The organism is Streptomyces filamentosus, from assembly GCF_014654895.1.
Lineage (GTDB): Bacteria > Actinomycetota > Actinomycetes > Streptomycetales > Streptomycetaceae > Streptomyces > Streptomyces filamentosus.
The window spans coordinates 380503-495845 of the sequence record NZ_BNBE01000003.1; the positions used below are offsets into that span (position 1 = coordinate 380503).

General features: G+C 73.5%; 99 protein-coding genes, 1 tRNA gene and 1 pseudogene (2 of these 101 only partly in view). 62 read left to right on the forward strand and 39 right to left on the reverse strand.

What is annotated here, in order from left to right; translation table 11 throughout:
* The 4 genes from IE326_RS29160 to IE326_RS29175 form a co-directional block, all read left to right on the forward strand.
* Nucleotides 1-189, forward strand: the final stretch of a protein-coding gene (locus tag IE326_RS29160; RefSeq protein ID WP_150227730.1) for a YggS family pyridoxal phosphate-dependent enzyme. Its footprint begins 531 nt before the window's first position; 189 of the gene's 720 nt are visible here — the last part of the coding sequence; its start codon lies off the left edge, out of view; it ends in the stop codon at nt 187-189.
* Between the two features lie 122 nt (nt 190-311).
* Nucleotides 312-932 carry a cell division protein SepF gene (locus IE326_RS29165; RefSeq protein WP_030748389.1) on the forward strand — a complete coding sequence of 207 codons (621 nt, stop codon included), beginning with the start codon at nt 312-314 and terminating at the stop codon, nt 930-932.
* 81 nt (nt 933-1013) lie between these two features.
* Nucleotides 1014-1304, forward strand: a complete 291-nt coding sequence (locus IE326_RS29170) for a YggT family protein (protein ID WP_150227729.1) — start codon at nt 1014-1016, stop codon at nt 1302-1304.
* 55 nt (nt 1305-1359) lie between these two features.
* Nucleotides 1360-2433 (forward strand): DivIVA domain-containing protein, encoded by a 1074-nt coding sequence (locus IE326_RS29175; RefSeq protein WP_150227728.1) that lies wholly within the window; start codon nt 1360-1362, stop codon nt 2431-2433.
* Between the two features lie 596 nt (nt 2434-3029).
* Here IE326_RS29175 and ileS read toward each other — a convergent pair.
* On the reverse strand, nt 3030-6173 hold the full coding sequence (gene ileS / locus IE326_RS29180) for an isoleucine--tRNA ligase (RefSeq protein ID WP_190043759.1): 3144 nt from the start codon (nt 6171-6173) through the stop codon (nt 3030-3032).
* A 560-nt stretch (nt 6174-6733) separates the two neighbouring features.
* On the opposite strand from ileS, the gene IE326_RS29185 reads away from it, so the two are divergent.
* The 6 genes from IE326_RS29185 (at nt 6734) to IE326_RS29210 (ending at nt 12005) form a co-directional block, all read left to right on the forward strand.
* Entirely contained in the window at nt 6734-7558 is an 825-nt protein-coding gene (locus IE326_RS29185; RefSeq protein ID WP_190043760.1) for a TraR/DksA family transcriptional regulator, read from the forward strand.
* Between the two features lie 104 nt (nt 7559-7662).
* Nucleotides 7663-8223 carry a signal peptidase II gene (gene lspA, locus IE326_RS29190; protein WP_190043761.1) on the forward strand — a complete coding sequence of 187 codons (561 nt, stop codon included), beginning with the start codon at nt 7663-7665 and terminating at the stop codon, nt 8221-8223.
* 52 nt (nt 8224-8275) lie between these two features.
* Nucleotides 8276-9217: an RluA family pseudouridine synthase gene (locus IE326_RS29195; RefSeq protein ID WP_150227724.1), complete on the forward strand. Its 942-nt coding sequence runs from the start codon at nt 8276-8278 to the stop codon at nt 9215-9217.
* On the forward strand, nt 9214-9681 hold the full coding sequence (locus IE326_RS29200; RefSeq protein WP_150227723.1) for a GNAT family N-acetyltransferase: 468 nt from the start codon (nt 9214-9216) through the stop codon (nt 9679-9681). The genes IE326_RS29195 and IE326_RS29200 overlap by 4 nt, the downstream gene beginning before the upstream one ends.
* A 107-nt stretch (nt 9682-9788) precedes the next feature.
* Nucleotides 9789-11375 (forward strand): Na+/H+ antiporter, encoded by a 1587-nt coding sequence (locus tag IE326_RS29205; RefSeq protein WP_190043762.1) that lies wholly within the window; start codon nt 9789-9791, stop codon nt 11373-11375.
* Nucleotides 11376-11423: 48 nt separating this feature from the next.
* Nucleotides 11424-12005: a dienelactone hydrolase family protein gene (locus tag IE326_RS29210; RefSeq protein WP_150227721.1), complete on the forward strand. Its 582-nt coding sequence runs from the start codon at nt 11424-11426 to the stop codon at nt 12003-12005.
* A 60-nt stretch (nt 12006-12065) separates the two neighbouring features.
* Here IE326_RS29210 and IE326_RS29215 read toward each other — a convergent pair whose 3' ends face one another.
* From IE326_RS29215 to IE326_RS29235, 5 genes are all read right to left on the reverse strand, one after another.
* On the reverse strand, nt 12066-13067 hold the full coding sequence (locus tag IE326_RS29215) for a zinc metalloprotease (RefSeq protein ID WP_229915730.1): 1002 nt from the start codon (nt 13065-13067) through the stop codon (nt 12066-12068).
* Nucleotides 13068-13353: 286 nt separating this feature from the next.
* Entirely contained in the window at nt 13354-15003 is a 1650-nt protein-coding gene (locus IE326_RS29220) for an alkaline phosphatase D family protein (protein ID WP_190043764.1), read from the reverse strand.
* A 141-nt stretch (nt 15004-15144) separates the two neighbouring features.
* Nucleotides 15145-15960 (reverse strand): DsbA family protein, encoded by an 816-nt coding sequence (locus tag IE326_RS29225; RefSeq protein ID WP_150227718.1) that lies wholly within the window; start codon nt 15958-15960, stop codon nt 15145-15147.
* 47 nt (nt 15961-16007) lie between these two features.
* Nucleotides 16008-16691 (reverse strand): hypothetical protein, encoded by a 684-nt coding sequence (locus tag IE326_RS29230; protein WP_190043765.1) that lies wholly within the window; start codon nt 16689-16691, stop codon nt 16008-16010.
* A 168-nt stretch (nt 16692-16859) separates the two neighbouring features.
* Nucleotides 16860-18185: a DUF2252 domain-containing protein gene (locus IE326_RS29235; RefSeq protein ID WP_150227716.1), complete on the reverse strand. Its 1326-nt coding sequence runs from the start codon at nt 18183-18185 to the stop codon at nt 16860-16862.
* 159 nt (nt 18186-18344) lie between these two features.
* Between IE326_RS29235 and dnaE the strand changes: the two genes are divergently transcribed.
* Nucleotides 18345-21884: a DNA polymerase III subunit alpha gene (gene dnaE, locus IE326_RS29240; RefSeq protein WP_150227715.1), complete on the forward strand. Its 3540-nt coding sequence runs from the start codon at nt 18345-18347 to the stop codon at nt 21882-21884.
* A 72-nt stretch (nt 21885-21956) separates the two neighbouring features.
* Here the strand turns inward: dnaE and IE326_RS29245 are convergent, their stop codons facing one another.
* Nucleotides 21957-22127 (reverse strand): hypothetical protein, encoded by a 171-nt coding sequence (locus IE326_RS29245; RefSeq protein WP_170313797.1) that lies wholly within the window; start codon nt 22125-22127, stop codon nt 21957-21959.
* 236 nt (nt 22128-22363) lie between these two features.
* Here IE326_RS29245 and IE326_RS29250 point away from each other — a divergent pair, with 236 nt between their 5' ends.
* The 4 genes from IE326_RS29250 (at nt 22364) to IE326_RS29265 (ending at nt 26234) form a co-directional block, all read left to right on the forward strand.
* Entirely contained in the window at nt 22364-23680 is a 1317-nt protein-coding gene (locus IE326_RS29250; RefSeq protein WP_190043766.1) for an NYN domain-containing protein, read from the forward strand.
* Between the two features lie 20 nt (nt 23681-23700).
* Nucleotides 23701-24675, forward strand: a complete 975-nt coding sequence (locus tag IE326_RS29255) for an ABC transporter ATP-binding protein (protein WP_190044242.1) — start codon at nt 23701-23703, stop codon at nt 24673-24675.
* Nucleotides 24676-24757: 82 nt separating this feature from the next.
* Nucleotides 24758-25582: an ABC transporter permease gene (locus IE326_RS29260; protein ID WP_150227713.1), complete on the forward strand. Its 825-nt coding sequence runs from the start codon at nt 24758-24760 to the stop codon at nt 25580-25582.
* Between the two features lie 34 nt (nt 25583-25616).
* A complete protein-coding gene (locus tag IE326_RS29265) occupies nt 25617-26234 on the forward strand; it encodes a DUF2567 domain-containing protein (protein ID WP_150227712.1) in 618 nt (205 codons plus the stop codon).
* 9 nt (nt 26235-26243) lie between these two features.
* On the opposite strand, the gene ybaK is transcribed toward IE326_RS29265, so the two are convergent.
* The 4 genes from ybaK to IE326_RS29285 all read right to left on the reverse strand — a co-directional run bounded on the left by ybaK (nt 26244) and on the right by IE326_RS29285 (nt 30429).
* Entirely contained in the window at nt 26244-26744 is a 501-nt protein-coding gene (gene ybaK, locus IE326_RS29270) for a Cys-tRNA(Pro) deacylase (protein ID WP_150227711.1), read from the reverse strand.
* Between the two features lie 25 nt (nt 26745-26769).
* Nucleotides 26770-27507 carry an LON peptidase substrate-binding domain-containing protein gene (locus tag IE326_RS29275; protein WP_150227710.1) on the reverse strand — a complete coding sequence of 246 codons (738 nt, stop codon included), beginning with the start codon at nt 27505-27507 and terminating at the stop codon, nt 26770-26772.
* A gap of 10 nt (nt 27508-27517) precedes the next feature.
* Nucleotides 27518-28594 carry a hypothetical protein gene (locus IE326_RS29280; RefSeq protein WP_190043767.1) on the reverse strand — a complete coding sequence of 359 codons (1077 nt, stop codon included), beginning with the start codon at nt 28592-28594 and terminating at the stop codon, nt 27518-27520.
* 239 nt (nt 28595-28833) lie between these two features.
* A complete protein-coding gene (locus tag IE326_RS29285; protein ID WP_150227708.1) occupies nt 28834-30429 on the reverse strand; it encodes an oxidoreductase in 1596 nt (531 codons plus the stop codon).
* A 239-nt stretch (nt 30430-30668) separates the two neighbouring features.
* Between IE326_RS29285 and hisD the strand changes: the two genes are divergently transcribed.
* From hisD to IE326_RS29330, 9 genes are all read left to right on the forward strand, one after another.
* Nucleotides 30669-32012 (forward strand): histidinol dehydrogenase, encoded by a 1344-nt coding sequence (gene hisD / locus IE326_RS29290; RefSeq protein ID WP_190043768.1) that lies wholly within the window; start codon nt 30669-30671, stop codon nt 32010-32012.
* Nucleotides 32009-33169, forward strand: a complete 1161-nt coding sequence (locus IE326_RS29295) for a histidinol-phosphate transaminase (protein ID WP_229915731.1) — start codon at nt 32009-32011, stop codon at nt 33167-33169. The genes hisD and IE326_RS29295 overlap by 4 nt, the downstream gene beginning before the upstream one ends.
* Nucleotides 33166-33759 (forward strand): imidazoleglycerol-phosphate dehydratase HisB, encoded by a 594-nt coding sequence (hisB, locus tag IE326_RS29300; protein ID WP_046907028.1) that lies wholly within the window; start codon nt 33166-33168, stop codon nt 33757-33759. The genes IE326_RS29295 and hisB overlap by 4 nt, the downstream gene beginning before the upstream one ends.
* A 2-nt stretch (nt 33760-33761) precedes the next feature.
* The gene (locus tag IE326_RS29305; protein WP_030748301.1) at nt 33762-33926 is read left to right on the forward strand and encodes a CG2302 family histidine operon protein; all 165 of its coding nucleotides are present in this window, start codon (nt 33762-33764) and stop codon (nt 33924-33926) included.
* Nucleotides 33923-34570: an imidazole glycerol phosphate synthase subunit HisH gene (gene hisH, locus IE326_RS29310; RefSeq protein WP_150227706.1), complete on the forward strand. Its 648-nt coding sequence runs from the start codon at nt 33923-33925 to the stop codon at nt 34568-34570. The genes IE326_RS29305 and hisH overlap by 4 nt, the downstream gene beginning before the upstream one ends.
* Nucleotides 34567-35295, forward strand: coding sequence for a bifunctional 1-(5-phosphoribosyl)-5-((5-phosphoribosylamino)methylideneamino)imidazole-4-carboxamide isomerase/phosphoribosylanthranilate isomerase PriA (gene priA / locus IE326_RS29315; RefSeq protein WP_190043769.1), 729 nt, complete (start codon nt 34567-34569; stop codon nt 35293-35295). The genes hisH and priA overlap by 4 nt, the downstream gene beginning before the upstream one ends.
* Nucleotides 35292-35690 (forward strand): RidA family protein, encoded by a 399-nt coding sequence (locus tag IE326_RS29320; protein ID WP_150227704.1) that lies wholly within the window; start codon nt 35292-35294, stop codon nt 35688-35690. The genes priA and IE326_RS29320 overlap by 4 nt, the downstream gene beginning before the upstream one ends.
* Nucleotides 35690-36445 carry an imidazole glycerol phosphate synthase subunit HisF gene (gene hisF, locus IE326_RS29325; RefSeq protein WP_150227703.1) on the forward strand — a complete coding sequence of 252 codons (756 nt, stop codon included), beginning with the start codon at nt 35690-35692 and terminating at the stop codon, nt 36443-36445. The genes IE326_RS29320 and hisF overlap by 1 nt, the downstream gene beginning before the upstream one ends.
* A 173-nt stretch (nt 36446-36618) precedes the next feature.
* On the forward strand, nt 36619-36801 hold the full coding sequence (locus IE326_RS29330; protein ID WP_373310302.1) for a hypothetical protein: 183 nt from the start codon (nt 36619-36621) through the stop codon (nt 36799-36801).
* Nucleotide 36802: 1 nt separating this feature from the next.
* Here the strand turns inward: IE326_RS29330 and IE326_RS29335 are convergent, their stop codons facing one another.
* Nucleotides 36803-37438, reverse strand: coding sequence for a TIGR03085 family metal-binding protein (locus tag IE326_RS29335; protein WP_150227702.1), 636 nt, complete (start codon nt 37436-37438; stop codon nt 36803-36805).
* An 84-nt stretch (nt 37439-37522) separates the two neighbouring features.
* Here IE326_RS29335 and hisI point away from each other — a divergent pair, with 84 nt between their 5' ends.
* From hisI to lgt, 11 genes are all read left to right on the forward strand, one after another.
* Nucleotides 37523-37909 (forward strand): phosphoribosyl-AMP cyclohydrolase, encoded by a 387-nt coding sequence (gene hisI, locus IE326_RS29340; protein WP_150227701.1) that lies wholly within the window; start codon nt 37523-37525, stop codon nt 37907-37909.
* Between the two features lie 11 nt (nt 37910-37920).
* Nucleotides 37921-39420 (forward strand): anthranilate synthase component I, encoded by a 1500-nt coding sequence (locus IE326_RS29345; protein WP_150227700.1) that lies wholly within the window; start codon nt 37921-37923, stop codon nt 39418-39420.
* Between the two features lie 14 nt (nt 39421-39434).
* Nucleotides 39435-40076, forward strand: a complete 642-nt coding sequence (locus IE326_RS29350) for a TIGR02234 family membrane protein (protein ID WP_150227699.1) — start codon at nt 39435-39437, stop codon at nt 40074-40076.
* Nucleotides 40077-40209: 133 nt separating this feature from the next.
* The gene (locus tag IE326_RS29355; RefSeq protein ID WP_190043770.1) at nt 40210-40464 is read left to right on the forward strand and encodes an HGxxPAAW family protein; all 255 of its coding nucleotides are present in this window, start codon (nt 40210-40212) and stop codon (nt 40462-40464) included.
* A 114-nt stretch (nt 40465-40578) separates the two neighbouring features.
* Nucleotides 40579-41115, forward strand: a complete 537-nt coding sequence (locus tag IE326_RS29360; protein WP_190043771.1) for a DUF2752 domain-containing protein — start codon at nt 40579-40581, stop codon at nt 41113-41115.
* 130 nt (nt 41116-41245) lie between these two features.
* Nucleotides 41246-42055, forward strand: coding sequence for an indole-3-glycerol phosphate synthase TrpC (trpC, locus tag IE326_RS29365; protein ID WP_190043772.1), 810 nt, complete (start codon nt 41246-41248; stop codon nt 42053-42055).
* 7 nt (nt 42056-42062) lie between these two features.
* Complete coding sequence (trpM, locus tag IE326_RS29370) at nt 42063-42299, forward strand: tryptophan biosynthesis modulator TrpM (RefSeq protein WP_229915793.1); 237 nt, start codon at nt 42063-42065, stop codon at nt 42297-42299.
* 328 nt (nt 42300-42627) lie between these two features.
* On the forward strand, nt 42628-43866 hold the full coding sequence (gene trpB / locus IE326_RS29375; RefSeq protein WP_150227697.1) for a tryptophan synthase subunit beta: 1239 nt from the start codon (nt 42628-42630) through the stop codon (nt 43864-43866).
* Nucleotides 43863-44681, forward strand: a complete 819-nt coding sequence (trpA, locus tag IE326_RS29380) for a tryptophan synthase subunit alpha (protein WP_150227696.1) — start codon at nt 43863-43865, stop codon at nt 44679-44681. The genes trpB and trpA overlap by 4 nt, the downstream gene beginning before the upstream one ends.
* Nucleotides 44682-44758: 77 nt before the next feature.
* Nucleotides 44759-45580, forward strand: a complete 822-nt coding sequence (locus IE326_RS29385) for a DsbA family protein (RefSeq protein WP_150227695.1) — start codon at nt 44759-44761, stop codon at nt 45578-45580.
* Nucleotides 45581-45659: 79 nt separating this feature from the next.
* Entirely contained in the window at nt 45660-46679 is a 1020-nt protein-coding gene (gene lgt, locus IE326_RS29390; protein ID WP_190043773.1) for a prolipoprotein diacylglyceryl transferase, read from the forward strand.
* Nucleotides 46680-46759: 80 nt separating this feature from the next.
* Here the strand turns inward: lgt and IE326_RS29395 are convergent, their stop codons facing one another.
* The 7 genes from IE326_RS29395 to IE326_RS29425 form a co-directional block, all read right to left on the reverse strand.
* The gene (locus IE326_RS29395; protein ID WP_150227693.1) at nt 46760-47596 is read right to left on the reverse strand and encodes an HpcH/HpaI aldolase/citrate lyase family protein; all 837 of its coding nucleotides are present in this window, start codon (nt 47594-47596) and stop codon (nt 46760-46762) included.
* A complete protein-coding gene (locus IE326_RS29400) occupies nt 47593-48795 on the reverse strand; it encodes a CaiB/BaiF CoA transferase family protein (protein WP_150227692.1) in 1203 nt (400 codons plus the stop codon). The genes IE326_RS29395 and IE326_RS29400 overlap by 4 nt, the downstream gene beginning before the upstream one ends.
* Complete coding sequence (gene rbsK / locus IE326_RS29405; RefSeq protein WP_150227691.1) at nt 48792-49712, reverse strand: ribokinase; 921 nt, start codon at nt 49710-49712, stop codon at nt 48792-48794. The genes IE326_RS29400 and rbsK overlap by 4 nt, the downstream gene beginning before the upstream one ends.
* Entirely contained in the window at nt 49709-51106 is a 1398-nt protein-coding gene (locus IE326_RS29410; protein WP_150227690.1) for an ADP-ribosylglycohydrolase family protein, read from the reverse strand. The genes rbsK and IE326_RS29410 overlap by 4 nt, the downstream gene beginning before the upstream one ends.
* The gene (locus IE326_RS29415) at nt 51103-52254 is read right to left on the reverse strand and encodes an ADP-ribosylglycohydrolase family protein (RefSeq protein ID WP_190043774.1); all 1152 of its coding nucleotides are present in this window, start codon (nt 52252-52254) and stop codon (nt 51103-51105) included. The genes IE326_RS29410 and IE326_RS29415 overlap by 4 nt, the downstream gene beginning before the upstream one ends.
* Nucleotides 52235-53704: an ADP-ribosylglycohydrolase family protein gene (locus tag IE326_RS29420; RefSeq protein WP_373310352.1), complete on the reverse strand. Its 1470-nt coding sequence runs from the start codon at nt 53702-53704 to the stop codon at nt 52235-52237. The genes IE326_RS29415 and IE326_RS29420 overlap by 20 nt, the downstream gene beginning before the upstream one ends.
* Before the next feature lie 134 nt (nt 53705-53838).
* A complete protein-coding gene (locus tag IE326_RS29425) occupies nt 53839-54831 on the reverse strand; it encodes an ADP-ribosylglycohydrolase family protein (RefSeq protein ID WP_190043775.1) in 993 nt (330 codons plus the stop codon).
* Between the two features lie 279 nt (nt 54832-55110).
* Between IE326_RS29425 and IE326_RS29430 the strand changes: the two genes are divergently transcribed.
* From IE326_RS29430 to IE326_RS29460, 7 genes are all read left to right on the forward strand, one after another.
* The gene (locus IE326_RS29430; protein WP_150227686.1) at nt 55111-55839 is read left to right on the forward strand and encodes a VIT1/CCC1 transporter family protein; all 729 of its coding nucleotides are present in this window, start codon (nt 55111-55113) and stop codon (nt 55837-55839) included.
* Between the two features lie 545 nt (nt 55840-56384).
* Nucleotides 56385-60956, forward strand: a complete 4572-nt coding sequence (gltB, locus tag IE326_RS29435; RefSeq protein WP_150227685.1) for a glutamate synthase large subunit — start codon at nt 56385-56387, stop codon at nt 60954-60956.
* Nucleotides 60949-62409: a glutamate synthase subunit beta gene (locus IE326_RS29440; protein ID WP_150227684.1), complete on the forward strand. Its 1461-nt coding sequence runs from the start codon at nt 60949-60951 to the stop codon at nt 62407-62409. Before gltB ends, IE326_RS29440 begins: the two co-directional genes overlap by 8 nt.
* Nucleotides 62410-62582: 173 nt before the next feature.
* Nucleotides 62583-63302 (forward strand): VWA domain-containing protein, encoded by a 720-nt coding sequence (locus tag IE326_RS29445; RefSeq protein WP_190043776.1) that lies wholly within the window; start codon nt 62583-62585, stop codon nt 63300-63302.
* Between the two features lie 121 nt (nt 63303-63423).
* Nucleotides 63424-63801, forward strand: coding sequence for a VOC family protein (locus IE326_RS29450; protein WP_150227683.1), 378 nt, complete (start codon nt 63424-63426; stop codon nt 63799-63801).
* 164 nt (nt 63802-63965) lie between these two features.
* Nucleotides 63966-64478, forward strand: coding sequence for a pyridoxamine 5'-phosphate oxidase family protein (locus IE326_RS29455; protein WP_190043777.1), 513 nt, complete (start codon nt 63966-63968; stop codon nt 64476-64478).
* Nucleotides 64479-64525: 47 nt separating this feature from the next.
* Complete coding sequence (locus tag IE326_RS29460) at nt 64526-65146, forward strand: TetR/AcrR family transcriptional regulator (RefSeq protein ID WP_150227681.1); 621 nt, start codon at nt 64526-64528, stop codon at nt 65144-65146.
* A 3-nt stretch (nt 65147-65149) separates the two neighbouring features.
* On the opposite strand, the gene IE326_RS29465 is transcribed toward IE326_RS29460, so the two are convergent.
* The 4 genes from IE326_RS29465 to IE326_RS29480 all read right to left on the reverse strand — a co-directional run bounded on the left by IE326_RS29465 (nt 65150) and on the right by IE326_RS29480 (nt 69532).
* Complete coding sequence (locus tag IE326_RS29465) at nt 65150-66046, reverse strand: tyrosine-protein phosphatase (protein WP_190043778.1); 897 nt, start codon at nt 66044-66046, stop codon at nt 65150-65152.
* Between the two features lie 256 nt (nt 66047-66302).
* The gene (locus IE326_RS29470) at nt 66303-67811 is read right to left on the reverse strand and encodes an ankyrin repeat domain-containing protein (RefSeq protein ID WP_190043779.1); all 1509 of its coding nucleotides are present in this window, start codon (nt 67809-67811) and stop codon (nt 66303-66305) included.
* 14 nt (nt 67812-67825) lie between these two features.
* Nucleotides 67826-68584, reverse strand: coding sequence for a class I SAM-dependent methyltransferase (locus tag IE326_RS29475; RefSeq protein ID WP_190043780.1), 759 nt, complete (start codon nt 68582-68584; stop codon nt 67826-67828).
* Nucleotides 68585-68626: 42 nt separating this feature from the next.
* Nucleotides 68627-69532 carry a zinc ribbon domain-containing protein gene (locus tag IE326_RS29480; RefSeq protein WP_190043781.1) on the reverse strand — a complete coding sequence of 302 codons (906 nt, stop codon included), beginning with the start codon at nt 69530-69532 and terminating at the stop codon, nt 68627-68629.
* 246 nt (nt 69533-69778) lie between these two features.
* Here IE326_RS29480 and IE326_RS29485 point away from each other — a divergent pair, with 246 nt between their 5' ends.
* On the forward strand, nt 69779-70564 hold the full coding sequence (locus IE326_RS29485) for a S1 family peptidase (protein WP_150227676.1): 786 nt from the start codon (nt 69779-69781) through the stop codon (nt 70562-70564).
* A gap of 68 nt (nt 70565-70632) precedes the next feature.
* Here the strand turns inward: IE326_RS29485 and IE326_RS29490 are convergent, their stop codons facing one another.
* Entirely contained in the window at nt 70633-72408 is a 1776-nt protein-coding gene (locus IE326_RS29490) for a glycoside hydrolase family 35 protein (protein ID WP_190043782.1), read from the reverse strand.
* Nucleotides 72409-72489: 81 nt separating this feature from the next.
* Here IE326_RS29490 and IE326_RS29495 point away from each other — a divergent pair, with 81 nt between their 5' ends.
* From IE326_RS29495 to IE326_RS29520, 6 genes are all read left to right on the forward strand, one after another.
* Nucleotides 72490-73377: a helix-turn-helix domain-containing protein gene (locus tag IE326_RS29495; RefSeq protein WP_150227674.1), complete on the forward strand. Its 888-nt coding sequence runs from the start codon at nt 72490-72492 to the stop codon at nt 73375-73377.
* Nucleotides 73378-73388: 11 nt separating this feature from the next.
* Complete coding sequence (locus IE326_RS29500) at nt 73389-73715, forward strand: chorismate mutase (RefSeq protein ID WP_150227673.1); 327 nt, start codon at nt 73389-73391, stop codon at nt 73713-73715.
* Nucleotides 73715-74704: an asparaginase domain-containing protein gene (locus IE326_RS29505; RefSeq protein WP_190043783.1), complete on the forward strand. Its 990-nt coding sequence runs from the start codon at nt 73715-73717 to the stop codon at nt 74702-74704. The genes IE326_RS29500 and IE326_RS29505 overlap by 1 nt, the downstream gene beginning before the upstream one ends.
* Before the next feature lie 103 nt (nt 74705-74807).
* Complete coding sequence (pepN, locus tag IE326_RS29510) at nt 74808-77318, forward strand: aminopeptidase N (RefSeq protein ID WP_190043784.1); 2511 nt, start codon at nt 74808-74810, stop codon at nt 77316-77318.
* A 130-nt stretch (nt 77319-77448) separates the two neighbouring features.
* Nucleotides 77449-78825 (forward strand): pyridoxal phosphate-dependent decarboxylase family protein, encoded by a 1377-nt coding sequence (locus IE326_RS29515; RefSeq protein ID WP_190043785.1) that lies wholly within the window; start codon nt 77449-77451, stop codon nt 78823-78825.
* On the forward strand, nt 78822-80234 hold the full coding sequence (locus IE326_RS29520; protein ID WP_190043786.1) for a lysine N(6)-hydroxylase/L-ornithine N(5)-oxygenase family protein: 1413 nt from the start codon (nt 78822-78824) through the stop codon (nt 80232-80234). The genes IE326_RS29515 and IE326_RS29520 overlap by 4 nt, the downstream gene beginning before the upstream one ends.
* Nucleotides 80235-80238: 4 nt before the next feature.
* Here the strand turns inward: IE326_RS29520 and IE326_RS29525 are convergent, their stop codons facing one another.
* Nucleotides 80239-82035 carry a bifunctional metallophosphatase/5'-nucleotidase gene (locus tag IE326_RS29525; protein WP_190043787.1) on the reverse strand — a complete coding sequence of 599 codons (1797 nt, stop codon included), beginning with the start codon at nt 82033-82035 and terminating at the stop codon, nt 80239-80241.
* A 274-nt stretch (nt 82036-82309) separates the two neighbouring features.
* Here IE326_RS29525 and pyk point away from each other — a divergent pair, with 274 nt between their 5' ends.
* Entirely contained in the window at nt 82310-83737 is a 1428-nt protein-coding gene (gene pyk, locus IE326_RS29530) for a pyruvate kinase (protein ID WP_150227667.1), read from the forward strand.
* Between the two features lie 136 nt (nt 83738-83873).
* Here pyk and IE326_RS29535 read toward each other — a convergent pair whose 3' ends face one another.
* Both IE326_RS29535 and IE326_RS29540 read right to left on the reverse strand, forming a co-directional pair.
* Nucleotides 83874-84662, reverse strand: coding sequence for a helix-turn-helix domain-containing protein (locus IE326_RS29535; RefSeq protein WP_150227666.1), 789 nt, complete (start codon nt 84660-84662; stop codon nt 83874-83876).
* A gap of 109 nt (nt 84663-84771) precedes the next feature.
* Nucleotides 84772-84846, reverse strand: a tRNA-Leu gene (locus IE326_RS29540).
* Between the two features lie 112 nt (nt 84847-84958).
* Between IE326_RS29540 and IE326_RS29545 the strand changes: the two genes are divergently transcribed.
* Nucleotides 84959-85612 carry an ANTAR domain-containing response regulator gene (locus tag IE326_RS29545; RefSeq protein WP_150227665.1) on the forward strand — a complete coding sequence of 218 codons (654 nt, stop codon included), beginning with the start codon at nt 84959-84961 and terminating at the stop codon, nt 85610-85612.
* A gap of 74 nt (nt 85613-85686) precedes the next feature.
* Here the strand turns inward: IE326_RS29545 and IE326_RS29550 are convergent, their stop codons facing one another.
* From IE326_RS29550 to IE326_RS29580, 7 genes are all read right to left on the reverse strand, one after another.
* Entirely contained in the window at nt 85687-86403 is a 717-nt protein-coding gene (locus IE326_RS29550) for an ABC transporter ATP-binding protein (RefSeq protein WP_030748155.1), read from the reverse strand.
* Entirely contained in the window at nt 86400-87434 is a 1035-nt protein-coding gene (locus IE326_RS29555) for an ABC transporter ATP-binding protein (protein ID WP_190043788.1), read from the reverse strand. Before IE326_RS29555 ends, IE326_RS29550 begins: the two co-directional genes overlap by 4 nt.
* Nucleotides 87435-87437: 3 nt before the next feature.
* Nucleotides 87438-89282: a branched-chain amino acid ABC transporter permease gene (locus IE326_RS29560; protein ID WP_373310303.1), complete on the reverse strand. Its 1845-nt coding sequence runs from the start codon at nt 89280-89282 to the stop codon at nt 87438-87440.
* The gene (locus IE326_RS29565; RefSeq protein WP_150227663.1) at nt 89279-90208 is read right to left on the reverse strand and encodes a branched-chain amino acid ABC transporter permease; all 930 of its coding nucleotides are present in this window, start codon (nt 90206-90208) and stop codon (nt 89279-89281) included. The genes IE326_RS29560 and IE326_RS29565 overlap by 4 nt, the downstream gene beginning before the upstream one ends.
* A 122-nt stretch (nt 90209-90330) precedes the next feature.
* The gene (locus IE326_RS29570) at nt 90331-91569 is read right to left on the reverse strand and encodes a branched-chain amino acid ABC transporter substrate-binding protein (RefSeq protein WP_190043789.1); all 1239 of its coding nucleotides are present in this window, start codon (nt 91567-91569) and stop codon (nt 90331-90333) included.
* 849 nt (nt 91570-92418) lie between these two features.
* Complete coding sequence (locus IE326_RS29575; RefSeq protein ID WP_190043790.1) at nt 92419-92922, reverse strand: PaaI family thioesterase; 504 nt, start codon at nt 92920-92922, stop codon at nt 92419-92421.
* Nucleotides 92923-92985: 63 nt separating this feature from the next.
* Complete coding sequence (locus IE326_RS29580; protein ID WP_150227660.1) at nt 92986-95274, reverse strand: FdhF/YdeP family oxidoreductase; 2289 nt, start codon at nt 95272-95274, stop codon at nt 92986-92988.
* Between the two features lie 122 nt (nt 95275-95396).
* Here IE326_RS29580 and polA point away from each other — a divergent pair, with 122 nt between their 5' ends.
* Entirely contained in the window at nt 95397-98108 is a 2712-nt protein-coding gene (gene polA, locus IE326_RS29585) for a DNA polymerase I (RefSeq protein WP_190043791.1), read from the forward strand.
* A 117-nt stretch (nt 98109-98225) separates the two neighbouring features.
* Nucleotides 98226-98882: pseudogene (locus tag IE326_RS42085) on the forward strand (serine hydrolase); the annotation flags it as partial.
* 220 nt (nt 98883-99102) lie between these two features.
* Here IE326_RS42085 and IE326_RS29590 read toward each other — a convergent pair.
* Nucleotides 99103-100005 (reverse strand): DUF4184 family protein, encoded by a 903-nt coding sequence (locus IE326_RS29590; protein WP_150227657.1) that lies wholly within the window; start codon nt 100003-100005, stop codon nt 99103-99105.
* Nucleotides 100006-100293: 288 nt separating this feature from the next.
* On the opposite strand from IE326_RS29590, the gene IE326_RS29595 reads away from it, so the two are divergent.
* The 3 genes from IE326_RS29595 (at nt 100294) to pgfA (ending at nt 103682) form a co-directional block, all read left to right on the forward strand.
* Nucleotides 100294-102201 (forward strand): lytic transglycosylase domain-containing protein, encoded by a 1908-nt coding sequence (locus tag IE326_RS29595; protein ID WP_150227656.1) that lies wholly within the window; start codon nt 100294-100296, stop codon nt 102199-102201.
* 224 nt (nt 102202-102425) lie between these two features.
* Nucleotides 102426-102566: an SPW_0924 family protein gene (locus IE326_RS29600; RefSeq protein ID WP_106978836.1), complete on the forward strand. Its 141-nt coding sequence runs from the start codon at nt 102426-102428 to the stop codon at nt 102564-102566.
* A 9-nt stretch (nt 102567-102575) separates the two neighbouring features.
* Nucleotides 102576-103682 carry a cell envelope lipid trafficking protein PgfA gene (gene pgfA / locus IE326_RS29605; RefSeq protein WP_190043792.1) on the forward strand — a complete coding sequence of 369 codons (1107 nt, stop codon included), beginning with the start codon at nt 102576-102578 and terminating at the stop codon, nt 103680-103682.
* Here the strand turns inward: pgfA and hrpB are convergent.
* Both hrpB and IE326_RS29615 read right to left on the reverse strand, forming a co-directional pair.
* On the reverse strand, nt 103666-106227 hold the full coding sequence (gene hrpB / locus IE326_RS29610; RefSeq protein WP_190043793.1) for an ATP-dependent helicase HrpB: 2562 nt from the start codon (nt 106225-106227) through the stop codon (nt 103666-103668). The two genes, pgfA and hrpB, sit on opposite strands and share 17 nt — an antisense overlap.
* A gap of 82 nt (nt 106228-106309) precedes the next feature.
* Nucleotides 106310-107149, reverse strand: coding sequence for a class I SAM-dependent methyltransferase (locus IE326_RS29615; protein WP_190043794.1), 840 nt, complete (start codon nt 107147-107149; stop codon nt 106310-106312).
* 354 nt (nt 107150-107503) lie between these two features.
* Between IE326_RS29615 and rpsA the strand changes: the two genes are divergently transcribed.
* The 4 genes from rpsA (at nt 107504) to IE326_RS29635 (ending at nt 111244) form a co-directional block, all read left to right on the forward strand.
* Complete coding sequence (rpsA, locus tag IE326_RS29620; protein WP_030745969.1) at nt 107504-109015, forward strand: 30S ribosomal protein S1; 1512 nt, start codon at nt 107504-107506, stop codon at nt 109013-109015.
* A gap of 228 nt (nt 109016-109243) precedes the next feature.
* Nucleotides 109244-110182, forward strand: coding sequence for a PAC2 family protein (locus tag IE326_RS29625; protein ID WP_150227652.1), 939 nt, complete (start codon nt 109244-109246; stop codon nt 110180-110182).
* Between the two features lie 31 nt (nt 110183-110213).
* Nucleotides 110214-110819, forward strand: coding sequence for a dephospho-CoA kinase (coaE, locus tag IE326_RS29630; RefSeq protein WP_150227651.1), 606 nt, complete (start codon nt 110214-110216; stop codon nt 110817-110819).
* 56 nt (nt 110820-110875) lie between these two features.
* Nucleotides 110876-111244: a tetratricopeptide repeat protein gene (locus tag IE326_RS29635; RefSeq protein WP_150227650.1), complete on the forward strand. Its 369-nt coding sequence runs from the start codon at nt 110876-110878 to the stop codon at nt 111242-111244.
* Between the two features lie 34 nt (nt 111245-111278).
* Here the strand turns inward: IE326_RS29635 and IE326_RS29640 are convergent, their stop codons facing one another.
* Both IE326_RS29640 and IE326_RS29645 read right to left on the reverse strand, forming a co-directional pair.
* Nucleotides 111279-111548, reverse strand: coding sequence for a DUF6343 family protein (locus IE326_RS29640; protein WP_190043795.1), 270 nt, complete (start codon nt 111546-111548; stop codon nt 111279-111281).
* Nucleotides 111549-111685: 137 nt separating this feature from the next.
* Complete coding sequence (locus tag IE326_RS29645; protein ID WP_150227648.1) at nt 111686-112018, reverse strand: hypothetical protein; 333 nt, start codon at nt 112016-112018, stop codon at nt 111686-111688.
* Between the two features lie 228 nt (nt 112019-112246).
* Here IE326_RS29645 and IE326_RS29650 point away from each other — a divergent pair, with 228 nt between their 5' ends.
* Nucleotides 112247-115087, forward strand: a complete 2841-nt coding sequence (locus IE326_RS29650) for an SCO1167/SCO6262 family helicase (protein ID WP_190043796.1) — start codon at nt 112247-112249, stop codon at nt 115085-115087.
* Nucleotides 115084-115343: the 5' portion of an SWIM zinc finger family protein gene (locus tag IE326_RS29655; RefSeq protein WP_150227646.1), read on the forward strand. The gene runs 1012 nt beyond the window's last position; only the first 260 of its 1272 coding nucleotides appear in the window; it begins with the start codon at nt 115084-115086; its stop codon lies off the right edge, out of view. Before IE326_RS29650 ends, IE326_RS29655 begins: the two co-directional genes overlap by 4 nt.

Consider the following 115343-nt stretch of genomic DNA (forward strand, 5'->3'; position numbering starts at 1 on the left):
TACGCCGGCCGGCAACGCGCCGCCTTCGACCGGCTGATGGATTTGTCGACTGCCCTGCGCGCGACCCGTCCGGCTGCGAACATGGTGTCAGCGGGGATGAGTGCGGACCTCGAGGACGCCATCGCTGCCGGGGCGACACATGTACGCGTCGGTACGGCGGTGCTCGGCGTCCGCCCGAAGCTCGGGTAACGTCGCGAAGCAGGTCGGACCACAGCAGAAAATATGGTCATTCCGCGGACGGCGGGGTGACCCCGTGGATCGCTGGCACTTGGTGACGAGGCCGATCCACCACAGAGCGGAGGAATCGGAGCATGGCCGGCGCGATGCGCAAGATGGCGGTCTACCTCGGTCTCGTGGAGGACGATGGGTACGACGGCCGGGGCTTCGACCCCGACGACGACTTCGAACCCGAGCTGGAGCCGGAGCCCGAGAGGGAGCGGCGTCACACCCCGCCCCGCCAGATCGAGCGCGAGGAACCCGTGCGCGTGGTGGCCCCTCCGGCCCCCCGGGAACCGGTCGCCCACTCTGCCCCGGTACTCGCCGAAAGCGGACGTCCGGCCCGAATTGCCCCCGTGGCATCCATCACACCCGAACGCCCGAGCCTGGAGAAGAACGCACCGGTGATCATGCCCAAGGTCGTGTCCGAGCGGGAGCCCTACCGCATCACCACGCTCCACCCCCGGACCTACAACGAGGCCCGTACCATCGGGGAACACTTCCGTGAGGGCACCCCGGTGATCATGAACCTCACGGAGATGGACGACACGGACGCGAAGCGACTTGTCGACTTTGCCGCCGGACTCGTCTTCGGGCTCCATGGCAGCATTGAGCGCGTGACGCAGAAGGTGTTCCTGTTGTCGCCTGCTAACGTCGATGTCACGGCGGAGGACAAGGCCCGTATCGCAGAGGGCGGATTCTTCAACCAGAGCTGAGAACCGAGACCGGACGGACCGGCCGCGAGGGCGGCCGGAGCAAGCTGAGAAAACGAGAGCCAGGGGAGAGGGAACCGCGGGATGGGCGTCGCACTACAGGTGGTCTACATCGCGCTGATGTGCTTCCTCGTCTTCCTGATCTTCCGGCTGGTCATGGACTACGTCTTCCAGTTCGCCCGTTCGTGGCAGCCCGGCAAGGCGATGGTGGTCGTTCTGGAGGCCACCTACACTGTCACCGATCCACCGCTCAAGCTTCTGCGGCGGCTCATCCCGCCGCTGCGTCTCGGGGGCGTGGCACTCGACCTGTCCTTCTTCGTTCTGATGATCATCGTCTACATCCTCATCAACGTCGTGAACTCCATCGCGAGGTGAGGATGGACGATACGGTCCTGCCGACTGCCGACGACTACGTAGAGGTGAAGAAGAGATGCCGCTGACCCCCGAGGACGTGCGGAACAAGCAGTTCACGACCGTCCGCCTGCGAGAAGGCTATGACGAGGACGAGGTCGATGCCTTTCTCGACGAGGTCGAGGCCGAGCTGACCCGCCTGCTCCGCGAGAACGAGGACCTGCGCGCCAAGCTGGCCGCCGCGACCCGTGCGGCCGCGCAGAACCAGCAGCAGGCCATGCGCAAGCCCCCGGAGCCGCAGGACAACCGTCCCGTCGGTCCCGGCGCTCCCGTGCCCGCCGCCATATCCGGTCCGCCGGTCCAGCAGCAGCCGCCGCAGATGGGCCCGCCGCAGCTGCCTTCCGGTGCTCCTCAGCTTCCCGCCGGCCCCATGCAGGGCGGACCCATGGGTCCGGGCCCGATGCAGGGCGGCCCGATGGGTCCCGGCCCGATGCAGGGCGGCCCCATGGGCCACCCGCAGCAGCAGCAGATGCAGCCGCAGCCTCCGCAGCAGCCCGGTGGCGACAGCGCCGCGCGCGTCCTCTCGCTGGCCCAGCAGACCGCCGACCAGGCGATCGCCGAGGCCCGCTCCGAGGCCAACAAGATCGTCGGCGAGGCGCGCTCGCGCGCCGAGGGCCTGGAGCGGGACGCCCGCGCCAAGGCGGACGCGCTGGAGCGGGACGCGCAGGAGAAGCACCGCGTCGCGATGGGCTCCCTGGAGTCCGCTCGCGCCACGCTGGAGCGCAAGGTCGAGGACCTGCGCGGCTTCGAGCGCGAGTACCGGACCCGTCTGAAGTCCTACCTGGAGTCCCAGCTGCGTCAGCTGGAGACCCAGGCGGACGACTCGCTGGCCCCGCCGCGGACCCCGGCGACGGCCTCGCTGCCGCCGGCCCCGTCCATGGCGTCCGCCGGTGCCGGTGCGCCGTCCTACGGCGGCAACGGCCCGATGGGCGGCGGTCCGTCCATGGGCGGTGCCCCGTCCTACGGCGGCCAGCAGCAGATGTCCCCGGCGATGACCCAGCCGATGGCTCCGGTCCGCCCGCAGGCGCCGCAGCCGATGCAGCAGGCGCCGGCGCCGATGCGGGGCTTCCTGATCGACGAGGACGACAACTGAGGCGGCGCCTGAGCGTGCGCTGAGCACGTAGCCGTCGGCAGCCGAAGGGCCGGGCCCTGGGACCACCCCAGGAACCCGGCCCTTCGCCGTACCCCCGCGCGCTCGCCCCGCCGCCCCTGCACGGACTGCGCCACCCCGGGCCTGCGCGGCCCGTCCCCCCGGGCCTGCGCGGCCTGTGCCCCGCCCCCCTTGGGCCCGCGCGGCCCGTGCCCCCGCAGGTCGTCCCTGCGCGGGCTGCGCCCGCTGTCCCGGTGCGGGGGCTGTCGCCGTCGTCCCTGTGGGCAGGTGTCCCGCAGGGCGGGACGGGTGGGCACAGGGACGGCGCCCGTAGCCGGGCCGAGGCGTTCCGGGCCTGGACCCGCACCCGGTGCGCGGCGCACTTGGGGTGCGGGTCCGGGACCGGAAGCGGAGGCACCCGCGAAGGGTGCCGTTCCGTCGTGCCCACCCGTTCCGCCCCAGCGGAACGATTGCCCACAACGGAACGGCGGCGGCACCGTCCACAACGGAACGGCGGCGGAGGTGTGGCTCGGGGGTGTCGGGTCCGGGGACGGGGAAGGGCCCCGCGCCTGCTGGTGCGGGGCCCTTCTGGGAGGGGGTTACGCCTTGTGGAGGTGGAAGGTGAGGGCGAGGGGGGCGTCTTCGAAGGCGGGGCCGTACGCGTCGGTGGGGGCGCCTTCGGCGTAGTCCGTCGCCAGGACCTCGTCGGCGATGAGGCCCGCGTGGGCCTGGAGCGCCTCCGTCGTCTCGGGGGACGTGGAGGTCCAGCGCAGCGCGATGCGGTCCGCGACGTCGAGGCCGCTGTTCTTGCGGGCCTCCTGGATGAGGCGGATCGCGTCACGGGCGAGGCCCGCACGGCGCAGCTCGGGCGTGATCTCCAGGTCGAGCGCGACCGTCGCGCCGGAGTCGGAGGCGACCGACCAGCCCTCGCGGGGGGTCTCCGTGATGATGATCTCCTCGGGGGTGACGGTGATGGTCTCGCCGTTCACCTCCAGGCCCGCCTCGCCGTCCCGCAGCGCCAGCGCCAGCGCCGCCGCGTCGGCCGCGGCGACGGCCTTGGCGACGTCCTGGACGCCCTTGCCGAACCGCTTGCCGAGGGCGCGGAAGTTCGCCTTGGCGGTGGTGTCGACCAGCGAGCCGCCGACCTCGGAGAGGGAGGCCAGGGAGGAGACGTTCAGCTCCTCCGTGATCTGGGCCTGGAGCTCCGGGGAGAGCGCGGCGAAGCCGTTGGCCGCGACCAGCGCGCGGGAGAGCGGCTGACGGGTCTTCACGCCGGACTCGGCGCGGGTCGCGCGGCCGAGCTCGACGAGGCGGCGGACGAGGGCCATCTGCTCGGAGAGGGTGCCGTCGATCAGCGCCGCGTCGGCCTCCGGCCAGGTGGCGAGGTGGACCGACTCGGGGGCGTCCGGGGTGACCGGGACGACCAGGTCCTGCCAGACCCGCTCGGTGATGAAGGGGGTGAGCGGGGCCATCAGGCGGGTGACCGTCTCGACGACCTCGTGCAGGGTCCGCAGAGCCCCCTTGTCGCCCTGCCAGAAGCGGCGGCGGGAGCGGCGCACGTACCAGTTGGAGAGGTCGTCGACGAAGGCGGACAGGAGCTTGCCGGTGCGCTGGGTGTCGTACGCCTCCATCGCCTCGGTGGCCTCGGCGACGAGCGTGTTCAGCTCGGAGAGCAGCCACCTGTCGAGGACGGAGCGGTCGGCCGGGGCCGGGTCGGCGGCGGACGGCGCCCAGCCGGACGTACGGGCGTACAGGGCCTGGAAGGCCACCGTGTTCCAGTACGTGAGGAGGGTCTTGCGGACGACCTCCTGGATGGTGCCGTGGCCGACGCGGCGGGCGGCCCAGGGGGAGCCGCCGGCGGCCATGAACCAGCGGACGGCGTCGGCGCCGTGCTGGTCCATCAGGGGGATGGGCTGGAGGATGTTGCCGAGGTGCTTGGACATCTTGCGGCCGTCTTCGGCGAGGATGTGGCCGAGGCAGACCACGTTCTCGTACGAGGACCGGTCGAAGACGAGCGTGCCGACGGCCATCAGCGTGTAGAACCAGCCGCGCGTCTGGTCGATGGCCTCGGAGATGAACTGCGCCGGGTAGCGGGACTCGAACAGTTCCTTGTTCTGGTACGGGTAGCCGTACTGCGCGAACGGCATGGAGCCGGAGTCGTACCAGGCGTCGATGACCTCGGGGACGCGGACGGCTTCGAGGGAGCAGCCCTCGGCCGGGCACGTGAAGGTGACGTCGTCGATGTACGGGCGGTGCGGGTCGAGGGCCGACTGGTCGGTGCCGGTCAGCTCGGTCAGCTCGGCGCGGGAGCCGACGCAGGTGAGGTGGCCCTCCTCGCAGCGCCAGATGGGCAGCGGGGTGCCCCAGTAGCGGTTGCGGGACAGCGCCCAGTCGATGTTGTTGTTCAGCCAGTCGCCGAAGCGGCCGTGCTTGACCGAGTCCGGGAACCAGTTGGTCTTCTCGTTCTCTTCGAGGAGACGGTCCTTGACGGCGGTCGTGCGGATGTACCAGGACGGCTGCGCGTAGTAGAGCAGGGCCGTGTGGCAGCGCCAGCAGTGCGGGTAGCTGTGCTCGTACGGGACGTGCCGGTAGAGCAGGCCGCGGGCGTCGAGGTCGGCGGTGAGCGCCTCGTCGGCCTTCTTGAAGAAGACGCCGCCGACGAGCGGCAGGTCCTCCTCGAAGGTGCCGTCGGGGAGGACCGGGTTCACGACCGGCAGGCCGTAGGCGCGGCAGACCTTGAGGTCGTCCTCGCCGAAGGCGGGGGACTGGTGGACGAGGCCGGTGCCGTCCTCGGTGGTGACGTACTCGGCGTTGACGACGTAGTGCGCCTCGGCGGGGAAGTCGACGAGCTCGAAGGGGCGCTGGTAGGTCCAGCGCTCCATCTCGGCGCCGGTGAAGGACTCGCCGGTGGTGACCCAGCCCTCGCCGAGGGCCTTGTCGAGCAGCGGCTCGGCGACGACGAGGCGCTCGTCGCCGTCGGTGGCGACGACGTAGGTGACCTCGGGGTGGGCGGCGACGGCCGTGTTGGACACCAGGGTCCAGGGGGTCGTGGTCCAGACGAGGAGGGCGGCCTTGCCGGCGAGCGGGCCGGAGGTCAGCGGGAAGCGGACGAAGACGGAGGGGTCGACGACCGTCTCGTAGCCCTGCGCGAGCTCGTGGTCGGAGAGGCCGGTGCCGCAGCGGGGGCACCAGGGGGCGACGCGGTGGTCCTGGACGAGCAGGCCCTTGTCGAAGATCTGCTTGAGCGACCACCAGACCGACTCGATGTACGAGGGGTCCATGGTGCGGTAGGCGTCGTCGAGGTCGACCCAGTAGCCCATGCGGGTCGTGAGCTCGGCGAAGGCGTCGGTGTGGCGGGTCACCGACTCGCGGCACTTCGCGTTGAACTCCGCGATGCCGTACTCCTCGATGTCCTTCTTGCCGGAGAAGCCGAGCTCCTTCTCGACGGCGAGCTCGACCGGGAGGCCGTGGCAGTCCCAGCCGGCCTTGCGGGCCACGTGGTAGCCGCGCATGGTGCGGAAGCGGGGGAAGACGTCCTTGAAGACGCGGGCCTCGATGTGGTGGGCACCGGGCATGCCGTTGGCGGTCGGCGGGCCCTCGTAGAAGACCCACTCGGGGCGGCCCTCGGACTGCTCCAGGGTCTTGGCGAAGACCTTGTTCTCCTGCCAGAAGTCGAGCACGGCGTGCTCGAGCGCGGACAGGTCGACCTGGGCGGGCACCTGGCGGTACTGCGGCGTGGTCATGCGGCGGACTCTCCTCCGGACGGACATTTCCTGCTTCCGTCGGAGGGACGAGAGCCGTGCTCCCGCGGTACCACCCTCCTTGGCCCCGGACGGGCACGTCCGAAGCCCCCTCATTGGGGTCGCGACACCGGGTCTAGTGACCGCGCTTCGTGGTGCGTGTCCACGCGGCTTTCTTCCGGCAGCTCCGGGGTGATGCTTCGCATCGGGCTCGCCCCCGGGCTCTCACCGTCCCCGGGTCGCTCATGGCTCGCGTACGACGCTACTGGTCCCCATCGACGCCTCTCGCTGAGCCCAGTGTACGGGGCGCGGGGGCGCCGGGCCGACCGGATTCCGGTGACCCGAATGGGCACACGGGCCGGTGCGGAGTTCCCTGGGGCCATGTGGGGGAGGGGCCGGACGGATAACCCGGCGGGGAGTTGGGCACTACGTTCCAGGGGCACGTGCCGGGGGCCGCGGGGAGGGCGGCGGGGGCGGCGTGCCCCGTTGCCGCGGGCTCCGGGCCGATTTATCGTCCCAGCACGATTCGCGAGCAAGATCACAAAATGTGAAGGGGCCGCGACATGGTGGCGAAGAAGACCGCCGCGAAGAAGTCCCCGGCCGCCGCCGGGGCCACCGGATCCGCCGGTCCGTCCGGCGTGTCCGGGGAGTCCGCGCCGGCGGCCCCGGCCCCCGCGTCCGACGACGCGCCGAAGAAGACGGCCGCGAAGAAGACGGCCGCGAAGAAGACGGCCGCGAAGAAGACGGCCGCGAAGAAGACGGCCGCCAGGAAGACCGCGGCCGAGAAGGCTCCGGCCGGAAAGACCGCCGCGAAGAGGACCCCGGCCGGGAAGGCGGCGTCCGGGAAGCACGAAGAGAAGACCGAAGAGAAGGCCGCGGCCCGGAAGGCCGCCGCGAAGAAGCAGACGGGAGCCAGGACGGTGGCAGCGAAGAAGACCGCGGGGGGCGTCACGACCGCCGAGGACGAGGCGGCGGTGCCCTCCGCGCGCGCCGGCGGGCTCGCGGTGCGGCCCGGCGAGGACCCCTGGACGCCGGACGAGGTCGCCGAGGCCCGCAGCGTGCTCCAGGCCGAGGTGCTGCGGCTGCGCAGCGAGTTGGTCCACTCCCAGGAGGAGCTGACCGGGCTGATGCGGGACTCCGGCGACGGCGCGGGCGACGACCAGGCCGACACCGGCACCAAGAACATCACCCGCGAGCACGAGCTGGCCCTGGCGGCGAACGCGCGGGAGATGCTGGAGCAGACCGAGCACGCCCTGGAGCGGCTCGACGCGGGCACGTACGGCCTCTGCGAGGTCTGCGGCAGGCCCATCGGCAAGGCCAGGATGCAGGCCTTCCCGCGCGCGACCCTGTGCGTGGAGGACAAGCAGAAGCAGGAACGGCGCGGCTGACCGTCCTGACGTGCGCGGACCGGCGGCACGGGCTGCCGGTCTCGTACGTCTGTGCCGTACCCTCGGTGCACGGTCAGGCATCGAGGTACGAGGGACTCACTCACGTGGCAGAGGCGGAGAGCGTCATCGGTACGCCGGATTCAGCACCGAACGAGGCGGAGGCCGAGGAGGGCCCGAGGGGCAGGCGGCGGATCGTCGCGCTCTTCGTGGTGGCCGTCCTCGCCTACCTGATCGACCTCGGCAGCAAGATCGTCGTGGTGGAGAAGCTGGAGGGCCGCGAGCCGATCAAGGTGATCGGCGACCTGCTCCGCTTCGAGGCGATCCGCAACCCGGGCGCGGCCTTCGGCATGGGCGAGGCGTTCACGATCGTCTTCACCTGCATCGCCGCGGCCGTCATCGTGGTGATCATCCGGCTGGCCCGCAAGCTCTACAGCCTGCCCTGGGCGATCGCGCTGGGCCTGCTGCTCGGCGGTGCGCTGGGCAACCTCACCGACCGGCTGTTCCGCTCGCCGGGCGCCTTCGAGGGCGCGGTCGTCGACTTCATCGCCCCCGCGCACTTCGCCGTCTTCAACCTCGCCGACTCGGCGATCGTCTGCGGCGGCATCCTGATCGTCATCCTGTCCTTCCGGGGCCTGGACCCGGACGGGACCGTCCACAAGGACTGACCCCGGCCCGTGCGGAGGACACGCCGTCCTCCGCACAAGGCATACTCGACGGGTGAGCACGAGTCCCGAGATCCGCACCCTGCCCGTTCCCGATGGCCTGGAGGGCGAGCGCGTCGACGCCGCCATCGCCCGTATGTTCGGGTTTTCCCGTACGAAGGCGGCCGAGCTCGCCGCCGCGGGGAAGGTCCAGGTCGACGGCTCCGTCGTCGGCAAGTCCGAGCGGGTCAGCGGCGGCGCGTGGCTGGAGGTCGAGATGCCCGGCGCGCCCGCGCCCGTGCAGATCGTCGCCGAGCCCGTCGAGGGCATGGAGATCGTCCACGACGACGACGACATCGTCGTGATCATGAAGCCGGTCGGGGTGGCGGCCCACCCCAGCCCCGGCTGGACCGGCACCACCGTGATCGGCGGCCTCGCCGCCGCCGGCTACCGGATCTCCACCTCCGGCGCCGCCGAGCGCCAGGGCATCGTGCACCGCCTCGACGTCGGCACCTCCGGCCTGATGGTGGTCGCCAAGTCCGAGTACGCGTACACCTCGCTCAAGCGCCAGTTCAAGGAGCGCGTGGTCGACAAGCGCTACCACGCGCTGGTCCAGGGCCACCCGGACCCGCTGAGCGGCACCATCGACGCGCCGATCGGCCGGCACCCGAACCACGACTACAAGTGGGCCGTGACCGCCGACGGCAAGCCGTCCGTCACCCACTACGACCTGATCGAGGCGTACCGGGCGGCCTCGCTGCTCGACATCAAGCTGGAGACCGGCCGCACCCACCAGATCCGGGTGCACATGTCGGCCCACCGCCACCCCTGCGTCGGCGACGTCACCTACGGCGCCGACCCCACCATGGCCAAGCGGCTCGGGCTGACCCGCCAGTGGCTGCACGCGGTCCGGCTCGGCTTCGAGCACCCCGGCGACGGGCAGTGGGTCGAGTTCTCCTCCACCTACCCCGCCGACCTGCGGACCGCCCTCGACCGCATCGAGGCGGAGAGCCGGTGACCTCCGGGTACGCGGTCCGCGAGGCCGCCGGCGAGGAGGACCGGGAGCGGTGCTTCGCGGTCCGCCGCGAGGTCTTCGTCGAGGAGCAGGGCGTCCCGCGCGAGCTGGAGTACGACACGTACGACGCCACCGCCGTGCACGTCCTCGCGGTCCGGGAGGACGGGCTGCCGCTGGGCACCGGCCGGCTCCTGCACGGCGCCGACGCCACCGGCAGGACCGGAGCGGACGCCTCCGTCGGCTCGCTCGGCCGGCTCGCGGTGTCCCGGGCGGCGCGCGGCCTCGGGGTCGGCGCGGCCCTGGTGCGGGCCATCGAGGACGCGGCCCGCGGGCGCGGGCTCGCCGCCGTCGACCTGCACGCCCAGACGCACGCGCTCGGCTTCTACGAGCGGCTGGGGTACGTGGCGTACGGCGGGGAGTTCCCCGACGCGGGGATCCCGCACCGGGCGATGCGCAAGGCGCTCTGAGGAACCCCTCGGCGGCCTTCGGGCGGCCCTCCCGTAGCACGGCGGACATCTGCGCCGACAAGGGGGGCAATCATCGCCAAAACGGACGTACGTGACAGGGTGGGCCCGTGGATCAATTGGCCCTCCTGTTCCTGCTGCTCCTCGGTGCCCTGCTGACCGTCCCCCTGGGTGACCGGCTCGGGCTGCCCTCGCCCGTCCTGATGACGCTCCTCGGGATCGTGCTGGCCTTCCTGCCCTTCGTGCCGAACGTCGACATCCCGCCGGAGTTCATCCTCCCGCTGGTGCTGCCGCCGCTGCTCTACGCCTCCGTGCAGCGGACCTCCTGGCGCCAGTTCGCGGCCAACCGGCGGCCGATCTTCCTGCTGGCGGTGGCCCTGGTCTTCGTGACCACGGCCGCCGTCGGCGCGGTCGCGAACGCCCTGGTGCCCGGCATCCCGCTGGCCGCCGCGCTCGCGCTCGGCGCGCTGGTCGCCCCGCCCGACCCGGTCGCGGCGACCGCCGTGGCCGGCTCGCTGGGGCTGCCCCGGCGGCTGGTGTCGATCCTGGAGGGCGAGGGGCTCTTCAACGACGTCACCGCGATCGTGCTCTACCACGTGGCCATCGCGGCGGTGGTGAGCGGCGAGTTCTCCTGGCCGGAGGCGCTGGGCGAGCTGGTCCTGTCCGCGGTCGTGGCGGTCGCGGTCGGCCTCGCGCTCGGCTGGGCCAGCAACAAGCTGATGTCCTTCCTCGGCGACGCCACCCTCCAGGTCGGCCTCACCCTCCTGGTGCCCTTCGTCTCCTACGTCCTCGCCGAGGAGCTGCACGGCTCCGGGGTGCTCGCGGTCCTCGTCACGGCGCTCTTCCTCGCCGAGCACGCGGCCGACGCCGACGACGTGATGGGGCGGCTCGCCGGGCAGACCTTCTGGGAGGTCGTCGACACCCTCGTCACCGGCATCGCCTTCGGCCTCATCGGCCTGGAGCTCATCCACGTCCTGGGCGTCGCCGAGGGGCACCTCGGCGAGATGCTCGGCTGGGGCGCCGCGGTCGTGGCGGTGGTCGTCGGGGTCCGGCTGCTGTGGCTGCTCCCGGCCACCTGGCTGGCCAAGCGGATGCACGACCGGCGGGACGTCTCCGAGGAGATCCCGACGAGCTGGCGGGAGACCGTCGTCATGTGGTGGGCCGGGATGCGCGGGGTGGCGTCGGTGGCGCTGGCCCTCGCCATCCCGCTCACCACCGCCGACGGCTCGCCCTTCCCCGGCCGCGACGAGCTGATCTTCCTCGCCTTCTGCGTGATCCTCGCGACCCTCCTGGTGCAGGGGCTCACCCTGCCCTGGCTGGTCCGCAGGCTGGGGGTGCGCGCCGACGCGGACGCCGACCGGGCCTTCGAGCGGGAGCTGGCGGTGCGGGCGGCCAAGGCCGCCAAGCGGCGGCTCAAGGAGATCGAGGAGACCGAGGAGCTGCCCGAGGAGGTGGCCGAGCGGCTCCACCGCGGGGCCTTCGACATCGGGGCCCGGATCAGCCCGGACATGGTGGACGAGGAGCGGCGGGCCGCGTTCGCCGAACGGGTGCAGCGGGTGAAGAGGGTCCAGTCGATCCAGCGGGAGATGATGTCGGCCGCCCGCCACGAGGTGCTCTCGGCGCGCAGCGAGCCGGGCGCCGACCCCGAGGTGGTGGACCGGGTGCTGCGGCAGCTGGACGTCCGCTCGATGCGCTGACCTGGGGGTTCCGGCGCGCCGGCGGCGACGGGTGGCAGGATGGCCCGCATGGACATCATGCTTTTCCACTCGGTGCACGGGAAGCGCCCGGCCGTCGACGCCGCCGCCGACCGGCTGCGGGCCGCCGGCCACCAGGTGTGGGTGCCGGACCTCTTCGACGGCTGGACCACCGGATCGGTGGAGGAGGGCATGGCGCGGAAGGACGGGATCGGCTCGGACGAGCTGCTGAAGCGCGCGGTCCTGGCGGCCGCCCCCTACTCGGAGCGCGGTCTGGTCTACGCGGGCTTCTCCTTCGGCGCCTCGGTCGCCCAGACCCTGGCGCTCGGCGACGAGAAGGCGCGCGGGCTGCTGCTGCTCCACGGCACCTCGGACCTCGCTCCGAACGCCTCGGTGGACGCCCTGCCCGTACAGCTGCACGTGGCCGAGCCCGACCCGTTCGAGACCGACGACTGGCTGTCCGCCTGGTACCTCCAGATGCGCAGGGCCGGGGCGGAGGTGGAGGTCTACCGCTACCGGGGGGCCGGGCACGTGTACACGGACCCGGAGCTGCCGGACTGGGACGCCGAGGCGGCGGAGCGGACCTGGGCGATCGCCCTCGACTTCCTCGACGGGCTCGGCGAGGAGGACTGAGACGGGGAACGGCCCCCGGGGAGCACTCCCCGGGGGCCGTTCTCATGCGCGGACGGGCCGTCAGGCGCGGTACGCGGTCCAGTGGTCGTTCATCCGGGTCACCTGGCCCGTGGTGAACTGGTACATGCAGGCGTCGTACGTGTAGTCCATGAAGTTGTGGATCGGGTCCACGCCGGCCTTGGAGGCGCAGGAGTCGCGGCCGGTCGGGCACTCGTAGGCCGGGGACTTCTCGGCCGGGGTGTCGGAGACGTAGTCGCCGTTGCCCGTGCAGCCGCCCTGGAAGGTGTGGTAGAGACCCATCCAGTGGCCGACCTCGTGGGTGGCCGTGTCGCCCTCGGCGTAGTTGGTCGCCGAGCCGCCCGGCAGGGAGGCGTCGAGGACGACCACGCCGTCCATGGACGGGTTGGAGTTGTACGAGGTCGGGAAGGTCGCCCAGCCGAGCAGGCCGCCGCCGAGGTTGGCGGTGTAGAAGTTCAGCGCGTTGGCGCCGCCCTTGCGGAGGGTCTGCTTCATCTGCTTCTCGGCGGTGGAGCCGGAGGACAGGTTGTACCAGGTGGCGTTGTCCGTGTAGTCCGTCCCGGCCAGGGAGAACTGGAAGCCGGTGTTGACGTTGCCGGTGCCCTGGCCGCCGTAGGCCGCGTTGAGGACCGCCAGCTGGTTGTTGATCTGGGTGGCGGACAGCTTGCCCGTGGTGCCGCTGTGGATGACGTGGAAGTACACCGGGATGGTGACCACGGCGGCGGCGTCGGCCCGGGCGCTCACCCGGCCGCTCGACTTGGCGGCGGCCAGCTTCTTGCGCAGGTCGTCGTCCATGGACTTGGCCTGGGCGGCGGAGACCTCGTTCGGCTCGTGGGCGTGGGTGTCGGCGCCCTTCTCCTTGCGGGCTCCGGACAGGGCGGCCGCGTCGTCGGCGCACTCCTCGGCGGAGGCGCCGGCCAGGGTGGGGGATGCCTGGGCGCCGGCGGGGGCGGAGAAGGGGGCCAGGGCCAGGGTTCCGGCCAGGACGGCGGTACCGAGTGCACGACGTGAGGTACGCGGCGATATACGGACAAGAGCACGCACAGGTGACTCCTCGCGGGGGGTGGTGGGGAGGTACTTCCTCGCCACGGCGGGGAGATTACGCGTCCATGTCATGTTCCGTTGAGCGGTGATCAGGCCCAATCAATCGGAGGGCAATTCGGGTCATCCGGAAGAAAATTTTGCGCCGCTTCCGGAGTTTGAGACAGGGGTGTAACGAAAGTCGTGCCGGAGGCGGGTGGTGTGTCCGGATTCGAGTGCCCGGATCCACCACCCGCCGTAGCCATGTGATCTTCCGTTAACAGAAGGGATCATGGCCGAAAACAGTCGGTCAGATGACCGGCTGGTACACCCGCTCGACACGCTGCGTTCCGTCGAGCGTGCGGTAGGAGCGGGACCAGGACGCCGTCGCCGCCGGATCGCGCTTGTCGGAGACCGTGTAGTAGTCCATCTGCGAGCGCTCGGCGGTCACGTCGAGGACGCCGTAGCCGTGGTGGTCCATGTCCACCCACTTCACGTGCCGGTTGGCCGTCTTCACCGCGCCCGCCGCCACCACCGAGAGGGTGCCCGGCGCCACGTTCAGCAGGTCGTCCAGGTTGTCCGAGGTCACCGAGGTGACCACGAACTCGGTGGCCACCGAGGCCGAGAGCGGGTACGTGGCGGCCTTCGCCGGCACGTCGTTGGCCCAGGCCATGTGGATGTCACCGGTCAGGAAGACGGTGTTCCGGATGGCCCGCGAGGACAGGTGCGCCAGCAGCTCCTTGCGGTCGTCGGTGTAGCCGTCCCACTGGTCGACGTTGACCGCGATCCCCTCGGCCGGCAGCCCCAGCAGCTCGGCCAGCGGCTCCAGGAGGTACGCCGGCAGGGAGCCGAAGGCCACCGGCGAGATCATCACCGAGGTGCCGACCAGCTGCCAGGCGGCGTCCGAACCGGCCAGACCGGACTTCAGCCAGTCGAGCTGCGCCCGGCCGGTGATCGTGCGCTCCGGGTCGTCGACCGCGCCGGAACCCGTCTTCGCCTGGGCGGAGCGGAAGGAGCGCAGGTCCAGCAGGTGGAGGTCGGCCAGCCTGCCGAAGCGGATCCGGCGGAAGACGGTGCCCTCGGTGGAGGTGCGGACCGGCATCCACTCGAAGTAGGCCCGCTTGGCGGCGGCGACCCGGGCCGCCCAGTCGCCCTCGGCGCCCGGGGTGTGGTTCTCGGCCCCGCCGGTCCAGGCGTCGTTGGCGAACTCGTGGTCGTCCCAGATCGCCACCACCGGGTGGGCCGCGTGCAGCGCCTGGAGGTCCGGGTCCGTCTTGTACCGGCCGTGCCGGGTGCGGTAATCGGCCAGCGACACGATCTCGTGGCGCGGCTCGTGCGTCCGGACGGTGTCCTTCGCCTCCGGGTAGACCCCGCTCGCGTACTCGTAGATGTAGTCGCCCAGGTGCAGTACCGCGTCCAGGTCGGCGCGGCCGGCGAGGTGGCGGTACGCGGAGAAGTGCCCGGCCTCGTAGTTGGCGCAGGACACCACGCCGAAGCGAACCCCGGGGACGGCGGCGTCGGCGGCCGGAGCGGTGCGGGTCCGCCCGGTGGCCGAGACGGCGGAGCCCGCGGTGAAGCGGAAGAAGTAGGCGGTGGCCGGGCGCAGTCCGCGGACGTCGGCCTTGACCGTGTGGTCCGCGGCGGCGGTGGCCGTGGCCGCGCCGGAGGCGACGACCCGCGCGAAGGAGCGGTCCTCGGCCACCTCCCAGTCCACCCGGACGTCGGCGCCGAGCCCCGAGCCGGGCACGGCCTCCGGGGAGGGGGTGACGCGCGTCCACAGGAGGACGCCGTCGGGCAGCGGGTCGCCGGAGGCGATGCCGTGCAGGAAGGCGGGCGCCGGGGCGTCCGCGAGGGCCGGGGCGGCCGCGCCGAGCAGTGCGGGGCCGACGGCGGCGGTGACGGCGGCGGCCTTGACGACCGTGCGCCGCGTGGGGGCAGGAGATATGGGGTGACTGGTCACGGCCAGTCAGATTACTGACGGGTACGAAAGGTTGACAGGCGGAATCCGGAAGTTTTCCGGAGCTTCGCCCGCCGCTCACCACGATCTTCCGCCGACGGCCCCCGGCCCCGGCCGCACGGGCCGGGAGCGGGGGAGCGGACGTCAGCCGCCCAGGACGGGGGTCAGCACGGCGTTGAACTCCTCGACCGTCAGCGGCGGGTTCTGCGAGCCCTCGGTCGTCAGGGTCTTGCCGTCCATCCGCAGCGTCGGCGTGCCCGTCACGCCGCTCTCCTCGAAGGTCTTCGACATCTTCATCGCCCAGGCGTCGAAGGTGCCCTCCTCCACGTCCTTCCTGAACGCGGCGTTCGCCTTCAGCGCCGGGACCGTGTCCGCCACCTCCAGCAGGTAGGAGTCCTTCGCGAACTTGTCCTCGCTCTCCTCCGGGTGCCACTTCGCGGAGTAGAGGGCCGCCTTGTAGTCGAGGAACGCCTCGGGGCTCACGTCGAGCGCCGCGCCCAGCGCCGACAGGGCGTTCTTCGACCCCTCGCCCTGGTCGAACTTGTCGATGAAGGTCGCGCCGACGTACTTCAGCTTGTACTTCCCGGCCTCGACGTCCTTCTCGACGGTCGGGCCGACCGCCTGCTCGAAGGTGGCGCAGACCGGGCAGCGGGAGTCCTCGTAGATCTCCAGGGTCTTCTTCGCCGAGTCCTTGCCGACGACGACGGTCGTGCCGTTCGCGCCCTCGGTGTTCTTCGGGGCGGTGACCGTCTTCGCGTCGGCCGCCGTCTCCCAGGCCGTGGGCTGGTTCGACTGGACGACCGCGTAGCCGATGCCGCCGGCGGCGGCGAGCACCGCCACCGCCGACACGCCGACGATCAGCCGGCGCCGGGCCCGCTCCTTCTTCGCCTGCGCCTCGCGCTCCGCGCGCAGGCGCTCACGGGCGGCGGCCTTCTGGGACTGGTTGTTGCGTGCACTCATGATCGTGGATCTCCGGTAAGGAAAGGGGAAGGGCGGGAAACGTGCGCTCAGACGAGAGCGAACGATCCCCGCGGCGGTCCCCGCCGCCTCACGGAGTGCACGAGGAGACGCGTACGGGACGGCCGCGGCCGGGGCTCCGGCCGCGCCGGACCGGCCGGCGCCGGCCGCTCCCCGCCCACCAGGGCGGCGAGCAGCTCCAGCGGCCGGAAGGCCGAGGCCGCCACCGCGCCGAGCAGCCGCACCAGGGCCCGCTCCCCGCCGCGCAGCCAGCACGCCGCCGAGAGGCCGACCAGCACATGGGCGCCGAGCAGCAGCCACGGCAGCGCCGGATCGGGGGAGGAGACCAGCGCGGCGGCCCCGCCGCCGGGCGCCGCGACCCCGGGCAGCGGCGCGCCCACGGCCCCGCCGCACAGCACCTCCACCCCGAAGGAGCGCAGCGCCCCGGCGACCGGCCCGCCGGAGGGGCCGTAACAGACCGCCTGGCCGGAGGTGAAGAGCGTGTCGGCGGCCAGCTCCAGCGGGACGAGCAGCCCCGCGATCGGGCCGAAGCCGCGCTCCCGGCCGGCCAGCGCGTACGCCACGGCGAAGACGCCGGCGGCGACCGGCACGACCGTGCCCACGGGCAGCGGCACCTGGGAGAGCAGCACATGGGAAGCCACGGACAGGGTCACGACCAGTGCCGTGAAGACCGCTGCCCGCAGCGCCCTCAGCCGCGTCCCTGCCATGTCCATCGTCGGTCGAGTCTGCCACGACGGCCCGTAAGACCTCCCTAAACGGGAGCTGTGGGCCTGCTCGCGCTCCGGAAGCCGCCCGTCCGCCTGCGCTCCGGGAGCCGTTCCCTGGCCTACGGCCCGGGGGTCACCCGCCCGCCTGCGCTCCGGAAGCCGCCCGTCCGCCGCCTACAGTCCCGGTATCCGGCCGTTGCGGAACAGGTCCACGAAGATCTGGTGGTCGGCGCGCGCCCGTGCCCCGTACGCGTGCGCGAAGTCCACCAGGAGCCCGGGGAAGCCCTCCTCGTCGGCGGCGATCGCCGCGTCGATGGCCCGCTCCGTGGAGAAGGCCACCAGCGACTGGCCGCTGGACTCGTCCGCCGCCGCGTGCATCGTCGCGGTCGCCCGGCCCAGGTCCGCCACCGTCGCCGCGATCTCCTCCCAGTCGTCGATGTCCGACCAGTCCAGGTCCACCGCGTACGGCGAGACCTCGGCGACCAGCTGCCCGGCCCCGTCCAGCTCCGTCCACCCCAGCCACGGATCGGCGTGCGCCTGGAGCGCCCGCTGCGAGATCACCGTGCGGTGCCCCTCGTGCCGGAAGTAGCCCCGCACCGCCGGGTCCGTCACGTGCCGCGAGGCGGCCGGGGTCTGCGCCTGCTTGAGGTAGATCACGACGTCGTTCTCCAGGGCGTCGCTGTGCCCCTCCAGGAGGATGTTGTACGAGGGCAGGCCGGCCGAGCCGATCCCGATGCCGCGCCGCCCCACCACGTCCTTCACCCGGTACGAGTCCGGGCGGACCCGCGAGGACTCCGGCAGGGTCTCCAGATAGCCGTCGAAGGCCGCCAGGACCTTGTAGCGGGTCGCCGCGTCCAGCTCGATCGCCCCGCCGCCGGCCGCGAAGCGGCGCTCGTACTCCCGGATCTCCGTCATCGAGTCGAGCAGTCCGAAGCGGGTCATCGCGCGGGCCTCGCGCAGCGCGCCGAGCAGCGCCCCGTCGGCGGTCTCCAGGGTGAAGCCGGGGACCTCGTGCCCCTCGGCGCCGGCGGCCAGGACGCCGATCCGCTCGCGGTAGGCCGCCGCGCAGATCCGCACCAGGTGGGTGATCTGCTCGTCGCTGAGCGCCTTCGCGTAGCCGATCAGGGCGAGGGAGGCGGCGAGCCGCTTGAGGTCCCAGGTGAAGGGGCCGACGTACGCCTCGTCGAAGTCGTTGACGTTGAAGACCAGCCGGCCGTTGGCGTCCATGTAGGTGCCGAAGTTCTCCGCGTGGAGATCGCCGTGGATCCACACCCGGCCGGTCCGCTCGTCCAGGAACGGGCCGCCCCGCGCCTCCTCCTCCAGGTCCTGGTAGAAGAGGCAGGCGGTGCCCCGGTAGAAGGCGAAGGCGGAGCCGGCCATCTTCCGGAACTTGACCCTGAAGGCGGCCGGGTCGGCGGCGAGCAGCTCGCCGAAGGCGGTGTCGAAGACGGCGAGGATCTGCTCACCGCGCTCGGCGGCGGTGGGCCGGGGTACCGACATCGAGGTGCCTCCTGGTGCAAGACTGGTCATGACAAATGGGGACAGGCGTTCCACCCGACCCAACGTGCGACCGTACTCCCCGGTGCCCGCCTCCTGTCACTCCCGCGACGTAGACTTCGACGCTGTCCCCCCAGAAGTTCACCGCCGGAGGCACCCCCCGTGACCAAGCCGCCCTTCACGCACCTCCACGTCCACACCCAGTACTCCCTGCTGGACGGTGCCGCGCGGCTGAAGGACATGTTCAACGCGTGCAACGAGATGGGCATGACGCACATCGCCATGTCCGACCACGGCAACCTGCACGGGGCGTACGACTTCTTCCACAGCGCCAAGAAGGCCGGCGTGACGCCGATCATCGGCATCGAGGCGTACGTCGCCCCCGAGTCCCGGCGCAACAAGCGGAAGATCCAGTGGGGCCAGCCGCACCAGAAGCGGGACGACGTCTCCGGCTCCGGCGGCTACACCCACAAGACGATCTGGGCGGCGAACGCCACCGGCCTGCACAACCTCTTCAAGCTCTCCTCCGACGCCTACGCCGAGGGCTGGCTCCAGAAGTGGCCCCGGATGGACAAGGAGACCATCTCCCAGTGGTCCGAGGGCCTGATCGCCTCCACCGGCTGCCCCTCCGGCGAGCTCCAGACCAGGCTGCGCCTCGGCCAGTTCGACGAGGCCCTGAAGTCGGCCTCCGAGTACCAGGACATCTTCGGCAAGGACCGCTACTTCCTGGAGCTGATGGACCACGGCATCGAGATCGAGCGCCGGGTCCGCGACGGCCTCCTGGAGATCGGCAAGAAGCTCGGCATCCCGCCGCTGGTCACCAACGACTCGCACTACACCTACGCGCACGAGGCCACCGCCCACGACGCCCTGCTGTGCATCCAGACCGGCAAGAACCTCTCGGACCCGGACCGCTTCAAGTTCGACGGCACCGGCTACTACCTGAAGTCCACGGACGAGATGTACGCCGTCGACTCCTCGGACGCCTGGCAGGAGGGCTGCCGCAACACCCTCCTGGTCGCCCAGCAGGTCGACACCGCCGGCATGTTCGAGGCCAAGAACCTCATGCCGAAGTTCGACATCCCCGAGGGCTACACCGAGGTCACCTGGTTCCGCGCGGAGACCATGAAGGGCATGCACCGCCGCTTCCCGGACGGCATCCCCGAGGACCGCATGAAGCAGGTCGAGTACGAGATGGACACCATCATCTCGATGGGCTTCCCCGGCTACTTCCTCGTCGTCGCCGACTTCATCATGTGGGCGAAGAGCCAGGGCATCGCCGTGGGCCCCGGCCGAGGCTCCGCGGCCGGCTCGATCGTCGCGTACGCCATGGGCATCACCGACCTCGACCCCATCCCGCACGGCCTGATCTTCGAGCGCTTCCTCAACCCCGAGCGCATCTCCATGCCCGACGTCGACATCGACTTCGACGAGCGCCGGCGCGTCGAGGTGATCCGGTACGTGACCGAGAAGTACGGCGCCGACAAGGTCGCCATGATCGGCACCTACGGCAAGATCAAGGCCAAGAACGCGATCAAGGACTCCGCGCGCGTCCTCGGCTACCCCTACGCCATGGGCGACCGGCTCACCAAGGCCATGCCCGCCGACGTCCTCGGCAAGGGCATCGACCTCGACGGCATCACCAACCCCTCCCACCCGCGCTACAGCGAGGCGGGCGAGATCCGGGCGATGTACGAGAACGAGCCGGACGTGAAGAAGGTCATCGACACCGCCAAGGGCGTCGAGGGCCTGGTCCGCCAGATGGGCGTGCACGCCGCCGGCGTGATCATGTCCAGCGAGCCGATCGTCGACCACGCCCCCATCTGGGTGCGGCACACCGACGGCGTCACCATCACGCAGTGGGACTACCCGCAGTGCGAGTCGCTCGGCCTGCTGAAGATGGACTTCCTCGGCCTGCGCAACCTCACGATCATGGACGACGCCGTCAAGATGGTGAAGGCCAACAAGGGGATCGACCTCGACCTCCTGGCCCTGCCGCTCGACGACCCGAAGACCTTCGAACTGCTCCAGCGCGGCGACACCCTCGGCGTCTTCCAGTTCGACGGCGGCCCCATGCGGTCCCTGCTGCGGCTGATGAAGCCCGACAACTTCGAAGACATCTCCGCCGTGTCCGCGCTCTACCGCCCGGGCCCGATGGGCATGAACTCGCACACGAACTACGCCCTGCGCAAGAACGGCCAGCAGGAGATCACCCCGATCCACCCCGAGCTGGAGAAGCCGCTCGAAGAGGTCCTCGCGGTCACCTACGGCCTGATCGTCTACCAGGAGCAGGTGCAGAAGGCCGCCCAGATCATCGCCGGCTACTCGCTCGGCGAGGCCGACATCCTCCGCCGCGTCATGGGCAAGAAGAAGCCCGACGAGCTGGCGAAGAACTTCACCATCTTCCAGGCCGGCGCCCAGAAGAACGGCTACAGCGACGAGGCCATCCAGGCCCTCTGGGACGTCCTGGTCCCCTTCGCCGGCTACGCCTTCAACAAGGCGCACTCCGCCGCGTACGGCCTGGTCTCCTACTGGACCGCCTACCTCAAGGCGAACTACCCCGCCGAGTACATGGCGGGCCTGCTGACCTCGGTCAAGGACGACAAGGACAAGTCCGCGGTCTACCTCAACGAGTGCCGCCGCATGGGCATCAAGGTCCTCCCGCCGAACGTGAACGAGTCGGAGTCGAACTTCGCCGCCCAGGGCGACGACGTCATCCTCTTCGGCCTCACCGCCGTGCGGAACGTCGGCACCAACGTCGTCGAGTCGATCATCAAGACCCGCAAGGCCAAGGGGAAGTACTCCTCCTTCCCCGACTTCCTCGACAAGGTCGAGGCCGTCGTCTGCAACAAGCGCACCATCGAGTCGCTGATCAAGGCCGGCGCCTTCGACACCATGGGCCACACCCGCAAGGGCCTCGTCGCCCAGCACGAACCCATGATCGACAACGTGGTGGCGGTCAAGCGCAAGGAGGCCGAGGGACAGTTCGACCTCTTCGGCGGCATGGGCGAGGAGACGAGCGACGAGCCCGGCTTCGGCCTCGACGTCACCTTCACCGAGGACGAGTGGGACAAGACCTACCTGCTCGCGCAGGAGCGCGAGATGCTCGGCCTGTACGTCTCCGACCACCCGCTCTTCGGCCTGGAGCACGTCCTCTCCGACAAGACCGACGCCGGCATCTCCCAGCTCACCGGCGGCGAGCACGCCGACGGCGCGGTCGTCACCATCGGCGGCATCATCTCCGGCCTCCAGCGGAAGATGACCAAGCAGGGCAACGCCTGGGCCATCGCCACCGTCGAGGACCTCGCCGGCTCCATCGAGTGCATGTTCTTCCCGGCCACCTACCAGCTGGTCTCCACCCAGCTCGTCGAGGACGCCGTCGTCTTCGTCAAGGGCCGGCTCGACAAGCGCGAGGACGTCCCCCGTCTCGTCGCCATGGAGCTGATGGTCCCCGACCTGTCGAACGCCGGGGCCAACGCCCCGGTGATCCTCACCATCCCCGCCCTCAAGGTCACCCCGCCGATGGTGAGCCGACTGGGCGAGATCCTCCGCCACCACAAGGGCAACACCGAGGTCCGGATCAAGCTCCAGGGCCCCCGGACCACCACCGTGCTCCGGCTCGACCGGCACCGGGTGACGGCCGACCCGGCCCTCTTCGGCGACCTGAAGGTGCTGCTCGGCCCGTCCTGCCTGGCCGGATAGCGCGCGGAGCCCGTACACGCGCAAGGGGCGCGCCCGTCGTCACGGGCGCGCCCCTTTGCCGTCGTACGGGCGTCAGTTGTGGCCGAAGCGCTTCTGACGGCCCTTCCGCGCCATGTCACCGGGGGTGACCTGGGAGGCGCGGCTCTCGGCCTGGGACTCCATCGACGACTGCTGCGCCTGCTGGGCGCCGCGCTCCGCCGGGGACTGCTGCTTCTGACGGTTCTGGTTGCGGTTCTTGGCCATGGGGATGATGCCTCCTCGAAGGGATCTGGGGGCCAAAGCCGCTGTCAGACTCACACACGGGAGAAACCGGCGCATGTTGGATCATTACGGTCCGTGAGGGCGGCCGCCGCGCGGACGGGGCGCCGCTCCGCCACGCCGAAGATCCAGTTCCGGCCGTCAACCCCCCGGCGGTCGGGCAGACTCGACAGAACCCGGAACACCTGAGATCCCGAGTCCGGCCCGAGATCCGAGAGAAGGTGGAGCACGTGGACCGATGCGTCGTCCTGGTGGACGCCGGCTATCTGCTGGGAGCCGCCGCCAGCCTGCTCGCCGGGGACCCGTCCCGGTCCCGCATCAGCGTCGACCACGCCGGACTCGTCCGGCAGCTGCGCGAACGGGCCGAGACCGAGACCGGCCTCCCCCTCCTGCGGATCTACTGGTTCGACGGCGCCCCCGACCGGGTGCCCCAGCCCGAGCACCGCAGGCTGCGCGTGATGCCCCGGGTCACCGTCCGGCTGGGCGCCCTGACCCGCAGCGACGGCCGCTGGGCCCAGAAGGGCGTCGACGCGGCCATGCACACCGAGCTCACCGAGCTGGCCCGCAACCGCGCCTGCACCGACATCGTCCTCGTCACCGGCGACGGCGACCTGCTCCCCGGCCTCATGTCCGCCAAGGAGCACGGCGTCGCCGTCCACCTCTGGGCCGTCCAGGCCGCCGACGGCGACTACAACCAGTCGGAGGACCTCGTCGCCGAGGCCGACGAGCGCCGGGTCCTCGACCGGGCCTGGATCACCCGGGCCGTCCGCGCCCGGGACCTCACCGGCCTCTGCCCGCCGCCCCCGGCGCCCCGCCCCGAGATCGCCGCCATCCTCTCCGCCCCGCTGCCCGAGGCCGCCCTCGCCTCCGCCGAACGGGCGGCGGAACGAGCCGCGGAACGGGCCGCCGACGCCGCCGCCGCGGGCGCACGGAACGGGGAGCGGGACCCCGACGGGGCGCCCGCGCGCACCGCCGACGGCCACGGCCCCGCCGCCCTGGCCCCCGGCACGGGCCGGACCGTCCCCACCCCCAAGGACCTGGCGGGACTGCGCGGCCCCGCCTCCGCCGCCCCGCACCCCACCGCCCCCCAGGCGGCCAGCGCCCTGCGCTGGTCCTCCGACCGGGGCTGGGTCGAGCGGCCCCCGACCTCCCTCGGCGAGCCGCCGGAGACCGCCTCGCTGCCCACCCTCGCCCAGCTCACCAGCGCCGAGCAGCGCTGGGCCGACCGCGAGGAGGACATCACCACTGTCGGCGGCGACCCCTTCGAGGTCGGACAGGTGTTCGCCCGGCGGTGGCTGGAGCGGCTCCCCGAACAGAGCCACGTCCAGCGGCTCTCCGTCCTCTACCCCCGCATCCCGCACCGCATCGACGGCGAACTCCTCCGCTACGCCGCCCGCTTCGGCCTCCTCGCCCACAAGGACGACCAGATCGACGAGCACGACCGCTACGCCATCCGCGCCGGATTCTGGCGCGAGATCGACGTCCGCGCCGCCGCCGAACACGCCCCCGCGCCCGGAGCGGGGCCGGCGACCCCGTAGGCTCTTCCCCCGTGAGTACGGTGTGCGCGGTGCGGGATCTGGTCAAGACGTACCCCGCCACGCGGGGCGGGCGCGGCGCGCCCGCGACCCCGGAGGTGCGGGCCACCGACGGGATCAGCCTCGACGTGCGCGGCGGCGAGATCTTCGGCCTGCTCGGGCCCAACGGGGCGGGCAAGTCCACCCTGGTCCGCCAGCTGACCGGTCTGATGCGCCCCGACTCCGGCACCGTCGAGCTGCTTGGCCACGACCTGGTCCGCCACCCCGAGCGCGCCGCCCGCCTCCTCGCCTACCTCGGCCAGGAGTCCACCGCCCTCGACGAGCTGACCGTCGCCCTCGCCGCCGAGACCACCGGCCGGCTCCGCGGCCTCACCGCCGCCGCGGCCCGCGCCGAGCGGGACGCCGTCCTCGGCGAGCTGGGCCTCGACGAGCTCGCCGGCCGTCCCCTCAAGAAGCTCTCCGGCGGCCAGCGCCGGCTCGCATGCTTCGCCGCCGCCCTCGTCGGCCACCGGCCCGTCCTCGTCCTCGACGAGCCCACCACCGGCATGGACCCGGTCGCCCGCCGCGCCGTCTGGGCCGCCGTCGACCGCCGCCGCGCCGAGCACGGCACCACCGTCCTCCTCGTCACCCACAACGTCATCGAGGCCGAGACCGTCCTCGACCGGGTCGCCGTCCTCGACCGCGGCCGGGTCATCGCCTGCGACACCCCCGCCGGACTGAAGGAACGGATCGCCGGGGAGGTCCGCGTCGAGCTGGTGTGGCGCGACGCCGCCCCGCTCGACCTCCCCGAGGTCGCCGCCCTGCGCGACCTCGCCCAGGAGTCCGGCCGCCGCTGGGTCCTCCGGCTCGCCCCCGACGCCGCCCGCGCGGCCGTCGCCGGCCTCACCGGCGGCGCGGCCCTCGCCGCCCTCGACGACTTCACCCTCGCCACGCCCAGCCTGGAGGACGTCTACCTCGCCCTCGGCGGCGCCGCCCGCGAAGGACTGGTCAAGGCATGAGCCCCTCCCGTCCCCGCCCGGCGCACCCGGCCCCCGGCGCGACCCCCCACCTGCCGCACGTCACCCCCAGGAGCTGTCCGCGTTGAGCACCCTGCCCGCCGAGGCCCTGCCCGCCGGCGTGCCGGCCGCCCGCACCCGGGACGCCGGACAGGCCGCGCCCCTCGCCCCGGCCGCCCGGCTGCTGCCCTCCCTCGCCGCCGTCTACAAGGCGCAGCTCAGCCGGGCCAGGGTCGCCCGCATCCCGCTGCTCTTCGTCGCGACCTTCCAGTCCATCGGCATCATGATCCTGATGCGCGGGGTCGTCGACGGCGGCTCCGAGGCCCGCGCCGTCGTCGCCGGCTCGACCGTCCTCGTCGTCGCCTTCGTCGCCCTCAACCTGCTGGCCCAGTACTTCGGCCAGCTCCGTGCCACCGGCGGCCTCGACCACTACGCCACCCTCCCCGTGCCGCCCGCCGCCGTCGTGCTCGGCGCCGCCGGGGCGTACGCCTCCTTCACGGTCCCCGGCACGCTCGTCACCGCCGTCTCCGGCGCCGTCCTCTTCGGCCTGCCGCTCGGCCACCTGTGGCTGCTCGCCGCCGTCGTCCCGCTCTCCGGCGCCGCCCTGGCCGGGCTCGGCGCCGCCCTCGGCCTGCTCGCCCCCCGCCAGGAACTGGCCACCCTCCTCGGCCAGCTCGGCATGTCCGCCGCGCTGCTGCTGGGCGTGCTGCCCGCCGAGCGGATGCCGCAGCCGATCGGCTGGGCCCGCGACCTGCTGCCCTCCACGTACGGCGTCGAGGCCCTGGCCCGCGCCTTCGACCCGCGCCCCGACTGGGCGGCCGTCGCCCTCGACCTGGCCGTCTGCGGGGTCGTCGGCGTCCTCTCGCTGGCCGTCGCCACCTGGGCCTACCGCAGGGCCGCGGTCCGCTGAGGCGGGCTACAGGGACACCTGGCACGATGGCGGGGTGACCGCACCCCTGACGCCCTCCCAGCCACCGCCGCACGACCCCGCCTGGCCCCCGCCGCCCCCGTCCCACCCGGGCCCGGCCGGCGACCCGATCACCGCGGCCGAGGTCGTCCAGGGCCTCGTGGTGACGGCGGCCTCGGCGGTCGCCGGCGCCCTGCTCGGGGTGCTGTGGGTGTGGCTCGCCCCCGCAGTCCGGCTGATCTCCGACGGCGAGGGCGTCTATCTGCGGGACTCCGAGGGGGAGGCCGCGATCGGCGCCGACGGCACCTTCGTCCTCCTCGCCCTCGCCTTCGGCGCGGTCGCCGGACTCGTCGTCTTCCTGGTCCGCCGCAAGGGCGGCGTCCCCCTGGTCGTCGGCCTCGCCCTCGGCGGCGTCCTCGGCTCGCTGCTCGCCTGGTGGCTCGGCGTGCGGCTGGGCCCGACCGCCGACGTGGTCGCCCACGCCAAGGCCGTCGGCCCGAACGTCGTCTTCGACGCCCCGCTCAAGCTCCGGATGGGCGCCGCCGCGATGCTGGCCTGGCCGCTCGCCGCGACCGTCCTCCACCTGCTCCTGACCGCCGCCTTCGGGCCGCGCGACCCGGAGCCCGGCCCCTGGGACGCCTACGGCAAGCGCTGACGGGGCCGGTCAGCCGCGGCCGATCGGGGCCAGCACCGCCGAGGTGAGGGCGGCCAGGTCGGCGGGGGAGAGCTCGACCTCCAGGCCCCGCCGGCCCGCCGAGACGCAGATCGTGGCGTGCTCCGAGGCGGAGGAGTCGAGCACGGTCCGCAGCCGCTTGCGCTGGCCCAGCGGCGAGATCCCGCCCCGGACGTAGCCGGTGGTCCGCTCGGCCGCCGCCGGGTCCGCCATCGCGGCCCGCTTGCCGCCGACCGCCGTCGCCAGCGCCTTCAGGTCCAGCTGCCCGGCGACCGGCACCACCGCCACCGTCAGCTCCCCGTCGACGTCCGCCACCAGCGTCTTGAAGACCCGGTCGGGCGTGACGCCCAGCGCCTCGGCCGCCTCCTCGCCGTACGAGGGGGCCGCCGGATCGTGCTCGTAGGCGTGCAGGGTGTAGGCCGTGCCGGCGGCGGCCAGCGCCACCGTCGCCGGCGTGCCGCCGCCGTTCTTCTGCTGCTTCTTCTTCGCCACGGGACTTCCTCGGTCGGCTCGGCCGTCAGTTCGGGTGGGTGGGCGCCTGGGTCAGCTCCACGGCGGGCAGCGAGGGCAGGTGCCGCAGCACCGCCGTCTCCGCGCGCAGCAGCGCCAGCTCCTCGCGCAGCCGGGTCGCGGTGTCCGGCGCCTCCAGGAGCCGCTGTTTCGTCGGGATGTCCACCGTCGTCGCCGCCGCGACCAGGTACGACACCACCGAGGGCTCGTCGGGCAGCTCGCTGGTGGTCAGCGAGCGCTCCCGGGCCCCCGCCAGGCGCTTCTGGTACGCGCGAAACGCCCGCAGCACCCCCTCGGCCAGCGCCTCCGCCTCCTCGCCCGGCTCCTCCGGGAGCTCCTCGGTCTCGGCGGTGAGGAACGGGCCGCCGGCGTCCACCGAGCGCAGCCGCACCCGGGTGGTGCCGGTCACCATCACCTCGTACGAGCCGTCCGACCGCTGCCGGATGCTCGCCGCGTCCGCGACGCAGCCCACGGGGTGGAAGCTCTTGATCGGGTCCGGGCCGAAGCCCGCCGCCGGGCCCTTCTCCGGCAGCGCCGTCGGGTCCGGCATCCCGGGCGCGGTCGGCGCGACCTCGTGCCCGTCCCGGATGGCGACCACGGCGAATCGCCGCGGCTCCGAGGCGTCGATGTCGAGGAGGGCGCGCATCATGGCGCGATACCGCTCCTCGAAGACGTTGAGCGGCAGCACGAGGCCCGGGTACAACACCGCGTTGAGCGGGAAGAGGGGCAGGCGAGCGGTGGTCACAGCGGCCAGCCTAATGGCCGCGCGGACCGCTCCGTCCGGAGATCGTGCCGACCCGCTCCCGGAGCGGGGTCCGGCGCGCGACCTCCGTCCGCGCCCGGTCGCGGGTGGCCAGGAACCGCCGCAGCGGATCGTGGCCGCCGACCGCCCACGGGAAGGAGGTGGCGTACGGGCCCGTCCGGCCGAACTCGGCCAGCGCCTCCTCCCACCGCCCCCGCTCCACCAGGACGTACGCCAGCAGGTTCCGCACCTCCGCGGGCCACGGGTCGCCCGCCCCGAACGCCGCCGACAGGGCCAGGCCCCGGTCCGCCGCCGCGTCGATCCGTACGGTGTCCGGCCGGGGGCCGGCGGCCGGCGGGCCGGAGGGGGCGGGACCGGAGGCGCCCGGGCCCCGCCCGGCGGCCGGCGGGCGCAGCGCTTCGTGGGCGGCGCGCACCGGCAGGGCCCGTACCAGGGAGCCGGGCGCCGCGTCGTCCGCCGCCTGCTCCGCGAAGTCGAAGGCCGCCCGGTCCGAGCCGTACCAGCGCGCCGACAGATAGGTGAGGGCGGCGACGTGGCAGCCGTAGTGGTGCGGGGAGCGGAGCAGGGCCCGCTCCCACAGCCCCTCGAAGGCCGCGTGTCCCGCGTGCGCCCCGCGCGCGTGGTCCAGCGCGAGCCGCCACGGCACCGGGTCGCGCCCGGACTCCTCGGCGAGCGGTCGCAGCAGCGGGTCCAGCTCGCGCAGCCGCTCCGCCCGGGCCGGCGACTCCCAGGCCCGGCCCACCGCGAGCTGCGCCGACACCAGCAGGGCGTCGGGGTCCCGGGGTGCGGCCTCCAGCCACCGGTCCAGCCACTCGCCTCGGCTGTACGCGAAGGTGGCGAGCCGCCGCACGTAGCGGTCCCGGTCCTCCCACTCCCCGGCGTCGCGGGTGGTGGCGAGCAGCTTCGCCGAGGGCTCCGGGTCGCCGAGCGCGGCCGCCACGAGCGCGGGGGCGAGCCGCCCGTCCGGGGCGTCCAGCAGCACGTCGTCGTCCGGCGTCAGGCCCTCGGCGAGACGCGGGGCGTGCCGGGCCGCACGGACGGCGCCGACCAGGGCGCGGAAGAAGGACATGGCAGGACGTATCTTCCCATCGGGCACGCCCCGCGGCCCCCCGCACCACCCTCCCTTCACCCGGATCCCACCCGGTCTCCCCCCGTCCGCCACGAGGCCGGGACCGCCGCCCGTCCCGGGCCCGGGGCCACCGCCCGTCCCGGGCCGGGGGGAAGTCCGTCAGAACGGCCGGGGACCGCCGTCCCCCGCCGCCCGGGACCGCCGCCCGCGACCGCCGCCCGTGACGCGCCGGGGGCCGTTCAGCCCCGGCGCAGCAGCCGGGTCGCGCCCGCCGCCACCGTCGTCGCCAGGATCCAGCCGAGCAGGATCAGCACCGCCGCCGTCCACTGCCAGGCGCCCTCCAGCCGCCAGTACCCGTCCTGGCCGAGCGTGATCACCGGGAGCAGCAGGTCGAGGGCGTACAGCGGGCCGCTCCACGCCGGGCCCTCGCCCTGCTTGATGGGCACCGGCGTATACCAGGAGAAGGCCAGCGTGCCCGCCCCCCACAGCACCGCCATCCACAGCGCCGCCCGGCCCGGCCGGTAGCCGTACGCCACCGTCCAGTCCTGGACGTACCCCCACAGCTTCCCGGCGACCGGCAGCGTCTCCCGCCTGCGCCGCTGCTTGGCGAGCAGCACCTCCCGGGCGTCGGCGTCCTCGCCGCTGTTCCGGAGCACCGTCGCCAGGCGCTCGTACGGCTCGGGGGCGTACTCCGGCGTCGCCGCCGCCACCCAGGCGAGCCGCGTCGCCAGCGGGAACCGCCCGTACGGCACCAGGTTCTCGTAGACGAAGCCGCCCATCGCGAGGCCGCCGGGGCCCGGCCAGCTCGTCGGCAGGTCGATCAGCGTCACCACCCGCGCGCCGTTCAGCACCACCCGGCCCTCCTCCGGCCGCTCCCCGTTGAACCGCAGCTCCGGGGTGACGATCCGGCGCAGCGACAGCTCCTCCCGGCGCGCCCCGCTCAGCAGGAAGCGGGCGTGGTGGAGGTCGACCGCGTCCCCGAAGCGGCCGTCGTCCAGCCGCACCCCGCCGTGGAATTCGGCCGGTTTCAGCCGGGAGTCCCGCACCGGGGCCACGCCGTAGGGCGGGGTGGCCGTGGACCCCCCGTCGCCCTCGTACACCCAGGCCGCGTTGAGGTAGAGCGTGCGCTCCACCGTCAGCTGCGGCGCGTTCAGCGCGCGGCGGCCCCGGGCGGCGCGCAGCACGCTGCCGCGCAGGTTGAGCGAGACGCCGACCTTCGCCCCGCGCAGGCTGACCTCGCCGCGCGTCTCGATCAGCTCGGCCTGGAGGTCCTGCGCCACCACCATGCCGTCCGCCGCGATCGCCCGGCCGCGCCCGTCCGGCCCCACCCGTATCTGGTTGATCAGCAGGTCCGTGCCGATCTGCGCGTCCGTCAGCCGGATGCCCCCGGCCACCCGGCAGCGCGGCAGGTGCAGGTCGCCCTCCGTGTGCAGCCGGGCCGCCTCCAGGCGGGGGAGCGCGCAGCCGACCAGCCGCAGCGTCCCGAACCGGGCCTCGGGCAGCACCACCTCGTGGTCGAAGCGGCAGCCGTGCAGCTCCACGTAGGGCGACACGGACCCGCCGGCCAGGTCCAGCACCCCCGTGATCCGCGCCCCGCGCAGCTTCAGCGCGGTCACCCGGCCCGGCCGGGGCTGCGGCCCGTCGAGCAGCAGCGCCGCCACCACGTCGGCGCGGACGCTCCGCTCCGCCCCCCACGGCGCCTCCCCGAACGGGTCGTCCCGCTCCGCCGCCCCCTCCGTCAGATCGCAGGTCCTGCCGATCCGGAACGCCTGCCACACGGCCCCCTCGGGGCCCGTGAGCCCCGCCGGCGTGCCGTCCTCGTGCGGCTCGGTCACTGCCGCCCCCTCGCTCTCCCCGGTGCGCTCCCACGGCTCCGGATGCCGGAGTCGTAGATTCGTACAGTCGTTCTTCCCGTGCTGTGACGGGCTGAACGCTAACGGTCAGGAGTGGCGAGGAGACGCCACAGTGGCGGGTACCCGCGGGTCTCCGGCGGGCGGCCCGCTGTGTATCACGGCCTGTATCAGCACGTGATACGGACGTCCGGCCTCCGTGGGCCGTCTGCGAGAATTGACCCGTGATCTCTCGAATCGATCTGCGCGACGCGGCCCTCCCCGAGGGTGCCGCCCTGCGCGACCTGCTGCCCCGTGCCGAGTTCGACGTGGAAGCCGCCCTGGAGACGGTGCGGCCGATCTGCGAGGCCGTCCGGCATCATGGCGCGGCCGCGGTGATCGAGTACGGGGAGAAGTTCGACGGCGTCCGCGTCCCGGCCCTCCGCGTCCCCGCCGAGGCCCTCGCCCGCGCCCTCGCCGAGCTCGACCCGGCCGTCCGCGCGGCCCTGGAGGAGTCCGTCCGGCGCGCCCGCAAGGTCCACCGCGACCAGCGCCGCACCACCCACACCACCCAGGTCGTCCCCGGCGGCACGGTCACCGAGAAGTGGATCCCGGTCGACCGCGTCGGCCTCTACGTGCCGGGCGGCCGCGCCGTCTACCCGTCCTCCGTCGTGATGAACGTCGTCCCGGCCCAGGAGGCCGGCGTCGAGGGCCTGGCCGTCGCCTCGCCCCCGCAGAAGGAGTTCGGCGGCCTGCCGCACCCGACGATCCTCGCCGCCTGCGCCCTCCTCGGCGTCGACGAGGTCTACGCCGCCGGCGGCGCCCAGGCCGTCGCCATGTTCGCGTACGGCACCGAGTCCGCCGCCGACGAGCCCGGCTGCGCCCCCGTCGACCTGGTCACCGGCCCCGGCAACATCTACGTCGCCGCCGCCAAGCGCCTCCTCAAGGGCCGCATCGGCATCGACGCCGAGGCCGGCCCCACCGAGATCGCGGTCCTCGCGGACGCCACCGCCGACGCCGTGCACGTCGCCGCCGACCTCATCAGCCAGGCCGAGCACGACCCGATGGCCGCCGCCGTCCTCGTCACCGACTCGGCGGAGCTCGCCGAGGCCGTCGAGGCCGAGCTGAAGGCCCAGGTCGCCGTCTCCCGGCACGTCGAGGAGCGGATCGCCCCGGCCCTGGCCGGCAAGCAGTCCGCGATCGTCCTCGTCACCGACCTGGAGGACGGCCTCAAGGTCGTCGACGCCTACGGCGCCGAGCACCTGGAGATCCAGACCGCCGACGCCGCCGCCCTCGCCGACCGGGTCCGCAACGCGGGCGCGATCTTCGTCGGCCCCTGGGCGCCGGTCTCCCTCGGCGACTACTGCGCCGGCTCCAACCACGTGCTGCCCACCGGCGGCTGCGCCTGCCACTCCTCGGGCCTCTCCGTGCAGTCCTTCCTGCGCGGGGTGCACATCGTGGACTACACGCGCGACGCGCTCGCCGACGTGGCCCACCACGTCGTCACCCTCGCCGAGGCCGAGGACCTCCCGGCCCACGGCGCCGCGATCAAGGCCAGGTTCGGCTGGAAGGTGCCCGAGAGCAAGTGAGCGACCAGAGCGACCAGAGCGACCGGAACGACCGGAACGACACCATCGGCATCGACGACCTGCCGATCCGCGAGGAGCTGAAGGGCCAGTCGCCCTACGGCGCCCCCCAGCTCGACGTGCCCGTCCAGCTGAACACCAACGAGAACCCCTACCCGCTGCCCGAGCCCCTGGTGGCCCGGATCGCGGAGCGGGTCGCCGAGGCCGCCCGCGGCCTCAACCGCTACCCCGACCGGGACGCGGTGGAGCTCCGCACCGAGCTCGCCCGCTACCTCACCCGCACCGGCGGCCACCCCGTCGCCACCGGGAACGTCTGGGCCGCCAACGGCTCCAACGAGGTCCTCCAGCAGCTGCTCCAGACCTTCGGCGGGCCGGGCCGCACCGCGATCGGCTTCGAGCCCTCGTACTCGATGCACGCCCTGATCGCCCGCGGCACCGGCACCGGCTGGATCTCCGGCCCGCGCAACGAGGACTTCACGATCGACGTCGGGGCCGCCGAGGCCGCCATCGCCGCGCACGCGCCCGACGTCGTCTTCGTCACCTCGCCCAACAACCCCACCGGCACCGCCGTCGGGGCGGACGTCGTGGAGCGGCTGTACGAGGCCGCCCAGGCCGCGAAGCCCTCGCTGGTCGTGGTGGACGAGGCGTACGTGGAGTTCAGCCACCGGCCCTCGCTGCTGCCCCTCCTGGAGGGCCGCCCTCACCTGGTGGTCTCCCGGACCATGTCCAAGGCGTTCGGCGCCGCAGGACTCCGCCTCGGCTACCTCGCCGCCCACCCGGCCGTGGTCGACGCCGTCCAGCTGGTCCGCCTGCCGTACCACCTCTCCGCCGTCACCCAGGCCACCGCGCTCGCCGCCCTGGAGCACACCGACACCCTGCTCGGGTACGTCGAGCAGCTCAAGGCCGAGCGCGACCGCCTCGTCACCGAGCTGCGGGCCATCGGCTACGAGGTCACCGAGTCCGACGCCAACTTCGTCCAGTTCGGCCGCTTCGACGGAGCCGAGGGCTCCCACGCGGCCTGGCGGAGGATCCTCGACCGGGGCGTCCTGGTCCGGGACAACGGCGTGCCCGGCTGGCTGCGGGTCACCGCCGGCACCCCCGAAGAGAACGACGCGTTCCTCGACGCGGTTCGTGAGCTGAAGAAGGAGCAGGACGCATGAGCCGCGTAGGCCGCGTTGAGCGCACCACCAAGGAGACCTCCGTCGTCGTCGAGATCGACCTCGACGGCACCGGAAAGGTCGACGTGTCGACCGGGGTAGGGTTCTACGACCACATGCTCGACCAGCTCGGCCGGCACGGTCTGTTCGACCTGACCGTGAAGACCGACGGCGACCTCCACATCGACTCGCACCACACCATCGAGGACACCGCCCTCGCGCTGGGCGCCGCCTTCAAGCAGGCCCTCGGCGACAAGGTCGGCATCTACCGCTTCGGCAACTGCACGGTCCCGCTGGACGAGTCCCTCGCCCAGGTCACCGTGGACCTCTCCGGCCGCCCCTACCTCGTGCACACCGAGCCCGAGAACATGGCGCCGATGATCGGCTCGTACGACACCACCATGACGCGCCACATCATGGAGTCCTTCGTGGCCCAGGCGCAGATCGCGCTGCACGTCCACGTGCCCTACGGCCGCAACGCCCACCACATCGTGGAGTGCCAGTTCAAGGCGCTCGCCCGCGCCCTGCGCTACGCCTCCGAGCGCGACCCGCGCGCCGCCGGGATCCTCCCCTCCACGAAGGGCGCGCTGTAACCGTGACCGGTCTCTCCACCATCCTGATCGTCGTCGGGCTCTTCCTGCTCGGCGGCATCTACTCCTTCGTCAAGCAGCAGATGCCCAAGGGCCTCATCGTGCTGCTCTCCATCGGCGCCGCCATGTGCCTCACCGCCGGCGTGCTGCGACTGGACGTGTGGTCATGAGCACTACGACTCCGAAGAAGGTCGTCGTCTTCGACTACGGCTTCGGCAACGTCCGCTCCGCCGAGCGCGCGCTCGCCCGGGTCGGCGCCGACGTCGAGATCACCCGCGACTACGAGAGGGCGATGAACGCCGACGGGCTCCTCGTCCCCGGCGTCGGCGCCTTCTCCGCCTGCATGCAGGGGCTCAAGGAGGCCCGCGGCGACTGGATCATCGGCCGCCGCCTCTCCGGCGGCCGCCCCGTCATGGGCATCTGCGTCGGCATGCAGATCCTCTTCGAGCGGGGCATCGAGCACGGCGTCGAGACCGAGGGCCTCGACGAGTGGCCCGGCGCGGTCGAACCGCTGAACGCCCCCGTCGTCCCCCACATGGGCTGGAACACGGTCGACGCGCCCGAGGGCACCGAGCTCTTCGCCGGCCTCGACGCCGACGCCCGCTTCTACTTCGTGCACTCCTACGCGGTGCGCGAGTGGAGCCTGGAGGTCGGCAACCCCAACATCCGCGCCCCGAAGGTCACCTGGGCCACCCACGGCGAGCCCTTCGTTGCCGCCGTGGAGAACGGCGCCCTGTGGGCCACCCAGTTCCACCCCGAGAAGTCCGGCGACGCCGGAGCCCAGCTCCTCACCAACTGGATCGGAACCCTGTGAGCACTCTCGAACTCCTCCCCGCCGTCGACGTGCGTGACGGCCAGGCCGTCCGGCTCGTCCACGGCGAGTCCGGCAGCGAGACCTCCTACGGCTCCCCGCTGGAGGCCGCGCTCGCCTGGCAGCGCGCCGGCGCCGAGTGGCTCCACCTCGTCGACCTGGACGCCGCCTTCGGCACCGGCGACAACCGCGACCTGGTCCGGCAGATCACCGAGGCCATGGACATCAAGGTCGAGCTCTCCGGCGGCATCCGCGACGACGCCTCGCTCGCCGCCGCCCTCGCCACCGGCTGCACCCGCGTCAACCTCGGCACCGCCGCCCTGGAGACCCCCGAGTGGGTCGCCAAGGTCATCGCCGAGCACGGCGACAGGATCGCCGTCGGCCTCGACGTCCGCGGCACCACCCTCAAGGGCCGCGGCTGGACCAGCGAGGGCGGCGACCTCTACGAGACGCTGGCCCGCCTCGACTCCGAGGGCTGCGCCCGGTACGTCGTCACCGACATCGGCCGCGACGGCACCCTCACCGGCCCCAACACCGAGCTCCTGACGAACGTCTGCGCGGCCACCGACAAGCCCGTCGTCGCCTCCGGCGGCGTCTCCTCCCTGGACGACCTGCGGGCCCTCGCGGGCCTCACGCACCTGGGCGTCGAGGGCGCGATCGTCGGCAAGGCGCTCTACGCCAAGGCGTTCACCCTGGAGGAGGCCCTTCAGGCGGTGGCGTCCGCATGACCGACTCCGTGCGCAAGGTCGTCACCGGCGCCCCCTGGGAGGACGCCTTCGGGTACTCCCGCGCGGTCGAGCTGCCGAACGGCACGGTCCTCGTCTCCGGCTGCACGTCGGTGGTCGACGGCCAGATCGCCGAGGGCGGCCCGTACGAGCAGACCGTCAACTCCTTCGACGTCGCCTTCGACGCCCTGAAGCAGCTCGGCCTCGGCGCCGAGCACGTCGTCCGCACCCGCATGTACCTCACCCACGCGCGGGACGTGGACGAGGTGGGCCGCGCCCACAAGGAGCTGTTCGACGCGGTCCGCCCGGCCGCCTCGATGATCATCGTCTCCGGCTTCGTCGACCCCCGCCTGGTGGTCGAGGTCGAGGTCGAGGCCTACCGGGGAGGGAACGCCTGATGGGCCTCGCCGTACGAGTGATCCCCTGCCTGGACGTGGACAACGGCCGGGTCGTCAAGGGAGTCAACTTCCAGAACCTGCGGGACGCGGGCGACCCCGTCGAGATGGCCAAGCTGTACGACGCCGAGGGCGCCGACGAGCTGACCTTCCTCGACATCACCGCCTCCTCCGGCAACCGCGAGACCACCTACGACGTGGTGCGCCGCACCGCCGAGCAGGTCTTCATCCCGCTCACCGTCGGCGGCGGCGTCCGCGCGGCGGAGGACGTCGACAAGCTGCTGCGGGCCGGCGCGGACAAGGTGGGCGTCAACACCGCCGCCATCGCCCGCCCCGAGCTGATCCGCGAGATCGCCGAGCGCTTCGGCCGCCAGGTCCTCGTCCTGTCGGTCGACGCCCGGCGCACCGCCTCCGGCTCCTTCGAGGTGACGACGCACGGCGGCCGCAAGGGCACCGGCATCGACGCCGTCGAGTGGGCGCACCGGGCCGCCGAGCTCGGCGCGGGGGAGATCCTGCTCAACTCGATGGACGCGGACGGCACCAAGGACGGCTACGACACCGAGATGATCACGGCCGTGCGCAAGCACGTGACCGTACCGGTGATCGCCTCCGGCGGCGCCGGCAAGCTCGGCGACTTCGCCCCGGCCGTCGCCGCCGGCGCGGACGCGGTGCTCGCCGCCTCCGTCTTCCACTTCGGCGACCTGCGGATCGGCGAGGTCAAGGGAGCGCTGCGGGAGGCGGGGCACGAGGTCCGCTGAGACGTCGTTCCGCTTGGGGGGAAGGGCCCTTTCGGGGGCCCTTCCCGTCGCCTCGCCCGGCCCGGGGGGCGCCCGCCGCCGTCGCCCTCGTCCTCGGCCTGCTCGCCGGCCTCTCCGGAGCCCTGTGCAACGCCCTGATCCAGACCGAGCGCGACCCCGCGTACCTCGGCCGGGTGAGCGCCGTCGCCGGTCTCGGCAGCCTCGGCATCGCCCCGCTGGGCTTCCCGGGCACCGGCGCCGCCCTCGGCGCCTGGGGCCCCGGCCCGGTCTTCGCCGTCAGCGCCGCGGTCTGCGCCCTCTCCGGGGCGTACGGCCTCGCGGTCCGCGCCGTCCGCCGCGCCGAACTGCCCCGCTGACTCAGATCCCCAGCTGCTTCGTCGTGCTCAGCAGCTCGATCGCGTCCGGGTCGCCCTCCAGGCCCACCTTCGCCACCTCCGTACGCCCGTACAGGTACATCGTCAGCTCGCCCGGCTCGCCGGAGACCGTCACCACCGGGGTGCCCTTGTGGGCGACCACCGTCTGGCCGTTCGGGCGGCGCAGCACCAGGCCCACCGGGGCCTTCCGGCCGAGCAGCCGGGCGCCCCTCTCCAGGCGGGACCAGAGGGCGTCCGCGAAGACCGGGTCCAGCTCCCGCGCCGACCAGCCGGGCTGGGCCCGCCGGACGTCCTCGGCGTGGACGTAGAACTCGACGACGTTCGCCCCCTCGTCCACCTGCTTGATCGTGAACGGGGAGAAGCGCGGCGGGCCCGTCCGGACGAGCTGGAGCAGCTCCTCGTACGGCTTCGCGGCGAACTCGTCCTGCACCCGCTGGAGCCGCTCCTTCAGCGCCGGCACGAGCGTCCCGGCCGCCGCGTCCGGGCGCCGCTCCCGCACCACCACGTGCGCCGCGAGGTCCCGGGTCCGCCAGCCCTCGCACAGCGTCGGGGCGTCGGGGCCGGCGGCCTCCAACAGATCAGCGAGCAGAAGCCGTTCACGTCTGGCATGGGTCGACATGCCCGCCAGCGTACGACCGCGCCGCGCCGTCCGCCCAGTGGACGCCCCGCCGGACACGCTCCCGCGCCACGGCACAATGACGTCATGAGCAGCACGCCCCGGACCCCCAGCGACCTCGACCCGGCCATCGCCGCCCGCCTCAAGCGCAGCCCCGACGGCCTGGTCCCCGCCATCGCCCAGCAGCACGACACCGGCGAGGTGCTCATGCTCGGCTGGATGGACGACGAGGCGCTGCACCGCACCCTCACCACCGGCCGCTGCACCTACTGGTCCCGCAGCCGCGGCGAGTACTGGGTCAAGGGCGACACCTCCGGGCACGTCCAGCACGTCAAGGCGGTCGCCCTCGACTGCGACGCCGACACCATCCTCGTCAAGGTCGACCAGGTCGGCGCCGCCTGCCACACCGGCACCCGCACCTGCTTCGACACCGACGTCCTGCTGCCCGCCGCCGGGCTGCCCGCATCCGAGTAGGGTCTGCCGCCATGGATCTTGAGACCTTCCGCAAGCTGGCGGCCGACCGCCGCGTCATCCCCGTCAGCCGCAGGCTCCTCGCGGACGGCGACACCCCGGTCGGGCTCTACCGCAAGCTCGCCGCCGAACGCCCCGGCACCTTCCTCCTCGAATCCGCGGAGAACGGCCGCAGCTGGTCCCGCTACTCCTTCATCGGCGTCCGCAGCGACGCCACCCTCACCGTGAAGGACGGCGAGGCCCACTGGCTCGGCACCCCACCCGTCGGCGTGCCCACCGACGGCGACCCGCTCGCCGCCCTGCGCGCCACCGTCGAGACCCTGCACACCCCGCGCGACCTGGCCGGAGGGCTGCCGCCCTTCACCGGCGGCATGGTCGGCTACCTCGGCTACGACATCGTCCGCCGCCTGGAGAAGATCGGCGAGCACGGCCGCGACGACCTGGAGCTCCCCGAGCTCACCATGCTCCTCACCAGCGACCTCGCGGTCCTCGACCACTGGGACGGCTCGGTCCTCCTGATCGCCAACGCGATCAACCACAACGACCTGGAGACCGGCGTCGACGAGGCGTACGCGCACGCCGTCGCCCGCCTCGACGCGATGGAGGCCGACCTGGCCCGTCCCGTCGCCACCACCCCGGTCGCGCTCCCCGCCTCCGAACTGCCCGAGTACTCCGCGCTCTGGGGCGGCCCGGCCTACCAGGACGCCGTCGACGACATCAAGGAGCGGATCCGGGCCGGCGAGGCCTTCCAGGTCGTCCCCTCGCAGCGCTTCGAGACCCCCTGCACCGCCTCCGCGCTCGACGTCTACCGGGTCCTGCGGGCCACCAACCCGTCCCCGTACATGTACCTCTTCCGCTTCGAGAACGGCTTCGACGTCGTCGGCTCCTCCCCGGAGGCGCTGGTCAAGGTCGAGGACGGGCAGGCCATGCTCCACCCCATCGCGGGCACCCGGCACCGGGGCGCCACCCCGCAGGAGGACCACGACCTCGCCGAGGAACTGCTCGCCGACCCCAAGGAGCGCGCCGAGCACCTCATGCTCGTCGACCTCGGCCGCAACGACCTCGGCCGGGTCTGCGCCCCCGGCTCCGTCGAGGTCGTCGACTTCATGTCGGTCGAGCGGTACTCGCACGTCATGCACATCGTCTCCACCGTCACCGGCCGCGTCGCCGAGGGCAGGACCGCCTTCGACGTCCTCACCGCCTGCTTCCCCGCCGGCACCCTCTCCGGCGCGCCCAAGCCCCGCGCGATGCAGATCATCGAGGAGCTGGAGCCCTCCCGGCGGGGTCTGTACGGCGGGTGTGTCGGGTATCTCGACTTCGCCGGCGACTCCGACACCGCCATCGCCATCCGCACCGCCCTGCTGCGCGACGGCACCGCGTACGTGCAGGCCGGAGCGGGTGTCGTCGCCGACTCCGACCCGGCTGCCGAGGACGCCGAGTGCCGCAACAAGGCCGCCGCCGTGCTCCGCGCCGTACACACCGCCAACCGGATGAAAGGTTCACCGAGGCCGTAGGGGATAGTGGGTGTGTGAGCGCCGCATCCGTACCCCAGCCCCGAGCCGCCCGCGCGGCCGTCACCCCCGGCGGCCGGCGGAGCCTCGCCCTCGCCCTGCTCCTCGGTGCCCTCGGGGCCACCGTCGTGCTGCTCTCCGCCGGCCAGATCTGGGCCCAGGGCACCGCGTCGGTCGCCGGGGGCACCGTCCCCGTCGAGGCCGACGGCGGCACCGTCACCGGCGTCCCGACCGCCCTCGCGATCGTCGGCCTCGCCGCCCTCGTCGCCGTCTTCGCCGTCCGCCGCGCCGGCCGCACCCTCGTCGCCGGGCTCCTCGCCCTGAGCGGCGCCGGCGCCGCCCTCGCCGCCTTCCTCGGCGCCTCCGACAGCGCCGCCCTCGACGCCGAGGCCGCCCGGATCAGCGGTGACACCGCCGCCGCCGTCGCCGGCCTCACCCACACGGCCTGGCCGTACGTCACCGCGGGCGGCGCCCTCCTCATCCTTCTCGCCGGCCTCTTCGCCCTCCGCTTCGGCAAGAGCTGGCCCGCGATGGGCGGCCGCTACGAGCGCTCCGGCACCCCCCGGACGCCGCGCCGCGCCGCCGCCGGGGACCCCGACCGCCCCGAGGACCTGTGGAAGGCGCTCGACCGCGGCGAGGACCCGACGCACGACGCGTGATCGTCCGGGACCCCCCGAGTCACCTCCGCGGGGTCATGTGCGGAAGAATGACGCCGTCATCACATGACAGCCGTCGTCACGCGGCAGCCGTCGACTTCGACGTCACCACAGCAACATCTACGAGGAGCAACTCATGGCGGGCAGCGCCCACGGACACACCCCGGCCGCCTGGACCGGTGTCATCATCTCCTTCATCGGCTTCTGCATCGCCGGAGTCTTCATGGTGGCGGCGAACGTGCCCGGCTTCTGGGCCGGTGTCGGCGTCATCCTCCTCGGCGGTGTCGTCGGCGGCGTGATGAAGGTCGCCGGCCTCGGCATGCCGAAGGAATCCCAGGCCGTCGTCGCGGCCCGCGAGACCGCGAGCGCCACGGCCCGGTCCCGCGCCTGAGCCCAGGCCCCCACGGGTCCGCCGCGTGATCCGCGCGGACCCGCGCACCACTCGAACGGCGCAGTCCGGCACGCCCGGGCTGCGCCGTCGCGCGTCCCGGGCGACAATCACGGCGTGACCGCCGAGCCGACGCCGCAGAACGCCCCGCCCGCACCCCCCTGGCCCCCGCGACACGGCCCGGCGCACGGCCCCGGGCACGGCCCGGCCCACGAAGCGGCCCTCCGGGAGGCCGAGGCCGCGGAATTCCGGCGGCGCCCGCTCGGGCGGCGGCTGTTCGCCCCGCTCGCCACCCTCGCCGGCGTCGCCGCCGCCTTCGCCTACGTCGGCGCCGTCGACCCCAACGAGCCCGGCCACTACCCGGTCTGCCCGCTGCTCCGCTTCACCGGCCTGTACTGCCCCGGCTGCGGCGGCCTGCGCAGCGCCCACGCCGTCGCCCACGGCGACCTCGCGGGCGCCCTGGGGGCCAACGCGCTCGCCGTCGCCGGTTACGCCGTCTGCGCGGTCCTCATGGCGGTGTGGCTGGTTCACGCCGTCCGTTCCACGCCGACCAGGCTCGCGGCGAGGCCCGCCGTGTGGTGGGCGCTCGGCGCGCTCACCGCCCTGTTCGCGGTGATCCGGAACCTTCCGTTCGGCTCTTTCCTCGCCCCCTGAAGTCCCAGCAGATGGGACGCCGCGCCGTTCGATGCGGAGCGGAGCCCCCGCTGCGGATACCATCGACATGGCTGAACCGTGTTCATCAGGTTCCGTGGAACCGTCACCGTCCCGGAAGGGGGCCCCTCGCGTGAGTGTGCTCGACGAGATCATCGAAGGCGTGCGCGCCGACCTCGCAGAGCGGCAGGCGCGGGTCTCCCTCGACGAGCTCAAGGAGCGCGCCGCCAAGGCCCCGCAGGCCAAGGACGGCGTCGCCGCGCTGCGCGGCGACGGCGTCACCGTGATCTGCGAGGTCAAGCGCTCCAGCCCGTCCAAGGGAGCGCTCGCCGCGATCGCCGACCCGGCCGGACTCGCCGCCGACTACGAGGCGGGCGGCGCCGCCGTCATCTCCGTCCTCACCGAGCAGCGCCGCTTCGGCGGCTCGCTCGCCGACCTGGAGGCCGTCCGCGCCCGGGTCGACATCCCCGTCCTGCGCAAGGACTTCATCGTCACCGCCTACCAGCTCTGGGAGGCCAGGGCGTACGGGGCGGACCTCGCGCTCCTCATCGTCGCCGCCCTGGAGCAGGAGGCCCTCGTCTCCCTCATCGAGCGCGCCGAGTCCATCGGGCTCACCCCGCTCGTCGAGGTCCACGACGAGGAGGAGGTCGAGCGCGCGGTCGACGCCGGCGCCCGGATCATCGGCGTCAACGCCCGCAACCTCAAGACCCTCCAGGTCGACCGCTCCACCTTCGAGCGGGTCGCCCCGGAGATCCCCGACCACATCGTCAAGGTCGCCGAGTCCGGCGTCCGCGGCCCGCACGACCTGATCGCGTACGCCAACGCCGGCGCCGACGCGGTCCTCGTCGGCGAGTCGCTGGTCACCGGCCGCGACCCGAAGACGGCCGTCGCCGACCTCGTCGCCGCGGGCGCCCACCCGGCCCTGCGCCACGGCCGGAGCTGACCCCGCCGTGACCCGCCGCCGCGCCGTGCCGACCGCCCCGGGCTCCACCGCCCGCGGGCCCGTCGGCCTGCGCGCGGCCGCCGTGCCGGCCCACGCCCGGCTCGCCCGGGGCTGCCGGCCCCGGGGCTGCCGGGCGCCCGCGCGCCGCGTCCACGGCCGCCGGGTCCGCCACTGCATAGGCTCCGAACCGGGCACGGTCCCCGGCATGCGATGGCGCGTCCGTCTTTCGCGCGCGTTCCTCTGACGGACCTCTCCTTCCCCGGGCCGCACCCGCGCCGCCGCTCCGTCGTGGGCAGTCGCTCCGCCGGGGGCGGAACGAGCGGGCACGGCGGAACGGCACCCTTCGCCGGTGCCTCCGCACCCGCGTCCGGACCCGCACCCCGCGTGCGTCGTCCGCCGGGTGCGGGTCCGGGCCCGGAAGCCCCGGCCCGGCAGGGGGGGCGCCGTCCCTGTGCCCACCCGTCCCTCCCTGCGGGACGCCTGCCCACAGGGACGCCGGCAGCCGGAACGCGCGCGTCCGAAGCGAGTCACGTCCTTCACGATCGCATCGCCCCGCGAGGAGCAGCATCCGCATGACCAGTGAGTTCTTCATCCCGGACCCGGAGGGTCAGGTCCCGTCGGCCGAGGGCTACTTCGGCGCCTTCGGCGGCAAGTTCATCCCCGAGGCCCTCGTCGCCGCCGTCGACGAGGTCGCCGTCGAGTACGAGAAGGCCAAGAACGACCCCGAGTTCGCCCGCGAGCTCGGCGAGCTGATGGCCGACTACACCGGCCGCCCCAGCGCCCTCACCGAGGTGCCGCGCTTCGCCGAGCACGCCGGCGGCGCCCGGATCTTCCTCAAGCGCGAGGACCTGAACCACACCGGTTCGCACAAGATCAACAACGTCCTCGGGCAGGCCCTGCTCACCCGGCGCATGGGCAAGACCCGCGTCATCGCGGAGACCGGCGCCGGCCAGCACGGCGTCGCCACCGCCACCGCCTGCGCCCTCTTCGGCCTCGACTGCACCATCTACATGGGCGAGGTCGACACCCAGCGCCAGGCCCTCAACGTGGCCCGGATGCGGATGCTCGGCGCCGAGGTCGTCGCCGTGAAGTCCGGCAGCCGCACCCTCAAGGACGCCATCAACGAGGCGTTCCGCGACTGGGTCGCCAACGTGGACCGGACGCACTACCTCTTCGGCACGGTCGCCGGACCGCACCCCTTCCCGGCGATGGTCCGCGACTTCCACCGGGTCATCGGCGTCGAGGCCCGCCGCCAGCTCCTGGAGCGCGCCGGCCGCCTCCCCGACGCGGCGATCGCCTGCGTCGGCGGCGGCTCCAACGCCATCGGCCTCTTCCACGCCTTCCTGCCCGACGCCGGCGTCCGGCTGATCGGCTGCGAGCCGGCCGGCCACGGCGTCGAGACCGGCGAGCACGCGGCCACCCTCACCGCCGGCGAGCCCGGCATCCTGCACGGCTCCCGGTCGTACGTCCTCCAGGACGAGGAGGGCCAGATCACCGAGCCGTACTCGATCTCGGCGGGCCTCGACTACCCCGGCATCGGCCCGGAGCACGCGTACCTCAAGGACAGCGGCCGCGGCGAGTACCGCGCCGTCACCGACGACCAGGCCATGCAGGCCCTGCGGCTGCTCTCCCGCACCGAGGGCATCATCCCGGCCATCGAGTCGGCGCACGCCCTCGCCGGGGCCCTGGAGGTCGGCAAGGAGCTCGGCAAGGACGCGCTCCTCGTCGTGAACCTCTCCGGCCGCGGCGACAAGGACATGGACACGGCCGCCCGCTACTTCGGGCTGTACGACGGGGAGGGCTCGAAGTGACCACCGGAAACATCCAGCTGCTCGCCGACACCCTGGAGCGCGCGAAGGCCGAGGACCGGGCCGCGCTCATCGCGTACCTCCCGGCGGGCTTCCCGACCGTGGACGGCGGCATCAAGGCGATCAAGGCCGTCTTCGACGGCGGCGCCGACGTCGTCGAGGTCGGCCTCCCGCACAGCGACCCGGTCCTGGACGGCCCCGTCATCCAGACCGCCGACGACATCGCCCTGCGCGGCGGCGTGAAGATCGCCGACGTCATGCGGACGGTGAAGGAGGCCCACGAGGCCACCGGCAAGCCGGTCCTCGTCATGACCTACTGGAACCCGATCGACCGGTACGGCGTCGAGCGCTTCGTCCGGGAGCTGGCCGAGGCCGGCGGCGCGGGCTGCATCCTGCCCGACCTGCCCGTCCAGGAGTCCGCCCTGTGGCGGGAGCACGCCGACGCGCACGGTCTCGCCACCGTCTTCGTCGTCGCCCCCAGCAGCAGGGACGAGCGGCTCGCCACCATCACGGCGGCCGGCTCCGGCTTCGTCTACGCCGCCTCCCTCATGGGCGTCACCGGCACCCGCGTCTCGGTCGGCGAGCAGGCCGCCGACCTGGTCCGCCGCACCCGGGTCACCGCGAAGATCCCGGTCTGCGTCGGCCTCGGCGTCTCCGACGCGGCCCAGGCCCGGGAGGTCGCCTCCTTCGCCGACGGCGTGATCGTCGGCTCGGCCTTCGTCCAGCGGATCCTCGACGCGGACGGCGACGAGGCCGCCGGGCTCGCCGCCGTGAAGGGGCTGGCGGCCGAACTGGCGGACGGCGTCCGCCGCGGCTGACCGCCCGACGTAGCCCGTTCGGGTGGACATGGGACCGGGGAGGCGCGCAGGCGCCTCCCCGGTTCGTTGCTGTGGGCGTGAGCGAGAAGAACCGTGACGGTAGCAACAAGAGCGCGCGGGAGCGCCTTCAGCAGCAGCGCGAGCGCGAGAAGGCCCGCGAGAGGCAGCGGCGGGTCCTGATCGTGACGGCGGGGGTGGTCGGGGTCCTCGGCCTCGCCGCCGTCGTCGGCGTGATCGCCGCCAACAGCGACAAGGACGGCGACTCGGGCAAGGCGGGCCCCGTCGTCGCCCCCGCCGGCGCGATCGGGGGCGACAAGCCGGCCATCCCCACCGGGAAGCCGGACGCCCCGTCCACCCTCCAGATCTGGGAGGACTTCCGCTGCCCCGCCTGCGCCCAGTTCGAGACGGTGATGCGGGACACCGTCCACGAGCTGGAGGCGTCCGGCGCCCTCAAGGCCGAGTACCACCTCGCCACCCTCATCGACGGCAACATGGGCGGCAGCGGCTCGCTCCGCGCGGCGAACGCGGCGGCCTGCGCCCAGGACGCCGGCAAGTTCACCGCGTACCACGACACGCTCTACAGCAACCAGCCGCCGGAGACCGACGACGCCTTCGGCAAGAACGACAAGCTGATCGAGCTGGCGGCCAAGGTCCCCGGCCTCGACACCCCCTCGTTCCGCTCCTGCGTCCAGGACGGCACCCACGACGGCTGGGTCGGGAAGTCCAACGAGGCGTTCCAGGCCGGCGGCTTCCGCGGCACCCCCTCCGTCCTGCTCAACGGAGAATCGATCTTCCCGACCAAGGGCTCCGAGCAGATCTCGCCCGAGAACCTGAAGAAGTGGGTCGCGGAGGCCAACAAGGGCAAGGAACCGGGCACGGCCTCCCCCTCGGCCGGGTAGCCGCCCCGCCGTTAGTTACCCAGAAGTTGCCGGGCGGGCTGCCGGTCCGCCCGTCCGGCAGGGTAGCGTCGGACCTGCCATGGACCTTGCCTACATTCCCAGCCCGTCGACCGGCGTGATCCACCTCGGACCGATCCCGCTGCGCGGCTATGCCTTCTGCATCATTCTCGGTGTCTTCGTCGCCGTCTGGCTCGGCAACAAGCGCTGGATCGCCCGGGGCGGCACCGCCGGCACCGTGGCCGACATCGCCGTCTGGGCGGTGCCCTTCGGCCTCGTCGGCGGCCGCCTCTACCACGTCATCACCGACTACCAGCTGTACTTCAGCGAGGGTGAGGACTGGGTCGACGCCTTCAAGATCTGGGAGGGCGGCCTCGGCATCTGGGGGGCCATCGCCTTCGGCGCCGTCGGCGCCTGGATCGGCTGCCGCCGCCGGGGCATCCCGCTGCCCGCGTACGCGGACGCCATCGCCCCCGGCATCGCCCTCGCCCAGGCCATCGGCCGCTGGGGCAACTGGTTCAACCAGGAGCTGTACGGCAGGCCGACCGACCTGCCGTGGGCGCTGAAGATCACCGAGAGCGCCAACCGCGAGGCCGGGCTCTACCACCCGACCTTCCTCTACGAGTCGCTCTGGTGCGTCGGCGTCGCCCTCCTGGTCATCTGGGCCGACCGCCGCTTCAAGCTCGGCCACGGCCGCGCCTTCGCCCTGTACGTGGCCGCCTACTGCGCGGGCCGCGTCTGGATCGAGTACATGCGCGTCGACGAGGCCCACCACATCCTGGGCCTCCGCCTCAACGTGTGGACCGCGATCGTCGTCTTCCTGCTCGCCGTGGTCTACCTGGTGGTCTCGGCGCGAGTCCGCCCGGGCCGCGAGGAGACCGTGGAGCCGCGCTCCCGGAAGGCCGTGGACACGGCGGGGGAGACGGACGACCCCGAGGACGCCGCGAAGACCGGGGCCGACGAGGACGCCGGGGCGGACGCGAAGGCCGACGGCGCGGACGCCGAGGACGCGGACCCCGCCGGTACGGACTCCGGGAACGCCGGGACCGAGGCCGAGAACGCCGGGTCCGGGAACGGCGCGGGATCGGCCGCCAAGGGCTGACACCGCCCCCGCACGCGGACGAGGGCCGCCGGGACCGAGGAGGTTCCGGCGGCCCTCGCGCGTGCCCGGCCGCGGCCGGGTCAGACGGTGCGCTCCGCCAGGGCGAGGACCCGGTGGGCGCCCGCCACCACCGCCGCGTCCACGAACCGGCCGTCCGCCAGGGCCAGCGCCCCCCGGTCGGCCTCGGCCGCCTCCACCACCGCGCGGGCCGCGTCGACCTCCTGCGGGGTCGGCAGATAGGCCCGCGCGATGACCGGCAGCTGCCGGGGGTGGATCGCCGCCCGGCCCAGGAAGCCCAGGGCCCGGCCCCGGGCGCAGCCCGCGGCGAGCGCCTCCAGGTCCCCGATGTCCGGGTGGACCGACTGCACCGGCGGCGGCAGCGAGGCGGCGCGGGCCGCCACCACGATCCGGCTGCGCGGCCAGTCGAGCCCGCTGTCCTCCCGCACCCCCAGGTCGGCGCGGAGGTCGGCCTCGCCGAGGCAGAGGCCCCGGACCGCCGGGTGCGCGGTGGCGATGGCGTACGCCTGCTCCACCGCCAGGGCGTTCTCCAGGAGCGGGTAGAGCGGGAGGCCGGGCGCCAGCTCGTTGATCCGGTGGATGTCGGAGGCGTGCGTCACCTTGGGGAGACGGAGACCGCCGAGGCCGGGGAGGGAGGCCAGGACGGGGATGTCGAGCGGGGTGTGGATGCGGACGTGCACCGGCACCGGATGGGTGTCGGAGAGCAGCTCCGCGGTGGCGTCGAGGGCGTACGCCTTGCGGTCGGGGGCGACCGCGTCCTCCAGGTCCACGATGACCACGTCGGCGCCGGAGCCGAGCGCCTTGCGGACCACCTCGGGGCGGTCCCCGGGGGCGTACAGCCAGGTCAGGGGGAGCGGGCCGCGGCGCGGCCGGCCGTTCCCCGCGCCGGGGAGGCTCATACCGCCCCCTGGGCGCGCAGGCCGGCGATCTCGGCGGGGGTGAGGCCGGCCGCCGTCAGGACCTCGTCGGTGTCGGCGCCGTGCGGGCGGCCGGCCCAGCGGATCCCGCCCGGGGTGTCGGAGAGCCGGAAGAGCACGTTCTGCATGCGGATCGGGCCCAGCTCCGGATCGGGGACCTCGGTGACCGTGCCCAGCGCCCGGAACTGGGGGTCGTCGAGGACGTCCCGGACGTCGTAGACCGGGGCGATCGCCGCCTCCGCCTTCTCGAAGGCGGCCATCGCCTCCTCGCGGGTGTGCCGGGCGATCCACGAGCCGACGGCCTCGTCGAGGACGTCGGCGTGCGCTGCCCGCCCGGTGCCGTCGGCGAACCACGGCTCGTCGATCAGCTCGGGGCGGTCCACCAGCCGCATCACCCGCTCGGCGATGGACTGCGCCGAGGTGGAGACGGCCACCCAGGAGCCGTCGGAGGTCCGGTAGGTGTTGCGGGGGGCGTTGTTGCGGGAGCGGTTGCCGGTGCGCGGCTGGACGTAGCCGAGCTGGTCGTACCAGAGGGGGTGGGGGCCGACGACGGAGAGCATCGGCTCGATGATGGCCATGTCGACGACCTGGCCGTGGCCGGTCGTCGCCCGCGCGGTGAGCGCCGTCATCACCGCGTACGCGGTGGCGAGGGCGGCGATCGAGTCGGCGAGGCCGAAGGGCGGCAGGGTCGGCGGGCCGTCCGGCTCGCCGGTGATCGCCGCGAAGCCGCTCATCGCCTCGGCGAGGGTGCCGAAGCCGGGACGGCGGGCGTACGGGCCGAACTGGCCGAAGCCGGTGACCCGGGCCAGCACGAGCCGGGGGTTGACCGCGGACAGCTCCTCCCAGCCCAGGCCCCAGCGCTCCAGGGTGCCGGGGCGGAAGTTCTCCACGATCACGTCGGCGTCGGCGGCCAGCCGCAGCAGGGCGTCCCGCCCGCCGGGGACGGACAGGTCGAGGGTGACGGTCCGCTTGTTGCGGCCGAGGACCTTCCACCACAGGCCGATCCCGTCCTTGGCGGGGCCGTGGCCCCGGGACGGGTCCGGCTTGCGGGGGTGCTCGACCTTCACGACGTCGGCGCCGAAGTCGCCGAGCATCATCGCGGCCAGCGGTCCGGCGAAGAGCGTCGCCAGGTCGAGGACGCGCAGCCCCGCCAGGGGCGGCGCGGGAGCGGTGGTGGTCATGCGGGATCCGCCTCCAGGGGCTCGGAAGTGCCGAGGGCCGCCTCGATCTCGGCGCGGTACGGCATCGAGGTCGAGGCGCCCTCGCGCCGGACGGACAGGGCGGCGGCGGCGCTCGCCCAGGCCAGGGCGTCCGGCACGGGGCGGCCCTCGCCGAGGGCGACGGCGAGGGCGCCGACGAAGGTGTCGCCGGCGGCGGTGGTGTCGACGGCCCGCACCCGGGGGGCGGGCACGGCGAGCAGGTCCGCGCCGCGCGCCGCGTACAGGCAGCCGGCCGCGCCGAGGGTGACGACCACCTCGGGGACGACGTCGAGGAGGGCGAGCGCGGCGGCGTGCGGGTCGACGCGGCCGGTGAGGACGGCGGCCTCGTGCTCGTTGGGCACCAACAGGTCGGTGGCGTCGAAGAGTTCGGGCGGGAGCGGCTGGGCGGGGGCCGGGGTGAGGACGGTCCGCACGCCGTGTCGCCGGGCGTGCGCGGCGGCGTCGACGACGGCGGAGAGGGGGAGTTCGAGCTGGAGGAGGAGCAGGTCGGCGCCGGTGATCAGGGCCTCGTCGCCGTGGCTGAGGGAGGTGACGGTGCCGTTGGCTCCGGGGACCACGACGATGGAGTTGCCGCCCTCGTCGTCCACCACGATGTGCGCGGTGCCGGACGGCCCCTCGACGGTGCGGAGCAGGTCGGTGTCGACGGAGCAGTGTTCCAGCGTGTCGCGCAGCCGGTAGCCGAAGTCGTCCGAGCCGACGGCGCCGACGAGGGCGACCTCGCCGCCCGCGCGGGCCGCGGCGACCGCCTGGTTGGCGCCCTTGCCGCCGGGGATCGTGCGGAACGCGTGCCCGGCGACGGTCTCGCCGCGCGCCGGGGCCCTTCTCGCGTAGGCCACCAGGTCCATGTTGGTGCTGCCGAACACCACGATGCGGGTCATGGGCGTACCGCCTCCAGACGGGTCAGGTCGGCGAGGGCGTCGAAGCCGGTGCCGTCGAAGGACGGCACCGAGGTCGCGAGCCGGTTCTTCAGGGGTGAGGTCCAGCGGTCCGGGAGCCGGTCCGGGTGCCCGGCGAGGAGACCGGCGACCGAGCCGGCGGTGGCGCCGTTGGAGTCGGTGTCCCAGCCGCCGGAGACGGCCGCGCAGATCGAGCGGGTGAAGTCGCCGTCGGCGTGGGTGAGGGCGGCGGCGAGCAGCGCGGCGTTCGGCACGGCATGCACCCAGTGGTACCCGCCGTACCGGGCGTGCAGCCGGTCCACGACCGTGTCGAGGCCGGGGACGGCGCGCGCGGTGGCGATGCCGTACCGGACCGCCTCGGCCAGCCGCGAGCGGGGCGGGACGACGGAGAGGCCGGCCGCCAGCGCCCCGTGGACGTCGGCCCCGCCGCCCGCCGCGGCGGCGACGGTCGCGGCGACGAACAGGGCGCCGTACACGCCGTTCCCGGTGTGGCTGAGGACCGCGTCCCGGTGGGCCTGGGCGGCGGCCCCGGCCGGGTCGCCGGGGCGGGTCCAGCCGTGGACGTCGGCCCTGATCTGGGCGCCGATCCACTCCCGGAAGGGGTTGCGGCGGACGGCGGTCAGCGGCGGCTCGACGCCGTCGAGGAGGTTGCGGTAGGCGATCCGCTCGGCGGTGAAGGCACGGCCGGCGGGCAGCTCGTCGAGCCAGAGGCGCGCCACGTCGGCGGTGGTGAAGGAGCGGCCGTGGCGGCGGAGCAGCAGCAGGCCGAGGAGCGGGTAGTTGAGGTCGTCGTCCTCGGGCATCCCGTCGATGGTCTCGGCGAGCGAGGTGGCGGCGGAGCGGCGGTTCCACGGGTGTGCGGCCAGCAGCTCGGGCGGCACCCCGCGCGCGGTGAACCAGTCGTCGAGCGGCCAGTTCCCGGCGGCCCGGGCCAGGGCCCGGATCGCGGCCAGCGGCAGCTTCTCCACGGGCTTCCCGAGCAGGCACCCGGCGGCCCGGCCGAGCCAGGCGGCGTGCAGCCGGTCGCGCAGGGCGGGGTCCGCGCCGGCCCCCGGGGCCGGGGCGGGCCAGTCGGGGCAGGCGGCGACGATCGCGTCGAGCCCGGTCGGCTCGTCGTCGGCGCGCGGGCGGGGGAGGGCGGCGAGGGCGTCGAGCAGTTCCTCGGCGAGGGCCCGCAGTTCGGGCCGGGCGGCGGACGAGGCGCCCGCGGCGGGCGGTGCCGGGGGACCGCCGGCGGCGTACCAGCGCGCCGCGATCCGCCGCGCGTCCCGCCCGTCCTCGGCGGCCTGCCGCAGCTCGTGCCCGACGAGGTCCTCGGGCTGCACCCAGGTGAGCCGGACGGGGGCGGGGCCGGGGGCCGGGGCGGTGGTCGTCACCGGGCCGCTTCCGTCAGGGCGGCGCGGGCGGCCTCGTGGGCGCGGTGGCGGGCCGTGTCGCGGGCGAAGACCTCGTCGGCCACGGCGGCCAGGGCCCGCGCCGGGGCGTGCAGGTCGAGGCGGCTGGCCTCGGCGACGCGCTTCGCCCAGTCGGCGGGGACGGCCGCCTCCCCGTGCAGGGCGCCCGCGACCGCGCCCGCCATGGTGGCGATGGAGTCGCAGTCGCGGCCGTAGTTGACCGCGCCGAGCACCGTGCGCCGGTAGTCGCCCTCGCCGACCAGGAGCATGCCCAGCGCGATCGGCAGCTCCTCGATGGAGTGCAGGCGGGAGGGGCGGCGGGCGCCGAGGCCGGGGTTGCGGTAGTCGGCGCCGACGGAGTCGTACGGGGCGACCGCCCGGCGCAGCGGTACGAGGGCGGACTCGAAGTCCCGGTGCCGTTCGGCGACTTCGGCGACGGCCTCGATCGCGGCGCGGGTGCCGTCCTTCGCGAGGGCGAGGGCGGTGTCGACGACCGTGCGCGGGGTCGCGCCGGGGACGCAGGCCGCCGCGACGGCCGCGGCGAAGACGCCCGCGGCCTCCCGGCCGTACGAGGACTGGTGGGCGCCCGCCACGTCGAGGGCCTCGGCGTAGGCGCCGTGCGGGTCGGCGGCGTTGACCAGGCCGACCGGGGCCATGTACATCGCGGCGCCGCAGTTGACGATGTTCCCGGTGCCGGCCTCGCGCGGGTCGTGGTGCCCGTAGTGGAGGCGGGCGACGAGCCACTTCTCGGCGAGGAAGATCCGCTGGAGCGGCAGGGCCTCCGCCTCCAGCTCCGGGATCCACACGGGGGAGCCCATGAGTTCGGGGACGAGGTGGTCGGCGACGGCGTACGCGTCGAGGTGGCCGCGGACCTTCTCGTACACCCGGATCAGGGCATGGGTCATCAGGGTGTCGTCGGTGACGTGCCCGTCGCCCTTGTGGTACGGGGCGATGGGGCGGGCGGTGCGCCAGGCGTCGCCGTTCCAGGGGCCGACGACGCCGGTGACGCGGCCGCCGTGGCGTTCGGCGATCTGCTCGGGGGTGTACCCCTCCACGGGGCCGCCGAGGGCGTCGCCCACGGCGGCACCGAGGAGACTTCCGGTGATCCGGTCATCCAGTGTGGGTGTCATGTCTGAATTGTCCACCTGGGGGCGCCGGTTCCGTGGCTCCCAGCAGCCCGGCGAGTTCCACCAGGTCCGTCCCGGCGAGCCGGGGGAGCGCGCAGCCCGACAGCGTCCGGCAGGCGTCCCGCCAGCTCGCCGGGACCGAACGGCCGCCGCCCAGCGCGCCGGTGAGCGCGCCGGCCAGGGCGGGCGCGGAATCGGCGACCCGGGACAGGCAGGCCGCCGCCGGGACCGCGGCCGTCATCGCGCCGCGCGCGGCGACGGTCAGCGCGAGGGCGACCGGGACGGTCTCGGCGGCGGCGATGCCGTAGCTGTAGACGTGGTCGACGATCTGGTGCTCCAGGAGCGGGACCAGTGCGAAGGCGGAGTCCGCGGCACGGGCCAGCTCCACGGCGTGCCGGGCGTTGCGGCCGATCTCCGTGGAGGGCGGGAGTTCGGCGAGCGCGGCCTCGACCGCGGCGTCCGGGTCCGCGCCGCCGAGCGCCGCGGCGACGGCCGCCGCCGTCGCGCGGGCGCCGTGCACGCCGTCCCCGTCCTGGGTGTACCGGGCGTCGAACTCGGCGAGTCCGGCGGCGGCGCGCGGGTCGCCCGGGTGGACCGTCGCCAGGACGGCGGCGCGGACGCAGGCGGCGTCGTCGAAGTAGTGCGGGTTGTCGTGACCGGTGGCGGGCGGGCGCAGCCCGGTGGCGAGGTTGCCGAGGCCCGCCCGGACCGAGATGCGGGCGCGGAGGGGGAGGACGGCGGACTCGATCTCCGGCGCGCGGTCGGCGGCGGCGGCGACCTGGCCCGCGAGGTGGTTCCAGGCGAGGTCCACGGCGGCGCGGAGCCGGCGCTCCGGGGGCAGGGCGGCGAAGAGGGGACCGGCGGCGGCGAGCACCGCCTCCGCCGTGAACGCCGCCCACTCGGCGTCGTCGGAGGGGCCGAGCCGGAGCGGCTCGGGGGGCTGGTTCAGGGCGATCGGCACGGGGAGGGTCGTCGTCGCGTTCTGCTCCGCGAAGGTGTCGAGCTCGCGGGTGAGGCGGCGGGTCCACTCCGGCATCCGCGCGGCACGGTGCCGCGCGGCGGGCCACCCCGCGGCGTCGCCCGCGGCGAGCCCCAGGAGGAGCCCCTCGATCTTGTCGCGTCCGGTACGGGGCGTGGTGCCGTCCGGTGCCGGGACGGTGGTGCGGGGCGGGGCGTCCGGAGCCGGGGTGGCGGTGCCCGGTGCCACGACGGTGGTGCGGGTGGTGGCGCCCGGCGCCGGCGGGAGGTCCGGCGGGGCGGCGCTCGCGGGGGCGGTGCCCGGCACCGGGGGCTGCGTCCACCCGTCCCGCCCTGCGGAACGCCCGCCCACGGCGGGGGCGGCCGGGGCGGGAGGTGCGGTCGGCGTCGTGGGTGCCAGGGCGGAGGGCCCGGCGGACGCCGCGGGCGCGGGCGTGAGGGGTGCGGCGGGCGCCGGGGGAGCGGGGGGCGCCATGGGTGTCGGGGGCGCGGCGGCCGTCTGCGCGGGGGACGCTCCGGGCGGGGTGGGCGCGGGCCCCGCGTACGCCGTGGGTGCGAGGGGTGCGGGCCCGGCGGAGGGCGTGGGGGCGGGGTCGGTGGTGGGGGCGCTCATGGGAGGGGGGTCTCCTGGGTGAGGAGGTCGGCCACTTCCAGGACGTGGTGGCCGCGCATGGAGGGGAGGCAGCTGCCGGTGACGGGGGCGATGGCGGAGGCCCATGCGGCGGGGATGGACCCGAGGCCGCCCGCCGCGCCGGCCAGCGCGCCGGCGACCGCCGCGGTCGTGTCGGCGTCGCGGCCCATGTTGACGGCCGTCAGGACCGCCGTGCGGAAGTCGCCGCGGGCCGCCGCGAAGGCGCCGAAGGCGAGGCCGACGGCTTCCGGGGCCAGGTCGGTCCAGGGGTAGCCGCCGATGACGACCGCGGAGCGGACCTGGCGTTCGCGGGTGAGCGGGTCCGGCTGGACGCGCTGCGCGGCGACCACCGCGCGGCGCAGGGAGCGGGCCGTCCAGGAGTCCATGGGGATCACCGAGAGGGCCGCCGCGATCACGGACGTGACGGTCGCGCCGGACATCGCCGCCGCGACGCCCGCCGCGACCGCCTGGCCGCCGTAGATGCCCTCGCCCTCGTGGCTGACGCTGCCGTCGATCGCGACGAGGCGGGCCGCCTCCTCGGGGCAGCCGGCCGCGAAGACGCCGAAGGGGGCGGCCCGCATGGCCAGGCCGTCCGACCACGCGTGCCGGTGCTGGGCGGAGATGGGGGCGGCCAGGCCCCGCCGGAGGTTCTCCAGGGTGCCGCGCTCCGAGAAGCCGGCGCCGCGGAACGGGCCCTCGTCGAGGTCGGCGATCCAGTGGTGCCAGGCCCGTTCGACGTGCTCGACGGTGAGCGCGGAGCCGTGCCGGGCGAGGAGCAGCGCGGAGAAGATCGCGTACTCGGTGTCGTCCGTGCCGGCCGGGCGGTCCGTCAGGAAGCCCTCGATCCGGCCCCACCGGCGGCGGATCTCGGACGGTTTCATGTTCTCGGCGGGGGCGCCGAGCGCGTCGCCGACGGCGAGGCCGAGGAGCGCCCCCCTCGCCCGTTCCCTGGTGTCGCAGGTCGTGGTCACCCTGTCGCGCCCCTTCCTCGGTGCGGGCACCTCTTCGGCGGTACCCCTTCGCCTGGATCTGTGCCACGGCGGGGCGGCGACTCGCCGACGGACGCCTTCTGTCACCCGTCCGCCCGCGGGACGAAAAACGCTGACGCCTCGTCAAGTAAGCCTCACCACACTGAGGGAGGCCTTAGTAAGTACGGCCTGCCTTGCTGGCGCGACCCTTACATCGGGCGTATTTTCGAGGGTGTTGGGGGCGGCGGGTGCGACCCGGCCCGCCGGAACGAGGGGAGAACCATGTCCATCATCGAAGCCCAGGCACCACTGCACGAGGCCCACCGCGACAACCACACCCACCGCGACGTGAACGGCGGTTGGCTGCGGCCGGCGGTCTTCGGCGCGATGGACGGACTGGTCTCCAACCTGGCCCTGATGACCGGCGTCGCCGGCGGCTCGGTCTCCTCGCAGACGATCGTCGTCACCGGCCTCGCCGGACTCGCGGCCGGAGCCTTCTCCATGGCCGCGGGCGAGTACACCTCCGTCGCCTCGCAGCGCGAGCTCGTCCAGGCCGAACTGGACGTGGAGCGCCGCCAGTTGCGCAAGCACCCGATCGACGAGATGGAGGAGCTGGCCGCCCTCTACGTCTCCCGGGGCGTCGAGCCCGCGCTCGCCCGCGAGGTCGCCATGCAGCTGTCGAAGGACCCCGAGCAGGCGCTGGAGATCCACGCCCGCGAGGAGCTCGGCATCGACCCCGACGACCTGCCGTCGCCGGCCGTCGCCGCCGTCTCGTCCTTCGCCTCCTTCGCGCTCGGCGCCCTGCTGCCGCTGCTGCCGTACCTGCTCGGCGCGACCGCGCTCTGGCCCGCCGTGCTGCTCGCGCTCCTCGGGCTCTTCGCCTGCGGCGCGCTGGTCGCCCGGGTCACCGCCCGCGGCTGGCTCTTCAGCGGCCTGCGCCAGCTGGTGCTCGGCGGTGCCGCGGCGGCCGTCACGTACGGCCTCGGCATGCTCTTCGGGGCGGCCCTCTAGCCCCGGCGGGGGCTTCCGGCCCCCCGGACGCCGCCGCGCGGAGGAACCCGCGCTCCCGTGCAACGGGAACAACGGAATCCGTACCACCGCAGAAGCCCGAGAGGTCCCCACAAGGGACTTCTCGGGCTTTTCGGGATGACTTTTCGGAGCAAAGGGCCCATTCTCGCTGTGACGTATATCCCTGTTCCCAATCCCCGCGGCGGTGAGACACTATGCAGGACGCCACATATCTAGCCGGTTACCCAGCGGTTTCGAACTCGTGACCCCCGGGAATGAGGCAGGAGCGTCGTGGGGCAATGAAGCCCTGCTGAGACGGGCCCCTCGGTTCCGTCCCCCGCGGAGCGGTCACGATGTCGTCGCCGCCCCCGCACCCCCGAAGAAACAGGTGAACGCGCACCACCGCTCCGTGTCGGAGGTGTCCGCATGCTGGAATGAGCTATCCGATAGGCGAGAAGCCCTCCATCATGTAACCTGCTCCAGCTTTCGCGGAGGGCCAACGTCGTCCCTCGGCAGCTCCATATGCCACGACGACGACGGGAGAGCCGATGCGTTCCGACGCCTGGTCGCCCATGGACGGTCGCCCCGCCCCCCAGGGCATGTACGACCCCCGCAACGAGCACGACGCCTGCGGCGTCGGGTTCGTGGCCACCCTCACCGGTGTGGCCAGCCACGCACTGGTCGAGCAGGCGCTGACCGTACTGCGCAATCTCGAACACCGCGGCGCCACCGGCTCCGAGCCCGACTCCGGTGACGGCGCCGGCATCCTCCTCCAGATCCCGGACGCCTTCTTCCGCGAGGTCGCCGGCTTCGAGCTGCCCGAGGCCGGCGCGTACGCCGTGGGCACCGCCTTCCTCCCCGTCGACGCCGCCGACGAGACCGTCGCCGCGATCGAGGCCATCGCCGCCGACGAGGGCCTCACCGTCCTCGGCTGGCGCGAGGTCCCCGTCGCCCCCGGCCTGCTCGGCGCCACCGCCCGCTCCACCATGCCGGCCTTCCGCCAGCTCTTCGTCACCGACGGCGAGACCACCGGCATCGCGCTGGACCGCAAGGCGTTCGTGCTGCGCAAGCGCGCCGAGCGCGAGGCCGCGACGTACTTCCCGTCGCTCTCCGCCCGCACGATCGTCTACAAGGGCATGCTCACCACCGGTCAGCTGGAGCCCTTCTTCCCGGACCTGTCGGACCGGCGCCTGGCCTCCGCCATCGCCCTCGTCCACTCCCGGTTCTCCACCAACACCTTCCCGAGCTGGCCGCTCGCCCACCCGTACCGCTTCGTCGCCCACAACGGCGAGATCAACACGGTCAAGGGCAACCGCAACTGGATGACCGCCCGCGAGGCCCAGCTCGCCGGCGACGTCTTCGGCGAGAGCAGGGCCGGCCGCGGCCTGGACCGGATCTTCCCGGTCTGCACCCCGGACGCCTCCGACACCGCCTCCTTCGACGAGGTCCTGGAGCTGCTCCACCTCGGCGGCCGCTCGCTGCCGCACGCGGTCCTGATGATGGTCCCCGAGGCGTGGGAGAACCACGACTCCATGGACCCGGCCCGGCACGCCTTCTACCAGTACCACTCCACGATGATGGAGCCCTGGGACGGCCCCGCCTGCGTCACCTTCACCGACGGCGTCCAGGTCGGCGCGGTCCTCGACCGCAACGGCCTGCGCCCCGGCCGCTACTGGGTCACCGACGAGGGCCTCGTCGTCCTCTCCTCCGAGGTCGGCGTCCTCGACATCGACCCCGGCAAGGTCGTCCGCAAGGGCCGCCTCCAGCCCGGCAAGATGTTCCTCGTCGACACCGTCGAGCACCGCATCATCGAGGACGACGAGATCAAGGCCGCCCTCGCCGCCGAGCACCCCTACGCCGAGTGGCTGGAGACCGGGGAGATCGAGCTCTCCGACCTCCCCGAGCGCGAGCACATCGTGCACACCCACGCCTCGGTCACCCGCCGCCAGCAGACCTTCGGCTACACCGAGGAGGAGCTCCGCGTCCTCCTCGCCCCGATGGCCCGCACCGCCGCCGAGCCGATCGGCTCCATGGGCACCGACTCGCCCATCGCGGCCCTCTCCCAGCGCCCCCGGCTGCTCTTCGACTACTTCACCCAGCTGTTCGCGCAGGTCACCAACCCGCCGCTGGACGCCATCCGTGAAGAGCTCGTCACCTCGCTGCGCTCCTCGCTCGGCCCCCAGGGCAACCTGCTCGACCCGACCGCGGCCTCCTGTCGCAGCGTCACCCTGCCCTTCCCGGTGATCGACAACGACGAGCTGGCCAAGCTCATCCACATCAACCACGACGGCGACATGCCCGGCATGAAGGCCGTCACCCTCTCCGGCCTCTACCGGGTCTCCGGCGGCGGCGAGGCCCTGGCCGCCCGCATCGACGCCATCTGCGCCGAGGCCGACACCGCCATCGAGGGCGGCGCCCGCCTGATCGTCCTCTCCGACCGGCACTCCGACGCCGAGCACGCGCCGATCCCGTCGCTGCTGCTCACCGCGGCCGTCCACCACCACCTCATCCGCACCAAGCAGCGCACCAAGGTGGGCCTCCTCGTCGAGGCCGGCGACGTCCGCGAGGTCCACCACGTCGCCCTGCTCATCGGCTACGGCGCCGCGGCGGTCAACCCGTACCTGGCCATGGAGTCCGTCGAGGACCTGCTCCGCGCCGGCACCTTCCTGTCGGACATCGAGCCCGAGCAGGCCATCCGCAACCTGATATACGCCCTCGGCAAGGGCGTCCTCAAGGTCATGTCGAAGATGGGCATCTCCACCGTCGCCTCCTACCGCGGCGCCCAGGTCTTCGAGGCCGTCGGCCTCGACGAGGAGTTCGTCGGCCGCTACTTCCACGGCACCGCCACCAAGATCGGCGGCGCCGGCCTGGACGTCGTCGCCAAGGAGGTCGCCGCCCGCCACGCCAAGGCGTACCCCGCCACCGGCATCGCCTCCGCGCACCGCGCCCTGGAGATCGGCGGCGAGTACCAGTGGCGCCGCGAGGGCGAGCCGCACCTCTTCGACCCGGAGACCGTCTTCCGCCTCCAGCACGCCACGCGGAACAAGCGGTACGACATCTTCAAGAAGTACACGGACCGGGTCAACGAGCAGTCCGAGCGCCTCATGACGCTCCGCGGCCTGTTCGGCTTCGCCTCCGACCGCCCGTCGATCCCCCTCGACGAGGTCGAGCCGGTCTCCGAGATCGTCAAGCGCTTCTCCACCGGCGCCATGTCGTACGGCTCCATCTCGCAGGAGGCGCACGAGACCCTCGCCATCGCCATGAACCAGCTCGGCGGCAAGTCGAACACCGGTGAGGGCGGCGAGGACCCGGAGCGCCTGTACGACCCGGCGCGCCGCTCCTCGATCAAGCAGGTCGCCTCCGGCCGCTTCGGCGTCACCTCCGAGTACCTGGTCAACGCCGACGACATCCAGATCAAGATGGCCCAGGGCGCCAAGCCCGGCGAGGGCGGCCAGCTGCCCGGCCACAAGGTCTACCCGTGGGTCGCCAAGACGCGTCACTCGACGCCCGGCGTCGGCCTCATCTCGCCGCCGCCGCACCACGACATCTACTCCATCGAGGACCTGGCGCAGCTGATCCACGACCTCAAGAACGCCAACCCGGCGGCCCGCATCCACGTGAAGCTGGTCTCCGAGGTCGGCGTCGGCACGGTCGCCGCGGGCGTCTCCAAGGCGCACGCGGACGTGGTCCTCATCTCCGGCCACGACGGCGGCACCGGTGCCTCCCCGCTGACCTCGCTGAAGCACGCGGGCGGCCCCTGGGAGCTCGGCCTCGCCGAGACCCAGCAGACCCTGCTGCTCAACGGCCTGCGCGACCGCATCGTCGTCCAGACCGACGGCCAGCTGAAGACCGGCCGCGACGTCGTCATCGCCGCGCTGCTCGGCGCCGAGGAGTTCGGCTTCGCGACCGCGCCGCTCGTCGTCTCCGGCTGCGTCATGATGCGCGTCTGCCACCTCGACACCTGCCCGGTCGGCATCGCCACCCAGAACCCGGTCCTGCGCGACCGCTTCTCCGGCAAGGCCGAGTACGTCGTCAACTTCTTCGAGTTCATCGCGCAGGAGGTCCGCGAGCTCCTCGCCGAGCTGGGCTTCCGCACCGTCGAGGAGGCCGTCGGCCACGCCGAGCTCCTCGACACCAGCCGCGCGGTCACGCACTGGAAGGCGCAGGGCCTGGACCTGGAGCCGCTCTTCTACGTGCCGGAGCTGCCCGAGGGCGCGGTCCGCCACGCCCTGGTCGAGCAGGACCACGGCCTGGAGAAGGCCCTCGACAACGAGCTGATCCAGCTCGCCGCCGAGGCCCTGAACGCGGCCTCCGCCGAGGAGGCCCAGCCGGTCCGCGCCCAGGTCGCGATCCGCAACATCAACCGCACGGTCGGCACCATGCTCGGCCACCAGGTGACGAAGAAGTTCGGCGGCGCCGGCCTCCCGGCCGACACCATCGACCTCACCTTCACCGGCTCCGCCGGCCAGTCCTTCGGCGCCTTCCTGCCGGCCGGTGTCACCCTCCGCCTGGAGGGCGACGCCAACGACTTCGTCGGCAAGGGCCTCTCCGGCGGCCGCGTGATCGTCCGCCCGGACCGGGGCGCCGACCACCTGGCCGAGTACTCCACCATCGCGGGCAACACCATCGCGTACGGAGCCACCGGCGGCGAGCTCTTCCTGCGCGGCCGCACCGGCGAGCGCTTCTGCGTCCGCAACTCCGGCGCCCTGGTCGTCTCCGAGGGCGTGGGCGACCACGGCTGCGAGTACATGACCGGCGGCACCGCCGTCGTCCTCGGCGAGACCGGCCGCAACTTCGCGGCGGGCATGTCCGGTGGCGTCGCCTACGTCGTCGACCTCGACCCCGACAACGTCAACCCCGGCAACCGGGGCGCGGTCGAAGCCCTGTCGGAGACCGACGCAGCGTGGCTGCACGACGTCGTGCGCCGCCACCAGGAGGAGACCGGCTCCACCGTGGCCGAGAAGCTCCTGGCCGACTGGGACGCGGCGGTGAGCCGCTTCAGCAAGATCATCCCGACCACGTACAAGGCAGTGCTCGCCGCCAAGGACGCCGCTGAGCTCGCCGGTCTCTCCGAGCGGGAGACCACCGAGAAGATGATGGAGGCGGCGACCCATGGCTGACCCGAAGGGCTTCCTCACCACCGGCCGCGAGGTCGCCGAGACCCGCCCCGTCGCGGAGCGCGTCCGCGACTGGAACGAGGTCTACGTCCCCGGCTCCCTGCTGCCGATCATCAGCAAGCAGGCCGGCCGCTGCATGGACTGCGGCATCCCGTTCTGCCACAACGGCTGCCCGCTCGGGAACCTGATCCCCGAGTGGAACGACTACGCCTACCGCGAGGACTGGTCGGCCGCGTCCGAGCGCCTCCACGCCACCAACAACTTCCCGGAGTTCACCGGCCGCCTGTGCCCGGCTCCGTGCGAGTCGGCGTGCGTGCTCGGCATCAACCAGCCGGCCGTCACCATCAAGAACGTCGAAGTCTCCATCATCGACAAGGCGTGGGACGGGGGCGACGTCAAGCCGCAGATCCCCGAGCGGCTCTCCGGCAAGACCGTCGCCGTCATCGGCTCCGGCCCGGCCGGCCTCGCCGCCGCCCAGCAGCTGACCCGGGCCGGCCACACCGTGGTCGTGTACGAGCGCGCCGACCGCATCGGCGGCCTGCTGCGCTACGGCATCCCCGAGTTCAAGATGGAGAAGCGGCACATCAACCGCCGCATCGAGCAGATGCGCGCGGAGGGCACCAAGTTCCGCACCGGCGTCGAGGTCGGCCGCGACATCACCGCCACCGACCTGCGCAAGCGGTTCGACGCGGTCGTGGTCGCCGCCGGCGCCACCACCGCCCGCGACCTGCCCGTGCCGGGCCGCGAGCTGGCGGGCATCCACCAGGCGATGGAGTACCTGCCGCTCGCCAACAAGGTGGTCGAGGGCGACTTCGTGGCCTCGCCGATCACCGCCGAGGGCAAGCACGTCGTCGTCATCGGCGGCGGCGACACCGGCGCCGACTGCGTCGGCACCGCCCACCGCCAGGGCGCGGCCTCCGTCACCCAGCTGGAGATCATGCCGAAGCCGGGCGAGGAGAGGAACGCCAACCAGCCCTGGCCGACCTTCCCCATGCTGTACAAGGTCACCTCGGCGCACGAGGAGGGCGGCGAGCGGGTCTACTCCGTCTCCACCACCCACTTCGAGGGCGACGAGGACGGCAACGTCCAGTTCCTCCACCTCATCGAGGTCGAGTTCGTCGACGGCAAGCTGACCCAGAAGCCGGGCACCGAGCGGAAGATCCCCGCCCAGCTGGTCACCCTCGCCATGGGCTTCACCGGCACGGACGTCGCCAACGGCCTGGTCGCGCAGTTCGGCGTCGAGCTCGACGAGCGGGGCAACATCGCCCGCGACGCGGACTTCGCCACCAACGTCGACGGCGTGTACGTCGCAGGCGACGCCGGCCGCGGCCAGTCGCTGATCGTCTGGGCCATCGCCGAGGGCCGCTCCGCCGCCCGCGGCGTGGACCGCTACCTGACCGGTGCCAGCGCCCTGCCGGCCCCGATCCGCCCGACGGACCGGTCCCTGCTGGTCTGACGCACCCCCGAACGTCCCGTACAACGGCGTACGGAACCGAACGACGCCCGCCCCGTCCCCGACCAAGGACCCAGGGGCGGGCGTCGCCGTGCTCCCGGCCCGGCCGCGCCCGCACCCCCCACTTCCCCCGCCCGCCCCGAACGACCATGATTCCGGGAGGGAAAGGGGAGCTCATGGCACTGAGCCTGCGCAAGGTGGAGGAGACCGCGCCCGCGCTGGTCAGCCTCTACAAGACGGCCGGGGAGACGCTGCGCCGCCACGGCGTCGCCGGACAGCGCGTCGCGGTCCACCTGGTGATCGACTACTCCGGCTCGATGAAGCCCTACTACGACGACGGCAGCGTGCAGGCCCTCGCCGACCGGGTCCTCGGGCTCTCCGCCCAGCTCGACGACGACGGACGGGTGCCGGTCGTCTTCTTCTCCACCGACGTCGACGCCGAGACGGAGATCCGGCTCGACGACCACGAGGGACGGGTGGCGCGGATCGCCGCGGGCCTCGGCCACATGGGGAAGACGAGCTACCACCTCGCCATGGACGCCGTCATCGACCACCACCTCGACAGCGGCTCCACCGCGCCCGCCCTCGTCGTCTTCCAGACCGACGGCGGCCCCGTCAACCGGCTCGCGGCCGAGCGGTACGTGTGCAAGGCGGCCCGGCTGCCGATCTTCTGGCAGTTCGTCGGCTTCGGCGACCCCGGCAGCAAGCAGTTCGACTTCCTGCGCCGGCTCGACGAACTGGCCGTCCCGGAGCGGCGGTGCGTGGACAACGCCGGCTTCTTCCACGCCGGGAAGGACCCGTCCCGGATCGCGGACGCGGAGCTGTACGACCGGCTGGTCGGCGAGTTCCCCCACTGGCTCGCCGCCGCCCGCGCCCAGGGCATCGTCCGGTCGTGACACCGGCGCCGCCACCGGGGCGAGGCCCTCGCGGCGGCGTCCTCCTGACGGACCGGCGGCAGCCCGGGAGGGCGGGGAAATGGGGTGGCCCGCCGGCGCGCCCGCGGGGAATCATGAGCGCATGAGTTCTCTCGTACGCCACGTGACCATCGACTGCGCCGACCCCTACGCCCTCGCCGGGTTCTGGGCGGGGGTGCTGGACGCCAAGGTCTCCGACGACGACAACCCCGGCGACCCCGAGGCCCTCGTCGAGTCGGCCGGAGCCGCCCTCCTCTTCATCCGGGTCCCGGAGGCGAAGGCGGTCAAGAACCGGGTCCACCTCGACCTCCAGCCCCAGGACCGCACCCGCGACGAGGAGGTCGAGCGGCTGCTCGCCCTCGGCGCGACCCTCGTCGGCGACCACCGCAGGCCCGACGGGACGGGCTGGGCGACCCTGGCCGACCCGGAGGGCAACGAGTTCTGCGTCGAGCGCAGCGCGGCGGAGCGGAACGCCTCCTAGGCTTCCCGGACCGCCTCCCGGCCTTCCCGGGCCGTTTCCTAGCCTTCCCGGGCCGCCTTCCGGTTTCCCGGGCCGCCTTCCGGGCCGTGCTCTCCGGACCGCGCCCCCCCGGACCGCGTGGAATCCGGACAGAAGGTGTCGGGTATCCGGTGTCTCCTGGGACCATGCGAGACACCGGAACCCCCGCCTGGACGGCCTTCGAGGCCGCCGAACCCGCACTGGCCGCGCTCGTCCGCGAACGCTTCGGACGGTACGTCCACCACGTCCTCGCCACCCTTCGGAAGGACGGCTCGCCGCGCCTCAGCGGCATCGAGGCCGACTTCCGGGACGGCGACCTGTGGCTCGGCATGATGCCGAACTCCCGCAAGGCGCTGGACCTGCGCCGCGACCCCCGCTGCTCGCTGCTCGCCAACCCGGGCCCCGGCACGGACATGGACGGCGGCGACGTCCGGATCTCGGGCCGGGCGGTGGAGGTCACCGACCCGGCCGCCGTCGCCGCGTACGCCGCCGTCGCCGGCGCGCCGCTGCCCTTCCACCTCTTCCGGATGGAGCCCCACGAGGTCGTGCGGACCCGGGTCGAGGGCGAGGAGATCCTCTTCACCACCTGGCGCCCCGGCCGGCCGGCCCGCACCCTGCGGCGCGGCAACGACGACGCCCCGCCGCGCGAGGACGCCTGACGGCGGGCCCGCGCGGGCCCCGTCCCCGGGGCGACGACAATGGTCCCGTGTCAGCGACGAAGAAGAAGAGCAACCAGGCGAACGCCGCCGCGCCCGAGCGGCGCCGCGAACTCCTCGACACGGCCGCCGAGGTGTTCGCCGCCCAGGGCTACAACGCCACCACCGTCCGCAAGATCGCGGACGCCGCCGGCATGCTCGCCGGCAGCCTCTACTACCACTTCGACTCCAAGGAGTCGATGCTCGACGAGATCCTCTCGACCTTCCTCACCGAGCTCTGGGAGGGGTACGACGCCGTCCTCGCGGCCTCCCTCGGCCCCCGGGAGACCATCGAGGCGCTGGTGACGGAGTCCTTCCGGGAGATCGACCGGCACCGGGCCGCCGTCGCCATCTACCAGAAGGAGTCCCGGCACCTCGTCGACCTGCCCCGCTTCCACTACCTCGCCGACTCCCAGCGCCGGTTCGAGAAGGCGTGGCTGGGGACGCTGGAGCGCGGCGTCGCGGACGGCGTCTTCCGCGCGGACCTCGACGTCCGGCTCACCTACCGCTTCGTCCGCGACACCGTCTGGGTCGCCGCCTCCTGGTACCGCCCCGGCGGCCGGCACAGCCCGGAGGAGATCGCCCGCCAGTACCTGTCGATGGTCCTCGACGGGATCGCCGTGCGCGCCTGACGGTCAGGCGCGTCCGACCAGGCGCTTCCGCAGGCCCGCCAGGGTGCGCGGGTCCAGGCCCAGGCCGGCCGTCGCGTAGCGGTACAGGCTGCCGTAGCCGGCGGCGACCTCGGCGAGGGCGGCGTCCAGGTACTCCCCGCGGACCTCCTGGAGCGGCACGATCAGCTCCGGGTCCCGCATGAGGCCGCCCTCCCGCAGACCCTCGCGGACCCGGGCGTCGTAGGCGGCGCGGAAGGTGTTGGAGGCCAGGTAGTCCTCGGTGGCGAAGCGTTCCGGCACGCCGACCAGCCGCAGCAGCAGCCAGCTCGTCCAGCCGGTGCGGTCCTTGCCCGAGGTGCAGTGGTAGAGCACCGGGCCCGTGCCGGGCTCGGCCAGTTCGCGCAGGGTCCGCCCGAACTGTGCGCGGTTGGCCGCGTCGGTGACGAAGGTGCGGTAGACCTCCGTCATGTAGGCCGCCGCGCGTCCGCCGCCCAGCATCTCCTCCTGCCGCACCGGGTCGCGCGAGCCGATCGCGGCCATCAGCTGTCCGAAGAGCCCCCGGTCGGTGACGGGCCGGGAGACGGCGGCCACCCCGGCGGGCAGCCGGTCGGCGCCGTCGTGCGCGACCTCCGTGGGGATCCGGAAGTCCACGGCCCGCGCGAGCCCGAGTCCGCCGAGCACGGCCAGGTCGGCGTCGGTCAGCTTCGCGAGGTGGTCGCCCCGGTAGACCAGGCCGTGGCGGACCCGCTTGCCGTCGAGGGTGGGCCGGCCGCCCAGGTCGCGGACGTTCACCGCGCCCTGGAGGGGGATCTGCCGGACGGGACTCCCGGTGCGGGGCCGGGCCGCGGCGGTCGGGGAGACGGCCGCCAGGACGGCGGTGGCTCCGGCGGTGCTCAGCAGGGCGCGTCTCGACAGGGGCATGACTGTCTCCCTCACGGGTGCCGGATCGACCGCACATCTGCCAAACGTTTGTTAGGTGACGGTCGCTTGGTGGGGAAGGTAGCAGCCGGGGCCGGGGGAGGGGAGGGCCGCGCGCACCGGGATCCCCGCACCGGAGGGGCCCTCCCGCTGAGCGGGAAAGCGCGGGGCGGGGGGCTCAGGGGGTGGGCGGTGCCCAGGTGCCGGGCGGAACCGAGGGGTCGGGCCGGCCCGAGGGGTCGGGCGGCGTCCGCCCGGGTCAGCGTCCGCGCGGGGCGGTCCATTCGAGCCGGGTCCTGACCCGGGCGTCGCGCACGAACTCCAGGGCGGCCAGCGCCGTCTCGCGGGGCGCGCCGTCCGGGTCGCCGTCCGCGAGGACCGCCGCCAGCGCGTCCACCGCCCGCGGGTCCTGCCGGATGGCGAGCCCGCGGGCCGCCTCCGCCACCGTCTCCGGATCGGGGTCGGCGAGGCGTTCCGCCAGCGCCTCCCGGACGAGCGGGGTGTCGTCGGGGAGTTCGGCGAGGGCCAGCACCGCCCAGTCCCGCACCCGCGCGTCCCCGTCCCGGCTCAGCCCGAGCAGCACCCCCAGCGCGTCCACGTCCCCGGCCGGCACGAGCCCCGCGAGGCCGCCCGCGACCGCCCGCCGCACCTCCGGGTCCGGGTGGCCCGCCGCGGCGAGCAGCTCCGGCACCGCCGCCGGGTCCGCGCACGCCCCGAGCGCCGTCACCGCCGACAGGACCGGCTCCCGGCCGGGGCCCGCCGCCGTCTTTGCCGCCAGCCGCCGCAGCGCGGGGACCGCGCTCGCCGCGAAGCCGGGCAGCGCCCCCAGGACCCGCGCGCCCAGCGCCCGCCGCAGCGGATCGCGGTGGGCGCACCAGGCCGCCGCCGTCACGAAGGTCTCCTCGTCGGCCCGCCCGGCGAGCGCGGCCACCGCCGTCGTCCAGTCGTCCAGCTCCGGGTCGCCGCAGCGCAGCGCCCGCTCCGCCAGCTCCTCGTGCGGGACCCGCAGCCCCAGCGCCGCCTCCAGGAGGGTGGCGACGGCCGCGTGCCCGGTCTGCCGCTCGTCGCCGCGCCCCGGCCGGCCGTCCTCCCGCAGCAGCTCGACGACCACGGTCACCCCGCCGTCCTCCCGGACCCGCCGCACCACCGCCTCGTACGTCTCCCCGCCGCCGTGTCCGGCGACGAGCCCGCGCCGCAGCTCGGCCGCGACGTCCACGCCGATCCACCGCCGCGCCTCGCCGAGCGCGTCCGCCGCGTCCCGCGCGCCGTGGTCGAGCAGCGCCCGTACGCAGGCGGCGGAGCCGCGCCGGGCCGCCGCGACCAGCGGGACCAGGCCGTCGGGCCCCGCCCGGTCCGGCGCGGCGCCGGCCGCGAGCAGCGCCCGTACGGTCTCCGCGTGTCCGAGCCGCACCGCCCACGCGAGCGCGGTGAAGCCGAACTCCTCCTCCTGGTCGGGGTCGGCCCCCGCGGCGAGCAGCGCCCGCACGGTCCGGACGTGTCCTCCGCAGGCCGCCCCGCAGAGCGGGAGGTCCCCGCCGTCCGCGCCGCCGGCCCGGCCGGGATCGGCCCCGGCGGCGAGCAGCAGCCGCACGATCCCCGGCTCGTCCGCGACCGCCGCCCGGTACAGGGCGGTCTCCCCCTCGTCGTCGGTCTCCGGGTCGGCCCCTTCACGCAGCGCCCGGACGACCGCGTCCTCGTCCCCGGCGGCGATGGCCTCCAACAGCGCGCTCATGCCCCGACCCTGACCCGCCGTCCGCCCCCGGCGCAAATCCGTCCCCGGGGTCAGGGCTTGCGCGCCTCGATGAGGAAGCGGGTGGTGTGCGCCACGAACGGCCCCTCCCGCCCGATCCGTTCGTGCAGCTCCCGCAGCCGGCCGCGGTACGCCTCCACGGTGAAGCCGGGCACCATCCAGATCACCTTCCGCAGGAACCAGACGACCGCGCCCACGTCCAGGAACTCGGTCCGCAGCGACTCCGCCCGCAGGTCGACCACCTCCAGGCCGGCCGCCTCGGCGTCCCGCCGGGCGTCCTCGGGGTGCCGGGCGCGGCGGACCTCCTCCGGCTGCGGCCCGAGGAAGTGCTCGACGAGCTCGAAGACGCTGGCCGGGCCCACCTGCTGGGAGAGGTAGGTGCCGCCGGGGCGCAGCACCCGGGCGATCTCCGCCCACCACACCGTCACCGGGTGGCGGCTGACCACGAGGTCGAAGGCGGCGTCGCCGAAGGGCAGCGGCGGCTCGTCCTCGTCGTGGACGACGACCGCGCCGAGCGGGTGCAGCAGCCGGGTCGCCTTCGCCACGTTCGGCGGCCAGGACTCGGTGGCCGCCGTCAGCGGCGGCAGCTTCCCCGCCCCGGCCAGCACCTCCCCGCCGCCGGTCTGGACGTCCAGCGCGGCGGCGGCCCCGGCCAGCCGCTCGCCCAGCAGCCGCTGGTAGCCCCAGGAGGGCCGCTCCTCGGTGGCCCGTCCGTCGAGCCAGGAGAAGTCCCAGCCCTCCATCGGGGCCGCCTCGGCCTCCGCCACCAGGTCGTCGAAACTCCGTGTCATGCCCGTATTGTCCCCGCCGGGGGTGTGACGTGCGCGGATTTTTCATCCGGCGCAGTCGTGCACCGTCCCGCACAGCCCGCAGCGGGCGCGCAGGGCGCGGCCGGCGGGGACGCGCAGGCGCTGCCGGCAGACGGGGCAGGGGAAGGCGACCGCGGTGGCGGGGGCGCCGCCGGTGAAGGCGTACGGGGCGCCGGGGGCGGCGCGGCCGAGGCGGCGGTCGCGGGCGTAGCGGCGGCGGGCGGTCCAGGCCGCCCCGGCCAGCGGGGGCAGCCGCCGCTCCCGTTCGGCCTCGGCGAGGCCGCGCCGCCACGCCTCGTACGCCGCCGCGCCGGTGAACCACGGCGAGGGGTCCTCGCCGAAGAGCGCGGCCCGCTGGGCGAGCACCCAGCCGAACTCCTCCGGCGTCAGGTAGCCGAGCTTCTGGCTCTCGGCGCCGTCCTGCCGGAAGGCGTCGAGAAGCAGCCAGCCCGCGCCGAGATAGGCGGTGACCACGTCGGTGAGGATCTCGTTCCGTCCGGTGTCGGGGAAGCCGAGGCCGAGGCGGTGCAGCAGCACGTGGGTGATCTCGTGGGCGAGGGCGGCGCCGATGTCCCGGGGCCGGGTCGAGAAGCGCGCGTTGAGCTCGACGGAGTACTCCGGCCCGGCGGCGAGTTCGACGGTGGCGGCGTGCTCCATCGTCCGGAAGGAGACCACCATCCGGGCCTCCGGCAGCCGCAGGTGGCGGACCAGGGTCCCGGCGATCCGGGTGGCGGCGAGGAGCGGGTCCTCGCCGGGGGAGAGGGCCACGTCGGCGGCGGCCACGCTGACCGGGTACCGGCCGACGCCGGCGGGCCCGAGCCGCCGGTAGAGCGCGGTGAGCGAGGCCCGTACGTCCTCCCGGTGGGGGAAGCCGTGCTCCACCCCGTGGGCGTCCAGGCCGGCCCGGTCGGCCCCGCGGCGGTCCGTCATGCGTGCTCCACCCCCGCCCCCACTGTACGGTCCGGGCCCGGATCCTGGCCGAAAAGGCTTCCTTGTGGCGGGAGTTGGAAGCTGTCCATAATCCGGACATGCCTTGACGGGCGCATGTCATCCCCTTTCGTGGATCCGCCCGCGGATCCCGCGGCCCACGCCACCCGCGTGACGCACGACCCGCGCGACCCACCGTCAGGGCCGCACCCCCCATGCACCGACCCCCCACACGAGAGAAGGCAGACCGTGCAGAAGAACCGACTCGTCCGCACCCTGCAGAAACTCGCCGCGGCCGGCGCCGTCGCCCTCGCCGCCCTCAGCCTCCAGCCCGTCTCCAGCGCCTCCGCCGCCCCCGCGCCGGTCGTCGGCGGCACCCGCGCCGCCCAGGGCGAGTTCCCCTGGATGGTCCGGCTCTCCATGGGCTGCGGCGGCTCCCTGATCAGCCCCCAGGTCGTCCTCACCGCCGCCCACTGCGTCAGCGGCTCCGGCAACAACACCTCCATCACCGCCACCGCCGGCGTCGTCGACCTCCAGTCGTCCAGCGCCATCAAGGTCCGCTCCACCAAGGTCCTCCAGGCCCCCGGCTACAACGGCAAGGGCAAGGACTGGGCCCTCATCAAGCTCGCCAGCCCCATCACCTCGCTGCCCACCCTGAAGATCGCCGACACCACCGCCTACAACAGCGGCACCTTCACCGTGGCCGGCTGGGGCGCGGCCCGCGAGGGCGGCGCCCAGCAGCGCTACCTGCTCAAGGCCAACGTCCCCTTCGTCTCCGACGCGTCCTGCCAGTCCGCCTACGGCAGCGACCTCGTCCCGTCCGAGGAGATCTGCGCCGGCTACAGCCAGGGCGGGGTCGACACCTGCCAGGGCGACTCCGGCGGCCCCATGTTCCGCAAGGACAACGCCGGCGCCTGGATCCAGGTCGGCATCGTGAGCTGGGGCGAGGGCTGCGCGCGGGCCGGCTACCCCGGCGTCTACACGGAGGTCTCGACCTTCGCCGCCGCGATCAAGTCGGCCGCGGCCACGCTGTAACCCTCTCCCCGACCGGGGCCCCGGGGCGGCACAGCGCCCCGGGGCCCCTCCGCGCCTGACCGCGTCGTTCACGGTGCAGGTTCACAGGACAGCTCCACGGCCACCGGCCCGGACCCCTCCGCTGCGGGCTCCACCTCCAGCACCCACACCTCGTTCGCGCCCTCCCGCAGCACCGGACCCGGCACGAACAACCCCACCTGCGGGCCCGCCGTCGGCCAGTACCGGCCCAGGCAGAAGCCGTTCACCCAGACGAAGCCCCGGCCCGCCCCCGGCAGCCGCAGCTCCGCGTCCCCCGCGCCCGCCACCTCCACCGACGCCCGGTACAGCCCCCGACCGCCGCCCGCCGGAACCTCCCCGAACGGCACCCGGCCCACCGCCCCGGCCGCGAACGCGTCCAGCCGCAGGCCCCGGGCCCGCACCCCGTGCACGTACTGCCGCTCGTGCAGCAGCCCGCCGGTGATCCCCTTCGGCTCCGCCAGCCGCGGCCCGTAGTTCACCCGCCCCAGCGACTCCACCCACAGCTCGACCACCGCGGGCCCCGCCACCGGCTCCGGCAGCACCGCGTCCTCCTCCGTGAGCACCCCGGCGAAGACGCCGTCCACCCACACCTGGGCCCGGTCCCGCAGCCCCGTCACGGCGAGCGGGTACGGCCGCCGGGGCCCGGGCACCGCGAAGCGGTACCGCACCAGGCCCCGGTCCACACCCAGCTCCTCGAACGCCGGCGGCACCCCGGCGGCGGTCTCCGCGCCGCCCAGCTCCGCCAGGACCGCGTCCAGGGACGCCCACTCCGCCAGGCCCGCCCGCACCGGCGCCGCGAGCCGGGCCGGCGGCTCCGGCACCCCGGGCAGCGGCCCCGCCGCGTACGGCTCCAGCACCTCCCGGAAGCGGTGGAACTTCTCCGTCGCCCGCCCCCACTCGTCCACCGGAGCGTCGTAGTCGTACGAGGTCACCGTCGGCAGCAGCCGCCCGTCGTGCAGGTCGCCGGAGCGGTTCGCGCCCGCCCAGCCGCCGAAGTTCGAGCCGCCGTGCGCCATGTAGACGTTCACCGACGCCCCGCACTCCAGGACCTCCCGCAGCGCGCCCGCCGCGTCCCCCGCGTCCCGCGCCGCGTGCTCCGTGCCCCAGTGGTCGAACCAGCCGCACCAGAACTCCATGCACATCAGCGGCCCCGACGGCCGGTGCCGCCGCAGCACCCCGAAACCCTCCGCCGCGCCCGAACCGAAGTTCGCCGTCGCCAGCACCCCCGGCACCGAACCGCCCGTCAGCATGTGGTCCTCGGGCCCGTCCGAGGTGAAGAGCGGCACCGTCACCCCGCACTCCCGCAGCAGCCCCGCCAGCCACTCCAGATAGCGGGCGTCGCTCCCGTAACTCCCGTACTCGTTCTCCACCTGCACCATCAGCACCGGCCCGCCCCGGTCCACCTGCCGCGCCACCACCTGCGGCAGCAGCCGCCGGAACCACCGCTCCACCGGCGCCAGGAACTCCGGGTCCCGGGTCCGCACCCGCCGCCCCAGCGGCCCCGTCACCCAGTGCGGCAGCCCGCCGTTCTCCCACTCGGCGCAGACGTACGGCCCCGGGCGCACCAGCGCCCGCATCCCCGCCGCCGCCACCGCGTCCAGGAACCGCCCCAGCGCCTCCGGATCGGCGTACCGGCCCGGCTCCGGCTCGTGCAGGTTCCACGGCACGTACGTCTCCACGCACTCCAGGCCCATCGCCCGCAGCATCCGGAGCCGGTGCGCCCAGTGCCCCTCGTGCACCCGGAAGTAGTGCAGCGCCCCCGACAGCAGCCGCACCGGCCGCCCGTCCAGCAGAAAGTCCTCGTCACCCACAGCGAACGTGCTCATGGCCGCACCCTCACCCCCTGGCGGCGGGCCGGTCCATGGACAAAGATCGTCGCAGATTGGACGTTACGGAGGGCCACCGGCATGTACCACACCTGGATGCGCTACTTCACGCCCGGACCCGTCCACCACGGCCTCGGCCTCGTCTGCCTCGGCGTCGGCCTCCAGCACGGCCGCCTCCCCGTCGTCGGCCCCCGCACCCTCGACCACCACGTCGCCGTCCTCGTCTCCGCCGGCGGCGGCTGGTACCGCACCGCCGACGGCCGCCGCACCCCCGTCGCCGCCCCCGCCCTCCTCTGGCTCACCCCCGGCGTCCCCCACCACTACGGCGCCGACCCCGCCACCGGCTGGGACGAGTCCTTCGTCGACTTCACCGGACCCGCCGCCGCCACCTACACCGAACTCGGCTACATCGAGCCCGACCGGCCCGTCGTCCCCCTCTCCGACGCCGGACCCGCCCGCGCCGCCATCGGCCGCATCGCCCGCGCCGCCCGCCCCGGCAACCCGCTCCTGGAGGTCGAGACCGCCGCCGCCGTCCACGAACTCCTCGTCGCGCTGCGCCGCGCCCGCGCCGACACCGGAACCGACGGCGACCCCGTCCTCACCCGCCTCGCCCGCGACGCCTTCCTGCCGCTCTCCGTCGCCGGCCACGCCGCCCGCCAGGGCATGACCCCCGCCGAACTCCGCGCCGCCGTCCGCCGCGCCGCCGGCCGCAGCCCCAAGGACTACCTGCTCACCGTCCGCCTCGGCCGCGCCAAGGAACTCCTCGCCGCCACCGAACTGCCCGTCGCCGCCGTCGCCCGCCGCGTCGGCTACGACGACCCCGCCTACTTCTCCCGGCTCTTCACCCGCCGGGTCGGCCTCGCCCCCGTCCGCTTCCGCGAACAGCAGGGCAGGGCCGTCCACGGCGGCTGGAGCGACCGCGTTCCGGATCCCGAACACCCGCCCACCCTCACCGGGGACTCCGTCTAAGCTCGCTGACCATGAGCGACACCAGGAACGACTCCAGCGAGATCGACCCCGCCGTCCGCGCCGAGCTGACCCGGCTGCGCGAATCGATCGACAACATCGACGCCGCCGTCGTCCACATGCTCGCCGAACGCTTCAAGTGCACCCAGCAGGTCGGCGTCCTCAAGGCCGAGCACCAGCTGCCCCCCGCCGACCCCGCCCGCGAGGCCCGCCAGATCGCCCGGCTGCGGGAACTCGCCGAGAGCGCCAGACTGGACCCGGCCTTCGCGGAGAAGCTCCTCAACTTCATCATCGCCGAGGTCATCCGCCACCACGAGACGATCGCGGACGGAGCACGCTGATGGCACGCGTCACCGTTTTCACCCTCGGAGGGACCATCTCCGCGCGGGGCGGTGACGCGACCCGCATGACCGGACCCGAGGTCCTCGCCGCCCTCGGCGCCCCCGAGGACGTCGAGCTCCGCGACTTCCGCCGGCTCCCCTCCTCCTCCCTCGCCCCCGAGGACCTCGCCGACCTCGCCGCCGAGGTGAACGCGGCCGTCGCCGCCGGCTCCGGCGCCGTCGTCGTCCAGGGCACCGACACCCTGGAGGAGACCGCCTTCCTCCTCGACCTGCTCTGCCCCACCGAGCAGGCCCCCGTCGCCGTCACCGGCGCCATGCGCCGCCCCGACCTCCCCGGCGCCGACGGCCCCGCCAACCTGGCCGCCGCCCTCGCCGTCGCCGCCGACCCCGCCTGCCGCGGCCTCGGCGTCCTCGTCGTCCTCGCCGACGAGATCCACGCCGCCCGGCACGCCCGCAAGACCCACACCACCTCGGTCGCCACCTTCGCCTCGCCCGGCGCGGGCCCCCTCGGCACCGTCGTCGAGGGCACCCCGCGGATCCTGCTCCGCCCCACCGTGCCCACCGCGCCCTGCCGGCTCTCCTACGACCCCGCCGTCCGGATCGCCCTCGTCACCCTCGCCCTCGGCGACCGCGGCGAACTGCTGTCCGCCGTCGACGACCGCTTCCAGGGCCTCGTCGTCGCCGCCTTCGGCGCCGGCCACGCCCCCTCCTGGCTCGTCGAACCCCTCGCGGAACTCGCCCGCCGCATCCCCGTCGTCCTCGCCTCCCGCACCGGAGCGGGCACCGGCCTCAGCGACACCTACCGCGGCCCCGGCTCCGAGCACGACCTCCTCCACCACGGCCTGATCCCGGCCGGCCCGCTCGACCCCGCCAAGGCCCGGCTCCTCCTCGCCGCCCTCGTCTCCAGCGGCGCCGCCGGCCCCGCCGGCTACGACCGCCCCCGGATCACCGCCGCCTTCGCCCACCTCGACGGCACCGGCCTCGCGTAGCGACGGACACCCTCCCCGTACGGACGCCCCTTCGCCGCCCGGGCGCCCTTCCCCCACGCGGAAACACGCACCCCTGTACCGCTGGGGAGGCCCATCAGGCAGCATGGGCCCCATGTCCGTACTGACGCGCGACGAAGCGCAGACCCGTGCCCAGCTGCTCGACGTCCACCACTACACGGTGGACCTCGACCTCACCACCGGCGACGAGACCTTCGGGTCCACCACCCTCATCCGGTTCACCGCCCGCTCCGCCGGGGACACCTTCGTCGAAGTCAAGCCGGACACCCTCCACTCCGCCGCCCTCGACGGCAAGCCGCTCGACCCCGCGGACCTCACCGAGAACCGGCTCCCGCTCACCCTCACCGAGGGCGAGCACGAGCTGACCCTCACCGCCACCATGCGCTACTCGCACACCGGCGAGGGCATGCACCGCTTCCTCGACCCCACCGACGGCGAGTCCTACGTCTACACCCAGCTCTTCATGGAGGACGTCCAGCGCGTCTTCGCCGCCTTCGACCAGCCCGACCTGAAGTCCGTCTTCGACGTGACCGTCACCGCCCCCAAGGGCTGGACCGTCCTCTCCAACGGCATCACCGAGCGCCAGGACGACGGCCGCTGGAAGGCCGCCACCACCCCGCTGATCTCCACCTACCTCGTCTGCGTCGCCGCGGGCCCCTGGCACTCCGTCCGCACCGAGCACGCCGGACTGCCCTTCGGCATCCACTGCCGCCGCTCGCTCGCCCCCCACCTCGACGCCGACGCCGACGAGATCATCGCCGTCACCAAGGCGTGCTACGACCGCTACCACGAGAAGTTCGAGGAGCCGTACCCCTTCGACTCCTACGACCAGGCGTTCGTCCCCGAGTTCAACGCCGGCGCCATGGAGAACCCCGGCCTCGTCACCTTCCGCGACGAGTTCGTCTTCCGCTCCGCCGTCACCGACACCGAGCGGATGACCCGCGCCATGGTCATCGCCCACGAAATGGCCCACATGTGGTTCGGCGACCTCGTCACCCTCCGCTGGTGGGACGACATCTGGCTCAACGAGTCCTTCGCCGAGTACATGGGCTACCAGACCGTCAACGAAGCGTGCTCCGACCTCTTCTCCGACACCTGGGTCGACTTCGGCGTCACCCGCAAGCCCTGGGGCTACGAGGCCGACCAGCGGCCCTCCACCCACCCCGTCGCCCCGGACCCGGAGGCCGTCCCCGACACCGCCTCCGCCCTCCTCAACTTCGACGGCATCTCCTACGCCAAGGGCGCCTCCGCCCTGCGCCAGCTCGTCGCCTGGCTCGGCGAGGAGGACTTCCTCGCCGGCATCAACATCCACTTCAAGCGGCACCGCTTCGGCAACGCCACCCTCGCCGACTTCATCGACAACCTCGCCGCCGCCACCGACCGCGACGTCCACGCCTGGGCCGAGCAGTGGCTGCGCACCACCGGCGTCGACACCCTCACCCCCCGCCTCACCGGCGAGGGCAACCGCTGGGAACTCTCCGTCGACCGCGACGGCAGCCGCCCCCACCGCATCGCGGCCGGCCTCTACGACCGCCGCCCCGACGGCGAACTCGCCCTGCGCGAGCGGGTCCTCCTCGACGTGCCCCAGCAGGAGCCCGCCCGCCTCACCGGCCCCCGCCCCGACCTCGTCGTCCTCAACGACGGCGACCTCACCTACACCAAGCTCCGCTTCGACGAGGTCTCCGAGGAGTCCGCCCTCCGCGGCCTCTCCCGCATCCCCGACCCGCTCGCCCGCTCCGTCATCTGGAACAGCCTCCGCGACATGGTCCGCGACGGCGTCCTGGAGCCCGCCGCCTACCTGGAGACCGCCCGCACCCACCTCCCCGAGGAGACCGAACTCGGCATCGTCCAGGGCGTCCTGGCCTTCGCCCGCCAGCAGGTCGCCGACCGGTACGTCACCGAGGAGGAGCGCCCCGCCGCCCTCGCGACCCTCCGCGAGACCGCCCGCGCCCTGCTCCGCCGCACCGAGGACGGCGAGGAGCCCGGCCTGCGCCTCACCGCCGTCCGCACCCTCGTCGACAGCGCCACCACCCCCGACCAGATCGCCTCCTGGCTCGACGAGGGCACCGTCCACGGCGGCCCCGAACTCGACCCGGAGCTGCGCTGGCGCATCCTCGCCAGGCTCGCCGTCCTCGGCGCCACCGACGAGGCCGCCATCGCCGCCGAGCTGGAGCGCGACCCCAGCGCCACCGGCCAGGAGGGCGCCGCCCGCTGCCGCGCCGCCCTCCCGGACCCGGCCGCCAAGGCCGCCGCCTGGGCCGCCATGTTCGACTCCGACGACCTGTCGAACTACCTCTTCACCGCCACCGCCCTCGGCTTCTGGCAGCCCGAACAGGCCGAGCTGGTAAAGGAGTACGTCGAGCGCTTCTACGACGCCGCCATCGCCCTCGGCGACCGCCGGGGCCCCGCCATGGCCGAGGCCGCCGGCCGCCACGCCTTCCCCGCGCACGCGGTCGACGCCGACTCCCTCGCCCTCGGCGAACGCCGCCTCGCCGACGGCACCATGATCCCGGCCCTCCACCGCAAGCTCGTCGACCAGCTCGACGACCTCGCCCGCGCCCTGCGCGTCCGCGAGGCCGCCACGGCCGCGAGCTAGACCCCACCGGCGGGGGGCCGGGCGCGCCGGCCCCCCCACCGGGGCCGGCGGCACCCCGCCCGTCCCTCGTTCGGGTCATGTGGCCGCGGTCGCCGGACAGGCCCCGCCCGCCCCCGGCACCCTGTCGACCATGCGTGCCGCACCCCCGCCACCCCTCGCCGCCCAGCCCACCCCGCTCAGCCGCCTCCTCGGCATCGCCCTGGACGCCCTGCGCACCGGAGCGGAGGAACGAGGCGGCCCGCTGCCGGCCGGCGGGCCGCAGGCCGTCACGGCACGGGTCCGCGCCACCCTCGGAGCCGTACTCCCCGAGACCGGCACCGGACCGCACGAGGCACTGCGCACCCTGGTCCACCTGGTCGCCGCCGGCGCCGCCGACCCCGCGCACCCACTGTGCGCCGCCCACCTCCACACCCCGCCGCTCGCACTCGCCGCCGCCGCCGACCTGGCCGCCGCCGCGCTCAACCCGTCCATGGACTCCTGGGACCAGGCGCCCGCCGCCTCCGCCCTGGAGGCCGAGGTCACGGCCGCACTCGCCGCCGAGGTCTTCCCCGCCGCCGACCACCCCGACGCGCTCGTCACCACCGGCGGCACCGAGTCCAACCAACTGGCCCTCCTCCTCGCCCGCGAGCGGCACGGCACCGCCCTCACCACCGTCACCGGAGCCCACACCCACCACTCGGTCCGCCGCGCCGCCTGGCTCCTCGGCCTCCCCGAGCCGGTCGTCGTCCCCACCCCGAGGGGCGTCCTCGACCCCGCCGAAGCGGCCCGGGCCCTCGCCGACCAGGACGGCCCGGTCCTCCTCACCGCCACCGCGGGCACCACCGACGAGGGCCTGATCGACCCACTGCCACAGCTCGCCGACGCCTGCGCCGCGCACGGCGCCGAACTGCACGTCGACGCCGCCTACGGCGGCCCGCTGCTCCTCAGCGCCACCCACCGCCCCCTCCTGACCGGCCTGGACCGGGCCCGCACGGTCACCCTCGACCTGCACAAACTCGGCTGGCAACCGGTCGCCGCCGGACTCCTCGCGGTCCGCGACACCGGCGACCTCGCACCGCTCGCCCACACCGCCGACTACCTCAACGCCGACGACGACACCGACGCCGGGCTCCCCGACCTCCTCGGCCGCTCCCTGCGCACCACCCGCCGCCCCGACGTCCTCAAGGCCGCGGTCACCCTGCGGGCCCTCGGCCGCACCGGCCTCGGCGCACTGGTCGACCGCTGCATGGAACACGCCAGGGACCTGGCCGACCTGGTGGAGAAGACCCCCGGCCTGGAGCTCCGCGACCGCCCCGTCCTCACCACCGTCCTCTTCCGCCCCACCGGGGCCGAGGACACGCGGGTGGCGGAGATCCGCCGCACCCTCCTCGCCGACGGCCGGGCCGTCCTCGGCCGCGCCGAGGCGGACGGCCGCCTCTGGCTCAAGGCCACCCTGCTCAACCCGCACACCACCCCCGACGACCTGGCCCAGCTCATCACCCTCGTGGAAGGCGACACCGACCGATGACCGGCAGCACCCCCCAGCAGGACCTCGACCGCCCCCACGACCTGGTGGGCGTCGGCATCGGGCCGTTCAACCTCTCGCTCGCCGCACTCGCCCACGGCGTCCCCGGCGGGCTCGCCGCCACCTTCTTCGAACAGCGCCCCGCCTTCCACTGGCACCCGGGCCTCCTCATCGAGGGCGCCACCCTCCAGGTGCCGTTCCTCGCCGACCTGGTGACCCTCGCCGACCCGGCCAGCCCCTGGTCCTTCCTCAACTACCTGAAGGGCCGCGAACGCCTCTTCCCCTTCTACTTCGCCGAGAAGTTCCACATCCAGCGCGCCGAGTACGACGCCTACTGCCGCTGGGTCAGCGAGCGGCTGCCCGGCCTCCACTTCGGCCACCAGGTCGACTCGGTCCGCTGGAACCCCGAGCGCAAGCTCTTCGAGGTCGACTTCACCCAGCTCGACCCGGACGGCGAGGCCGCCGCCCTGGGCCGCGCCTACACCCGCAACGTGGTCCTCGGCGTCGGCACCGAACCGTACGTCCCCGAGCCGCTGCGCCCGCTCGCGGAGGCCCCCGGGGTGCCGGTGATCCACTCCGCCGACTACCTCGCCCACCGGGACTCCCTGCGCGCCGCCGGACACGTCACCGTCATCGGCTCCGGCCAGTCCGGCGCCGAGGTCTTCCTCGACCTGCTCCGGAGCCGCCCGGCCGGCGCGGAGCGGATCACCTGGCTGTCCCGCACCGAGGCGTTCGCGCCGATGGAGTACTCGAAGCTGGGCCTGGAGCACTTCACGCCCGACTACACCCGCTACTTCCACGCCCTGCCCGAGCCGGTCCGGGGCGAGCTGATGCCCCGCCAGTGGCAGCTGCACAAGGGCATCGACGCGGAGACCATCGCCGCCGTCCACGACGAGCTGTACCGCCGCACCCTGCACGGCGGCTGGCCGGACGCCGTCCTCACCCCGGGCGTGCGGGTCCGCACGGCGGGCCGGGTCGCCACCACCCAGGTCGAACTGCACCTGGAACACGTCCAGCAGGGCACCCGCTCCCGGCTCACCACCGACGCCGTCGTCCTCGCCACCGGCTACCGGGAGCGCCCGGTGGACCGGATGCTGGCCGGCCTCGACCCGTACCTGCGGCACGACTCGGCGGGCCGGGCGCGCATCGACGAGCACTACCGGCTGGTGCTCGACCCCTCGGTGACCGGCTCGGTGTACGTGCAGAACGCCGAGCGCCACACGCACGGCGTGGGCGCCCCCGACCTCGGCCTGGCGGCCTGGCGCAGCGCCGTCATCCTCAACGCGGTGACGGGCAAGGAGCCGTACCCGCTGCCGCGCAGGACCGCCTTCACCAGCTTCGGCCTGGACGCGCGAGAGGCGCCGAGCATCCCGTCCCAGGAACGGAAGCTGACGCCCCTCGTGCAGCACTAGCGTCCTAGAAGACGGGCACGCCGTCCCGGGTCAGCCGCCAGCCGACGCCGGCGAACAGCGAGGCGTCGACGGTGCCCTTGGCCCGCACCCACTGGATGATCGTGTTGCGGATCTCGTCGGAGTCCGCCCACAGCTGCTCGGCCTTGGCGACGTGCGGGAAGGCGCCGCCACCGCTGGCACGGTAGTTGTTGACGGCGAGGACGAACTTCGCGGCCGGGTCGATCGGCTCGCCCTCGAAGGACAGGCCGGTGATCCGGGAGCCGACGGGCCTGGCGATGTCGATGTCGTAGGTCAGCCCCGAGACGGCGTCGTAGTTGTAGTCCGGGGTGTTGTCCGCGTTGGTGAGCTTCGCGGTGTCGACGGGGGCGCCCGCCGGGGTCTGCACGTAGTACTTCGCCGAGTACTCCAGGTACTCCTTCAGCTGGGCGCCCGTCATCAGACGGGCCTCCAGGGTGTTCTCGAAGGGGTAGAGCCCGGCGGCGTCCTTGATGGTGATCTCGCCGGCCGGGATGCGGGCCGTGCGGGAGAAGCAGGACGCCTGGGAGAGCACCGGCAGGCCGGCGTACGCGCCCCCGGCCAGGGCGGCCCGCACGGTCTCGGTCTGGACGACGTTGATCAGGTCGATGATCGGCTCGTCCTTCCACGGCGCGTCGGCCGTGGTCATGGCGGTGGTGGAGGTGCCGATGACCTGGTTGACGTAGGCCACGACCTTCGCGTGCTCGTCGGCGAGGAGACCGGTGATCTCCGGGTCCTCCTCGACGGTGTTGGAGTTGAGGACCCGGGCGGCGGCCTTCTCCACCGTCCAGCGGCCCTTCTCCCACACCAGGTCGAAGTCGAAGAGGGTGAGGCGCTGGCCCCACTTCAGCGGCTCGGAGAGGACGACCTCCTTGCCGGTCTCCTCGTTGGTCACCCGGTACTCGGGGATCTCGGCGTGGGCGTGGCCGACGAGGATCGCGTCGATGCCGGGGACCTGCTCGGCGACGAGGGCGGCGGCGTTCTCCACGTAGGGCAGCTGGTCGCCCCAGGAGGAGGTGCCGCTGGAGCCGGAGTGCGCGGAGACGACGACCACGTCGGCGCCCAGGGAGCGCAGCTTCGGCACCCACTTCGCCGCCTGCTCCTCCAGGCCGGGGAAGACCATCCTGCCGCTGACGTTCGCCTTGTCCCAGATGGCGATGCCGGGGTTGGTCAGACCGAGCACCGCGACCTTGACGTCCCTGCCGTGCGGGGTGCGCAGCCGGTGGATGCTGTACGGGGCGAAGGCCGGCCGCAGCGTCCTCGCGTCGAGCGCGTTGGCGCCGAGCAGCGGGAAGTCGCACTGCTCCTCGAACTTCCGCAGCACGGGGATGCCGTAGTTGAACTCGTGGTTGCCGAGCGCGGCGGCGTCGTAGCCGATGGCGTTCATGGCCTGGGCCATGGGGTGGACCGGGCCGCCGGTCTTCGTGATCGGGTCGATCTTGGCGTAGTAGTACGAGAGCTGGGTGCCCTGGATGGTGTCGCCGGCGTCGATGAGGAGCGTGTTGCGGCGGCCCTTCTCCGCGCGGACCCGGTTCACCAGGGTGGAGATCTTGGCGAGGCCGACGTCGTTGTGGGCCTTGTCGTCGAACTCCTTGTCCGTGAAGTAGTCCCAGTTCAGGACGTTTCCGTGCAGATCGGTGGTGCCCATGACGGTGAAGGAGTACCGCTTGGCCGGCTTCGGGCGGGGCCCGTGGGCCTCGGCGGGAGCGACGGCCCCGGCGGCGAGGGCGGCTCCGGCTCCGAGGGCTGCGGAGCTCTCCAGGAAGGTCCGGCGGTTCAGCGGCATGTGTGTTTCTCCTTGTTCCGTGGCGCTGCCTCTGGGTGCACAACGCGCGTAGATTCTGGCCCAGACGCCTCTGGAGCAACAGCCCTTTCGGGTTACGGAGCGGGAAAGTGTTCGTACCGTATGGCGAGACGACGGCCTCCGGAGCTCGGAAAACGCTCATCGGAGCAACCCGCCGCACAGATTCAATACTTGTCAACGGCGTTTCACGCAAAGGTTGTTGAGTAGTCATGCGGGACCCACCGGCTACCGGCGGGTAAGGCCCTAGGCTCGCCTCATGCGCCGAGCGAAAATCGTTTGTACCCTTGGGCCCGCCACCGAAACATACGACCAGATCAAGGCGTTGATCGAGGCCGGAATGGACGTGGCCCGCTTCAACCTCAGCCACGGCACCTACGCCGAACACGAGGAGCGTTACCACCGGGTCCGCAAGGCGGCCGACGAGACCGGCCGCAGCGTCGGCGTCCTCGCCGACCTTCAAGGCCCGAAGATCCGCCTCGGCCGCTTCCGCGAGGGCCCCGTACTGCTTGAACGCGGCGACGACTTCACCATCACCGTCGAACCGGCCGAGGGCGACCGCCACCGCTGCGGCACCACCTACTCCGGCCTCGCCCAGGACGTCACCCCCGGCGAGCGGATCCTCGTCGACGACGGCCGCGTCACCCTGGAGGTCGTCTCCGTCGACGGCCCCCGGGTCAACACCCGCGTCGTCGAGGGCGGCATGGTCTCCGACCACAAGGGCCTCAACCTCCCGGGCGTCGCCGTCTCCGTCCCCGCGCTCTCCGACAAGGACGTCGAAGACCTCCGCTGGGCGCTCCGCACCGGCGCCGACGTCATCGCCCTCTCCTTCGTCCGCTCCGCCCGGGACATCGAGGACGTCCACCGCATCATGGACGAGGAGGGCCTCCGCCTCCCCGTCATCGCCAAGATCGAGAAGCCCCAGGCGGTCGAGAACATCGAGGAGATCGTCGCCGCCTTCGACGGCATCATGGTCGCCCGCGGCGACCTGGGCGTCGAGATGCCCCTGGAACAGGTGCCGATCGTCCAGAAGCGCGCCGTCAAGCTCGCCAAGCGGAACGCCAAGCCCGTCATCGTCGCCACCCAGATGCTCGACTCGATGATCGACAACTCCCGGCCCACCCGCGCCGAGGCGTCCGACGTGGCCAACGCGGTCATCGACGGCACCGACGCCGTGATGCTCTCCGGCGAGACCAGCGTCGGCCGCTTCCCCATCGAGACGGTCCGCACCATGAGCCGCATCGTCGAAGCCGCCGAGGAGGACGTCCTCGCCAAGGGCCTCCCGCCGCTGACCGAGCGCAACAAGCCCCGCACCCAGGGCGGCGCCGTGGCCCGGGCCGCCGCCGAGATGGGCGACTTCCTCGGCGCGAAGTTCCTGGTGGCCTTCACCCAGTCCGGCGACACCGTCCGCCGGCTCTCCCGCTACCGCTCGCCGATCCCCCTGCTCGCCTTCACACCGGACCCGGCGACCCGCTCGCAACTCAACCTCACCTGGGGCGTGGAGACCTTCCTCGGCCCCCACGTCGACTCCACCGACGCCATGGTCGCCCAGGTCGACGAGGAACTGCTGCGCATCGGCCGCTGCCGGAAGGGCGACGTCGTGGTGATCACCGCCGGCTCCCCGCCCGGCGTCTCGGGCTCCACGAACCTGGTCCGCGTCCACCACATCGGGGACCCGCTCTCCTGACCCCGGAGGCGCGGGGACACAGCACCCGCGCACGCGGTGGGACACCAGGAAGAACCACGTCACCAGAAGTGAAGTGGCGCAATGACGCCCCGAGGTCCGGACCCTTCGGGTCCGGACCTCGACCGGGTGGCGGTGGTCAGTGCTTGGGGCCCACGTGGGCGTCCATGAGCGCGACGGAGGCTTTGCGGGCGACGGAGATGTTGTAGGGAGCGGTACCGCGAGCGGTGGTCGTCCACTCGACACCGACCTTGTCGAGGGTGTCGCCGAGCAGCTTCCGGATGTCGTCCGACTTGTTGGTGAAGAAATACCGGGGGTACTCGTACCGCTTGCGTTCGCCGCCGACGAGGCGAGTCGTCCAATTGGTGATCCGGCAGCCGTCGGAGTGGATGAGGCCGCGGATGAATTCCCAGGGGCGCGCATCGATGATCTTCTGCTGCCAGGCTTCGAGTGCGATGCGCCGCTCGTGCTTCTTCCCGGGGCCGTGCTGGGGGAAGAGACAGGCTAGATGCAGCGAGTACACCTTGACGTTGTGGCAGCCCTTCCTGCGCACGCGGCAGGTGGAGTTGTCCGGAAACACCCGGCGCATGGCTCTCTCGGCCTCGTCCTGTACGCCTGGCCAGGCGTCATCGAGTGTGATCATGAGGCTCGGTGCCCGGTGCGCCGAGTATCGGCTGATGTGCCCGTCGCCGAGATAGAGGCCAAGGAGGTAGGCGTACGCTGCCGCGTCCAATTCCCGGCCGTCGCAGCGGGGGCACTTGGGGGCGGGCTTCCCCGGGCATTCGCCGCGTTTGGCGCGGTCGGTGTGTTTCCAGTAGCCGATCGTGCCGAGCGGGACATTGAGCTTGCGGGCGACGTCAGCGTTCTTCGTGCCGTCGCGCAGGAGCGTCAGCGCCTGCCGGCGTACCTCTGTTCCATGGAAGTGCATGCGGTCGATCGTGACCGGCTCGTGGGGGTCGCATGGCACAGATGGTCAGGCTTCATGCGTGTGAGTGACGGTCACCCATAGACCGGGTACCTTAGAATCGAAGGAAAAGTGCCCCAGGTGGGATTCGAACCCACACTGTCCGCTGTTTGAGAGCGGCCTCTCTGACCAGTTGGAGTACTGGGGCCTTAGAAAGCGAGGGCGCTATGGCCCCTGCGGAGCACCACCTTACAGGAGGTAGGTAGGCTCATGGGGAGCTGTATCCGCCTCGGAACGAGGCCATCGAACGAGGAGCCCCCGTGACCGCCCCCGAGTCGCCCCAGCCCGCCGACGACGCCGAATCGTCGCACGTCCCGCCGCTGACGACCCGCGTCGTCATCGCCGAGGACGAGGCCCTGATCCGCCTCGATCTCAAGGAGATGCTGGAGGAGGAGGGCTACTCGGTCGTCGGCGAGGCGGGCGACGGCCAGACCGCCGTCGAGCTGGCCCGTGAGCACCGCCCCGACCTGGTGATCCTGGACGTGAAGATGCCCGTCCTCGACGGCATCTCCGCCGCCGAGAAGATCGCCGGCGAGTCCATCGCCCCGGTCCTCATGCTCACCGCCTTCTCCCAGCGCGACCTCGTGGAGCGCGCCCGGGACGCCGGTGCCATGGCCTACCTGGTGAAGCCCTTCAGCAAGAGCGACGTGGTCCCGGCCATCGAGATGGCCGTCTCCCGCTTCGCCGAGCTGCGTGCCCTGGAGCAGGAGGTCGCCGACCTCAGCCAGCGCCTGGAGACCCGCAAGCTGGTCGACCGTGCCAAGTCGATCCTCCAGACCCAGTACGGCCTGACCGAGCCGGCCGCCTTCCGCTGGATCCAGAAGACCTCCATGGACCGCCGCATGTCCATGCAGCAGGTCGCCGAGGCCGTCATCGAGGACGCCGAGGAGAAGAAGGCCGCGAAGGGGCAGTAGCCCGTACCCGTACACGGCGGAAGGCCCGCCCCGCGCGATGCGGGGCGGGCCTTCCTGCGTACGTCCGCCGGTGCTCAGTCCTCGCCGAGGTACGCCTTGCGCACCGACTCGTCGTGCAGCAGGTCCCGGCCCGTGCCGGAGAGCACGATCTTGCCGATCTCCAGCACGTGGCCGTGGTCCGCGAGGGCCAGCGCGGCCTGGGCGTTCTGCTCGACGAGCAGGATCGTGGTGCCCTGGGCCTTCAGCTCGGCGATGGTCGCCATGATCTTCTGCATCATGATCGGCGAGAGGCCCATGGAGGGCTCGTCGAGCATGAGCAGCTTGGGCTGGGACATCAGCGCCCGGCCCATGGCGAGCATCTGCTGCTCGCCGCCGGAGAGCGTGCCGGCCGCCTGCTTGCGACGCTCGCCCAGGATCGGGAAGAGGTCGTAGGCGCGCTGCACGTCCTTGGCGATCCCGGCGGTGTCCTTCCGGAGGAAGGCGCCGAGGAGGAGGTTCTCCTCGATGGTCATGCGCGGGAAGATGTGCCGGCCCTCGGGGGAGTGGGCCAGCCCCAGCGAGACGATCTTGTGTGCGGGGATCTTGCGGAGGGACTTGCCCTCGAACCTGATCTGGCCGCCGACGGGCTTGAGGAGCCCGGAGAGGGTCCGCAGGGTGGTGGTCTTCCCGGCGCCGTTGGTGCCGATGAGGGTGACGACCTCGCCCGCCTCCACGGAGAAGGAGATGCCCTTGACGGCCTCGATCTTTCCGTAGGCGACGCGCAGGTCCTCGACTTCGAGCAGTGCGGTCATGCGTCGTTCTCCTTGCCCGGAGCGGCGTCCTTCGGGGCGTCCGCCGTGTCCGCCGGGGTGTCGTCGTCCTCGGCCGGGGCGTCGTCGGCGGCCTCGGCGTCGTCCGAGCCCGTGTCGGCGTCCGTGTCCGTGTCCTCGGCGGTCTCGGCGGCCTTCGCCGGGGCTGCGGGGGCCTCGTCGGTCGGGGCCTCGTCGGCCGGGGCCTTCGTGGACGGGGCCTCGTCGATCGGCTCGCCGAGGTACGCGGCGATGACCCGCTCGTCGCTCTGGACGGTCTGGCTGTCGCCCTCGATCAGCTTCTGGCCCTGCACGAGCACGGCGACCCGGTCGCACAGGTTGAAGATGAAGCGCATGTCGTGCTCGATGACGAGCACGGCGATGCCCTGGTCCCGGATGGCGAAGATCAGTTCCTCGACCGCCCGGGTCTCCTGGGGGTTCATGCCCGCCGTCGGCTCGTCGAGCAGGAGCAGGCCGGGGTCGCTCGCGAGCGCGCGGGCGATCTCCAGCTTGCGCTGCTCGCCGTAGGGCAGGTTCCTGGCGAGGTGCTCCGCCTTGTGCGCCAGGCCGATGAACTCCAGGAGCTCCATGGCGCGTCGGGTGGCCTCCTCCTCGGTCCGGCGGAAGCCGGGGAGTCGGAGGACCGCCGACCAGAGGCCCTGCTTCATCCGGGTGTGGCGTCCGACGAGGACGTTCTCCAGGACGGACATGTTGCCGAAGAGCCGGATGTTCTGGAAGGTGCGGGCGATGCCGGCGGCGGTGACCTTGAAGGAGGTCGGGGGCAGGACGGTGCCCTTGTACCGGACCTCGCCCTCGGTGGGGACGTACAGGCCGGTGAGGCAGTTGAAGAAGGTGGTCTTGCCGGCGCCGTTGGGGCCGATGAGGCCGACGATCTCGCCGCTGTTCACCGTGAGGTCGACTTCGCGGACGGCGGTGAGGCCGCCGAAGCGCATGGTGACCCCGCGCGCGTCGAGCACCTTCTCGGGGGTGGCCTGGGAGGTGGTGGCCCCGGCCTGGTTCGTCGTGGTCGTCATGGTTCAGGCACCTGCCTTGGCGAGCGTGGCGGGCGTCTCGTCCTTCTCGTGGAACTCCAGCTGGCGGCGCCGGTTGGCGATCATGCCCTCCGGGCGGAAGCGCATGAGCAGGATCAGCGCGACGCCGAAGGCGAGGAGCTGGAACTCGCCGAGGAACTGGAGCTTGTTCGGGATGAGGAAGAGCAGCGCGGCACCGACCAGGGGTCCGCTCATGGTGCCCATGCCGCCGAGGACGACGGCCGCGAGCAGGAAGGCGGAGTTGGGGGGGATGGGACCGGCGAAGAGGTACTGCTCCGGCGTCACGGTGTAGGTGACGTGGGCCTGCACGGTGCCCGCGAGGCCGGCGAGCGAGGCGCCGAGGGCGAAGGCGATGAGCTTGACCCGGAAGCCGTTGATGCCCATGGCGAGCGCGGCGGTCTCGTCCTCGCGGATGGCGACCCAGGCGCGGCCGATGCGGGAGTCGCCGCTGCGCCGGAAGACCAGCACGACGACCGCCATGATCAGCAGCATCAGGAAGAAGTAGTTGGCGAAGCGGCCGATGGTGAAGCCGGCGATCGTGTGCTCGACGCCGAAGTCGAAGCCGAAGATGTTCAGGTTCGGGATCGACGCGATGCCGTTGGAGCCGTTGGTGATGTCGGGGCCGGAGGTGCCGTCCGTGTTGTTCACCGCGATGCGGAAGATCTCGCCGAAGCCGAGGGTCACGATGGCGAGGTAGTCGCCGCGCAGCCGCAGGGTCGGGGCGCCGATGAGGACGCCGAAGATCAGTGAGGCCACCGCGCCGACCAGGACCGCCGCCCAGAAGGGCAGGTGGAGGCCGGAGGGTGAGGTCGGGGCGCCGGAGACCAGGGCGGCGGCGTAGGCGCCGACGCCGAGGAAGGCGACGTATCCGAGGTCGAGCAGGCCGGCGAGGCCGACGACGATGTTCAGGCCCAGGGCGACCGTGGCGAAGATCAGGATGTAGACGCCGAGCGTCGCGTACTGGTCGTCGGTCTGGGTGAAGGGGAAGAGTGCCGCGGCGATGAACGCGCCGGCGATGGAGAGGTTCTGGTGCTTCCCGGTGAGCGTCGTGGCCTGCTGGGTGAGGCCCGACTTGTTGACCGCGGCGAAGCCGAGGCCGGTGGTGATGAGGAAGCCGAGGAACAGCTCGTCGTACTCGGTGCCGACGCCGTAGGTGAAGACGCCGAGGGCGACGGCGAGGACGGCGGTGATGATGAGGATCTCGACGGCGGAGTTCATCGCGGGCAGCCTGCGCACCGGACCGGTGGCGAAGGCGGCCTTGAAGGTGGACCAGCCGTTGCCCGCCCGGTGCTTGAAGCGGTCCCAGCCGGTGTCCTCGGGGTCGAGGGGCAGCAGCGCGGGTCGCTCGAAGGGGAGGCCGAGGCCGCCCAGGAGGCCGAGCAGGGTGGCGACGGCGGCGACCACGCCGCCGGGCTCCAGGTTGACCGGTCCGCCGAGCTCGACGCTGATCGCGCCGACGGTGAACCAGGTGGTGGCGAAGGTGGCGATGGTGGCGAGCCGGACCGCCGGGTCCGCGCCGGCCGGGGTCAGCCAGCGGGTGCCCTTGACGCCGTACGAGGAGAGGGCGAAGAGCGTGGTGAGCGCGCCGAGCACCAGGACCTGGAGCTGGAGGCCGCCCGGGTAGCCGGTGACCGTGAGGTCGCCGGGGAAGCGGGGGGTCCAGGTCCAGGCGAGGAAGCAGCTGGCGACCGTGAGGACGCCGCCGCCGAGGGCGAGGGCGCGGGCCGCCTTGGGCGGCAGGAAACCGATGAGGCCGGTGGCCGCGGATTCCTGGGCCGTGGCGGCCGCGGGGGCCTTGGGGTTCTCGGAGATGGTGGTCATGGTGCTCACGCCCTGTCCGCGACGCGCTCGCCGAGCAGGCCCTGGGGCCGGGCGAGGAGGACGACGATGAGGAGGATGAAGGCCCAGACGTCGGCCCAGGACTGGCCGCCGAACTGCTCCATGCCCGGAACGTGGCTGATGTAGGCCGTCGCCATGGTCTCGGCGAGGCCGAGGACCAGACCGCCGATCATGGCGCCGTAGATGTTGCCGATGCCGCCGAGGACCGCGGCGGTGAACGCCTTGAGGCCGAGGAGGAAGCCCATCTTGTACTCGACGACGCCGTACTTGAGGCCGTAGGCGACCGCGCCGACGGCGGCGAAGGCGGCGCCGAGGGCGAACGCGACCACGATGATGCGGTCGGTGTTGACGCCCATGAGCTTCGCGGTGTCCGGGTCCTGCGCCGTGGCCTGCATGCCGCGTCCGATGCGGGTGCGCATGACGAAGAAGGCGAGGAAGGCCATGCAGATCGGGGCGGCGATCAGGAGGAACACGTCGCCGGTCTGGATGGTGACCGGGCCGAGTTCGATCGGGCCGCCGGGGATCTGCGGGAAGGTCCGGGCGGACTTCGCCTCCGGGTACAGCGACCAGACGGCCTGCTGGAGGGCGAGGGAGAGACCGATGGCGGTGATGAGCGGAGCGAGACGGGGGCCCCCGCGCAGCGGGCGGTAGGCCAGGCGTTCCGCTCCGACGGCTATCGTCGTCGCGACGAGCACGGCACCGATGATCATGAGGGGGAGCGCGACCCACATGCTGGTGCCGCCGGGCAGGATGAGCCAGACCGTCAGGGCCCCGAAGCCGCCGGTCATGAAGATCTCGCCGTGGGCGAAGTTGATGAGCTGGACGATGCCGTAGACCATCGTGTAGCCGACGGCGACCAGCCCGTACATGGATCCCAGTAGCAGGCCGTTGACCAGCTGCTGCGGCAGTTCGTTCACCGCATTGTCCTCCGAGACTTTCGACGGATGTGACACCGCGCGGGGCGCCTGGTGCGGCCCCCCGCGCGGTGAAGATGGTGCTGAGTGAGACGCCGCCGGAGATCAGCGGCGGGAAGGTTCGGTCACTCGCCGAAGGTGTCCGACTTGACCGGCTTGTAGGCGCCGCCCTCGACCTTGTAGACCGTGAGCTGCTTGTTGGTGGTGTCACCGAACTCGTCGAAGGAGACCTTGCCGGTCACGCCGTCGAAGGAGACGCCCTGGAGGGCCTCGGTGACCTTGGCGCGGGCGCCGTCGGGCAGCTTGCCGCTGTTGCCCTCGACGGCCTTCTTGACGGCCTCGATGATGGCCCAGGTCGAGTCGTAGGCGTAGCCGCCGTACGCCTCGTACGCCTCCTTGTAGCCGCCGGCCTTGTAGTTGGCCAGGAACTCCTTGGCGGACGGGAGGGTCTCGATCGGCGCGCCGACGGAGGTGGCGATGTCGCCCTCGGCCGCGGCCGCACCGGCGAGCTTCACGTACTCGGCGCTGTAGAGCGCGTCGCCGCCGACGACGGTGACCTTGGCGCCGGCCTCCTTGATCTGCTTGGCCAGCGGGCCGGCGGCCGGGTACTCGCCGCCGTAGTAGACGACGTCGGCGCCGGAGCTCTTCACCTTGGTGGCGACGGCGGAGAAGTCCTTGGTGTCGGGGTTGACGTGCTCGGTGCCGACGACCTTGCCGCCGAGCTTCTCCCACTCGCCCTTGAAGGTGCCCGCGAGGCCGGCGCCGTAGGTCTTCTTGTCGTCGATGATGAACGCCTTGGTCTTCTTGGCGTCGTTGAAGACGTACTGCGCGGCGAACGGGCCCTGGATGGCGTCCGTGGTGGCCGTGCGGAAGTACGAGGCGTAGGTGCGCTTCTTGGTGCCCGTGGCCCAGTCCGGGCCCTGGGAGAGCGACGGGTTGGTGTTGGCCGGGGAGACCTGCGCCAGCTTGGCGTCGTCGAAGACCTTCTGCATCGACTCGGCGACGGAGGAGTTCAGCGGGCCGACGACGCCGAGGACGGTCTTGTCGGCGACGAGCTTGGTGGCGTTCTGCTGGCCGGAGGAGGGCTGCGCCTGGTCGTCGAGGGCCTCCAGCTTGAAGGTGACGCCCTTGACGTACTCCTTCTTGTTGGCCGTCTGGACCGCGAGGTCGGCGGAGTTCTTGATGCCGAGGCCGAGGGCCGAGAGCTCGCCGGTGAGGGGGGCGTCCAGACCGATGGTGACGGTGACGCCGCCGCCCTCGCCAGAGCTGTCGCCGCCCTTGTCGTCGCGCGAACCGCACGCGGTGAGGGTGAGCGCTCCCGCGGTGACCGCGGTGGTGAGTATGAGCAACGAACGGTTTCGCACGAAGGGTCCTTTCCCTGGCGCGGCCCCCTCTGCCGAGGCGGTGCCGTGGAGCTGCGGAGCAAGAGGTGCCGGTGGTGAATGCCGGGCCGTACTGAGTACCGGTACGAGGCCGTGCAGTAGGTCGCGCCCAGCGGCGCGGTGACTGGCGGTGACTCTAAGCGCAGGTGGGGAGGGTCGGGGAGCGGCGGGAGAAGGATGTGACTGTCTTGTTATGCCGACAGGTGGAGCAGGGCTGAGAGGTCCCCTTAAATCCGGGCATAGCGCCGTGTTACAAGGTGTTCACATGCTGAGAACGCCCAGTTCCGCTAAGGGGCTTGAGGGAATCTTGGTACTGACGGGGAACTTCGGTGGCTCTCCGGATATCGGACGCGGTGCCCGAACTGAGCGGACGGATGTCAAGCTTCGGGCTCGGCCGGGGTGATCGGCGGATGATCACGGAGCGTGACGCGAGTGGGCGTGCGGAGCCCCGCCGTCACTCCCGGGCAACGGCTGGAACTCGCTGCTTTCGAACGTACCTACGAGGAGTGTGAGTTGGGAGGGGTTGGCGTGAAATCGACAGAAAGGAAGGGGAGTTGGGGGCGCGCAGGGTGACGGCGGGCGGGTGCGGGATTCGCGCGGCGGTGCGCCGGAAGCGGTGTGCCGGAAGCGGGGCGCCGAAGGAGTGGGATGGGGAGGGGTGGTCCGCCGGGGGGTTGGGGCGGGGGAGGGGCGGTCCGCCGAGGGGGGCGGTGTGCGGAAGGGGCGGTACGCGAAGGGGGCGGTACGCCTCCGCGTACCGCCCCCTTCGGGTCCGGGGTGTTCCCGCCGGCTCCGGCCCGCGCCTCGTTCGGGCGGTGAACCGGCCCCGGATCAGGCGCCGTCGATCCGTCCCGCCTGCGGCAGGTCCGCCGCGGCCAGCGGGCCGACCTCCCGCAGCATGCACGTCAGCCGGGCCGAGCAGACCCGGCGGCCCTGCTCGTCGCTGATCACGATCTCGTACGTCGCCGTGGACCGCCCGCGGTGCAGCGGGGTCGCCACGCCGGTCACCAGGCCGCTGCGCGCGCCCCGGTGGTGGGTGCAGTTCAGGTCCACGCCCACCGCGATCTTCGACGACCCGCCGTGCAGCATCGCGCCCACCGAGCCGAGGGTCTCCGCGAGCACCGCCGAGGCGCCGCCGTGCAGCAGCCCGTACGGCTGGGTGTTGCCCTCCACCGGCATGGTGCCGACGACCCGCTCGGCCGACGCCTCCACGATCTGCACGCCCATCCGGTTCCCGAGGTGCCCCGCCGAGAAGAGCGCCGGCAGATCCACGCCGAGCGCGGCGTACTCGTCGATGACCTCCTGCGGGAACTTCACGTGCTGCTGCTCACCCATGGCCCGGCTCCGTTCGTCTTCGTACGGCTGATCCTGCCGTCGCCCGGCTGGCTGAGCAAGCGCTTAGGCGGACGGCTGCGGAGATTGTTCCAGACGCACGACCACGGACTTGCTCGCGGGGGTGTTGCTGACGTCCGCCGTCGACTCCAGCGGCACCAGCACGTTCGTCTCCGGGTAGTACGCCGCCGCGCAGCCCCGGGCCGTCGGATAGTGCACCACCCGGAAGCCGGGTGCCCGCCGCTCGCTGCCGTCCGTCCACTCGCTCACCAGGTCCGCGTACGCCCCGTCCGCGAGGCCCAGTGCCGCCGCGTCCGACGGGTGCACCAGGACCACCCGCCGCCCGCCCCGGATCCCCCGGTAGCGGTCGTCCAGGCCGTAGATCGTGGTGTTGTACTGGTCGTGCGAGCGGAGCGTCTGCAGCAGCAGCCGGCCCTCCGGCACCCGCGGGTACTCCACCGGCGCCGCCGTGAAGTTGGCCTTCCCGGTCTTCGTCGGGAAGCGCCGCTCGTCCCGCGGCGCGTGCGGCAGCGCGAAGCCGCCCGGATTCGCCGCCAGGCGCGCGTTGAAGTCCTCGAAGCCCGGCACCACGCGCGCGATCCGGTCCCGCACCGCCGCGTAGTCCGCCTCGAACTCCTCCCACGGCGTCCGCGACCCCGCGCCGAGCACCGCCCGCGCCATCCGCGCCACGATCGCCGGCTCCGACAGCAGGTGCGGGCTCGCCGGCGGCAGGTTGCCCCGCGAGGCGTGCACCAGGCCCATCGAGTCCTCGACCGTCACGAACTGCCGGCCGCTCCTCTGCACGTCCCTGTCGGTGCGGCCCAGCGTCGGCAGGATCAGCGCCCGCCGGCCCGTCACCGCGTGCGAGCGGTTCAGCTTCGTCGACACGTGCACCGTGAGGCGCGCCTTCCGCATGGCCGCCTCGGTGACCCCGGTGTCCGGGGTCGCGCCGACGAAGTTCCCGCCCATCGCGAAGAACACCTTCGCCTCGCCGTCCCGCAGCGCCTGGATGGAGCGCACCACGTCGAAGCCGTGGTGGCGCGGCGAGACGATCCCGAACTCCTCGTCCAGCGCGTCCAGGAAGGCCGGCGCCGGGCGCTCGAAGATGCCCATCGTCCGGTCGCCCTGCACGTTCGAGTGCCCGCGCACCGGGCACACGCCCGCGCCCGGCCGCCCGATGTTCCCCCGCAGCAGCAGCAGGTTGACCACCTCGCGGATGGTCGGCACCGAGTGCTTGTGCTGGGTCAGGCCCATCGCCCAGCAGACGATCGTCCGCTTCGAGGCCAGCACCATCTCCAGGGCCCGCTCGATCTCCCCGCGCGACAGCCCCGTCGCCTCCAGGGTCTGTGCCCAGTCGGCCTCCCCGGCCGCCGCCGCGAACTCCTCGAAGCCGTGGGTGTGCTCCCGCACGAACTCCTCGTCGACCGCCCCGGGCGTGGCCAGGACCAGCTTGTTCAGCAGCCGGAAGAGGGCCTGGTCGCCGCCGATCCGGATCTGGAGGAAGAGGTCGGTGAGCGCGGCCCCCTTCAGCATGCCCTGCGGGGTCTGCGGGTTCTTGAACCGCTCCAGGCCCGCCTCCGGCAGCGGGTTCACCGAGATGATCCGCGCCCCTGCCGCCTTCGCCTTCTCCAGCGCCGACAGCATCCGCGGATGGTTCGTGCCCGGGTTCTGCCCCGCCACGACGATCAGGTCCGCCCGGTGCAGGTCCTCCAGCGAGACGCTGCCCTTGCCGATGCCGATCGTCTCCGTCAGCGCCGAACCCGAGGACTCGTGGCACATGTTCGAACAGTCCGGCAGGTTGTTGGTGCCGAACTCGCGGGCGAAGAGCTGGAGCAGGAACGCCGCCTCGTTGCTCGTCCGGCCCGAGGTGTAGAAGAGCGCCTCGTCGGGCGAGGAGAGCGCCGTGAGCTCCTCCGCGATGATCTCGAAGGCCCGCTCCCAGGTCACCGGCTCGTAGCGGTCCGCGCCCTCCGGCAGGTACACGGGCCGGGTGATCCGGCCCTGCTGGCCCAGCCAGTAGCCGCTGCGCTCCGCCAGCTCCGCCACCGGGTGCGCGGCGAAGAACTCCGGCGTCACCCGCCGCAGCGTCGCCTCCTCGGCGACCGCCTTCGCCCCGTTCTCGCAGAACTCGGCCAGGTGCCGCTTGTCGCCCTCCGGCCAGGCGCAGCCCGGACAGTCGAAGCCGTCCTTCTGGTTGACCTTGAGGAGCGTCCTGGCCGTGCGCACGGCCCCCATCTGCTCCTGGGCGATCCGCAGGGTGTGCCCGACGGCGGGCAGCCCGGCGGCCGCGTGCTGCGGCGCCGTGACCTGCGGCGCGTCCTGGACCGGGTCACCGGACGGCGGCTTGCTGACCATCGCGCTCTCCCTTGAGCGTTCGACCTGTGGCGTACGCCTCCGATCCTGTCACGCGGCACCGACAGCCCGGCACCCCGGCCGGAGGGGAGGGGAATGTCGGTGGTCCGTGGCAGGATCGTCCCGTGGCCGAGACAGCATCGAAGCACCCCGCAGACACCCGTCCCCGCCTGCTCCTCATGGACGGGCACTCCCTCGCGTACCGGGCGTTCTTCGCGCTGCCCGTGGAGAACTTCACCACCGCGACCGGGCAGCCGACGAACGCGATCTACGGATTCGCCTCGATGCTCGCGAACACCCTGCGCGACGAGGCGCCCACGCACTTCGCCGTCGCCTTCGACGTGTCCCGCAAGACCTGGCGGTCCGAGGAGTTCCCCGAGTACAAGGCGAACCGTTCCAAGACCCCCGACGAGTTCAAGGGGCAGGTCGAGCTGATCGGCGAGCTCCTCGACGCCATGCACGTGCCGAGGTTCGCCGTCGACGGCTTCGAGGCCGACGACATCATCGCCACCCTCGCCACCCAGGCCGAGGCCGCGGGCTTCGACGTCCTCATCGTCACCGGCGACCGCGACTCCTTCCAGCTCGTCACCGACCGCACCACCGTCCTCTACCCCACCAAGGGCGTCTCCGAGCTGACCCGCTTCACCCCGGAGAAGGTCCAGGAGAAGTACGGCCTCAGCCCCTCCCAGTACCCCGACTTCGCCGCCCTGCGCGGCGACCCGTCCGACAACCTCCCGGGCATCCCCGGCGTCGGCGAGAAGACCGCCGCCAAGTGGATCACCCAGTTCGGCTCCTTCGCCGAGCTGGTCGAGCGCGCCGACGAGGTCAAGGGCAAGGCCGGGCAGAACTTCCGGGACCACCTGGAGGCCGTCAAGCTCAACCGCGTCCTCACCGAGATGGTCCGGGACGTCGAGCTGCCGAGGACCGCCGCCGAACTGGCCCGCGAGCCGTACGACCGCAAGGCCGTCGCCCTCGTCCTCGACACCCTGGAGATCCGCAACCCCTCGCTGCGCGAGCGGCTCCTCGCCGTCGACCCCGGCTCCGCCGAGGAGACCGCCGCCGAGCCCGCCCCCGGCGTCGAGCTCGACTTCACCGTCCTCGGCTCCGGCGAACTCGCCCCCTGGCTCGCCGCCCACGGCGAGCAGCCCCTCGGCGTCGCCACCGTCGACACCTGGGCGCTCGGCACCGGGAACGTCTCCGAGATCGCCCTGGCCGCCGCCGGCGGCGAGGCCGCCTGGTTCGACCCCAGCGAGCTCGACGAGGCCGACGAGCGCGCCTGGGCCGCCTGGATCGCCGACCCCGACCGCCCCAAGGTCCTGCACAACGCCAAGGGCGCCATGCGGGTCTTCCCCGAGCACGGCTGGAGCGTCGCCGGCGTCACCATGGACACCGCGCTCGCCGCGTACCTGGTCAAGCCCGGCCGCCGCTCCTTCGCCCTGGACGCCCTCTCCCTGGAGTACCTCGGCCGCGAGCTCGCCCCCGCCGCCGCCTCCGAGGGCCAGCTCGCCTTCGGCGCCGAGGACCACGCCGAGGCCGAGGCCCTGATGACCCAGGCCCGCGCCGTCCTCGACCTCGGCGACGCCTTCGGGACCCGGCTCGACGAGGTCGGCGCCCGCGACCTCCTGTACGACGTCGAACTCCCCACCTCCATCCTCCTCGCCCGCCTGGAGCGGCACGGCATCGCCGCCGACCGCGACCACCTGGAGGCGCTGGAGCAGCAGTTCGCCGGAGCCGTGCAGCAGGCCGTCAAGGAGGCCCACGCCTCCGTCGGCCACGAGTTCAACCTCGGCTCGCCCAAGCAGCTCCAGGAGGTCTTCTTCGGCGAGCTGAACCTCCCGAAGACCAAGAAGACCAAGACCGGCTACACCACCGACGCCGACGCGCTGGCCTGGCTGGCGGGCCAGACCGAGCACGAACTGCCGGTCATCATGCTCCGCCACCGCGAGCAGGCCCGGCTGCGCTCCACCGTCGAGGGCCTGATCAAGACGATCGCCGCCGACGGCCGCATCCACACCACCTTCAGCCAGACCGTCGCCGCCACCGGCCGCCTCTCCTCCACCGACCCCAACCTGCAGAACGTGCCGGTGCGGACGGACGAGGGCCGCGCCATCCGGCACGGCTTCGTCGTCGGCGAGGGCTTCGAGTCCCTCATGACCGCCGACTACAGCCAGATCGAACTGCGCGTCATGGCCCACCTCTCCGAGGACCAGGGCCTCATCGAGGCCTTCACCTCCGGCGAGGACCTGCACAACACCGTCGCCTCCCAGGTCTTCGGCGTCGACCGCTCCGAGGTCGACCCCGAGATGCGCCGCAAGATCAAGGCCATGTCGTACGGCCTGGCCTACGGCCTCTCCGCCTTCGGCCTCGCCCAGCAGCTGAACATCGACCCGGGCGAGGCCCGCGGCCTGATGGACACCTACTTCGAGCGCTTCGGCGGAGTGCGGGACTACCTCCACCGGGTCGTCGAGGAGGCCCGCGCCACCGGCTACACCGAGACCATGCTCGGCCGCCGCCGCTACCTGCCGGACCTCAACAGCGACAACCGCCAGCGCCGCGAGGCCGCCGAGCGGATGGCGCTCAACGCCCCGATCCAGGGCACGGCCGCCGACATCGTCAAGATCGCCATGCTCAAGGTCGACCGGGCCCTCACCGAGGCCGGTCTCGCCTCCCGGATGCTCCTCCAGGTCCACGACGAAATCGTCCTGGAGATCGCCCCCGGCGAGCGCGAGCGGGTCGAGGAGCTGGTCCGCGAGCAGATGTCCGCCGCCGCCGACCTGCGCGCCCCCCTCGACGTGTCCGTCGGCGTCGGCCGGGACTGGGACTCGGCCGCGCACTGACCCGTACCGCACCACCGGTGGCCGCCCCCCTCGTCCTAGGGGGGGCGGCCACCGCCGTGTGCGCCGGGTGGAGCAGTCCGGGGGCGGGGCCGCGGGAGCGCTCCCGAGACTGGGGCCATGATCACGATCCGCCGCCACCGGCTGCGCGCGGGAGCCCTCCTCTGCGTCCTGCTCGGGGCCACCGGCGCCGCCCTGCCCGCCGAGGCCCGGCGGGCGGCCGCCCCCTGCGCCTCGACCCGCGAACCCGCCCTCGCCGCCCGGCTCTCCCAGGACATCGCCGCCGCCCTCGAAGGCCGCGGGGGCACCGTCTCCGTCGCCGTCCACGACCCCGCCCGCGGGCTGCGCTGCCGCCTCGGCGACACGCGCTCCTACGACTCCGCCAGCATCGCCAAGGTCCTCATCATGCAGGCCGTCCTCGGCCGCGCCGAGGAACTGGGCAGGCGGCCCACCGCCCTGGAGTCCCGCCGGATGAAGGCGATGATCACCCGCTCCGACAACGACGCGGCGGGCGCGCTCTGGCAGGGCCTCTCCCGCGCCCGGCTCGCGCGCGTCCTGCGCGAGGCCGGCGCGAAGGACACGGTCCTCGGCCACGACCGCTACTGGGGCCTCACCCGCACCACCGCCCGCGACCAGCTCGCCCTGCTCGCCGCCGTCTCCCGCCGCCCCCAGGCCCTCACCCTCATGGGCCAGGTCGTACGGAGCCAGGCGTGGGGCGTCACCGCGGGCGCGCCCCGCACGGTCAAGGTCCACCTCAAGAACGGCTGGCTGCCCCGCTCCACCCACGGCTGGCGGGTGCACAGCGTCGGCATCGCCCGCCCCGCCGCGCCCCCGCCCGCCGGCGCCGCCCCCGCCACCGACTACCGGATGGCCCTCCTCAGCCACGACAACACCACCATGGCCCACGGCGTCCGCACCCTGGAGGGCGTCGCCGTCGCCGTCCACCGCCGTCTCTCCGGCACCACCGCCGCCCGCGGCCTCACCCCCGCCTCGGAGATCAGCGAACGCCCGGACGGGAGCGCCCCGCAGGGCCCTCCGGTCCTCCGGCCCGGACCGCTTCCGGCCCCGGACCCGGAGCGGGGACCGGCGCCGTCCCCCGCGCCCGCAGCCGGGCCGCCACCCCGTACAGCAGCAGCCCCGCGACGAGCCCCGAGCCCGCCCCGAAACAGGCGGTCGGGATGATGTCGAGCGGGTTCTCGATCCGGTCCCAGCCCCAGTACGCCGCCCAGCGCAGCACCCGGTGCGCGATCCCGGCCGACACGCAGGCCCCGATCAGCAGCAGCGCCGCCCGCCGCCCCCGCCGGCCCGGCCCCGGGACCGCGGCGGACGGCCGGGCCCCGGCCGGCACCGACCGCAGCGCCCGGACCGCGAACCACCCGAGCAGCACCAGCGCCAGCGCCGAACCGCCGTACTGCGCGTACTGGTAGACCGGGAAGCCGCCCACCACCTCCGCCAGGAAGGGGATCGTCCGCGTCCCCCACCGGTCGATGTGGGTGAAGGTGTCCCAGACGAGGTGCGTGGTCGCGCCGAGCACCGCCGAGACCACGAACCACACCGCGAGCCCGGCCGGACGGCGCTCCCGCCACGGCCGGCCGCGCAGCACCGCGTGCACCGGCCCGCGCCACCGGCCGGGCAGCAGCCCCACCAGCGGCTCACGGACCGTCAGCCACAGCCCCACCAGGGCGGCGGTGATGAGCACGTCGACGGTGACGAGCCCGGCGGGGGAGTGCGTCACGTCCCCGAACTCCATCGCGCCGGGCACCACCGACGCCGCGAAGTAGGTGAGGTCGGGGGAGAAGCTGCCCGCGACGAGGGCGGAGGCGACGAGCGGCCCGCGCGCGGTGCCGTCCCGCCGCAGCCCCGGCAGGACCGCGGCGGCGTGACTCAGGGTGAAGGGCACGGAGGAACCTCCCGGTCGTACGGTTGATCGGCCCGTGTGCAAGAGGTACCGCACTCGGTCGCCGGTTCCCGGCCGGGGCCGGACCGGGGGGTTCCGGCCGGGGTTCCCCACCAGGTCCGCGCACCGGAGCGCGCGCGTCCGTGTCCGGCCACCGGGAGACCAAGGGGTGACGAAAGCGTGAAACCCGGTCAGCTCCTGGTGTCCCGTGATACGGACATCGCATAGGGTCGCCTGAGGCCACGCGCGGGGAGCGTGCGGCAGCAGTCGAATGGGGAGGGGAGCACCGGTATGGCAGCGCAATTCGGACGCCGTCTGCGCAGGGGCGCCACGAGCGGAGCGATCGTGGCCGCCGCCGTCGCCGCGCTGGCGGCCTCGCAGGGCCCGGGGGCGATACCCCCGCCGACCGACAACCTCAGCGGCGACAGCACCATCGGCGCCGGTGACGCCACGACCCCGCCGGGCAGCCCCGACGGCGCCTCGGCGACCGGCGACTCGCCGTACTACGTCGACCTGCCCCCGCTGAAGCCCCCGCTCGTGCCGGGCGCGCCCACCACGCCCCAGCTGCCGATCGTCACCGGCCCCGCCGAGGCCGGCATACCCGCGACCGTCCTCGCCGCGTACCGTCGCGCCGAGGCGTCGGTCCGGGCCTCCGACCCCGCCTGCAACCTGCCCTGGCAGCTCCTCGCCGGCATCGGCAAGGTCGAGTCCGGCCAGGCCCGCGGCGGCCGCGTGGACGCCAACGGCACCACCCTCGCCCCCATCCTCGGCCCGGCCCTCGACGGCAACGGCTTCGCCCTGATCAAGGACACCGACGGCGGTGCCTTCGACGGCGACAGGACCCACGACCGCGCCGTCGGCCCGATGCAGTTCATCCCGTCCACCTGGGCCACCTGGGGGCAGGACGCCAACGGCGACGGGAAGAAGGACCCCAACAACGTCTACGACGCCGCCCTGGCCGCCGGCATGTACCTGTGCGCCGGCAACCGGAACCTGGCCATCAAGGCCGACCTCGACCGGGCGATCCTCAGCTACAACCGTTCCACGGAGTACCTCAGCACCGTCGTCTCCTGGTTCGACTACTACCGCCGGGGCACCCACACCGTCCCCGACGGCACGGGCCTGCTCCCGGTCGACCGCAGCGACCGCCCGTTCCCCGGCAGGCCGCTCCGGCCGGAGTCACCCGCGTCGCCGTCCTCGCCCGTCACGGGCGGCACCCCGACGCCGCACAAGCCCTCGCAGAAGCCCACCGAGCCGGCCCCGACCCAGCCGTCGAAGCCCTCGAACCCCGGCACCCCCACGAACCCCCCGAAGCCGACGGACCCGCCGACCACCGACCCGACCCGGCCGCCCGCCAAGCCCGTCGAGATCCCGCCGACCCTCCGGGTGGCGCAGCTCAAGGCCGGCACGGCGACCCTGACGGCGGCCACCGGCAACGCCTTCGCCCAGACCGCGTCCGTCACCGCCAAGGACTCCGCGGGCCGCCCCGTCGCCGGCGTCAGCGTCCGCTTCGAGCTGCCCGCCACCACCGACACCCGCTTCCCCGCCGGTGCCACCACGGTCACCGTCACCTCGGACGCACAGGGCGTCGCCAAGGCCCCCGCCCTCCGCGCGGGCCAGAAGACCGGAACCTTCACCCTCCGCGCCACCGTGCCCGGCCGCTCCTCCTTGGCCGCCGCCGAGCTGAAGGCGACCGTTGAGGCCCGCAAGGCCGATGCCCTCGCCCGCGTCGGCGACACGGCCCTGACCGCCGCGCCCGGCGCCGGCTACGCCACCGTGACGGTCGAGGCCCGCCTCGGCGGCGCGCTCGCCGCCGGCGTCGACGTCACCGCCGTCGTCACCGACTCGGCCGGCTCCACCGGACAGAGCGCCGACGGCCCCTCCTTCGGCAAGGACGGCGCGGGCAACCCGATCCGCACCAAGGTGCTGAGGACCGACGCCCAGGGCCGCCTGTCGATCGACGGCCTCGTGGCGGGCGAGAAGGCCGGCGAGTACGTGCTGTGGCTCACCGCGCCCGGCAACGGCTCGGTGCGGATCACCCTCACGGTCACGGAACCGGCCACCACGCCGCCCGCCTCCCCGGAGCCGACCACGGACCCGTCCCCGGCCACGGACCCGTCCCCGACCGGCTCCGCGTCCGCGTCCCCCTCCGGCTCCGCGTCGGCCGCGCCCTCCGGAAGCCCGTCGCCCTCCGCCTGACCCGCCCCTCTCCTCCTCGCCGCCCCCGCCGTCCCCTCCCGGGACCGGGGGCGGCGCGCGTTCCGCCTCCGCTGTTCCCGTCGCCGCCCGACAGCCGTCGCCCCGCGGTCCGTTCCCTCCCACCGGCCGCTCCCATCTCACGGCGAGCTGTTCTCATCTCACGGCAGCGTTGCTACGGTGCCTCCGCCCTGACGATCCATCAGATGTCTTGCCGGGAGGCCGACATGCGTGCCCTCGTCGCCGCCGCCATCGGGCTCGTACCCGTCCTGCTCTTCGTCCTGCTCGTCTCCACGGTCGACCTGCCGCCGGACGGCCCCACCTCGCCCAGACCCCTGCTCACCGCCGACCCCGGCCCCAAGAAGTAGGGAGCACCCGTGCGCCGCCGAGTCAGCCTCGTCCTCCTCTCCCTCGCGGTCTTCCTCGCCGCCATGGCCCCCACCCTGCGCTGGTACGCCTTCCCCCGGCTGGCCAAGATCCCGCCGAACCAGTACCAGGAGATGGTCCTGGAGGCCCGCCCCGCGACCCTCCTCGACTACAACACCCTCAAGTCCCGCGAGGTCGAGAAGATCACGATCGTCCAGACCCTCAAGGGCAACGTCGAGGAGTCGAAGCGGATCGAGGCCGGCACCGACCGCGACGTCGTGGTCTGGGACGGGCTCTCCTACGTCATGGGCCCCGACGGCAAGATGGTGTCCAAGATCCCCGAGCGGTACGTGTTCGACGCCCACAGCCAGGACCCGGTGAACGTCCCCGGCGAGATGGTCGACGGCGATCCGGTCAAGCGTGAGGGCATCGAGTTCAAGTGGCCCTTCCTCACCGAGAAGCGCGACTACCTCTACTTCGACGCCCAGACCCGGACCTCGTCCCCCATCCACTACGTGGGCACCCGCACCTTCCGCGGCCTGGAGGTCTACTACTACGAGCAGACCATTCCCTGGACCAGGGTGCCGATGCCCAAGACCATGCCGGTCGAGGGCATCACCCCCGAGGTCATCGCCAGTACCGGGCTGACCCGCTGGTACACCACGAAGCGGATGTTCTGGGTCGAGCCCGTCACCGGCGCCCCCGTCAACGGCGAGGAGATCCACAAGGAGGAGCTCCGCGGCGCCAAGGCCCTGATGGGCACCGACACCCTCACCGTCTTCGCCGGGCACGTGAAGATGCGCGAGGACTACGTCGTCGACACCGTCGAGCTGGTCTCCGCCAACCGCACCACCGTCCTCCTCCTCGTCTCCTACCTCCCGTGGACCTTCACCGTCCTCGCCCTCCTCCTGCTCGCCCTCGCGCTCTGGCTGGAGTTCCGCTCCCGCACCGCCCCGTCCCGCCCCGGCCGCCCGGCGGCCACCCGGGGACCCGGCCGGGGGCCCGGCTTCGGGTCAGGCCGGCGGGCCCTGCGGAGGGTCGCCCCGGAGCCGGGCCCCCAACCCGGCCCGAAGCCGGACTCCGGGCCCGCACCCGAAGCCGTCACCCCTCCCGTCTGAGCCGCGCGCTCGTGTGCCGGGTCGGCGCCGCCGCCGAAGGGTCCTCCGGCCACGGGTGCTTCGGATACCGGCCCCGCAGCTCCGCCCGCACCGCCCGGTAGCCGTCCCGCCAGAACGACGCCAGGTCGGCGGTCACCGCCGCCGGCCGTCCGGCGGGGGAGAGCAGGTGCACCAGCACCGGCACCCCCGCCACCCGGGGCGTCTCGGCCAGACCGAACATCTCCTGGAGCTTCACCGCCAGCACCGGCCGTCCCTCCCCGTACGCCACCCGGATCCGCGACCCGCTCGGCACCTCGATCCGCTCCGGCGCCAGCTCGTCCAGCCGCCCCGCCTCGCCCGACGCCCACGGCAGCAGCCGCCGCAGCGCCTCCCCGGCGTCGATCCGCCCCAGGTCCGCCCGCCGGGCCGCCCGGGACAGCTCCGGCTCCAGCCACTCCCCGGCCCGCTCCACCAGCGCCTCCTCCGCCACGTCCGGCCAGCCCCCACCCAGCACCTCGTGCAGGAACGCCAGCCGCTCGCGCAGCTCCACCGCCTCCCGGCTCCACCGCAGCAGCCCCGTCCCCTCCCTCCGGAGCCCGTCGAGCAGCGCCTCCCGCACCAACCCCGGATCGGCCCCCGCCCCCAGCGGGCGAACCGTCAGCTCCACCGCCCCCAGCCGCTCCACGGACCGCGCGACCACGTCGCCGTCCTCCCAGCGCACCTCCTCGCCGGACCGCAGCAGATGCCCCGCGGCCCGCCGCGCCACCGCCTCGTCCACCGCCGCCGCCAGCCGCACCCGCGCCGTCGCGTCCCGGGCCGTCCGGTCCGCCACCGCCACCGCGAGCCACGGCGCCGACCGCAGCCCCGACCCCTCCGCGAGCCGCGCCCCGCTCCCGGACACCATCAGATGCCCGCCCTGCTCCCGGGCCCGCGCCACCCGCTCGGGAAACGCCAGTGCCGTCACCATCCCCGCGACCCGGTCGTCCCCACCGGCCCCGCCCCCGGCACGGGTCCCCGCCCCCGCGCCCTCCTCCGCCACCGAGGCCGCCGCCCGCTCCAGCCGCCGCACCTCCGCCCGCCAGCGAGCGCCGTACCCGTCCCCGCCTCGGCGGGCCTCGCGCCAGGCGGCCGCGAGATCGTCCCCGTACTCCCGGGGCGGTTCCTCGCTCAGCAACGCCACCACCTCGGCGGCCCGCCGGGTCCCGACCTCCGACGCCCCGTCCAGCAGGGCCCGGCCGAGCCTCGGATGCACCCCGAGCCGGGCCATCCGCACCCCCCGCCCGGTGGCCTTCCCTGCCCCGTCCACCGCGCCGATGGCCTCCAGCACCGCACGGGCCGCAGCCAGCGCCCCGGCCGGCGGAGGGTCGAGCAGCGCCAGCCCCTCCGCCGTCGGATCGCCCCAGCAGGCGGCCCGCAGCGCGAAGTCCGCCAGGTCCGCGATCCGGATCTCCGGCGCGGGGAACCGCGCCCGGCCGCTCTCCTCGGCCTCCGCCCAGCAGCGGTACACCGTCCCCGGCGCCTCGCGCCCCGAGCGTCCCGCCCGCTGGGTCGCCGCGGCCGCCGACACCGGCACCGTCGCCAGCGAGCCCAGCCCCCGCGCGTGGTCCATCCGCGGCTCCCGGGCCAGCCCGGCGTCCACCACGATCCGCACCCCCGGCACCGTGAGGCTCGACTCCGCCACCGACGTCGACAGCACCACCCGCCGCCGCCCGCCCGGCCCCGAGCCCCGCAGCACCGCGTCCTGCACCGCCGCCGGAGCCCGCCCGTGCAGCTGGAGCACCTCGGCCGCCACCCCGTCGAGCAGCCCCGCCGTCCGCGCGATCTCCCCGGTCCCCGGCAGGAAGCACAGGACGTCGCCCTCGTGCCGCGCCAGCGCCTCCCGCACCGTCGCCGCCACGTGCCGCAGCAGCGCCGGATCCACCCAGGTGCCGTGCGCCGGCCGGACCCCCGCCGGAGGCGGCGCGTGACGCACCTCGAACCCGTGCCCCTCGCCCTCGCTCCGCACCACCGGGGCCGGACCACCGCCCTCCTGCACGGTCAGCAGCCGCGCCCACGCCTCCGCGTCACTGGTCGCCGACGCCGCGACGAGCCCCAGCTCCGGCCGCAGCGCGGCCCGTACGTCCACCAGGAACGCCAGGGCCGTGTCGGCGTCCAGATGCCGCTCGTGGCACTCGTCGAGCAGCACCACGTCCACCCCCGCGAGCTCCGGATCCCGCTGGAGCCGCTGGAGGAGGATGCCCGTCGTCACCACCTCGACCCGGGTCGCCGGCCCGGCCCGCCGCTCCCCGCGCACGGAGAAGCCGACGGCCCCGCCGACCTCCTCGCCCAGCAGCCAGGCCATCCGCCCGGCCGCCGCCCGCACCGCCATCCGGCGCGGCTCGGCCACCAGCACCCGCCGCTCGGGCCCCTCTCCTATGAGCCCCGCCAGCGCCAGCGGCACCAGCGTCGTCTTGCCGGTGCCGGGCGGCGCGTGCAGCACCGCCGTGCCGCGGTCGCCGAGCGCGGCCAGCAGCTCGGGAACGGCATGGCGGACGGGAAGCAGATCGAGTGCGTCGTGTCGGATCACGCACTCAGTCTCGTACGCGAAGAAAAAAGGACGGGCCCGGTTGTCCACAGGCCCGCCCATAAATACGACGATCAGGCCGGAGCTAGTCCTCGCGCTCGCACACGAAGATCGCCGTGCCCGGGATCAGGTTCCCCCGCAGCGGGGACCAGCCGCCCCACTCCTGGCTGTTCCACGCAGGCCACTCCGGCTCTACCAGGTCCACCAGCCGGAAGCCGCCGGCCACCACGTCCCGCACCCGGTCGCCGATCGTCCGGTGGTGCTCCACGTACACCGCCCGGCCCCGCTCGTCCTGCTCGACGTACGGCGTCCGGTCGAAGTACGAGGCCGCGACCGACAGGCCCTCGGGCCCCGGCTCGTCGGGGAAGGCCCAGCGGATCGGGTGCGTCACCGAGAACACCCAGCGCCCGCCCGGCCGCAGCACCCGCCGCACCTCGCGGAAGACCCGCACCGGATCGGCCACGAAGGGCACCGCCCCGTACGCCGAGCACGCCAGGTCGAAGGAGCCGTCGCGGAACGGCAGCGTCCCCGCGTCCGCCTCGACCAGCGGCACCTCCCCGCCGATCCGCAGCGCGTGCTGGAGCTGCCGGTGCGAGAGGTCCAGCGCCACCGGCCGGGCGCCCTGCGCCGCCAGCCACCGCGAGCACTGCGCCGCGCCCGCGCCGATCTCCAGGACGTCGAGCCCCTTCAGCCCCTCCGCCGGCCCGAGCAGCCCCGCCTCGGCCTCGTCGAGTCCCTCCGGCCCCCACACGAACCGGTCGTCGCCCAGGAAGGCGCCGTGGTCGCTCTGGTACTCGTCGGCGTTCCGGTCCCACCAGCCCCGGCTGGCCCGGCTGCTCTCCGCGTCCCCCGCGTCACGCCGGGTCGCCTCGGCCTCGTCCTCGTCCGAGAAGGAGGGGTCTTCCTGTTCGTACTCTTGGTTCATCTCGCCCGCCGATGTAGTTTGCGCTCAGTGCCGCCTTCCGGCGGACCCCGCCCCGAGGCGTGGGGTGGACACGAACCGGCATGAGTTGTGCCGGGTTTGTGCGGTTCCGTGCCGGGTGCGCGCTTCGCGCATTGACCCTGTCCGGCCGCCCCCGTATGCTAAAGGTTGCGCTGCGGGCCTGCGCGCCTCAGACGGAGCAGGCCGCGCTCGCACCTGTTGCAGTCCCCTCGGTTTTCGAGGCGCCCCCATTCTTCGGAAGGCGCTTCATCAGCTGTCTGGCTTCTTCAGTGCGATACGGGCTCTCGGCGTAGCAGTACCTACGACTTTCTGTCCGTAACCGGAGCCCTTTCCCACATGACGAGCAGCACCGAGACCACCGCCACCAGCACCACCCCGCAGGTTGCGGTCAACGACATCGGTAACGAGGAAGCCTTCCTCGCCGCGATCGACGAGACGATCAAGTACTTCAACGACGGCGACATCGTCGACGGCGTCATCGTGAAGGTCGACCGGGACGAGGTCCTGCTCGACATCGGTTACAAGACCGAAGGTGTCATCCCGAGCCGCGAGCTCTCGATCAAGCACGACGTCGACCCCAACGAGGTCGTCAAGGTCGGCGACGAGATCGAGGCCCTTGTTCTCCAGAAGGAGGACAAGGAAGGCCGCCTGATCCTCTCGAAGAAGCGCGCCCAGTACGAGCGTGCCTGGGGCACCATCGAGAAGATCAAGGAAGAGGACGGCATCGTCACCGGTACCGTCATCGAGGTCGTCAAGGGTGGTCTCATCCTCGACATCGGCCTCCGCGGCTTCCTCCCGGCCTCCCTGGTCGAGATGCGCCGTGTCCGCGACCTCCAGCCCTACGTGGGCAAGGAGCTCGAGGCGAAGATCATCGAGCTGGACAAGAACCGCAACAACGTGGTCCTGTCCCGCCGCGCCTGGCTGGAGCAGACCCAGTCCGAGGTCCGCCAGACCTTCCTCACGACCCTCCAGAAGGGTCAGGTCCGCTCCGGCGTCGTGTCCTCGATCGTCAACTTCGGTGCCTTCGTGGACCTGGGCGGCGTCGACGGTCTCGTCCACGTCTCCGAGCTGTCCTGGAAGCACATCGACCACCCGTCCGAGGTCGTCGAGGTCGGCCAGGAGGTCACCGTCGAGGTTCTCGACGTGGACATGGACCGCGAGCGTGTCTCCCTGTCGCTGAAGGCGACGCAGGAGGACCCGTGGCAGCAGTTCGCCCGCACGCACCAGATCGGCCAGGTCGTTCCCGGCAAGGTCACCAAGCTGGTTCCGTTCGGTGCGTTCGTCCGCGTGGACGAGGGCATCGAGGGTCTGGTCCACATCTCCGAGCTGGCCGAGCGCCACGTGGAGATCCCGGAGCAGGTCGTCCAGGTCAACGACGAGATCTTCGTCAAGGTCATCGACATCGACCTCGAGCGTCGCCGGATCTCGCTGTCCCTGAAGCAGGCCAACGAGTCCTTCGGTGCCGACCCGGCGTCGGTCGAGTTCGACCCGACCCTGTACGGCATGGCCGCGTCCTACGACGACCAGGGCAACTACATCTACCCCGAGGGCTTCGACCCCGAGACCAACGACTGGCTCGAGGGCTACGAGACCCAGCGCGAGGCGTGGGAGGCCCAGTACGCCGAGGCGCAGGCTCGCTTCGAGCAGCACCAGGCGCAGGTCATCAAGTCCCGCGAGGCCGACGAGGCCGCCGCTGCCGAGGGCGCTGCCGCCCCGGCCGCCGGCAACGCCGGTGCGGGCATCTCGGGTGGCTCCTACTCCTCGGAGTCGGACGACACCGCCGGCGCCCTGGCGTCGGACGAGGCCCTCGCCGCCCTCCGCGAGAAGCTCGCCGGCGGCCAGAGCTGAACAGGCTCACCGCTGAGCGGCGCTAGTCGCTAGCAGCAACACCGGGGCCCGCTCCCTCCCGGGGGAGCGGGCCCCGGTCGCGTTTCCCGGCCCCTCCCGGATTTCGCCCCGCCTCCGCCCCCGCCCCCGCCCCGGACCCCGCGCCCCGGCCACCGCCGGACCCGTCCCCGGGGAATGACCTTGCCTCTCCGGGCGTTCTTCCTGGAGACGCGAGGAGGAGCGGTAACCGTGCTTGATCCCCAGGATTTGTACGAATGGGACCCGAAGGGCCTGGCCGTGGTCGACCTGGCCCTGGCGCAGGAGTCGGCCGGGCTGGTCATGCTGTACCACTTCGACGGCTACATCGACGCCGGGGAGACCGGCGAGCAGATCGTCGACAGGGTCCTCGACACCCTCCCGAACCAGGTGGTCGCCCGCTTCGACCACGACCGGCTGGTCGACTACCGCGCCCGCCGCCCCCTGCTGACCTTCCGGCGCGACCGGTGGACCGGGTACGAGACCCCGGCCATCGAGGTCCGCCTCGTCCAGGACGCCACCGGCGCCCCCTTCCTCGTCCTCTCCGGCCCCGAGCCGGACGTCGAGTGGGAGCGCTTCGCCGCCGCCGTCGGCCAGATCGTCGAACGGCTCGGCGTACGGCTCGCGGTCAACTTCCACGGCATCCCCATGGGCGTGCCTCACACCCGGCCCGTCGGCCTCACCCCGCACGGCAACCGCACCGACCTCATGCCCGGCCACCGCAGCCCCTTCGACGAGGCCCAGGTCCCCGGCAGCGCCGAGTCCCTCGTCGAGTTCCGCCTCACCGAGGCCGGCTTCGACACCCTCGGCGTCGCCGCCCACGTGCCGCACTACGTCGCCCGCTCCCCGTACCCGGACGCGGCGCTCACCGCGCTGGAGGCCGTCACCGCCGCCACCGGGCTCGTCCTGCCGGGCGTCGCCCACGCGCTGCGCACCGAGGCCCGCCGCACCCAGACCGAGATCGACCGCCAGATCGGCGAGGGCGACGAGGAGCTGGTCAGCCTGGTCCAGGGCCTTGAGCACCAGTACGACGCCATGGCCGGCGCGGAGAGCCGCGGCAGCCTGGTCGCCGAGCCCGTCGACCTGCCCTCGGCCGACGAGCTGGGCCGCGAGTTCGAGCGCTTCCTCGCCGAGCGGGAGGGCGACGTCTAGGACCCGGGGGACAGGGCCTAAGCTGCCGCCCATGCTGAAGGTGGGCCTGACCGGCGGTATCGGCGCCGGCAAGAGTGAGGTGTCGCGGCTGCTCGTCTCTTACGGGGCCGTGCTGATCGACGCGGACCGGATCGCCCGCGAGGTCGTCGAGCCCGGCACGCCGGGACTGGCGGCGGTCGTGGCCGCCTTCGGCGACGGGGTCCTGACCGGGGACGGCACCCTGGACCGGCCGAAGCTCGGCTCCGTCGTCTTCGCCGACCCGGAGCGGCTGGCCGTGCTCAACGCGATCGTGCATCCCCTCGTCGGGGCCCGGTCGGCCGAGCTGGAGAGCGCGGCGGGCCCCGGGGACGTGGTGGTCCACGACGTCCCCCTGCTCACCGAGAACGGCCTCGCCCCCCTCTACGACCTCGTGGTCGTCGTGGACGCCTCGCCCGCCACCCAGCTCGACCGGCTGGTACGGCTCCGGGGCATGGCCGAGCAGGAGGCGAAGGCCCGGATGGCGGCCCAGGCCACGCGCGCGGCCCGGCTGGAGATCGCGGACCTCGTGATCGACAACGACGGCCCGCTGGAGGCACTGGAACCGCAGGTGCGGAAGGTGTGGGAAGAACTGGAGCGCAGGGCGGCCGAAGCCGTCTAGACGCGGAGGCGACGGGTCCGGTGTCCGGACCCCGGAACATGGGAAGGATGCAGTGCATGGCCGAGAGAAACCCGGAGACGCATGTCATCGACTTCCGTGCCGCCGAGCAGCTGCTGGCCGCCCGGGACCCGCGCGGTGCGGTGAAGCTGCTGGACTCCGTCATCGCCGAGCACCCGGAGAACACGGCGGCCCGCCTGCTCAGGGCCCGTGCCTTCTTCGCCGCCGCCCAGCTGCGGCCCGCGCAGCTGGAGTTCGAGCTGGTCCTGGAGCGCGAGCCGGACAACGCCTTCGCCCACTTCGCCCTCGCCCGCACGCTCCAGCGCTCCGGACAGGACGTCCGCGCCACCCGGCACTTCCGGCTGGCCGCCGCGCTCGACCCGCGGCCCGAGTACGTCGAGGCCGCGGGCTTCGACACCAGGGACTGACCGCCGGCCCGGACGGAAGCCGGCGGGCCGGGGCTCAGCGCCTCCGGCCGCCGCGGTCCGGCTCGTACGGGGGCACGTCCCGGCCCGGCTGCCAGTGCGGGCCCTGTCGCAGACGGCGCAGGACCAGCGTCATGTCGACGGCGACCACCAGGAACAGCACCCCGCAGGCCGCCGCCCAGCCCGGCCGGTCCACCAGCACGAAGACCACCGTGCCGAAGACCGCCCACGCCATCCCCCAGGCACTCAGCCAGAATCGCAGCCGCAGCGCGCTGCGCGCGGTGGCCGGCTCGCTACCGGTACGCATGACGGCGCCTTCTCCCGTCGGATCCCTGTGGGCACTTCCAGCATGTACCCGCCCGGAGGCGAAGGGAACGGCGGCGGAGACGCCGGGCCGGTGGACGGCCGGATCGGCGGAAGGCGCCGGGCCGGTGGACGGCCGGATCAGTGGACGATCGTGTAGCTGTGCCAGGCCAGGGTGCCCGGCGCGATCGAGTCGGCGCTGTTGGTCGGGAGGTAGATCGGATCCTCGCCCCGGCAGTGCGGGGTCCGGTAGAGGACCAGGTCCACCAGCGTGCCGTTCTCGACCCGCCTCGCACCGAAGGGGAGCCGGTGGCAGCCCTTCACCGGCGGGCTCATCACCCGCACCACCTTCTCCCCGCGCGTCTCGTAGGTGACGGGACCGACGGCGGTGCGGCCGAGGCCCGAGCAGCCCGCGACCGTGAGCGTGAGCAGCACGGCCCCGGTGGCGGTCGTGAGACGCCGGCGAACGGACATGGCGGATCCCCTTCGATCGGACGAGCGAGGCGGTCGGCGGCAGCCCCGGCGCGAAAAGCCCTGGTCGAGGCCACCCTGCCGCCCCCGTGGACCGCTGTCATCCGGGGTTGGGCCGGTCGGGGGAGGCACGGTGGCGGTCGTTGTCAGACCCGGCCCGTAAGGTCGGGGAGACCGACGCGGAAACTCCGCGCGGGGCCGGGCGGACCCGGGGGGAAGGAGGACGGCACCGTGACGGAGAGCTGGGCGGCCCGCGCCGCCGTCTTCCTGCCGGCCGCGCTGCCCCGCGACGGCCGGATCGCCCTCTGGGCCCCGGACGGCGCGGCGCTGCCCGCCCCCGAGGGCCTCGCCGGGGCCGAGACCACCCGCATCACCGTCGCCCGCCGGCACGGCACGGGCGCCCGCGGCCGGGAGGTCCCCGCCGTCACCCTGCCCGTCGCCACCGCCCTGCCGCTGCTCGTCGCCGCCCGGCACAGCGCCCTCGCCCACCCCGCCACCGTCTGCTGGGGCGCCGCCGCCCTGCACGCCCTGCACCTCGTCGCCCGGGGCCGGCTGCTGCCCGGCCTCACCGCCGACGACCTGGACGCCTGGCGGGCCGGTCCGCTCGACGCCGAGGACATCGCCCATCTGCGGGCCGTCGCCGCCGCCATGCCGTACGAGGCGCACGCCGTGCCCGTCGCGGGACCGGGCCCGCTCGGGCTGCCCGACCCGGAGGCCCTGGTGCGGGCCTTCCTGGACGCGGTCGCCGACACCCTGCCCCGTACCCCCGCCGCCGTCCACGCGGTCGGCGCGCCCTTCGCCGCCACCGCGCCGCAGCACCTCCCCGGAGCCCGGGCCTGGGCCGCCGAGGCCGCCGCCGGCATGGACGCCGGGGTCCGGATCTCGCTCCGGCTCGACCTGGACGCCGCCGGGCTCTTCGACACCGCGGAGGAGGCCGGAGGGGGGACGGAGCGGCAGGCCGCCGCGGCGATCCTCCAGGTCCACAGCCTCGCCGACCCCACCCTCGTCGTCGACGCCGCCGCCCTGTGGGCGGGGGAGGGCGAGCACCTCGGCTCCCGGGCCCGGATCGACACCCTCCTCGCCCTGCGCCGCGCCGCCCGGATCTGGCCCCCGCTCGGCCGGCTCCTGGAGCGGGACACGCCCGACGTCCTCGCCGTCACCGAGGCCGAGCTGTACGAACTCCTCGGCCCCGCCGCGGCCCGGCTCGCCGAGGCCGGGGTCGCCCTGCACTGGCCCCGGGACCTGGCCCGCGCGCTCAGTGCCTCCGCCGTCGTCCGCCCCGCCCGCTCCGCGCCCGGCTCCGCCACCGACGGCACCAGCTTCTTCGACAGCGCCGAACTCCTCCGCTTCGACTGGCAGATCGCCCTCGACGGCGACCCCCTCACCCCCGGTGAGATGGACCTCCTCGCCGAGGCCCACCGGCCCGTCGTCCGGCTCCGCGACCGCTGGGTCGTCGTCGATCCCGACCTCGTCCGCAAGGCCCGCAAGCGCGAACTGGGCCTGCTCGAACCGGTCGACGCCCTCGCCGCCGCCCTCACCGGCAGCGCCGAGGTCGACGGCGAGACCGTCCCCGCCGTCCCGGTCGGCGCGCTCGCCGACCTCCGCGACCGGCTCCTCGCCGGGCCCGAGCCCGCCGCGCCGCCGCCCGGCCTCACCGCCACCCTGCGCGACTACCAGCTCCGCGGCCTCGCCTGGCTCGACCTGATGACCTCCCTCGGCCTCGGCGGCTGCCTCGCCGACGACATGGGCCTGGGCAAGACGGTCACCCTCATCGCGCTCCACCTGCGCCGCGCCCGCCGGGCCCCCACCCTCGTCGTCTGCCCGGCCTCCCTCCTCGGCAACTGGCAGCGGGAGGTCGAGAGGTTCGCCCCCGGCGTGCCCGTCCGCCGCTTCCACGGCCCCGCGAGCGACCTCGGCGGCACCGACGGCGGGATCGTCCTCACCACCTACGGCACCCTGCGCACCCGCGCCGCCCGGCTCGCCGAGCACGAATGGGGCATGATCGTCGCCGACGAGGCCCAGCACGTGAAGAACCCGTTCTCCGCGACGGCCAAGGCGCTGCGCGCCGTCCCCGCCCCCGCCCGGGTCGCCCTCACCGGCACGCCCGTGGAGAACAACCTCTCCGAGCTGTGGGCCGTCCTCGACTGGACCACGCCCGGACTCCTCGGCCCGCTCAAGGCGTTCCGCTCCCGCCACGCCCGAGCGGCGGAGAACCACGAGGAGCTGGAGAACGAGGAGGCGGTGGAGCGGCTCGCCCGGCTCGTCCGCCCCTTCCTGCTGCGCCGCCGCAAGTCCGACCCCGGCATCGTGCCCGAACTGCCGCCCAAGACCGAGACCGACCACCCGGTCCCCCTCACCCGCGAACAGGCGTCGCTCTACGAGGCGGTGGTCCGCGAGACCCTCGGCCGGATCGAGGAGGCCCGGGGGATGGCCCGGCGCGGCCTGGTGATGAAGCTGCTGACCTCGCTCAAGCAGATCTGCAACCACCCCGCCCAGTACCTCAAGGAGGACGCCCCGGGCGGCGGCGCCGTCCGCCTCGCCGGCCGCTCCGGCAAGCTGGCCCTCCTCGACGAACTGCTCGACACCATCCTCGCCGAGGACGGCTCCGTGCTGGTCTTCACCCAGTACGTGACGATGGCCCGGCTCCTCGCCGGCCACCTCGCCGCCCGCGGGATCGACAGCCAACTCCTGCACGGGGGCACGCCCGTGGCGGAGCGGGAGCACATGGTCGACCGCTTCCAGTCCGGCGAGGTCCCCGTCTTCCTGCTCTCCCTCAAGGCCGCCGGCACCGGCCTCAACCTCACCCGCGCCGGCCACGTCGTCCACTACGACCGCTGGTGGAACCCGGCGGTCGAGGACCAGGCCACCGACCGCGCCTACCGGATCGGGCAGACCCAGCCCGTCCAGGTCCACCGGCTCGTCACCGAGGGCACCGTCGAGGACCGCATCGCCGAACTGCTCCGCGCCAAGAAGGCCCTGGCCGACGCCGTCCTGGGCTCCGGCGAGGCGGCCTTCACCGAACTCACCGACCGCGAACTGGCCGACCTGGTCTCCCTGAGGAGGGCCTCGTGAACCGCCCCGGAGCCCGGGCCGCGCGCGGTGCCGCCCCCCGCCACGACGACCGCCGCCGCACCTTCCCCGCCGTCCCGCCCCGCGAGGCCGCCGACGGCCGCTTCGCCGCCACCTGGTGGGGCAACGCCTGGGTGGGCGCCCTGGAGCGCACCGCCCTCGACCAGGCCCGCCTGGCCCGCGGCCGGACCTACGCGGAGCGCGGCCGCGTCGACGCGATCACCGTCACCCCCGGCCGGGTCGTGGCCTATGTGCACGG

What these genes read in the sequence shown, in the direction of transcription:
- hisH (WP_150227706.1), top strand. Translation starts at nt 33,923, where the DNA reads ATGAGCACTACGACTCCGAAGAAGGTCGTCGTCTTCGACTACGGCTTC.
- rbsK (WP_150227691.1), bottom strand. Translation starts at nt 49,712, where the DNA reads ATGACCCGCATCGTGGTGTTCGGCAGCACCAACATGGACCTGGTGGCC.
- IE326_RS29550 (WP_030748155.1), bottom strand. Translation starts at nt 86,403, where the DNA reads ATGACCGCACTGCTCGAAGTCGAGGACCTGCGCGTCGCCTACGGAAAG.
- IE326_RS29505 (WP_190043783.1), top strand. Translation starts at nt 73,715, where the DNA reads ATGGCACGCGTCACCGTTTTCACCCTCGGAGGGACCATCTCCGCGCGG.
- IE326_RS29175 (WP_150227728.1), top strand. Translation starts at nt 1,360, where the DNA reads ATGCCGCTGACCCCCGAGGACGTGCGGAACAAGCAGTTCACGACCGTC.
- IE326_RS29445 (WP_190043776.1), top strand. Translation starts at nt 62,583, where the DNA reads ATGGCACTGAGCCTGCGCAAGGTGGAGGAGACCGCGCCCGCGCTGGTC.
- coaE (WP_150227651.1), top strand. Translation starts at nt 110,214, where the DNA reads ATGCTGAAGGTGGGCCTGACCGGCGGTATCGGCGCCGGCAAGAGTGAG.
- IE326_RS29230 (WP_190043765.1), bottom strand. Translation starts at nt 16,691, where the DNA reads ATGGACATGGCAGGGACGCGGCTGAGGGCGCTGCGGGCAGCGGTCTTC.
- IE326_RS29335 (WP_150227702.1), bottom strand. Translation starts at nt 37,438, where the DNA reads ATGTCGACCCATGCCAGACGTGAACGGCTTCTGCTCGCTGATCTGTTG.
- IE326_RS29280 (WP_190043767.1), bottom strand. Translation starts at nt 28,594, where the DNA reads ATGTCCTTCTTCCGCGCCCTGGTCGGCGCCGTCCGTGCGGCCCGGCAC.
- hisF (WP_150227703.1), top strand. Translation starts at nt 35,690, where the DNA reads ATGGGCCTCGCCGTACGAGTGATCCCCTGCCTGGACGTGGACAACGGC.
- IE326_RS29440 (WP_150227684.1), top strand. Translation starts at nt 60,949, where the DNA reads ATGGCTGACCCGAAGGGCTTCCTCACCACCGGCCGCGAGGTCGCCGAG.
- IE326_RS29600 (WP_106978836.1), top strand. Translation starts at nt 102,426, where the DNA reads ATGCGTGCCCTCGTCGCCGCCGCCATCGGGCTCGTACCCGTCCTGCTC.
- trpB (WP_150227697.1), top strand. Translation starts at nt 42,628, where the DNA reads ATGACCAGTGAGTTCTTCATCCCGGACCCGGAGGGTCAGGTCCCGTCG.
- IE326_RS29640 (WP_190043795.1), bottom strand. Translation starts at nt 111,548, where the DNA reads ATGCGTACCGGTAGCGAGCCGGCCACCGCGCGCAGCGCGCTGCGGCTG.
- IE326_RS29185 (WP_190043760.1), top strand. Translation starts at nt 6,734, where the DNA reads ATGGTGGCGAAGAAGACCGCCGCGAAGAAGTCCCCGGCCGCCGCCGGG.
- pyk (WP_150227667.1), top strand. Translation starts at nt 82,310, where the DNA reads ATGCGCCGAGCGAAAATCGTTTGTACCCTTGGGCCCGCCACCGAAACA.
- IE326_RS29495 (WP_150227674.1), top strand. Translation starts at nt 72,490, where the DNA reads ATGTACCACACCTGGATGCGCTACTTCACGCCCGGACCCGTCCACCAC.
- IE326_RS29555 (WP_190043788.1), bottom strand. Translation starts at nt 87,434, where the DNA reads ATGACGACCACGACGAACCAGGCCGGGGCCACCACCTCCCAGGCCACC.
- IE326_RS29400 (WP_150227692.1), bottom strand. Translation starts at nt 48,795, where the DNA reads ATGACCACCACCGCTCCCGCGCCGCCCCTGGCGGGGCTGCGCGTCCTC.
- IE326_RS29420 (WP_373310352.1), bottom strand. Translation starts at nt 53,704, where the DNA reads ATGGCGCCCCCCGCTCCCCCGGCGCCCGCCGCACCCCTCACGCCCGCG.
- IE326_RS29615 (WP_190043794.1), bottom strand. Translation starts at nt 107,149, where the DNA reads ATGAACCAAGAGTACGAACAGGAAGACCCCTCCTTCTCGGACGAGGAC.
- hisB (WP_046907028.1), top strand. Translation starts at nt 33,166, where the DNA reads ATGAGCCGCGTAGGCCGCGTTGAGCGCACCACCAAGGAGACCTCCGTC.
- gltB (WP_150227685.1), top strand. Translation starts at nt 56,385, where the DNA reads ATGCGTTCCGACGCCTGGTCGCCCATGGACGGTCGCCCCGCCCCCCAG.
- IE326_RS29210 (WP_150227721.1), top strand. Translation starts at nt 11,424, where the DNA reads ATGGACATCATGCTTTTCCACTCGGTGCACGGGAAGCGCCCGGCCGTC.
- IE326_RS29245 (WP_170313797.1), bottom strand. Translation starts at nt 22,127, where the DNA reads ATGGCCAAGAACCGCAACCAGAACCGTCAGAAGCAGCAGTCCCCGGCG.
- ileS (WP_190043759.1), bottom strand. Translation starts at nt 6,173, where the DNA reads ATGACCACGCCGCAGTACCGCCAGGTGCCCGCCCAGGTCGACCTGTCC.
- IE326_RS29355 (WP_190043770.1), top strand. Translation starts at nt 40,210, where the DNA reads ATGGCGGGCAGCGCCCACGGACACACCCCGGCCGCCTGGACCGGTGTC.
- IE326_RS29535 (WP_150227666.1), bottom strand. Translation starts at nt 84,662, where the DNA reads ATGCACTTCCATGGAACAGAGGTACGCCGGCAGGCGCTGACGCTCCTG.
- IE326_RS29525 (WP_190043787.1), bottom strand. Translation starts at nt 82,035, where the DNA reads ATGCCGCTGAACCGCCGGACCTTCCTGGAGAGCTCCGCAGCCCTCGGA.
- IE326_RS29345 (WP_150227700.1), top strand. Translation starts at nt 37,921, where the DNA reads ATGGATCTTGAGACCTTCCGCAAGCTGGCGGCCGACCGCCGCGTCATC.
- IE326_RS29645 (WP_150227648.1), bottom strand. Translation starts at nt 112,018, where the DNA reads ATGTCCGTTCGCCGGCGTCTCACGACCGCCACCGGGGCCGTGCTGCTC.
- IE326_RS29170 (WP_150227729.1), top strand. Translation starts at nt 1,014, where the DNA reads ATGGGCGTCGCACTACAGGTGGTCTACATCGCGCTGATGTGCTTCCTC.
- IE326_RS29320 (WP_150227704.1), top strand. Translation starts at nt 35,292, where the DNA reads ATGACCGACTCCGTGCGCAAGGTCGTCACCGGCGCCCCCTGGGAGGAC.
- pepN (WP_190043784.1), top strand. Translation starts at nt 74,808, where the DNA reads ATGGGCCCCATGTCCGTACTGACGCGCGACGAAGCGCAGACCCGTGCC.
- IE326_RS29165 (WP_030748389.1), top strand. Translation starts at nt 312, where the DNA reads ATGGCCGGCGCGATGCGCAAGATGGCGGTCTACCTCGGTCTCGTGGAG.
- IE326_RS29520 (WP_190043786.1), top strand. Translation starts at nt 78,822, where the DNA reads ATGACCGGCAGCACCCCCCAGCAGGACCTCGACCGCCCCCACGACCTG.
- IE326_RS29515 (WP_190043785.1), top strand. Translation starts at nt 77,449, where the DNA reads ATGCGTGCCGCACCCCCGCCACCCCTCGCCGCCCAGCCCACCCCGCTC.
- hisI (WP_150227701.1), top strand. Translation starts at nt 37,523, where the DNA reads ATGAGCAGCACGCCCCGGACCCCCAGCGACCTCGACCCGGCCATCGCC.
- IE326_RS29235 (WP_150227716.1), bottom strand. Translation starts at nt 18,185, where the DNA reads ATGTCGGTACCCCGGCCCACCGCCGCCGAGCGCGGTGAGCAGATCCTC.
- IE326_RS29580 (WP_150227660.1), bottom strand. Translation starts at nt 95,274, where the DNA reads ATGGTCAGCAAGCCGCCGTCCGGTGACCCGGTCCAGGACGCGCCGCAG.
- IE326_RS29415 (WP_190043774.1), bottom strand. Translation starts at nt 52,254, where the DNA reads ATGACACCCACACTGGATGACCGGATCACCGGAAGTCTCCTCGGTGCC.
- IE326_RS29475 (WP_190043780.1), bottom strand. Translation starts at nt 68,584, where the DNA reads ATGACACGGAGTTTCGACGACCTGGTGGCGGAGGCCGAGGCGGCCCCG.
- IE326_RS29595 (WP_150227656.1), top strand. Translation starts at nt 100,294, where the DNA reads ATGGCAGCGCAATTCGGACGCCGTCTGCGCAGGGGCGCCACGAGCGGA.
- IE326_RS29395 (WP_150227693.1), bottom strand. Translation starts at nt 47,596, where the DNA reads ATGAGCCTCCCCGGCGCGGGGAACGGCCGGCCGCGCCGCGGCCCGCTC.
- IE326_RS29450 (WP_150227683.1), top strand. Translation starts at nt 63,424, where the DNA reads ATGAGTTCTCTCGTACGCCACGTGACCATCGACTGCGCCGACCCCTAC.
- IE326_RS29465 (WP_190043778.1), bottom strand. Translation starts at nt 66,046, where the DNA reads ATGCCCCTGTCGAGACGCGCCCTGCTGAGCACCGCCGGAGCCACCGCC.
- IE326_RS29575 (WP_190043790.1), bottom strand. Translation starts at nt 92,922, where the DNA reads ATGGGTGAGCAGCAGCACGTGAAGTTCCCGCAGGAGGTCATCGACGAG.
- IE326_RS29500 (WP_150227673.1), top strand. Translation starts at nt 73,389, where the DNA reads ATGAGCGACACCAGGAACGACTCCAGCGAGATCGACCCCGCCGTCCGC.
- IE326_RS29480 (WP_190043781.1), bottom strand. Translation starts at nt 69,532, where the DNA reads ATGACGGACCGCCGCGGGGCCGACCGGGCCGGCCTGGACGCCCACGGG.
- IE326_RS29225 (WP_150227718.1), bottom strand. Translation starts at nt 15,960, where the DNA reads ATGAGTGCACGCAACAACCAGTCCCAGAAGGCCGCCGCCCGTGAGCGC.
- IE326_RS29430 (WP_150227686.1), top strand. Translation starts at nt 55,111, where the DNA reads ATGTCCATCATCGAAGCCCAGGCACCACTGCACGAGGCCCACCGCGAC.
- lgt (WP_190043773.1), top strand. Translation starts at nt 45,660, where the DNA reads ATGGACCTTGCCTACATTCCCAGCCCGTCGACCGGCGTGATCCACCTC.
- IE326_RS29455 (WP_190043777.1), top strand. Translation starts at nt 63,966, where the DNA reads ATGCGAGACACCGGAACCCCCGCCTGGACGGCCTTCGAGGCCGCCGAA.
- IE326_RS29635 (WP_150227650.1), top strand. Translation starts at nt 110,876, where the DNA reads ATGGCCGAGAGAAACCCGGAGACGCATGTCATCGACTTCCGTGCCGCC.
- rpsA (WP_030745969.1), top strand. Translation starts at nt 107,504, where the DNA reads ATGACGAGCAGCACCGAGACCACCGCCACCAGCACCACCCCGCAGGTT.
- IE326_RS29490 (WP_190043782.1), bottom strand. Translation starts at nt 72,408, where the DNA reads ATGAGCACGTTCGCTGTGGGTGACGAGGACTTTCTGCTGGACGGGCGG.